Origin of the sequence: Empedobacter sp. R132-2, assembly GCF_030324375.1 — a bacterium.
Classification (GTDB): domain Bacteria; phylum Bacteroidota; class Bacteroidia; order Flavobacteriales; family Weeksellaceae; genus Empedobacter; species Empedobacter falsenii_B.
Genome location: NZ_JACAGG010000001.1, coordinates 247296 through 341741, shown reverse-complemented (window position 1 = coordinate 341741; position 94446 = coordinate 247296). Strand labels below are relative to the sequence as shown.

Annotated in this window: 88 protein-coding genes and 5 tRNA genes (1 of these 93 cut by a window edge); 52 read left to right on the top strand and 41 right to left on the bottom strand. The window is 32.1% G+C overall.

Annotation, left to right across the window (positions count from 1 at the left end):
- Both HXZ69_RS01690 and HXZ69_RS01685 read left to right on the top strand, forming a co-directional pair.
- On the top strand, positions 1 to 744 hold a 744-nt coding region (locus tag HXZ69_RS01690; protein ID WP_502875732.1), incomplete at its 5' end, for an RNA polymerase sigma factor.
- 2 nt (positions 745 to 746) lie between these two features.
- Entirely contained in the window at positions 747 to 1844 is a 1098-nt protein-coding gene (locus HXZ69_RS01685; protein ID WP_115002130.1) for a hypothetical protein, read from the top strand.
- A gap of 934 nt (positions 1845 to 2778) precedes the next feature.
- Here HXZ69_RS01685 and HXZ69_RS01680 read toward each other — a convergent pair.
- A complete protein-coding gene (locus HXZ69_RS01680) occupies positions 2779 to 3105 on the bottom strand; it encodes a Spy/CpxP family protein refolding chaperone (RefSeq protein ID WP_038332782.1) in 327 nt (108 codons plus the stop codon).
- A 236-nt stretch (positions 3106 to 3341) separates the two neighbouring features.
- Here HXZ69_RS01680 and HXZ69_RS01675 point away from each other — a divergent pair, with 236 nt between their 5' ends.
- The gene (locus HXZ69_RS01675; RefSeq protein WP_286494799.1) at positions 3342 to 5870 is read left to right on the top strand and encodes a TonB-dependent receptor; all 2529 of its coding nucleotides are present in this window, start codon (positions 3342 to 3344) and stop codon (positions 5868 to 5870) included.
- 74 nt (positions 5871 to 5944) lie between these two features.
- On the opposite strand, the gene mscL is transcribed toward HXZ69_RS01675, so the two are convergent.
- The 5 genes from mscL to HXZ69_RS01650 form a co-directional block, all read right to left on the bottom strand.
- Positions 5945 to 6328, bottom strand: coding sequence for a large conductance mechanosensitive channel protein MscL (gene mscL / locus HXZ69_RS01670; protein WP_125349655.1), 384 nt, complete (start codon positions 6326 to 6328; stop codon positions 5945 to 5947).
- 34 nt (positions 6329 to 6362) lie between these two features.
- Positions 6363 to 7256 carry a prolipoprotein diacylglyceryl transferase gene (lgt, locus tag HXZ69_RS01665; protein ID WP_219034371.1) on the bottom strand — a complete coding sequence of 298 codons (894 nt, stop codon included), beginning with the start codon at positions 7254 to 7256 and terminating at the stop codon, positions 6363 to 6365.
- Positions 7256 to 7489, bottom strand: a complete 234-nt coding sequence (gene yidD, locus HXZ69_RS01660; protein ID WP_125349653.1) for a membrane protein insertion efficiency factor YidD — start codon at positions 7487 to 7489, stop codon at positions 7256 to 7258. Before yidD ends, lgt begins: the two co-directional genes overlap by 1 nt.
- Before the next feature lie 98 nt (positions 7490 to 7587).
- Positions 7588 to 8079: a thioredoxin family protein gene (locus HXZ69_RS01655; protein ID WP_260391981.1), complete on the bottom strand. Its 492-nt coding sequence runs from the start codon at positions 8077 to 8079 to the stop codon at positions 7588 to 7590.
- Positions 8080 to 8152: 73 nt separating this feature from the next.
- The gene (locus HXZ69_RS01650) at positions 8153 to 8557 is read right to left on the bottom strand and encodes a hypothetical protein (protein ID WP_115001760.1); all 405 of its coding nucleotides are present in this window, start codon (positions 8555 to 8557) and stop codon (positions 8153 to 8155) included.
- A gap of 113 nt (positions 8558 to 8670) precedes the next feature.
- On the opposite strand from HXZ69_RS01650, the gene HXZ69_RS01645 reads away from it, so the two are divergent.
- The 3 genes from HXZ69_RS01645 (at position 8671) to HXZ69_RS01635 (ending at position 10951) form a co-directional block, all read left to right on the top strand.
- Positions 8671 to 9951: a replication-associated recombination protein A gene (locus tag HXZ69_RS01645; RefSeq protein ID WP_286494802.1), complete on the top strand. Its 1281-nt coding sequence runs from the start codon at positions 8671 to 8673 to the stop codon at positions 9949 to 9951.
- 213 nt (positions 9952 to 10164) lie between these two features.
- Complete coding sequence (locus HXZ69_RS01640) at positions 10165 to 10587, top strand: type II 3-dehydroquinate dehydratase (protein ID WP_125349650.1); 423 nt, start codon at positions 10165 to 10167, stop codon at positions 10585 to 10587.
- A 40-nt stretch (positions 10588 to 10627) separates the two neighbouring features.
- Positions 10628 to 10951, top strand: coding sequence for a hypothetical protein (locus tag HXZ69_RS01635; protein ID WP_286494797.1), 324 nt, complete (start codon positions 10628 to 10630; stop codon positions 10949 to 10951).
- Between the two features lie 34 nt (positions 10952 to 10985).
- Here the strand turns inward: HXZ69_RS01635 and yihA are convergent, their stop codons facing one another.
- Together yihA and HXZ69_RS01625 are read right to left on the bottom strand one after the other, a co-directional pair.
- A complete protein-coding gene (yihA, locus tag HXZ69_RS01630; protein WP_286494795.1) occupies positions 10986 to 11618 on the bottom strand; it encodes a ribosome biogenesis GTP-binding protein YihA/YsxC in 633 nt (210 codons plus the stop codon).
- A 2-nt stretch (positions 11619 to 11620) separates the two neighbouring features.
- On the bottom strand, positions 11621 to 12403 hold the full coding sequence (locus HXZ69_RS01625) for an alpha/beta fold hydrolase (RefSeq protein WP_038332809.1): 783 nt from the start codon (positions 12401 to 12403) through the stop codon (positions 11621 to 11623).
- 262 nt (positions 12404 to 12665) lie between these two features.
- Between HXZ69_RS01625 and mraZ the strand changes: the two genes are divergently transcribed.
- The 15 genes from mraZ to HXZ69_RS01550 all read left to right on the top strand — a co-directional run bounded on the left by mraZ (position 12666) and on the right by HXZ69_RS01550 (position 29509).
- Positions 12666 to 13127, top strand: a complete 462-nt coding sequence (gene mraZ / locus HXZ69_RS01620; protein WP_038332815.1) for a division/cell wall cluster transcriptional repressor MraZ — start codon at positions 12666 to 12668, stop codon at positions 13125 to 13127.
- Positions 13120 to 14025 carry a 16S rRNA (cytosine(1402)-N(4))-methyltransferase RsmH gene (gene rsmH / locus HXZ69_RS01615; protein WP_125349647.1) on the top strand — a complete coding sequence of 302 codons (906 nt, stop codon included), beginning with the start codon at positions 13120 to 13122 and terminating at the stop codon, positions 14023 to 14025. Before mraZ ends, rsmH begins: the two co-directional genes overlap by 8 nt.
- A gap of 9 nt (positions 14026 to 14034) precedes the next feature.
- A complete protein-coding gene (locus HXZ69_RS01610; protein ID WP_052217625.1) occupies positions 14035 to 14394 on the top strand; it encodes an FtsL-like putative cell division protein in 360 nt (119 codons plus the stop codon).
- Complete coding sequence (locus HXZ69_RS01605; protein ID WP_221855357.1) at positions 14372 to 16354, top strand: PASTA domain-containing penicillin-binding protein; 1983 nt, start codon at positions 14372 to 14374, stop codon at positions 16352 to 16354. Before HXZ69_RS01610 ends, HXZ69_RS01605 begins: the two co-directional genes overlap by 23 nt.
- A complete protein-coding gene (locus tag HXZ69_RS01600; RefSeq protein ID WP_286494794.1) occupies positions 16351 to 17814 on the top strand; it encodes a UDP-N-acetylmuramoyl-L-alanyl-D-glutamate--2,6-diaminopimelate ligase in 1464 nt (487 codons plus the stop codon). Before HXZ69_RS01605 ends, HXZ69_RS01600 begins: the two co-directional genes overlap by 4 nt.
- 3 nt (positions 17815 to 17817) lie before the next feature.
- A complete protein-coding gene (gene mraY, locus HXZ69_RS01595) occupies positions 17818 to 19059 on the top strand; it encodes a phospho-N-acetylmuramoyl-pentapeptide-transferase (RefSeq protein WP_286494793.1) in 1242 nt (413 codons plus the stop codon).
- 3 nt (positions 19060 to 19062) lie between these two features.
- A complete protein-coding gene (gene murD / locus HXZ69_RS01590) occupies positions 19063 to 20397 on the top strand; it encodes a UDP-N-acetylmuramoyl-L-alanine--D-glutamate ligase (RefSeq protein WP_286494791.1) in 1335 nt (444 codons plus the stop codon).
- Positions 20398 to 20412: 15 nt separating this feature from the next.
- Positions 20413 to 21612, top strand: coding sequence for an FtsW/RodA/SpoVE family cell cycle protein (locus HXZ69_RS01585; RefSeq protein ID WP_180905153.1), 1200 nt, complete (start codon positions 20413 to 20415; stop codon positions 21610 to 21612).
- Positions 21584 to 22690 carry an undecaprenyldiphospho-muramoylpentapeptide beta-N-acetylglucosaminyltransferase gene (gene murG / locus HXZ69_RS01580; RefSeq protein ID WP_286494790.1) on the top strand — a complete coding sequence of 369 codons (1107 nt, stop codon included), beginning with the start codon at positions 21584 to 21586 and terminating at the stop codon, positions 22688 to 22690. Before HXZ69_RS01585 ends, murG begins: the two co-directional genes overlap by 29 nt.
- Positions 22690 to 24030, top strand: coding sequence for a UDP-N-acetylmuramate--L-alanine ligase (gene murC / locus HXZ69_RS01575; protein ID WP_221855345.1), 1341 nt, complete (start codon positions 22690 to 22692; stop codon positions 24028 to 24030). The genes murG and murC overlap by 1 nt, the downstream gene beginning before the upstream one ends.
- A gap of 1 nt (position 24031) precedes the next feature.
- Positions 24032 to 24763, top strand: coding sequence for a cell division protein FtsQ/DivIB (locus HXZ69_RS01570; RefSeq protein ID WP_236688178.1), 732 nt, complete (start codon positions 24032 to 24034; stop codon positions 24761 to 24763).
- Positions 24750 to 26201 carry a cell division protein FtsA gene (gene ftsA / locus HXZ69_RS01565; protein WP_286494788.1) on the top strand — a complete coding sequence of 484 codons (1452 nt, stop codon included), beginning with the start codon at positions 24750 to 24752 and terminating at the stop codon, positions 26199 to 26201. Before HXZ69_RS01570 ends, ftsA begins: the two co-directional genes overlap by 14 nt.
- A gap of 55 nt (positions 26202 to 26256) precedes the next feature.
- Complete coding sequence (gene ftsZ / locus HXZ69_RS01560; RefSeq protein WP_286494801.1) at positions 26257 to 28101, top strand: cell division protein FtsZ; 1845 nt, start codon at positions 26257 to 26259, stop codon at positions 28099 to 28101.
- A gap of 101 nt (positions 28102 to 28202) precedes the next feature.
- Positions 28203 to 28655: a GatB/YqeY domain-containing protein gene (locus tag HXZ69_RS01555; RefSeq protein ID WP_125349638.1), complete on the top strand. Its 453-nt coding sequence runs from the start codon at positions 28203 to 28205 to the stop codon at positions 28653 to 28655.
- 323 nt (positions 28656 to 28978) lie between these two features.
- Positions 28979 to 29509, top strand: coding sequence for a septal ring lytic transglycosylase RlpA family protein (locus tag HXZ69_RS01550; protein ID WP_125349637.1), 531 nt, complete (start codon positions 28979 to 28981; stop codon positions 29507 to 29509).
- 128 nt (positions 29510 to 29637) lie between these two features.
- Here HXZ69_RS01550 and mqo read toward each other — a convergent pair whose 3' ends face one another.
- From mqo to HXZ69_RS01535, 3 genes are all read right to left on the bottom strand, one after another.
- On the bottom strand, positions 29638 to 31113 hold the full coding sequence (gene mqo / locus HXZ69_RS01545; RefSeq protein ID WP_125349636.1) for a malate dehydrogenase (quinone): 1476 nt from the start codon (positions 31111 to 31113) through the stop codon (positions 29638 to 29640).
- Positions 31114 to 31248: 135 nt separating this feature from the next.
- Positions 31249 to 31749 (bottom strand): RDD family protein, encoded by a 501-nt coding sequence (locus tag HXZ69_RS01540; RefSeq protein WP_038332867.1) that lies wholly within the window; start codon positions 31747 to 31749, stop codon positions 31249 to 31251.
- A 79-nt stretch (positions 31750 to 31828) separates the two neighbouring features.
- Positions 31829 to 33310: a hypothetical protein gene (locus tag HXZ69_RS01535; RefSeq protein ID WP_286494787.1), complete on the bottom strand. Its 1482-nt coding sequence runs from the start codon at positions 33308 to 33310 to the stop codon at positions 31829 to 31831.
- Positions 33311 to 33458: 148 nt separating this feature from the next.
- Here HXZ69_RS01535 and HXZ69_RS01530 point away from each other — a divergent pair, with 148 nt between their 5' ends.
- The 4 genes from HXZ69_RS01530 to leuB are packed head-to-tail and all read left to right on the top strand — an operon-like array spanning position 33459 to position 37742.
- The gene (locus HXZ69_RS01530) at positions 33459 to 34634 is read left to right on the top strand and encodes a 2-isopropylmalate synthase (protein WP_221855341.1); all 1176 of its coding nucleotides are present in this window, start codon (positions 33459 to 33461) and stop codon (positions 34632 to 34634) included.
- Positions 34631 to 36016 (top strand): 3-isopropylmalate dehydratase large subunit, encoded by a 1386-nt coding sequence (gene leuC / locus HXZ69_RS01525; protein ID WP_221855339.1) that lies wholly within the window; start codon positions 34631 to 34633, stop codon positions 36014 to 36016. The genes HXZ69_RS01530 and leuC overlap by 4 nt, the downstream gene beginning before the upstream one ends.
- Positions 36017 to 36028: 12 nt before the next feature.
- A complete protein-coding gene (gene leuD, locus HXZ69_RS01520) occupies positions 36029 to 36631 on the top strand; it encodes a 3-isopropylmalate dehydratase small subunit (RefSeq protein WP_219034380.1) in 603 nt (200 codons plus the stop codon).
- Entirely contained in the window at positions 36618 to 37742 is a 1125-nt protein-coding gene (gene leuB, locus HXZ69_RS01515; protein ID WP_286494786.1) for a 3-isopropylmalate dehydrogenase, read from the top strand. Before leuD ends, leuB begins: the two co-directional genes overlap by 14 nt.
- 82 nt (positions 37743 to 37824) lie before the next feature.
- Here the strand turns inward: leuB and groL are convergent, their stop codons facing one another.
- The 9 genes from groL to miaB form a co-directional block, all read right to left on the bottom strand.
- Entirely contained in the window at positions 37825 to 39450 is a 1626-nt protein-coding gene (gene groL, locus HXZ69_RS01510) for a chaperonin GroEL (protein WP_125349630.1), read from the bottom strand.
- A gap of 103 nt (positions 39451 to 39553) precedes the next feature.
- Positions 39554 to 39832: a co-chaperone GroES gene (locus tag HXZ69_RS01505; protein WP_125349629.1), complete on the bottom strand. Its 279-nt coding sequence runs from the start codon at positions 39830 to 39832 to the stop codon at positions 39554 to 39556.
- Positions 39833 to 39987: 155 nt separating this feature from the next.
- Positions 39988 to 42309: a zinc-dependent metalloprotease gene (locus tag HXZ69_RS01500; protein WP_286494784.1), complete on the bottom strand. Its 2322-nt coding sequence runs from the start codon at positions 42307 to 42309 to the stop codon at positions 39988 to 39990.
- Between the two features lie 2 nt (positions 42310 to 42311).
- Positions 42312 to 42737 (bottom strand): hypothetical protein, encoded by a 426-nt coding sequence (locus HXZ69_RS01495; RefSeq protein WP_286494783.1) that lies wholly within the window; start codon positions 42735 to 42737, stop codon positions 42312 to 42314.
- 91 nt (positions 42738 to 42828) lie between these two features.
- The gene (gene secG, locus HXZ69_RS01490; protein WP_038332909.1) at positions 42829 to 43179 is read right to left on the bottom strand and encodes a preprotein translocase subunit SecG; all 351 of its coding nucleotides are present in this window, start codon (positions 43177 to 43179) and stop codon (positions 42829 to 42831) included.
- Positions 43180 to 43183: 4 nt separating this feature from the next.
- Entirely contained in the window at positions 43184 to 44386 is a 1203-nt protein-coding gene (locus HXZ69_RS01485) for a tetratricopeptide repeat protein (protein WP_286494782.1), read from the bottom strand.
- Positions 44387 to 44409: 23 nt separating this feature from the next.
- Positions 44410 to 44919, bottom strand: a complete 510-nt coding sequence (locus tag HXZ69_RS01480) for an LptE family protein (RefSeq protein ID WP_125349625.1) — start codon at positions 44917 to 44919, stop codon at positions 44410 to 44412.
- A 1-nt stretch (position 44920) separates the two neighbouring features.
- Positions 44921 to 46192, bottom strand: a complete 1272-nt coding sequence (locus HXZ69_RS01475; RefSeq protein ID WP_125349624.1) for a sigma-54 interaction domain-containing protein — start codon at positions 46190 to 46192, stop codon at positions 44921 to 44923.
- A gap of 219 nt (positions 46193 to 46411) precedes the next feature.
- On the bottom strand, positions 46412 to 47857 hold the full coding sequence (gene miaB, locus HXZ69_RS01470) for a tRNA (N6-isopentenyl adenosine(37)-C2)-methylthiotransferase MiaB (RefSeq protein ID WP_125349623.1): 1446 nt from the start codon (positions 47855 to 47857) through the stop codon (positions 46412 to 46414).
- Positions 47858 to 47979: 122 nt separating this feature from the next.
- On the opposite strand from miaB, the gene HXZ69_RS01465 reads away from it, so the two are divergent.
- The 8 genes from HXZ69_RS01465 (at position 47980) to HXZ69_RS01430 (ending at position 57810) form a co-directional block, all read left to right on the top strand.
- Positions 47980 to 48774 carry a DUF2189 domain-containing protein gene (locus tag HXZ69_RS01465; RefSeq protein WP_125349622.1) on the top strand — a complete coding sequence of 265 codons (795 nt, stop codon included), beginning with the start codon at positions 47980 to 47982 and terminating at the stop codon, positions 48772 to 48774.
- 85 nt (positions 48775 to 48859) lie between these two features.
- On the top strand, positions 48860 to 51394 hold the full coding sequence (gene topA / locus HXZ69_RS01460) for a type I DNA topoisomerase (protein ID WP_286494781.1): 2535 nt from the start codon (positions 48860 to 48862) through the stop codon (positions 51392 to 51394).
- A gap of 2 nt (positions 51395 to 51396) precedes the next feature.
- Positions 51397 to 52548, top strand: coding sequence for an arginase family protein (locus tag HXZ69_RS01455; protein WP_286494780.1), 1152 nt, complete (start codon positions 51397 to 51399; stop codon positions 52546 to 52548).
- Positions 52549 to 52656: 108 nt separating this feature from the next.
- Complete coding sequence (gene porK / locus HXZ69_RS01450) at positions 52657 to 54096, top strand: T9SS ring complex lipoprotein PorK/GldK (RefSeq protein ID WP_185144160.1); 1440 nt, start codon at positions 52657 to 52659, stop codon at positions 54094 to 54096.
- Between the two features lie 36 nt (positions 54097 to 54132).
- Positions 54133 to 54804, top strand: coding sequence for a type IX secretion system motor protein PorL/GldL (gene porL, locus HXZ69_RS01445; RefSeq protein WP_286494779.1), 672 nt, complete (start codon positions 54133 to 54135; stop codon positions 54802 to 54804).
- 51 nt (positions 54805 to 54855) lie between these two features.
- Positions 54856 to 56424: a type IX secretion system motor protein PorM/GldM gene (porM, locus tag HXZ69_RS01440; protein WP_286494778.1), complete on the top strand. Its 1569-nt coding sequence runs from the start codon at positions 54856 to 54858 to the stop codon at positions 56422 to 56424.
- Positions 56425 to 56447: 23 nt separating this feature from the next.
- Entirely contained in the window at positions 56448 to 57350 is a 903-nt protein-coding gene (porN, locus tag HXZ69_RS01435) for a type IX secretion system ring subunit PorN/GldN (RefSeq protein ID WP_286494777.1), read from the top strand.
- Between the two features lie 76 nt (positions 57351 to 57426).
- Positions 57427 to 57810, top strand: coding sequence for a hypothetical protein (locus HXZ69_RS01430; protein WP_286494776.1), 384 nt, complete (start codon positions 57427 to 57429; stop codon positions 57808 to 57810).
- Positions 57811 to 57903: 93 nt separating this feature from the next.
- Here HXZ69_RS01430 and HXZ69_RS01425 read toward each other — a convergent pair whose 3' ends face one another.
- The gene (locus tag HXZ69_RS01425) at positions 57904 to 58956 is read right to left on the bottom strand and encodes an endonuclease/exonuclease/phosphatase family protein (RefSeq protein WP_286494775.1); all 1053 of its coding nucleotides are present in this window, start codon (positions 58954 to 58956) and stop codon (positions 57904 to 57906) included.
- Positions 58957 to 59029: 73 nt separating this feature from the next.
- On the opposite strand from HXZ69_RS01425, the gene HXZ69_RS01420 reads away from it, so the two are divergent.
- A complete protein-coding gene (locus HXZ69_RS01420) occupies positions 59030 to 60088 on the top strand; it encodes an NAD(P)/FAD-dependent oxidoreductase (protein WP_286494774.1) in 1059 nt (352 codons plus the stop codon).
- A gap of 11 nt (positions 60089 to 60099) precedes the next feature.
- A complete protein-coding gene (locus HXZ69_RS01415) occupies positions 60100 to 60561 on the top strand; it encodes a hypothetical protein (protein WP_125349616.1) in 462 nt (153 codons plus the stop codon).
- A 6-nt stretch (positions 60562 to 60567) separates the two neighbouring features.
- Here HXZ69_RS01415 and HXZ69_RS01410 read toward each other — a convergent pair whose 3' ends face one another.
- Both HXZ69_RS01410 and HXZ69_RS01405 read right to left on the bottom strand, forming a co-directional pair.
- On the bottom strand, positions 60568 to 60789 hold the full coding sequence (locus tag HXZ69_RS01410) for a hypothetical protein (RefSeq protein WP_115001689.1): 222 nt from the start codon (positions 60787 to 60789) through the stop codon (positions 60568 to 60570).
- 18 nt (positions 60790 to 60807) lie between these two features.
- Positions 60808 to 61128, bottom strand: a complete 321-nt coding sequence (locus HXZ69_RS01405) for a hypothetical protein (RefSeq protein ID WP_115002126.1) — start codon at positions 61126 to 61128, stop codon at positions 60808 to 60810.
- Between the two features lie 107 nt (positions 61129 to 61235).
- Between HXZ69_RS01405 and HXZ69_RS01400 the strand changes: the two genes are divergently transcribed.
- The 5 genes from HXZ69_RS01400 (at position 61236) to HXZ69_RS01380 (ending at position 65260) form a co-directional block, all read left to right on the top strand.
- Positions 61236 to 63152 (top strand): ABC-F family ATP-binding cassette domain-containing protein, encoded by a 1917-nt coding sequence (locus HXZ69_RS01400; RefSeq protein ID WP_280049312.1) that lies wholly within the window; start codon positions 61236 to 61238, stop codon positions 63150 to 63152.
- Positions 63153 to 63226: 74 nt separating this feature from the next.
- Positions 63227 to 63706, top strand: a complete 480-nt coding sequence (locus HXZ69_RS01395; RefSeq protein ID WP_286494773.1) for a DNA-deoxyinosine glycosylase — start codon at positions 63227 to 63229, stop codon at positions 63704 to 63706.
- 169 nt (positions 63707 to 63875) lie between these two features.
- Positions 63876 to 63948, top strand: a tRNA-Gly gene (locus HXZ69_RS01390).
- Between the two features lie 24 nt (positions 63949 to 63972).
- A tRNA-Leu gene (locus tag HXZ69_RS01385) sits at positions 63973 to 64056 on the top strand.
- A 79-nt stretch (positions 64057 to 64135) separates the two neighbouring features.
- Positions 64136 to 65260, top strand: coding sequence for a hypothetical protein (locus tag HXZ69_RS01380; RefSeq protein ID WP_286494772.1), 1125 nt, complete (start codon positions 64136 to 64138; stop codon positions 65258 to 65260).
- Positions 65261 to 65313: 53 nt separating this feature from the next.
- On the opposite strand, the gene rho is transcribed toward HXZ69_RS01380, so the two are convergent.
- Positions 65314 to 66951: a transcription termination factor Rho gene (rho, locus tag HXZ69_RS01375; protein WP_115001683.1), complete on the bottom strand. Its 1638-nt coding sequence runs from the start codon at positions 66949 to 66951 to the stop codon at positions 65314 to 65316.
- Between the two features lie 175 nt (positions 66952 to 67126).
- Here rho and HXZ69_RS01370 point away from each other — a divergent pair, with 175 nt between their 5' ends.
- From HXZ69_RS01370 to HXZ69_RS01355, 4 genes are all read left to right on the top strand, one after another.
- Positions 67127 to 67540, top strand: coding sequence for a DUF4293 domain-containing protein (locus HXZ69_RS01370; protein WP_038332961.1), 414 nt, complete (start codon positions 67127 to 67129; stop codon positions 67538 to 67540).
- Between the two features lie 262 nt (positions 67541 to 67802).
- Complete coding sequence (locus tag HXZ69_RS01365; protein WP_286494771.1) at positions 67803 to 69989, top strand: glutamine synthetase III family protein; 2187 nt, start codon at positions 67803 to 67805, stop codon at positions 69987 to 69989.
- Positions 69990 to 70095: 106 nt separating this feature from the next.
- On the top strand, positions 70096 to 71187 hold the full coding sequence (gene prfA / locus HXZ69_RS01360; protein WP_038332970.1) for a peptide chain release factor 1: 1092 nt from the start codon (positions 70096 to 70098) through the stop codon (positions 71185 to 71187).
- 273 nt (positions 71188 to 71460) lie between these two features.
- Positions 71461 to 72111, top strand: coding sequence for a phosphoribosylanthranilate isomerase (locus tag HXZ69_RS01355; protein WP_286494770.1), 651 nt, complete (start codon positions 71461 to 71463; stop codon positions 72109 to 72111).
- A gap of 49 nt (positions 72112 to 72160) precedes the next feature.
- Here HXZ69_RS01355 and HXZ69_RS01350 read toward each other — a convergent pair whose 3' ends face one another.
- Together HXZ69_RS01350 and HXZ69_RS01345 are read right to left on the bottom strand one after the other, a co-directional pair.
- On the bottom strand, positions 72161 to 72571 hold the full coding sequence (locus HXZ69_RS01350) for a hypothetical protein (RefSeq protein ID WP_286494769.1): 411 nt from the start codon (positions 72569 to 72571) through the stop codon (positions 72161 to 72163).
- 29 nt (positions 72572 to 72600) lie between these two features.
- The gene (locus tag HXZ69_RS01345; protein ID WP_286494768.1) at positions 72601 to 73080 is read right to left on the bottom strand and encodes a WapI family immunity protein; all 480 of its coding nucleotides are present in this window, start codon (positions 73078 to 73080) and stop codon (positions 72601 to 72603) included.
- A 352-nt stretch (positions 73081 to 73432) separates the two neighbouring features.
- Between HXZ69_RS01345 and HXZ69_RS01340 the strand changes: the two genes are divergently transcribed.
- Positions 73433 to 74116, top strand: coding sequence for a DUF6261 family protein (locus HXZ69_RS01340; RefSeq protein WP_286494767.1), 684 nt, complete (start codon positions 73433 to 73435; stop codon positions 74114 to 74116).
- Between the two features lie 149 nt (positions 74117 to 74265).
- Positions 74266 to 75372, top strand: coding sequence for a TlpA disulfide reductase family protein (locus tag HXZ69_RS01335; RefSeq protein WP_180905119.1), 1107 nt, complete (start codon positions 74266 to 74268; stop codon positions 75370 to 75372).
- Between the two features lie 74 nt (positions 75373 to 75446).
- On the opposite strand, the gene HXZ69_RS01330 is transcribed toward HXZ69_RS01335, so the two are convergent.
- The 4 genes from HXZ69_RS01330 to HXZ69_RS01315 are packed head-to-tail and all read right to left on the bottom strand — an operon-like array spanning position 75447 to position 80159.
- On the bottom strand, positions 75447 to 77018 hold the full coding sequence (locus HXZ69_RS01330; RefSeq protein WP_219033731.1) for a DHA2 family efflux MFS transporter permease subunit: 1572 nt from the start codon (positions 77016 to 77018) through the stop codon (positions 75447 to 75449).
- 21 nt (positions 77019 to 77039) lie between these two features.
- Positions 77040 to 78233 carry an HlyD family secretion protein gene (locus HXZ69_RS01325; protein ID WP_038332984.1) on the bottom strand — a complete coding sequence of 398 codons (1194 nt, stop codon included), beginning with the start codon at positions 78231 to 78233 and terminating at the stop codon, positions 77040 to 77042.
- An 11-nt stretch (positions 78234 to 78244) separates the two neighbouring features.
- Positions 78245 to 79540, bottom strand: coding sequence for a TolC family protein (locus HXZ69_RS01320; protein ID WP_286494765.1), 1296 nt, complete (start codon positions 79538 to 79540; stop codon positions 78245 to 78247).
- Complete coding sequence (locus HXZ69_RS01315; RefSeq protein WP_280062831.1) at positions 79530 to 80159, bottom strand: TetR/AcrR family transcriptional regulator; 630 nt, start codon at positions 80157 to 80159, stop codon at positions 79530 to 79532. The genes HXZ69_RS01320 and HXZ69_RS01315 overlap by 11 nt, the downstream gene beginning before the upstream one ends.
- Before the next feature lie 105 nt (positions 80160 to 80264).
- Between HXZ69_RS01315 and HXZ69_RS01310 the strand changes: the two genes are divergently transcribed.
- From HXZ69_RS01310 to HXZ69_RS01300, 3 genes are all read left to right on the top strand, one after another.
- Positions 80265 to 81536: a DUF2851 family protein gene (locus HXZ69_RS01310; protein WP_125349609.1), complete on the top strand. Its 1272-nt coding sequence runs from the start codon at positions 80265 to 80267 to the stop codon at positions 81534 to 81536.
- Positions 81537 to 81758, top strand: a complete 222-nt coding sequence (locus tag HXZ69_RS01305) for a PspC family transcriptional regulator (RefSeq protein ID WP_125349608.1) — start codon at positions 81537 to 81539, stop codon at positions 81756 to 81758. It abuts the gene before it with no gap.
- 133 nt (positions 81759 to 81891) lie between these two features.
- A complete protein-coding gene (locus tag HXZ69_RS01300; protein ID WP_286494764.1) occupies positions 81892 to 83091 on the top strand; it encodes a ComEA family DNA-binding protein in 1200 nt (399 codons plus the stop codon).
- Between the two features lie 85 nt (positions 83092 to 83176).
- Here the strand turns inward: HXZ69_RS01300 and HXZ69_RS01295 are convergent, their stop codons facing one another.
- The 6 genes from HXZ69_RS01295 to HXZ69_RS01270 form a co-directional block, all read right to left on the bottom strand.
- A complete protein-coding gene (locus HXZ69_RS01295) occupies positions 83177 to 86089 on the bottom strand; it encodes a M16 family metallopeptidase (protein ID WP_286494763.1) in 2913 nt (970 codons plus the stop codon).
- 71 nt (positions 86090 to 86160) lie between these two features.
- A complete protein-coding gene (gene crcB, locus HXZ69_RS01290) occupies positions 86161 to 86538 on the bottom strand; it encodes a fluoride efflux transporter CrcB (RefSeq protein WP_125349605.1) in 378 nt (125 codons plus the stop codon).
- Positions 86538 to 86744 carry a hypothetical protein gene (locus HXZ69_RS01285; protein WP_125349604.1) on the bottom strand — a complete coding sequence of 69 codons (207 nt, stop codon included), beginning with the start codon at positions 86742 to 86744 and terminating at the stop codon, positions 86538 to 86540. Before HXZ69_RS01285 ends, crcB begins: the two co-directional genes overlap by 1 nt.
- Positions 86745 to 86814: 70 nt before the next feature.
- Positions 86815 to 88383: an NAD(P)/FAD-dependent oxidoreductase gene (locus HXZ69_RS01280; RefSeq protein WP_219033725.1), complete on the bottom strand. Its 1569-nt coding sequence runs from the start codon at positions 88381 to 88383 to the stop codon at positions 86815 to 86817.
- 113 nt (positions 88384 to 88496) lie between these two features.
- Positions 88497 to 89690: a C1 family peptidase gene (locus HXZ69_RS01275; protein ID WP_221854144.1), complete on the bottom strand. Its 1194-nt coding sequence runs from the start codon at positions 89688 to 89690 to the stop codon at positions 88497 to 88499.
- A gap of 234 nt (positions 89691 to 89924) precedes the next feature.
- Complete coding sequence (locus tag HXZ69_RS01270) at positions 89925 to 91523, bottom strand: BamA/TamA family outer membrane protein (RefSeq protein ID WP_286494760.1); 1599 nt, start codon at positions 91521 to 91523, stop codon at positions 89925 to 89927.
- A 138-nt stretch (positions 91524 to 91661) separates the two neighbouring features.
- Here HXZ69_RS01270 and HXZ69_RS01265 point away from each other — a divergent pair, with 138 nt between their 5' ends.
- Complete coding sequence (locus HXZ69_RS01265) at positions 91662 to 91973, top strand: DUF3817 domain-containing protein (protein ID WP_219033722.1); 312 nt, start codon at positions 91662 to 91664, stop codon at positions 91971 to 91973.
- Between the two features lie 118 nt (positions 91974 to 92091).
- Here the strand turns inward: HXZ69_RS01265 and HXZ69_RS01260 are convergent.
- The 3 genes from HXZ69_RS01260 to HXZ69_RS01250 form a co-directional block, all read right to left on the bottom strand.
- Positions 92092 to 92164 (bottom strand) — tRNA-Gly (locus tag HXZ69_RS01260).
- A 26-nt stretch (positions 92165 to 92190) separates the two neighbouring features.
- A tRNA-Leu gene (locus HXZ69_RS01255) sits at positions 92191 to 92274 on the bottom strand.
- A 32-nt stretch (positions 92275 to 92306) separates the two neighbouring features.
- A tRNA-Gly gene (locus tag HXZ69_RS01250) sits at positions 92307 to 92379 on the bottom strand.
- Positions 92380 to 92521: 142 nt separating this feature from the next.
- On the opposite strand from HXZ69_RS01250, the gene HXZ69_RS01245 reads away from it, so the two are divergent.
- Together HXZ69_RS01245 and HXZ69_RS01240 are read left to right on the top strand one after the other, a co-directional pair.
- A complete protein-coding gene (locus tag HXZ69_RS01245) occupies positions 92522 to 92896 on the top strand; it encodes a hypothetical protein (protein WP_125350484.1) in 375 nt (124 codons plus the stop codon).
- Positions 92897 to 92899: 3 nt separating this feature from the next.
- Entirely contained in the window at positions 92900 to 93616 is a 717-nt protein-coding gene (locus tag HXZ69_RS01240; protein ID WP_280036699.1) for a DUF2071 domain-containing protein, read from the top strand.
- 1 nt (position 93617) lies between these two features.
- Here the strand turns inward: HXZ69_RS01240 and cobC are convergent, their stop codons facing one another.
- Together cobC and HXZ69_RS01230 are read right to left on the bottom strand one after the other, a co-directional pair.
- Complete coding sequence (cobC, locus tag HXZ69_RS01235) at positions 93618 to 94178, bottom strand: alpha-ribazole phosphatase (RefSeq protein ID WP_286494758.1); 561 nt, start codon at positions 94176 to 94178, stop codon at positions 93618 to 93620.
- Positions 94163 to 94446: the 3' portion of an adenosylcobinamide-GDP ribazoletransferase gene (locus HXZ69_RS01230; protein ID WP_286494757.1), read on the bottom strand. 493 nt of this gene lie beyond the right edge of the window; the window shows 284 of its 777 coding nt (coding positions 494–777); its start codon lies off the right edge, out of view — the gene reads right to left on this strand; the stop codon is at positions 94163 to 94165. Before HXZ69_RS01230 ends, cobC begins: the two co-directional genes overlap by 16 nt.

Genomic DNA, 94446 nt, shown 5'->3' with positions numbered 1-94446 from the left:
TCTGCTGCCTTCGAACGTATTTATGTCAGGTACAATAAACGAATCTTTTGGTTTGGTAAACAAATAATTGAGGATGAGTTTGTAGTAGAATGTTTGGTACAAGATGCTTTTCTGAAATTATGGGAATATCGTGAGAAGATTGAGTCCCTTGATCATATCTTTTTCTTTTTGAGGCTTGTAATGAAGTACAGTTGCTATTTACATTATCGTAAACCGAAGAATAAGTTTTTTGCAACAGTAAACTCGCTAGAGAGTTATGAGAATTATCAAAGTTATTTGGCTGGATATGATCCCGCTGATGTAATAGAAAACCTGAATGAACAAGAAACACAACAGCACTATTTTGATGAAATTATAAAAGTATTACCTCTATTAAGTACTGAAAGAAAACATTTGATAGAACTTTGTTTAAAACATGGATTTAAATATAAAGCGATTGCTAAAGCAATGGGAAGAGGAATAACAGAAACCAGTAACGAAATTAAACATGCTATAGCGGATCTTAAGAAGATTTTAAGTCATCATGATAAGTTAATTATTAAAACCAAAACAGTCTCTACTGAAGAGAAACAAGATAAAATATCCGAAACACAATCGTTGATATTAAAACTTCGATGTAAGCATAAACAATCTTTTGCCAATATCGCTGAAGAATTAGAACTGTCTCAAAAAGAAGTACACAACGAATTTATAGTCGCCTATAAATTCACTCAACAAAACAAAGTTCAATCACTAAACTATTGATGATGGAAAAATCTACTTTAATACTCACTCGAAAAATACAATTAATTATCGATTTACCAACTCAAGAAGAACGTAAAGAAGTTTTGGATACGCTTTATAAATGGCAAAATAGATGTTTTAAAGCCGCTAATTTGATTGTTTCTCATTTGTATGTACAAGAAATGATGAAAGATTTTTTTTACCTCTCTGAAGGAGTTAAATATAAATTAATGGACGAGAAGAAAGATGCAGAGGGTATACTAGAGTGCTCTAGAATGAATACCATTTATCGTGTACTTTCAAATCGTTTTAAAGGAGAAGTTCCAATGAATATTTTATCTTGTTTGAATAATATGTTGTATCAATCTTTTAAAAAAGATTGTGTCAAATATTGGAAAGGTGAAATCTCATTAAAAAATTTTAAACGAGCTATGGCATTTCCTTTTAATAGCAGTAAAATAACTAAATTATGTTATAATGAAGAGAAGAAAAATTTTTGTTTTATCTTATTTAAAATACCATTCAAAACTTATTTAGGAAAAGATTTTACAGGTAATAAAAAACTACTGGAACAAGTGATAAGTGGAGAAATAAAACTTTGCACTTCACAAATAAAGTTAGAAAAAAGTAAAATATTTTGGTTAGTAGCCGTTGAAGTTGAAAAAGAAAACCATCAATTACAATCCGAAATTATTGCAGAAGCTTCCTTGTCGTTGGAATATCCATTGGTTGTAAAAGTAGGTAAATCTCGGCTTACTATTGGTACTAAAGAAGAGTTTCTTTACCGAAGGTTAGCGATACAAGCATCCCGTCAACGAACGCAAGCAGGAGTAGCCTATGCGAAATCGGGAAAAGGAAGAACGAGAAAACTAAAAGCCCTAGATAAAATGAGTCAAGTAGAAAAAAATTATGTGCATCATAGACTACATGTCTATAGTAAAATGTTAATTGATTTTTGTATCAAATATAAAGCAGGAACACTTATTTTATTGGATCAAGAAGAAAAAATCGAGCTAGCTAAAGAAGAAGAATTTGTACTGAGGAATTGGAGTTATTATGAACTGATGACTAAAATAAAATACAAAGCAGAGAAAGCAGGAATTGAGCTTATTATAGCATAAATTATAATTTTTGAGGGTGATTGTACACCCATAAGGTGAGGTTGATTACGAACACTCACTAAATGTAAACAACATATACTAAGAGTGTTTGAGTGTATACTTGAATAGATAAAGGCAACATAGTGGCAGTAGAATGTATATAAAAGATTTTTGTAGTTCAGGTGTTGTGATGCTAGTTTAGTTGTTTTTTATACAAAAAGTCATGGTTAAAATATTTTATACAAATGTTTTGATTTTTACTACAACAAATGATTAAACGGTGATGGTTTGCTGATTTAAGCAAAGCAACAGCGGATACTTTGTGGTTAAGGACTCGCGAAAATTACCGCGAAGCGGGAATCATTAATTAAAAAAACATTATAACTTATTATAGCATACATTAAAAACAAGAAACATTGATTTGATTTTTGTAGATTTGAGAAGCAAGCATCTCCTCTACTTCATTTATCAACCAAATAAATAGTACATACCATAAATATTCTGTAAAAGACTTAGCTGAGTTAGGAGGCTTTTCCTCTGTACGTCACTTTTCTGATGTTTTTTTTTCAAGTGACTTCGTTACGTCCTTATGAATATATAAAACAATTGAAATTCAATTTGAACAAAGACGATTAAAAAGAAAAGATGGAAAAATTATAATAGAAGTTTTAATAATCAAAACTCCCTTGTATAGTAAATTTAGGATTAAGATCAATTGGTGTATAACTATAACAGGATTTATTTAAAAACATGTATAGTTATTTTAGGACGGGTCATTAGGACGGGACAGTAGCAGGATACTCCCAACATCAAGGCAAGATGAAGGCAACATAGTGGCAGTAGAATGTATGTAAAAGGTTTTTGTAACTCAGGTGTTGTGACGATTGCCTAGTTGCTTTGTAAAAAAGATAAACGTATTAAGTTGTAATAATTGTATTAAATAAAAAAGGAGCTATTAATTAGCTCCTTTTTTATTTTGATGTTTTTTGGCGTGCAATTCCTTCAATGTTGCTTTTTGTTCTGGCGTAAAAACAGCATTGATTTCATTAAACTCCTTTTGACGAACTTCTTTCATTTTCTTTTTCAATTCAATTTTTTCGTCTTTGTAGCTGTCCTCAATTTGTTTGATTTTGATGACTTGCGCATCTGTCAAGTTCAAATCTTTTTTTAATTGTTGTAATTTCTGCTCTCTCGATCCTTCATTTCTGTCTTGCGCTGAAGCAGTTGTTAAAGTGAAAGCAATTAATCCTAATCCTACATATTTATAAAATGCTGTTCTCATAATTATCAACTTTTTTTGTTTTATTTATTCTTAAGACTTCAAAAAATTAAAAAGGTTTAAAACGATAAATGTTAAAATTTTTCGGTTATGATGAAATCTTTTAAAAGATGTAACATTTGTGATGAATAATCGACCAATATTTTTTAAATTATTTTTGAAATCGATTAAACCTTTTCCAAAAAGGATTGTCAAACAAGTTGTAAAATTATAAAACTACAAAACGAAAAATTAAACAAATGAGGTTAAGAAGTTTATTTGCTTTGATTTTTATTTGTGTTTGTGCAGGATTGAATGCGCAAGAGCTTTTAAAAATTAAAGGGAAAGTCTTATCAAGTGAAAACAAACCTGTAGAATACACTACAATATCGCTTGAAAGCTCGGAAGATGGAGTTGTGGCAGAAGCGGCAACGGATGCAAAAGGAGAATTTACAGTAGAAGCAAAGGCTGGGCAATATGTTCTTGTGATTGAGCCATTGGGATACGATGTAATAGAAAAACAGATTAATTTAGAATCTGCATTAGATCTAGGTACTTTTACTGTAAAAACGACGCAAACAGTTTCGTTAGGAGCAGCAGTTGTAACAGCGGAAAAGCCAATTTATAAAGTAGAATTGGACAAAAAAGTGTATGATATGGCGAATGATCCAATGTCGCAAGGTCAAACATTGTCTGATGCTTTAGCAAATGTACCATCGGTTTCTGTTGATGCAGAAGGAAATGTTTCGTTGAGAGGAAATGATAATGTAAAATTCTTGATTGATGGAAAACCTTCGGGAATGTTGGGTGTTTCTGATGTAGCGGAAGCTTTAAAAAATATTCCAGCCGAAAATGTAGAACGTATTGAATTGGTAACAAACCCTTCTGCTCGTTACGAAGCTTCAGGTTCTGCGGGGATCATCAATATTGTATTGAAAAAAGGTTCTAATACAGGTTTTAATGGTTCTGTAACCTTGAATGGAGGAATTCCTAAAATGGTTGGAGGAAATGTAAACTTGAATTATAAAACAAAAAAATATAACATTTTTACAACTTTAGGTTCTCGTTATATGGATAGAGAAGGTGAAGGTTCTGCTTTTATGACAAGTTATAATGAAGGAACAGATGTTGTAAAACAATATAGATCTACAAACCGAGATAATAATAGAATTCGTAGAAATTACAACATTCGTTTGGGTGGAGAATATTATTTAGATGATAAAAATACAATAGGTTTATCTGCAGGTTATCGTTACAATAATGGAAATAACAATGCTTTAGTTGATTATAATTACTTTGATAATGCAATGACTTTCTTGAAGAATGAATATAATCTTCAGAATGAGAAAGAAATTGAAAATAACTTTGATTTAGATTTTAATTATAAACACGAGTTTGATAAAAAAGGTCATGAATTTGCATTCACAGGACGTTTTTCGTCTCAAAAAGAAGACGAAGATGGTTTTGTTAATGGTTTAACAAAAGTATTAGACAAAACTACAGGTAACTATGTAGATGAAATTACAAATCGTATTACTGATAATTTAGAAGATCAGAAAAATGTAGTTTTAACAGCAGATTATGTTCGTCCAATTGGAGAAAAAGGAAAATTTGAATTAGGTGCTCGTGCAGATTTTAGTGATACGAAAACTAATAACAGAACATTCTTTTTAACTGACGCTGGAGATTATGAAGAAGATAGTAGATTCTTTGCAAATGTAGATAATCAACAAAATGTATTTGCAGCTTATACACAATATGGAAACGCAATTGGAGAAAAATTTCAATACTTCGCAGGTTTACGTTTAGAGAGTTCTGATATGAAAATCAAAAACTACACAAGCGGAGAAAATATTTCAAAAAAATATACAGATTTATTCCCAACATTAACGTTGAATTATAAGTTTACTGAGAAAAACGAATTACAATTAAGTTATTCTCGTCGTGTTCGTCGTCCAATGGGATTCATGTTAATGCCTTTCTTTTCTGCAACAGATGATAGAAATGTAAGAAATGGTAATCCAGATCTTAATCCTACTTATACAAATTCATACGAGTTAGCTTATATCACAACTGTAGGAAAGTTGATGGTAACGCCAAGTTTATTTTACCAAAGAACAACTGATATGATTAATCAGTTTCAACGTAAAAATTATAACGATAACGGAGATGAAGTATTTATTACAAAACCAATCAACATTGGTGATGAAGATCGTTATGGTTTAGATTTAACAGCGACTTACAAACCAGCTAAATGGTGGAGTTTGATGTTCAATGTAAATTTATTTGGATACAATAGAACAGGTTTCTACGAAGAAACAAACGTTGTAAAAGATCCTGTAACAGGAGTAGAAAGTACAAAAGTAGATACGCAAGATTTCTCTGGAGACGGATTTAGTTCTCGTGGACGTTTGTCTTCTAACTTTATATTACCTGCAGATTTCAAAATTCAGGTTGCTGGAAATTACATGGGAAGCATGAAAACGGCTCAACAAAAAATTGAAGATAATTTGTCAATGGATTTTTCTTTATCAAAAGATTTATTCAACAAACAAGCTACATTATCTTTAAATATTCGTGACGTGTTCAACTCAAGAAAAAGAGAATCTACTACTTATGGAGCAGATTACACTAATTACGAAAGTATGCGTTGGATGAAACGTTCAATTAACTTATCGTTTACATATCGTTTTAAGAAAACAAACGAAAGAGAAAAGAATAAACAACAACGCCCAGATGGAGAAGAAATGGGAGGTGGAGAAGAAATGCAAATGCAAGCAGCTTCTTAAGAGTTTGAAAATAATCGATAAAAAAATGGATCGCAATTGCGATCCATTTTTTTATCATTTTGAATGAAAACGAATTATTTGTTTTTTAACAAATCACGAATTTCAGCCAATAATTCTTCTTGTGTTGGTCCTGCAGGAGCTGGTTCTTCAGCAGGGGCTTCTTTTTTCAATTTGTTAATTCCTTTAATCATTACGAATAAAGCAAATGCAACAACTATAAAAGAAATAGCAGCAGCTAAAAAGCTACCATATTTAATTGCAGTCCCTGGTATTACTAATGCAGCTAAATTTTCAGCGTCAATAGCTTTCAAGGCTGGATTTAAAATGGCTGGCGTAATGATATCTTCAACTAAAGAAGTAACAATTTTACCAAAGGCACCACCGATAACTACACCGACAGCTAAATCTACTACGTTACCTTTTACTGCAAACTCTTTAAATTCTTTAAAAAATCCCATAAGTCTATAATTTATTTCTAAGTTTATAATAATTCTAAGGTTGATTGATATCTAATCTATTTTTAGAAGAGATAAATAAGTATAAACCGATTAACATAAAAGGAATACTTAAGATTTGACCATTGTTTAATCCTATATTCAACATTTGAGCAACTGCTTCTTCTCCTTGATTTTCTTTATAGAACTCAACAACAAATCGTATTAAAAATAATAAAAATAAGAATATGCCTAACAAAGCTCCCAAATATTTTGTCTTATCTGTTTTGTTGTACATATAAAGCATAATAATTCCTAAGATAACATATCCAATCGCTTCATAAATTTGAGCTGGATGACGAGGAATTACTTCTCCATATCCCAAACTTTGTTGATGAAATTTTACTGCCCAAGGTAATTCTGATGCTTTTCCTACAATTTCTGAGTTGTAAAAATTTCCAATTCGAACCGCAGCTCCACCAAAAGGAACAACAACAGCAATACGGTCTAACAACCACAATACATTACGATGCAAATATTTTCTACTAAATAAATAGGAAGTTAAAATTACACCTAATGCAGCTCCGTGACTTGCAAGTCCACTAAATCCTACAAATTCGTAATCTTGTAATAATCCAAAGAAAGCACTTTGTCCTGGTGAGTGTTGTACAGGTAAGAAAACTTCGATTGGTCGTTCAATAAACGCAGCAGGATCATAAAAAATATATTCTCCGAGTCTTGCACCTACAATTGCTCCAATAAATGTGTAAAGGAATAAAGGGTCAAGTAATTCTTTTTTCTGATTTTCTTTCTTGAAAATATTTGACATCAAATACCAGCCTACTACAAAGGCAACTATCCAACATAAACTGTAAATATGTACTTTGAATCCTGCTATTTCAAATAAATAAGGTTTTGGATTCCAATCGATAAACGAAATTAAGTTAATCATTAATTTTTCTTTTTAGGTACAGGGTCGTATCCATGTCCTCCCCAAGGATGACAGCGACCAATTCTTTTTGTTCCGAGCCACAAACCTTTTAGCAAACCATGTTCTTTTAGCGCCTCTATCATATAAGAAGAGCAAGTTGGTTGATATCTACAATTGCTTCCCATCCAAGGAGAAATCGCTAATTGATAAAATCTTACCAACAGAATAAATGGTGTAACCAAAATTTTGTTCATCTCACAAAGTTAATCAATAACCGAAATAAAAAAGAATCAATCTAAAAAGTTTATGCTTTTGCTGATTGATTCTCTATACGATACGTGCTTAACGCATATTATTTTTTAGTATAACTCGCTGGATCTAATGCTTTGTAAGACCAGTTTTGTAAAAACTCTAACACAACTTTCGGATCATGTCCTTTCACTTCTTTGCTTTCAAGATAAGCTGAGTTTTGTGTGTGAATTAAATTTCCTTTCTCATCTAAAATTACAAAAACAGGAAATCCAAAACGCTCTGGGTGTTTCAATGCAGCTAACGTTTCTTCGTTTTTATTTTTTGGAGAATAATTTACATGAACCACTTCATAATTATTCGCAATATAATCTTTTACTTCTTGATTTTCTTTTGTCAATTTATCAAACATCACACACCAAGCACACCAATTACCTCCAATTTGCAATAAAACGTGTTTCTTTTCAGCAGAAGCTTTTTGCACCGCATTCGCGATATCTACTTTCGGATTTGCTTCTTCACTATAAATTTTTGGTTTTTCAGTTTGTTGACCAAATGCAAAACTTAACGATAAAATCATTAAGCTAAAAAACATAGTTAATTTTTTCATTTCAAATTCTAAATATTAAGTCGAATTTACAATAAAAAATTATGCCGAAAACGTTTTTCTACGAATTAATAATCGTGTAATATAAATTTAGTTTTTCTTGAACCGAATTTATTTCATTATTTTTTTCGTTTTGATTAAATTGATTAATCATATTGATTGAGAATTTTGATTCAAATTCTAAACGGTCCAATTCTATTTCATAAAAATTAATTTGATGATGAATTTGTGTGAAATAATAATTCACCAATTCAACATACATCAATCTAAGTTCTTGATTTACTCTGATAAATTCTACAAATTCTTGCAATTCGACCAAAAACTCAATCATTTGTTTATTGATTTCTGATTGTTTATCTTTTAGTTCAATCTTTTTCAAATAATCAGTTGATAAAGCAATTTTATCACCCAAAAGTTGGTGCTTTCTTGTTAAAATTAAAGCACATTCTAACGCTTTCTTCATCATTTTAATTTTTATTCTAACACAAAGAAAATAAATCTAAATGCCAAAATATGTCGCCCAAAAAATCATTCATTTTGACAAAACATTCCCTAACTTTGAAATCTAAACAAGATTTTATGAATGCGCCTTTAGCTGAAAGAATGCGTCCAAAAACGCTTGAAGAATACATTAATCAAAAGCATTTGGTGGGCGAAAACGGACCAATAAAAATGATGTTGCAACATGATATGATTGCTTCGATGATTTTTTGGGGACCGCCAGGGACAGGAAAAACGACACTAGCTCAATTGATTTCCGAATTAACTGATCGACCATTTTATACGTTGAGCGCCATAAATTCTGGTGTGAAAGAAGTGCGTGAAGTAATTGAAAAAGCAAAGAATCAAAATTTGTTTTCGGGAACGAAAAATCCGATTTTATTTATAGATGAAATTCATCGTTTCAATAAATCACAGCAAGACAGTTTGTTGGGAGCGGTAGAAACTGGTTTGGTGACTTTGATTGGAGCGACAACCGAAAATCCAAGTTTCGAAGTTGTGCCAGCTTTGCTTTCACGTGCGCAAGTTTATGTGTTGAAACATCTCGAAAAAGAAGATTTAGTTGATTTAATCGAACGAGCTATAAAAAAAGATACAGTTTTATCTAAATTAAATATTGAATTAGTTGAAACAAATGCATTATTAAGATATTCGGGAGGTGATGCAAGAAAATTGTTGAATGGTTTGGAGTTGGTGATTAATAGTTTTTCTCCAACAGATAAAATCATCATCAACGATGAAATTGTGCATGAACGTATTCAGCAAAATTTAGCACGTTACGATAAAACGGGTGAACAACATTACGATATTATTTCGGCTTTTATCAAATCGATTCGTGGTTCAGATCCAAATGGAGCGGTTTATTGGTTGGCTCGAATGATTGAAGGTGGTGAAGATTTGAAATTTATAGCACGACGAATGTTGATTTTAGCTTCCGAAGATGTGGGAAATGCAAATCCAACTGCAATGATTTTGGCGAATAATACGTTTCAGGCTGTTTCGGTGATTGGTTATCCAGAATCTCGCATTTTATTGAGTCAATGTGCGGTTTATTTGGCGAATTCTCCAAAAAGTAATGCAACCTATTTAGCGATTGGTAAAGCGCAACAAATTGTGAAACAAACCGGCGATTTACCCGTTCCGTTGCATTTACGAAATGCACCAACTAAGTTGATGAAAGATTTGGATTATGGAAAGGAATATAAATATTCGCACGATTTTCCAGGAAATTTTGCTGAGCAAGAATTTTTACCAAATGAAATTTCGGGGACGACTTTTTATGAGCCAGGAAATAATAAACGAGAGCAAGTGGATAAACAATCGCTCAATCAAAAGTGGAAGGGAAAGTATGGGTACTAAAATTAAAAATCCCAGTTAATCATTTGTTAACTGAGATTTTAAGGTTTGGTTGATTTTTTTGGTTTAGATTGGTTTATATGATAATAGGTTGGTAATTGTATATATACAAGGTTTGTGCCAAAACTTAATAAAAAGTAAAAAATTGATTAAAAAAAAGAAAAAATTAAACTTTTTCGATCAAAAAAAGGAATTTTAATTTATAAAATAAAGAAAATGAAACAAATACAAATTATAAACGGACCTAATTTAAATTTACTTGGCGTTCGCGAACCAGAGATTTATGGAACACAAACTTTCGAAGATTTTTTTGAACATGAATTGAGAAAGCAATTTCCAGAAGTTTCGTTGCATTATTTTCAATCAAATCACGAAGGAGATATTATTGATAAATTACATGAAATTGGTTTTAAATATGACGGAATTATCTTGAATGCTGGTGCGTATACGCATTATTCGTATGCGATTGCAGATGCGATAAAAGCGATTACGACTAAAGTGATAGAAGTTCATATTTCGGATATTTATGCGCGCGAAGATTTCAGAAAAAATAGTGTAACAGGTGAAAGTTGTCTAAAAATTATTTCAGGAAAAGGTTTACCAGGTTATGTTGAAGCTGTGAATGATTTTGTGAAATAATTAATAATCATTATCTTAACAAGATTAAAATCTATTACCTATGGATAAAATTATTTTAGGATTAATCTTTGGATTAACCATTATTAGCTGTAATTTGAAAGCTGATAAAAACAATACAGAGCAAAAAGCTCAGGCAATGACGGCTTGTGAACAAGCGGCAATAACACCAGGGATATCTGCGGCTAAAAAAGAGCTGATTACAAAATATTGTGACTGTTCGACAGATAAAATGATGGATGAATTTACATATACAGAAATGATGCAAATGAATAATCCAACACCTGAATTACAAGAACGATTAATGAAATTAATAGAACCTTGTATCAATGATTTGAAAACAAAATCTGCTGAATTAGGAGAGTAATAAACAAAAAAGTCGGAACTATGTTCCGACTTTTTTAATATTCTTTTTTGTATTGTTCTTTCTTAAACTCGTCTACAAGATGTTCGTTCAAACTATCAATGTAGCCTAAGATTTCTAATTTACCAATTTTACTCGAAGCCGAACTTGTAAATATTTTTGGTAATTCTTCCCAAGTTTTTAATAACTCGTTTTTGTAGTGATTCAAGTTTTTTTGCATTTGTGTACTCGTTAGTTTGTCTAATTTTGTAAACACAATCGCAAACGGAATTTGTTTGTTTCCTAACCATTCCATAAACTGTAAATCTATTTTTTGAGGCGTGTGTCGAGAATCAATCAATAAAAAAACATTGACCAAGTTTTTACGAAACTCAATGTAATCATAAATCATTTTATTGAAACCACCACGAACACCTTTTGGTGCTTTAGCAAAACCATAACCTGGTAAATCGGCTAAATACCAAGTATCGTCCATTTCGAATGTATTAATCAATTGAGTTTTACCTGGAGTTGCAGAAGTTTTAGCTAATGCTTTTTTATCTGCTAACATATTGATTAATGATGATTTTCCAACATTAGAACGCCCAATAAATGCGTATTCTGGTTTGAAAGGATCTGGACAATCTGTATATTTTTGCGAACTTTTTAAGAATTCAGCTTTTTTAATCATAATTATGCTTTAGTGGCTGGATCTAATTGTTTTTCGATTAGCCATTTGTATAAAATTTCGTTGAATAATTCAGGGTGTTCCATCATTGGAGCGTGCCCACATTTATCAATCCAAAATAAAGAAGCGTCTGGTAATTCTTCTTCAAATTCTATTGCAACTTCTGGTGGAGTTACATTATCTTGTTTTCCCCAAATCAAACAAACAGGCATTTTGATGTCTTTTAAATCATCTTTCATGTTAGATTTGATCGCGTCTCTTGCGATATATAAAGTTTTGATAGCTTTATTTCTGTCATTTACAGTGTCAAAAACATCATCTACAATTTCTTTTGTCGCGATAGCAGGATCGTAAAAAACTTCGCGCGTTTTACGTTCTACATATTCGTAATTACCACGTTTTGGATAAGTTTCTCCAAAAGATTTTTCGTACAAACCAGAACTTCCTGTTAAACAAAGTGCTTTTACATATTCTGGATGTCTGTGACAAACCATCAAACCAATATGTCCTCCTAAAGAATTTCCAACTAAAATAGCTGGTTCTTTAACGACTTCTTCAATAAAATTTGCAACATGTTTTGCAATATTTTTGATATTAGTATTGATGACAGATAAAGAATATAATGGCAATTCTGGTGCGAAAACCTTATATCCTCTTTGTGCATAATAATTTGTAAGTGAGCTGAAATTGCTAAGTTCACCCATTAATCCATGAAGCAAAACAATTGGTTGTCCTTCTCCTTCTTCTATGTAAGAGAACTTATCTTTTTTCTTTAAGCTAAAAAACATTTACTCGATATTAAGTCGACAAATTTAATTAATTATATTTTTTTTTTCGTGGTTTATATGAAAAACTTTAACAATCCATATTAATCACTTATCAAAACAAGGTCTATATAAACATTATTTCTCATTTTATACATGGGGTTAGCGTTAGAAAAAACATAACTATCTGATACTAAATTTTAAATTGTTGATAACTATTTCAATAAAAGTGGTAAAAAATGGTAATTTGTGGTAATATTTTATTTATTTTTGGAAAAATTCTATCATGAATTCATTAATTGGAACATATGAGTGTAAGGTAGATACAAAGGGTAGGCTCCCAATACCAGCGGGTTTGAAGAAACAACTTGCTGAATGTTTGGAAGATGGCTTTGTGTTGAAAAGATCTGTGTTTCAAAATTGTTTAGAACTGCACCCTATGAAAGAATGGGAAAAAGTGATGAATGATTTGAATAAATTGAATCGATTTGTGAAGAAAAACAATGATTTTATTAGAATTTTTACGGCTGGATTAAAAATTGTCGAAGTTGATGCGAATGGAAGGCTACAGATTTCAAAAGATTTAGTGAAATTTGCAGAAATTAATAAAGAAGTAGTTCTTAATTCTTCTGTAAACATGATCGAGATTTGGGATAAAGACAAATATGAAGAGTCGATTAATGTAGATGATTTAGATTTTGCTTCTTTGGCAGAAGATGTAATGGGAAATTTAGGAGAAGATGAGTGAATATCATAATCCAGTATTATTAAAAGATAGTGTTGATGCGTTAATTATTAACGAATCAGGTATATATGTAGATTGTACGTTCGGGGGTGGAGGTCACTCACGTGAAATATTAAGTCGTTTGGATCAAAATGGAAAATTATTTTCATTTGATCAAGATGTGGATGCGGTTCGCAATAAAATTGATGATAATCGATTTGAGTTAGTTGAGCAAAATTTTAGATTCTTGAAAAATAATTTAAGATTTCGTGGAATAAAACAAGTGGATGGTGTTTTGGGTGATTTGGGAGTTTCTTCTCATCAGTTTGATACGCCAGAACGTGGTTTTTCAACTCGCTTTGATGGAGAATTGGATATGCGAATGAATCAGAATGCAAAACTTTCTGCCAAAACAATTATTAATGAATACGAAGAAGAAGATCTTGCTCGTGTTTTTTATGATTTTGGAGAATTGCAAGGTTCGTATCGTTTGGCGAGAGAAGTTGTGAAAGCAAGAGCAGATAAACAAATTAATACAATTGATGAGTTGAAGCAAATTTTTTCATTCATTCCAAAAATGAAAGAAAATAAATTTTTCGCTCAAATGTTTCAGGCATTACGAATCGAAGCAAATGATGAAATGGCTGCATTGAAAGAGATGTTAACGCAATGTGGAGAAGTGATAAAACCAGGTGGTCGTTTGGTGATTATTTCGTATCATTCGTTAGAAGATCGTTTAACAAAACGCTACATGAAAAACGGAATGTTTGAAGGTGAACCTGAACGTGATGTTTTTGGAAATTGGTCGGCACCTTTCAAACCTTTACAATCAAAGGTGATTGTGCCAACGCAAGAAGAAATTAATGAAAATCCAAGAGCGCGTAGTGCGAAAATGCGTATTGCGGTTCGTAATGAGGATTAAGAAATAGGAATGGCAAAAAAGAAAAAAATATTACCAGAGAAAAAAACTTTTACAGGTTTGTTGAGAGGTGAGTTTTTAATCAAAACTGGCTCAGAACAAAACTGGAAGTTCATGTTGTATCTGGTAGGTTTGGCTTTTTTGAGTATTTCGAGTTCGCATTTAGTTGATCGTAAAGTGGTTCGAATCGCTGAATTACAAGATAAAGTAGAAGATTTAAAATCTCAATATACAGATAAGCATCGCGATTTGATGCGTATGCAATTAGAAACGGAAATTTTGGAGCGTACAGCAGTGTATGGTTTGAAAATTCCAGATAAACAACCTTATTATATAGTAGACAAAGTTTATGACGAAGTCAGCGAAAAATAAAAACAATATTGTCATCAAAGGATGGGTATTTGCCGGCGCGCTAGCGATTTGGGCCATCTTTATTATTGTTTTTATGTTTCGAATTAATATTGTAGAAGGGGTTGAATTAGAGCGTTTTGCTGAAAAGAATAATTTTAGATTAGATACCGTTACGGCGGAGCGTGGTAATTTATATGCTTCTAATGGCGCATTAATGGCTACAACTGTTACAAAACACAATGTTTATGTGGATTTGACGGTGATCAAAGATGAATTATTTAAAACAGAAATGCACAATCTTGCCGATTCTTTAGGTAAGATGTTTACAAAATCACCTTCTTATTTTTACGACAAATTTTCGACAGAACGTAAAAAGAAGAATCGCTACATGATGTTAGTAAAAGATTTGGATTATGAGCAATATCAACGCATCAAAAAATTTCCAATCTTCAACAAAGGTCAAAACAAAGGTGGATTTATTCATGAAACTGAGTCAAAACGAGAATTAATTGTTCAAGACATTGGTGTTCGTACAATTGGTTACGATGATCAACGCGGAAAAGTTGGGTTAGAAGGAGCTTATTCTGACTTATTAAGCGGTATTGAAGGTCGTCGTTGGGAGCAATTTATGGGACGTGGAAAATGGAAACCAATGAAAAGTTGGGAGCAAGAGCCCCAAGCGGGTTCATCAGTTTACACAACAATAGATGCCGATTTACAAATGGTTGCTTACGATGCTTTGTACAAACAACTTTCTGAATTTGAGGCGCAACACGGAAGTGTAGTCGTGATGGAAGTTCAGACAGGGAAAGTTCGTGCAATTGTGAATTTATCTCGTAAAAAAGATGGAACATATATAGACGATTATAATTATGCGGTTGGTGAAGCTGCAGAACCAGGATCTACTTTCAAAACAGTTTCGTTGCTTGCAGCAATGGATGATGGTTTTATTAATAAAAACTCGACAGTAGAAACGGGAGGTGGAAGTTATAAATTCTATGGTCGTACGATTACAGATACACACGGATACGGAACATTGACTGTAGATGGCGTGATGAAAAAATCGTCTAACATTGGTACAGCTAAAATTATAAATAAATATTACGGAGAAAATCCAAAAGCTTTCTTCAAAAAAATGGATAAATGGCATATGACTTCGCCTCTTGGAGTTGATATTCTTGGAGAAGGAAGTCCAATTATGCACCGTCCAGATAGTAAATCTTGGAGTAATATTACGTTACCTGTAATGGGTTATGGATATGGTTTACAGTTAACTCCAATTCAAATTGTGACTTTCTACAACGCAGTGGCAAATAATGGTAAAATGTTGAAACCATTATTTATGGATAAAATCACACGTAAAGGTGAACCTGATAAAATTTTCGAACCAGTTGTTTTGGTTGATCAATTAACTTCTTTGGAAAATGTAAAACAAATGCAAGAAATGCTTCGAGGAGCAGTAGAACAAGGAACGGGACGTATTATTAGTAATAGTAATTACGATATTGCTGGTAAAACAGGTACTGCTCGTGTTGATTATTGGAAGCGAGACGGTAAAGGAATGCAATATCGTGCATCATTCGCAGGATATTTTCCAGCAGAAAAACCAAAGTATTCTTGTATTGTTGTTGTGCACAAGCCAAATACAGCCAAAGGGTTTTATGGAGGTAGTGTAACTGCTCCGGTTTTTAAGAAAATTGCCGATTGGGTATATTCAAAAACTCCCATACCTTTGCCACGCGATTTAGTAAAAAAGAACGCGGTGAAAGAGTTTAAAAAAGGAGATGATATTAATGTTAGTAATTCTAAAAATATAGTGCCAAATGTGACTGGTCATACAGGATCTAAAGCAATTCCGGTATTAGAAAATTTAGGGTTAGATGTACAATATTCAGGGTTTGGAAAAGTAACAAATCAATCCATTCCTGCGGGAACAAGATTTAAGAAGGGTGAGACAATTTATTTAATGTTGGAAGGATGAGAAATTTAGTTGATGTATTATATAAAGTTTCCATCTCAGAAACGATTGGTTCAACAAAAGTTGAAGTCAATAATATTCAATTTGATTCAAGAAAAGTATCAAACGATGATGTTTTTGTTGCTGTAAATGGAGTTACAGTTGACGGTCATCAGTATATAGAAAAAGCGATTGGTTTAGGTGCTAAAGCAATTGTTTGCGAAGTTTTGCCAGAAAATTTAGTTGATGGAATAACGTATGTGAAAGTTGAAAATTCAACGATTGCATTAGGAATTTTAGCTTCTAACTTTTATGGAAATCCAACAAAAGATTTAAAACTTGTTGGAGTTACAGGTACGAATGGAAAAACAACAACGACAACTTTGTTGTACGAATTGTTTACAAAATTAGGTTATGCTTGTGCATTAATTTCGACGATTAAAATTGTGATTGATGGTGAAGTGATTCCGTCTACCCATACAACGCCAGATATTTTGACATTGAACAAAATGTTTCGCGAAGCGGTAGATAGAGGATGCGAATTTGCTTTTATGGAAGTTTCTTCGCACGGAATTCATCAAAATAGAATTGCTGGTTTGCATTTTGAAGTGGCTGGATTTACGAATATCACACACGATCATTTAGATTATCACAAAACGTTTGCAAATTATCTTGCAGCAAAAAAGAAATTCTTCGACGATTTGCCAAAAACGTCTACGGCAATTTCGAATGCAGATGATAAAAACGGAAAAGTAATGCTTCAGAATACAGTTGCTACGAAAAAATTGTATGCGCTAAAAACTGATGCAGATTTTAAAGGAAAAATTATTGAACACCAATTTGATGGAATGCAATTAGAATTCAATGGAAAAGAATTCTGGACATCATTAATTGGTCAATTCAATGCATATAATTTATTATTAGTTTTTGGTGTAGCGTCAATTTTAGGACAAGATGAATTAGAAGTTCTAAAAGCGTTGAGCACACTTGGAAATGTTGATGGTCGTTTTCAAACATTCAAAACAGAATCAGGAATTATCGTAATCGTAGATTATGCACATACGCCTGATGCGTTAGAAAATGTATTGGATACAATAGAAGGAATTCGTACCAAAAATGAAAAATTAATAACAGTTGTAGGTTGCGGTGGAGATCGTGATAAAACAAAACGTCCTGAAATGGCGGATATCGCGAGCGAAAAATCTAATCTTGCCATTTTTACATCAGATAATCCAAGAACAGAAGATCCAGAAGAAATTCTTCGTGAGATGGAAGTTGGTGTAAAAGCACAATTTTATAATCGCACCTTGAAGATTACAGATCGAAAAGAAGCTATAAAAACAGCACTTAAAATGGCCGAACCAAAAGATATTATTTTAATAGCGGGAAAAGGTCACGAGACGTATCAAGAAATTAACGGAGTAAGAACACATTTTTCTGATGTAGAAGTTGCATCAGAATTGAGTAAAATATTGAACAAATAAAGAATGTTATACTATTTATTTGATTATTTAGAAGGTATCCATTTTCCAGGAGCGCGTATGTTTCAATACACGTCTTTCCGCGCGGGAATGGCAATTTTATTGGCAATGTTCATCAGTTTGTTTTACGGAAAACGAATCATCAGTTATTTACGTAAAGAACAAATGGGCGAAATTGTTCGTGATTTAGGTTTAAAAGGACAAATCGAAAAAGCAGGAACGCCAACAATGGGTGGTTTAATCATCATTTTGGCGACATTAATTCCGACTTTACTTTTTGCGAGATTAGATAATATTTACATTATTATTTTGTTGGTTTCAACAATTTGGTTAGGTGTGATTGGTTTTTTAGACGATTACATCAAAGTTTTTAGAAAAAACAAAGAAGGTTTACAAGGTAAATTTAAAATTTTAGGACAAGTTGGTCTTGGAGTTGTAGTTGGATTAATGCTTTATTTCAGTCCAACAGTTACTGTAAAACATCAAGAAAATAGAGTAAAAACGCCTGTAGGAACAGAACAAACAGAATACAGCCGACAAATAAAATTTGGTTCAGAAGAAAAAACGTTAGAAACAACAATGCCTTTCGTGAAAGGAAATGAATTTAACTATTCTGATATTTTATTTTGGATGGATGCGCAAGATCGACCAACATGGGCGGTTGCAGCGATTTTTATTTTTGCAGTAATTTTTATCATTACAGCAGTTTCGAATGGAGCAAATTTAACAGATGGAATCGACGGTTTAGCAGCAGGTAGTTCGGCTGTGATTATGGCGGCAATCTCGATGTTTGTTTTCGTTTCCGGAAATTTAATATTCGCCGATTATTTGAACATTATGTTTATTCCGCGTTCAGAAGAAGTCTTGATTTTCTGTGGAGCTTTCCTTGGAGGTTTGATAGGATTTATTTGGTATAATACCTATCCAGCTCAAGTGTTCATGGGAGATACAGGAAGTTTAACAATCGGAGGAATTATTGCTGTTTTAGCAATTATCGTTCGTAAAGAATTATTATTACCAATTTTGTGTGGAATATTTTTCGCAGAAAGTTTATCAGTAATGTTACAGGTGTCTTATTTCAAGTACACGAAAAAGAAATTTGGTGAAGGTCGTAGAATCTTTTTGATGTCTCCTCTACATCACCATTTTCAGAAGTTAGGTTATCACGAAAGTAAAATCGTGGTGCGTGCAATTATCATCGGAATCATTTTAGCGGTAATTAGTATTATTACCTTAAAGATTAGATAAAAAATGAAAAGATTTGTCGTTTTAGGAGGAGGAGAAAGTGGCGTAGGAACAGCTATTCTAGCGAAGAAAGAAAACTTTGATGTTTTTCTTTCGGACATGGGACAAATAAAAGACAAGTATAAACAACTTTTGGAGGAGCACGGAATTGCTTATGAAGAAGGTCAGCACACAGAAGAATTAATTCTGAATGCCGATGAAGTAATGAAAAGTCCAGGTATTCCAAAAAAATCAGCGCTAATTCAGAAATTAGAAGCGAAAGGAATTTCAATTATTTCTGAAATTGAATTTGCGTCTCGTTATACAGATGCAAAAATTATTGCGATTACAGGATCTAATGGAAAAACAACAACAACAAGTTTGATGTTCCATATCCTAAAGCAAGCTGGATTAAATGTAGGATTAGGTGGCAACATCGGAAAAAGTTTTGCAAAATCTGTAGCTGAAGATAACTTCGATTATTATGTACTAGAAGTAAGTAGTTTTCAGTTAGATGATATCAAAATAGATTTCAAACCGTATGTTGCAATTTTACTGAACATTACACCAGATCATTTAGACCAATACAATTATCAGTTTGATTTGTATGCAAAGGCTAAATTCAGAATTACTGAAAACCAAGATGAAAACGATTATTTTATCTACAATTTGGATGATCCAAAAACAATGGAGATGATTGATAAGATTGATATTCGAGCTCATCGCAAACCGTTCACAATGATGGATGCAACAAATGAAGCATACGCAAACAATGAATTGTTCCGTGTGAACGATTCGAATGGTGATTTTACAATGTTAGTGAATGATTTAGGATTAATTGGTAAACACAATGTTTCTAATTCATTGGCTGCGGCTGTAGCTGCAAAAATTATTGATATCAATAATGAGGAACTAAAAAAGAGTTTGTCTGATTTTAAATCGGTTGAACATCGTTTAGAGCCTGTTTTGACAATTGGAGGAATAGATTTTATCAACGATTCTAAAGCAACAAATGTGAATGCAACATATTTTGCTTTGGAAAGTATGACGAAACCAGTTGTTTGGATTGTTGGAGGAACTGATAAAGGAAACGATTACAACGAAGTTTTACCTTTCGTGAAAAAGAAAGTGAAAGCAATTGTTTGTTTAGGTGTTGATAACGCAAAAATTGTTGATTTTTTCAGTCCATATATCGATACAATTGTTGAAACAAATACAATGAAAGATTGTGTAGAACAATCATATAAATTAGCAACAAAAGGAGAAACGGTTCTTCTGTCACCAGCTTGTGCAAGTTTCGATTTGTTCAAAGGTTACGAAGATCGTGGAGATCAATTTAAAGAAAACGTACGCAAATTATAATAACATAACCAACCAATGTCTAACATCGTACAAAAATATTTTAAAGGCGATAAACCGCTTTGGGCTTTCATTTTATTGTTAGCACTATTTTCGTTCTTACCTGTTTATTCTGCAAGTTCTAACTTGGTGTATACGGTAGGATCGGGAACTATTTTTGGGCATTTAGGTAAGCACGCTGTGATTTTATTAATTGGTTTATTTATCATTTATGGATTACAACGTATTGATTATCGTTGGTTTGGTTTGTTTGCTTTAACAGCGGTTGTTATACTTTCTGGAGTTTTGGCAATAACACTCGTACAAGGACAAACCATTGGAGGTGCAAATGCTGCGCGTTGGTTAACTATTCCAGGGACTGGAATTGGTATTCAGCCTTCGATGATTGCTTCGCAAGCGTTGTTGATTTATATAGCTCGTTATTTAACAAAAAATAGAGACAAAGAATATACATGGAAAAATACAGCAGTTCCATTATTCTTACCAATTATTGTAATTGTAGGATTAATCTTTCCTTCTAATGGTTCAACAGCGTTGATGTTAGCTGGAATGTGCGGAATATTGTTGATTATTGGTGGATTTCCATTCAAATATTTATTTACAATTGCCGGAGTAGGTTTAATACTCGGTGGCGGATTCGTGTGGATGGCTTTATCTCGACCAGATTTAGTAACAAATTCTCGTGTGCACACATGGATGTCACGTATCGAGAAATTTAATGACGATTCTGGATTAGAAAGTTATCAAGTTTTACACGCAAAAGCTGCAATTGCGAGAGGATTGAATGAAATGGCTGGACCAGGAAAAAGTGTTTTCAAACAAACTTTACCGCAGTCATCATCCGATTTTATCTTCGCGATTATTGTTGAAGAATATGGTGCAATTGGTGCAATTCTATTAATCGGAATTTTCCTTCTGATTTTAATACGGATTTGTATCATCGCATCTAAAATTCATACCGTTTTTGGTACGCTACTTGTATTTGCAGTGGGCTTACCAATTATTATACAAGCGATGGTAAACATGGCGGTAGCGGTTAATTTAATTCCTGTAACAGGGCAACCATTGCCAATGATTAGTTACGGAGGAACATCCATTTGGATGACATGTATTTCGTTCGGAATAATTTTGAGTGTAAGTACTCAGATTAAATCGCAAGAAGAATTAGAACAAGATAGAAAAGTATTAAGTGAAGAATACATCGAAGACATCGCCTAAAGTTTTAATAAGCGGCGGAGGAACAGGTGGACATATTTATCCAGCCATTGCAATTGCAGACGAAATAAAACGTCGTTTGCCAGATGCACAAATTTTGTTCGTTGGAGCAGAAGGAAGAATGGAAATGGAAAAAGTGCCAAAAGTTGGGTATGACATAAAAGGTTTACCAATTTCTGGATTTGATAGAAGTAACATGAAAGCGAATTTAAAGTTCCCTTTCAAATTGATAAAAAGTTTAAATCTTGCAAAGAAAATCTACAAAGATTTTCAGCCAGATTTAGCTGTTGGTACAGGAGGTTATGCAAGTGGACCAATGTTGTGGGTAGCGGGAAGTAAAAATGTTCCGATTTTATTACAAGAACAGAATTCGTTTCCAGGAGTTACCAACAAAATTTTGAAAAATAAAGCTAGTGCTATTTGTACAGCTTACGAAGGAATTTCTCAGTTTCCGCAAGAAAAAGTGCATTACACAGGAAATCCTATTCGTGCCGAAATTTTTCAAAATTTACCTTCAAAAGCAGAAGCAATTTCAGCTTTTGGATTAGATCCAGAAAAACCAACTATTTTATCAGTTGGTGGTTCACAAGGATCAAGAGCAATGAACAATGCTTGGTTAGAAAACCTTGACGAATTTGTTGCAAGTGGCGTTCAATTGATTTGGCAAACAGGAAAGTTAGATTATCAAAAAATCAAAAATTTGGTTGGCGATAAATATCCAACGATTCATGTAACCGAATTTATTTTCAACATGAAAGATGCTTATGCAGCTTCGGATATGATTGTTTCTCGTGCAGGAGCAATGGCGATTTCGGAATTGTGTATTGTAGGAAAAGCAACTATTTTGCTTCCATTGCCAACAGCGGCAGAAGATCATCAAACCAAAAATGCACAAGCATTGGTTGAAAAGGATGCAGCGATCATGGTGAAAGATGCAGATGCAAAACAAATTTTAGTCAAAGAAGTAATTGCTTTGGCGAATAATGAAGAATTAAAAAATAAATTATCTCAAAACATTAAGCAATTAGGGAAACCGTACGCAACAAAAAAGATTGTAGATATATTATTGAATTTATTATAATGAATATTTTAGATAAAACATATTATTATTTCATCGGTGCAGGAGGAATCGGAATGAGTGCTTTGGAACGTTTCTTCAAGTCAATCGGAAAAGAAGTTGTAGGTTATGACAAAACACAAACCGAGTTAACAACTGAATTGATTGCTGAAGGAATTGATATTCATTTTGAAGATAACATCGAGTTAATTCCAGCAGGAATTAATCCAAAAAATACGTTGGTAATTTATACGCCAGCAGTACCAAAAGATCATTCAGAACTAAATTATTTTTTAGTGAATGATTTTAAAGTCATGAAACGTTCAGAAGTGTTAGGTGAAATTACCAAACATACATACAATATTGGTGTTGCGGGAACACATGGAAAAACAACGACTTCATCTATTTTAGGACATATCCTAAAAGTTGCGAATGTAGAATGTACAGCTTTTTTAGGTGGTATTGCAGAAAATTACGATTCGAATATCATCTTAAATGGATCTAAATATACAGTTGCAGAAGCCGATGAGTTTGACCGTTCTTTCTTACGTCTTTCTCCAAAATTAGCGATTATCACAAGTGATGATGCAGATCATTTGGATATTTATGGTGAGCGTGATGAAGTGAAAAAATCGTTTCAAGAATTTGCGGCAATTGTGGAAGAAAAATTATTTGTTCACAAAGGTTTGCCTTTCGAAGGAGCTTTTACGTATGGAGTAGATTTGGACGCAGATTATGATGGACACAATGTAAGAATTATTGATGGACATTATGTGTTTGATGTAAAAACGCCAAACGGTTCATTGACAGACGTTGGAATTTTATTACCAGGCCATCACAATATGGAAAATGCGGTTGCGGCTTTGGCTGTTGCAGATTATATGGGTGTTCCTCATGATAAAATTAAAGAAGCTTTATCAACTTTTGTTGGAGTTAAAAGACGTTTTAATCGTTTCGAAGCAAATGGAAAAATTTACATCGACGATTATGCACATCATCCAACAGAATTGAATGCAGCAATTCGTTCAGTTCGTGAACTTTATCCGGGTAAAAAAGTGTTGGGAGTATTTCAGCCTCACTTATTTACACGTACAAGAGATTTCGCAGAAGAGTTTGGACAAAGTTTATCGCAGTTAGATAGTTTGATTTTATTAGACATTTATCCTGCCAGAGAGTTACCAATCGAAGGAATTACTTCAAATTGGTTGCTAGAAAAGGTGAATTTAAATGAAAAAATAGTATCTTCATTAGAAGATAGTTTAGCAAACATCAAAAAACAAGATTTTGATGTATTATTGACTGTTGGAGCAGGAAATATTGATACAATTGTTAAACCAATAAAAGAGTGGTTAAGTGAAGCGTAAATTGAAAATCATAAAAGTGATTTTTGGAGTTGCCTTGCTAATCGGTTTGATTAGTTTTACGGTAATTAAGAATGCTTCGCGTACTGTGAAAAAAATTGACGTGGCGTTTGTTCAGCCAGTTGATAATTATTTTATTAATGATGAATCGATAAGAGAAATTATCAACAAAGATGGAAAAGACATTCTGAAACAATCTCTACGAGAGGTGAATGTAAAAGAAATCGAACAAAAAGTAAGTGAGAGTCCTTTTGTGGATTCTGTACAAGTCAGTAAAGATATCAACGGACATTTACGACTTGACATAAAAGCAAACTCAGCAGTAGCAAGAATAAAGACGCTGAAAAATGAATTTTATTTGACAACAAAAGGCGGAAAAATGCCTTTATCTAAATTAAATTCAGCGGATGTAATTTTAGTTTCTGGTGATGTAAAACCGAATGAATATGAAGATTTGAGTAAATTTGTTCAAGCTTTGAAAGCTGACGATTTATTAAAAAATCACATCATAGCCATTCAAAAAGTGGGACAACGTTCTTTTAATTTAATTGTAAACACAGGAAACTATTATATAGAATTAGGAACTTTAAACAACTTTGAACAGAAGTTACATAATCTAAAATTATTCTATAATCAATACATTGATTTTATAGGAACTGAAGATTATGAAAAATTGAGCTTGAAATTTGTAAACCAAGTTGTAGCAACCAAACGAATAAAAAATGGAGAACAATAGTAAGATTGCAGTTGGCTTAGACATAGGGACTACAAAGATTGTAGCGCTTGTCGGACGAAAAAATGAGAACGGAAAAATCGAAATTCTTGGACACGGACAAGCAAAAAGCTTAGGTGTACACAGAGGTGTTGTAAATAATATTACACAAACCATTAACTCGATAAAAGAGGCAATTGATAAGGCTGAAAGATCATCTGGTGTCAAAATTACTGATGTTACTGTTGGTATTGCCGGACAACATATTCGTAGTTTACAACATAGCGATTACATTACTCGTACCAATTCAGAAGACGTGATTGATGATAATGATTTAAAGTTATTAACAAATCAAGTTTACAAATTGGTCATGTTACCTGGAGAAGAAATTATCCATGTTCTTCCTCAAGAATTTAAGGTTGATAACGAAGGTGAAATCCGCGAACCAATCGGTATGTACGGAAGCCGTTTAGAGGCTAATTTCCATGTGGTTGTAGGACAAGTTTCATCCATCCGAAATATTGCACGTTGTGTAAAAGCTGCTGGTTTACGTTTGGCAAGTATTACTTTAGAACCAATTGCATCATCTAGTGCTGCGCTTAGCGAAGAAGAGAAAGAAGCTGGTGTTGCATTGATTGATATAGGTGGTGGAACAACGGATATTGCAATTTTTAAGGATAATATTATTCGTCACACATCTGTTATTCCGTTTGGAGGAAATGTGATTACAGAAGACATTAAAGTTGGATGTTCTATTATTGGAAAGCAAGCCGAAGCTTTAAAAGAAAAATTTGGTTCTGCTTGGCCAGGAGAAAATAAAGAAACTGAAATTGTATCGATTCCTGGTTTAAAAGGACGCGAAGCAAAAGAAATATCATTAAAAAGATTGTCACAAATTATTCATGCACGTGTGCAGGAAATTTTGGAACAAGTATATTTGGAATTGAAAAACTACGGTTGCGAAGATCAAAACAAAAAATTGATTGCAGGAATCGTTTTAACAGGTGGTGGATCTAAATTGAAACACATTCGTCAACTTACAGAATATGTAACAGGAATGGATGTAAGAATTGGATACTCTAACGAACATATTGTTGGTGCAAAAGCTGAGGAAATTAGCGGACCAGAATATGCAACATCTGTTGGATTATTAATGAAAGGTTTAGAAGAAATAGCGGCGAATTATCAGCACGAAATTTATGAAAAACCAGTTATTAATAATTTAAATAACCAAGAAGAATTAGAAATTGGAATTCAACCAACACAACAAACTAAGACTGTGAAAGCTGAAATTGTTGTTGAGGAAGAAATTATCCAAAAACCAAAAAGAGAAGAAGTAGTAGACGAATTCTTGGATCAAGAAATTGGTGAAAAGAAAGAAGCTAAATCTAAACCAGAAAAGAAAAATTTCTTTTCGAAATGGACGGATAAATTTATCCAAATGATCAACGAAACTGAATAATAAGAATAAACTAGAATAAATTACGAATCAATTTAATAAGAAGAATATGAGTGATATGTTAACAGGAGATATTGTGTTCAACTTACCAAAGAGCCGATCTCAAGCTATCAAAGTAATCGGAGTAGGTGGTGGAGGTAGTAATGCCGTAAACTACATGTTTGAACAAGGAATTGCAGGTGTAGAATTTGTAATTTGTAATACGGACTCTCAAGCATTAGCAAATAGTCCAGTACCAACAAGAATTCAATTAGGACAAGCAATAACAGAAGGTTTAGGAGCTGGAGCAAATCCTGAGGTAGGAGAGCAATCTGCTATCGAAAGTATGGATGATGTAAAAGCTGTTTTAGACGAGGGTACTAAAATGGTATTTATTACTGCCGGAATGGGTGGTGGTACAGGAACCGGAGCAGCACCAGTAATTGCTGGTATTGCAAAAGAAATGGATATCTTAACAGTTGGGATTGTTACAGCGCCATTCTTTTTCGAAGGAAGAATGAGGTTGGAACAAGCCGAAAAAGGTATCGAAAAATTAAGACAAAATGTCGATTCATTAATTGTTATCAACAATGATAAATTACGTGAATTATACGGAAACTTAGGTTTCAAAAATGGTTTCTCGAAAGCTGATGAGGTTTTAACAACAGCAGCTAAAGGAATTGCAGAAGTTATTACTCAACACTATGCAATGAACATCGATTTACGTGATGCGCGTACAGTACTTAAAAATTCTGGTACAGCAATCATGGGATCTGCGCAAGGTTCTGGTGAAAACAAAGCGAAAGACGCAATTTCTTCTGCTTTAGATTCTCCATTGTTAAACAACAACAAAATTACGGGTGCACGTAACGTATTGTTATTGATTTTGTCTGGTAATAACGAAATTACAATGGATGAAATCGGTATCATCAATGATTACATTCAACAAGAAGCTGGTAATAGTGCAAATATTATCATGGGTATTGGTGAAGACTTAGATTTAGGAGATTCTATCTCTGTAACTGTTGTAGCAACTGGTTTTCCTACAGAAGATCAGGCGTATACAGGAAAAGAGGAACAAAAAATTGTACATACATTAGAGGAAGAACAACCAATTAATAAAACGTTATCAGTTGAGCAACCTTTTGTGAATCGTGTAAAACCAATGACGTTAGATTTTGGTCGTTCTAATGCTTCTCAGCAAGCACCACAAACGCCTCAACAAAATCAAACGCCAGAGGCTCCTCAAAATAATTATCGTCAAGCAGATATTAACCAAAGTTTTCAACAACAAACTTATCACAATACGCCAGAAGAATCTTTCGAAGAAAATAATTCTCCAAAGCGTTATGTTTTAGATGATATTGATGATGAGCCAGTGCAAGAGAGACGTTCTTATGATGATTTCGAACCACGTTTGAAATCAGATTTTAATCGTCCGCAAGAACCAACGAATAATGTAAATAATAATCAAACATATAATTCATATTCTAATCCTGTAGCTTCAGAACAGTCAAATTATCCTCAAAATAATTATGCTGGATATCAAGCTCCAAAGAACGAAGGATATGGAAATGTAGAGCCAGTTCAATCTAATGTAGCTCATTCTGTTGCTCCACAAGCTGAAGAAGTACAAGTTGCTATAGATCCATTTAGTCAACCAATTGAGCAATCAAATGATCCTGAATTGAATAGTATGATTGAAGAAAGAAGAAATCGTTTGAAACAATTTAATTTTAAATTCAACAACACGATGACAAATTCTCAAGTAGACGAATACGAAGCAATTCCTGCTTATAAACGTCAAGGATTGAATTTATCTGATCGTAATGATAATCAATCTTCTGATTTTTCTGTAGGAACTAATCGTAACAACGAAACGCAAATTCGTCCAAACAATTTTCTACATGATAACGTAGATTAATAAACGATCACTCGTAAAAAATATTCTTATTATAGAAAAGGTTCATTGCTTTTGCGATGAGCCTTTTTTTGTCTTAAATTTGTAGTCTAAAAGCAAAACAAATGAATTTAGAAACTCAAATAATGGCACAGTTAAAAGAAGCGATGAAAGCTAAAAATACTGTTGCTTTAGAAGCTTTAAGAGCTGTAAAATCTGAATTATTATTAGCAAAAACATCAGGTGCTAACGGAGAATTATCAGAAGATCAAGAAATTGCTTTATTACAAAAATTAGTAAAACAACGTAAAGAAGCTGCTGAACAATTCGAAGCAAATGGACGTGCTGAATTAGCTGAAAAAGAATTGGCACAAGCAGAAGTTATTCAACAATTTTTACCTGCTCAATTATCAGACGAAGAATTAACAGCTGCAATTACAGAAATTGTTGCAGAGGTTGGCGCTACTTCTCCAAAAGATATGGGAAAAGTAATGGGAGCTGCTTCATCTAAATTAGCTGGTAAAGCGGAAGGAAAATTAATTTCAGCTAAAGTAAAAGATATTTTAGCTAGTTTATAATTGATTTTTAAATCTTTAAAAATTAAGAAAAGGTAAAGTTTATAACACTTTACCTTTTTTATTTCTTTATTAGATAAATTTCTTCAAATTATATAAAATTATTATTTATTGATAATCAATAGTATATCCGATTTAAATAAATAATTCCCAAAAAAATTAGGATTATAGTTTTATTTTAACATTAAATTAACAAATCGCTGTAAGCATCTAAATTCGCAAAGCACAAGAGATTTTAGAATTAAAAATCAATTGATTAGAATAATTCTAAATAAGAAGCTGTTTATACCCTTAAATTTGCAAAGTAAATCAGAAAAATCTAAAGGATGACGAAAAGCATTACAGCGTTTATAGCAATGTTAATGATTTTTCCAATAGCAAATGCTGATGGTAAAATTTTTAAGGATTCTGGTAATAATGACACAATTATTATGCCAGCTTCTGAGAAAAGATTTAGTAACGATATTGATAATGATACCATCAAAAAAGATACATTATCAGTTGAAGATGAAAAGTTGGTTGGAGAACTTATCGAGAATAGTGCTCGAAAAATCTCGACAGGAGTTGTTTCTTGGTATGGAGACAAATTCCACGGACGCAAGACAGCTAGTGGTGAAACGTATGACAAACACGAACTAACAGCTGCCCATAAGTCTTTACCATTTGGTACGAAAGTAAAAGTTACGAATATCAGAAATGGTAAATCTGTAGTTGTAGAAATCAACGACAGAGGTCCATACGCTAAATCTAGAGTTTTAGACTTAAGTCAAGCTGCATTCAGCGAAATTGGTCACACCAATACAGGAGTGATGCAAGTTGAATACGAAATTATCAAAAGCGAAGACAAGAAAGACTAAGATGTTCAGAAAAAATTAAAAGGTTTGAGAATTTATTCTCAAACCTTTTTTTATGCTCTTAAGTTTCGTGCAAAAAAAATCCTGACAAATGAATATCAGGATTTATAATTATATGATGTAAGAAAATCTTAATCTAAAATTTTAAGCACTTTAGTTGTACGGGCTCTTGATGCTTCAACTAATTCAGCTTGTGCTAAATCTTCACCGTAAGAAGGGATCATTTCTTTGATTGCTTCGTTCCAGTTGTTTTTCATCAAGTCTGGGAAACATTGTTTCATTAAGTTCAACATTGCACTAACAGATGTAGATGCTCCTGGAGAAGCTCCTAATAAGGCAGACATTGTTCCATCTTGAGATGTTACGATTTCTGTACCAAATTTTAAAACTCCTTTTCCATCTTGTTTTTCGATTACTTGAACACGTTGTCCTGCAGTTTGTTCGAACCAATCTTCTAGTTTAGCTTCAGGAAAATATTCTTGTAATTCTTCTACTTTTTTCGCTTTAGATAACATCACTTGTTCTACCAGGTATTTTGTTAAATCGATATTGTTTAATCCACAATTCATCAAAAATCCTACGTTTCCTAAGTTTACAGATTTGAATAAATCGCAATTAGATCCGTATTTTAAGAATTTTGTTGAGAATGTTGCAAATGGACCAAATAATAGAGATTGTTTTCCATCAATAACACGTGTATCTAAGTGAGGAACAGACATTGGTGGTGCACCAATTTTTGCTTTTCCATATACTTTTGCATGATGTTTTTTGATTACTTCTTCGTTTTGACAAATTAACCATTGTCCACCAACTGGGAAGCCACCAAATTTTTTCGATTCTGGAATTCCAGATTTTTGTAACAATAAAATTGCTCCTCCACCTGCACCAATAAATACGAAATCAGCATTAAGTGCTTTGTTATTTCCAGATTTTAAATCTTTTACTTTAACTGCCCATTTTCCGTTGCTAAGACGAGTTAAGTCTTTTACTTCGTGTTCAGTTTCTAACGTGATTTCTTTTTTGTCTTGTAAACCTTTGAAAATTTGACGCGTTAATTCACCAAAATTCACATCAGTTCCCAAGTTCATATGCGTTGCCGCAACTTTTTCATTACCTTTTCTACCGTCAACAATTAATGGAGCCCATTCTCTGATTTTAGAAACATCATCCGAATATTCCATATCCTTAAATAAAGGATGCTGAGATAATTTTTCGTAACGTTTTTTCAAGAAATTTACATCGTCATCGCCCCAAACAAAAGACATATGTGGAGTAGGACGTAAGAATTTTTCTGGAGAAGAAACGTAATTATTTTCGACTAAGTAAGACCAAAACTCTTTCGAAGTTTCAAATTGTTTTGCAATATTAATTGCTTTATCAATATTAACCACTCCATTTTTGTCCATTGGTGTATAATTCAATTCACAAAAAGCAGAGTGACCAGTACCTGCATTATTGAAAGCATCAGAGCTTTCAAATCCAATCTTATCTAATTTTTCGAAAACAGAAATCTTAATAGCCGGATTTATTTTTTTAAGAAGTATGCTTAAAGTAGCACTCATGATACCAGCACCAACTAACACTACCTCTTGAGGTTGTTTTTCCATTTCTCAAAAATATATTTACGTTGCAAAGGTATTAATAAATAGCCTTTTTTGCGAAATAATACGCAGAAAAAACAATGATTTTTTACATAAATTATTGTTTTGAGATAATTTGAATAGATTTTATTTTATAGAAAATTATTCAAACTCAGTTTTTCCAATACTTTCGATGTTGTCTGCTTGTGATAAATCTGCTTCAAAAGCTTTTTTGTTCACAATTGTAGTTTTTGAAATTTTATCGTGCCAACCATTTTCTCCTAAAAAAGTAAGAACATCAAATGGAATTATTCTACAAATACTTCTTGTAAAATAATCTTTCGTTGTAGGTGTAGAACCGTCAATCATCACAACTTTTGTTCCTGTAATAAATTTACCTAATGAACGTCCTTTGGTTAAAAACTCTGATAAAAAAATTAGTAAAACATAAAAAAAGGCTGTGATAACTCTATCAATCAAAGGATTTATATTTTCTAATTGATAAATAATGTCGCTTTCTGGATTAATGATCACAATAACAATTGCTATAAAACCGAAAAATAGCATCGTCAATAAAATGATTGATACATAATCTATAATAAAATTTAAAAAGCGCAATCCTTTGTTCGCTTTATGTTCGCCAACTTTGTAATCTTGGTACATAGTGTTTATGTGTTAATTTAGATGTAAATATATGATAAACACTAAATTTTTAAAATTATTTTATGCAGATAATTTAAGTCTAAATTTTATCCTCCATCCAACGTCTAAGATTAATGTAATTGGTATTTCTTCGCAACAAATTTTGATTGTCCGAATCTTTCAAAAAATCATCTAATTCTCTGAAAGCTTTTACTTTTTCATGTGGGTACAAATCATTCAATTCAATAAAAAATAAACTAATTTTTCGTGTAATAATATTACTATTTTTCATCTTTTTGCAGAATTGATGCGTTTTGTACGAATATGTATCCAATTCTTGATCATTCCCAGAATCATACAAATTCATCATAATCAAAACCAAGGTGTAAAAATGTAAATCTTCTTGAATTGACGCTTCACTATTGATTATTTTTTGACAATACTCGAACGAATTATCCCAATCTTTGTTTAAGAAATAATAGGCAGCAATTTTTAGATAAAGCACCAAAATATGATGATTATCGATTTTATGATGATGCGATTTAATTTCGCGTAAAATATCTTTAATCAAAAATGGACTAATATTTTCTTTCGGATTAATGAAAAAATAATTCAGTTTGCTATTAAATTTATTGATAAACCAAAGCGCTTCCACATTATCATTTTGAGGCAAAATCTCGTAAACAGATTCTAATTTATCAAACCAAAATTTAAATTCTTCAGAATTTTTTTTCAGGTATAAGATCTTTAATAAATAGCTATTTCCTTTAATAAACCAAACTGGATGACTAAGAATTCGTTCTTTTTTCTCGTAAAATAATTCAACCCATTTTTTCGAAAATTCATAGGCAGAGTGTAGGTTTTGCGTTAACATCGACAACCAAACATTTGCTTTGTAAAACCACAGTTTCTCTTTGAATTTTAATTTCTTAAAATCGATATTTTTTGTTTCCGAATCAAAGAAATTCTGAATTTTTTGAATTTCATCATCATCTTTTGCGTATCCATTCTCGAGCAAAATACTATACAATTTTAGCGATAAATTAGACAATTTACTTGCTTGTAAATTCTGTAAACTCAATTCCTCCGATTGTTCAATCAACTGATCTGCACGACCAGAAATACTTCGTGTAATGAATTGTGATTCGATAATTTTTTCGAGTTCTAAAATATCATAAGCAATGGCTTTTTCGTCAAAATCTAAGGCTTGAGTTTTGGCTTTGTCCAACATTTTTAGACTTTGTTTGTGTAAGCCTTTTTGATACAAAATCGTAGCAAAATCAAACTGTTCACGTATTTGCATACGCGAATTTTGTTGCGAAGGATTCATTCTCAAGCTAAACAAAATTTGTTTGTACAAATGCGCTTTTAGATTAGATAATTGTTGTTTCGTGGTAATTTTTTTCTTCAAAATAGCCGTTTCATCATATTCTTCCAACTTATCCAATGCTTCAAATAATAACAAAAATTTTGCATCTGCATTATTTTGCAGACGATTTACATAAAGTTTGAATTGACGTTTTTCGGAACGATTAAGTGACTTTATTAAACTAAATAGTGCGTCTTTGTTATGATTTGACATTGTAATTAAATTATATATAATGTATTGAAAATAAAATGATTATGATAAATATTTTAGCTTTAAGAATTGTAAAACACTTTTCAATTTGAAAATTTAAAGTTAGTACAATTTTAATTTTACATCACAATAACAAACAAAACTAATTGCAATGAGTGCTGAGAAGATTCAAATTTTTGATACGACACTGAGAGATGGAGAGCAAGTGCCGGGGTGTAAGTTAAACAAAAAACAGAAGTTAGAAATTGCGGCTCGATTGGACGAATTAGGCGTTGATATTATCGAGGCTGGTTTTCCAATTTCAAGTCCTGGAGATTTCGAAGCCGTAAATGCAATTTCAAAATTAGTGAAAAATGCCACAGTTTGTGGTTTAACTCGTGCAAACAAAAAAGATATAGAATCTGCAGCTAAAGCTTTACAATATGCCGTAAAACCAAGAATTCATACCGGAATTGGAACTTCGGATTCTCATATTATTCACAAATTTAATTCGAATCGTGAAGCGATTATCGAACGTGCAGTTGAAGCGGTTGCATATGCAAAAACATTTGTAGATGATGTTGAGTTTTATGCTGAAGATGCAGGAAGAACGGATAATGCTTTTCTTGCTCAAGTTTGTGAAGAAGTGATAAAAGCTGGTGCGACGGTTCTTAATATTCCAGACACAACGGGTTATTGTTTGCCTTTTGAGTATGGAAATAAAATTAAATATTTAAAAGATCATGTTCAAGGAATTGATAATGTGATTATTTCTTGCCACAATCATAACGATTTAGGTTTAGCGACAGCGAATGCAGTTGCAGGAGCTATAAATGGAGCACGCCAAATAGAATGTACAATTAATGGAATTGGTGAGCGTGCTGGTAATACGGCCTTGGAAGAAATCGTGATGATTTTTAGACAACACAAAGAATTGAATTTTTATACAGATATCAATGCTCAAATGTTAACAGAATTAAGTCAATTAACTTCTGAAACAATGGGAATGATGGTTCAACCAAACAAAGCAATTGTAGGATCGAATGCTTTTGCGCACAGTTCTGGAATTCATCAAGATGGTGTGATTAAAAACCGTGAAACATACGAAATTATCAATCCAGCAGATGTTGGAGTTAATGAATCCTCTATTATTTTGACAGCTCGTAGCGGGCGTTCGGCGTTAGCTTATCGTCTAAAAGATATCGGTTTCGATACATCTAAAAATGAATTAGATATTTTATATGAACAATTTTTAGAAATTGCAGATTTGAAGAAAGAAGTTGTTCGTGAAGATTTACTTGGATTAATGCATCAGTTTAATCAAACATCACAGAGAAAATTCGCATGAGAACATTATTCGATAAAGTGTGGGATGCCCATGTTGTCAGCCAAGTAGAAAATGGACCACAAGTGATTTATATTGATAAACATTTAATTCACGAAGTAACAAGTCCACAAGCTTTTGCAGAATTAGAAGCGAGAAATATTCCAATTTTTCGACCAAATCAAATTGTTGCAACTGCGGATCACAATGTACCAACGATTAATCAAGATAAGCCAGTTCGAGATCCATTATCAAAACAACAATTAGAGCAATTAGCGATTAATTGCGAAAAAAATAATATTACTTTTTATGGTTTAGGTCATCCGTATCAAGGAATTGTTCACATTATTGCGCCAGAATTGGGTGTTACGCAACCAGGAATGAGCATGGTTTGTGGCGATAGTCACACATCTACGCATGGAGCTTTTGGAGCAATTGCTTTCGGAATTGGAACAAGTCAAGTTGCACAGGTTTTTGCTAGTCAATGTTTGTTGATGAATAAACCAAAATCGATGCGAATTACAGTTAATGGAAAACTGAATCCAAATGTTCAACCAAAAGATGTGATTTTGTATATCATTTCTAAAGTTGGAACAAATGCAGGAACAGGTTTTTTCTGTGAATATGCAGGAGATGTTTTCGAGAATATGTCGATGGAAGGTCGAATGACAGTTTGTAATATGTCGATAGAAATGGGCGCTCGTGGCGGAATGATTGCACCAGATGAAACAACTTTTGCTTATTTAAAAGATAAACCATTTGCACCGAAAGGAGAAGATTGGGAGCAAAAAGTAGCATATTGGAAAACTTTACCAAGTGATGCTGATGCAATTTTTGATGAAGAAATAGAATTTGACGCTGCGGATATTTATCCAATGATTACGTTTGGTACGAATCCAGGAATGGGAATTTCGGTGAAAGACAGTATTCCTTCTAAAGATTCGTTAAGCGATAATGAAAAAGAATCGTTTGAAAAAGCGTTGAAATATATGGGATTCCAAGATAATCAATCAATCATCAATCATCCAATTGATTATGTGTTTATCGGAAGTTGTACAAATGCAAGAATCGAGGATTTGCGTGAAGTAGCAAATTATGTGAAAGGAAAACAGCGCAATGAAAATGTAACTGCGTGGATTGTTCCGGGATCGAAACAAGTAGAAAAGCAAGCGATAGAAGAAGGTTTGGACAAAATTTTTGAAGCCTCTGGATTCAGATTGCGCGAACCAGGTTGTTCGGCTTGTTTGGCGATGAACGACGATAAAGTTCCAGAAGGAAAATATTGTGTTTCGACTTCGAATAGAAATTTTGAAGGACGTCAAGGTCCAAATTCTCGTACATTATTAGCAAGTCCTTTGATTGCTGCTGCTGCTGCAATTCACGGAAAAATTGTTGATATCAATTAAAATTTACTCAAAATGGATTCAATCAATCAATTAAAATCATCGGCTGTTCCGATTAAAATAGAAAATATAGATACCGATCAAATTATTCCAGCTCGTTTTTTGAAAGCGATTAGTAGAGAAGGTTTTGGAGATAATTTATTCAGAGATTGGCGATTTAATCAAGATAATCAATCAATTGATAATTTCCCGCTGAATGATTCAAAATATGCTGGAAAAATATTAGTTGCAGGTAAAAATTTTGGTTGTGGAAGTAGCCGAGAACACGCTGCTTGGGCAATCAAAGATTACGGATTTGATGTGGTAATTAGTAGTTATTTTGCAGATATTTTCAAAGGAAATGCATTGAATAACGGAATTTTACCAATCGTTGTTTCAGATGAAATTTTAAATCAAATCTTTGAGATCATCGATCAAAATCCTTCAACAGAATTTGAAGTTAATTTAGAAAATCAAACCTTAAAAATTCAAGATCAAACCATCAACTTTGATGTTGATTCTTATAAAAAAATCTGTTTATTAAATGGATATGATGACATTGATTTTTTAATCAGTCAAAAAGATAAAATAGAAACTTACGAACAAAACCATAAATCTTTACAACATGAAAACGCATAAAATTGCAGTACTTTCTGGCGATGGAATAGGACCAGAAGTCGTTTCGGAAACAATAAAAGTTCTGAAAGTCGTTGAACAAATTTTTAAATATAATTTCGAATTTGAGGAAGCTTTGATTGGTGCAATTGCGATTGACGAAACGGGAAATCCTTTGCCTGATGCGACATTGCAATTATGTAAAGATGCAGATGCGGTTTTGTTTGGTTCTATTGGTGATCCAAAATATGACAATAATCCGAACGCTAAAGTTCGTCCCGAACAAGGTTTGTTAAAGCTAAGAAAGGAACTTGGTTTATTTGCAAATATCCGTCCAATCAAGGCTTACGAATCTTTGTTGGGGAAAAGTCCATTGAAACGTTCGCACATCGAAGGAACAGATATGGTTATTTTTCGTGAATTGATTAATGGAATTTATTTCGGAGAAAAATTTACAGCACAAGATGGTTCTCATGCGTATGATACGTGTTCGTACAACAGAAAAGACATTGAGCAAATTACACATTTAGCTTTTCAGGAAGCAATGAAGCGTCGCAAAAAAGTAACGTTGGTAGACAAGGCAAATGTGTTGGATACCTCTCGTTTATGGCGAAAAGTTGCGATGGATATTAGCCAAAAATATCCTGAAGTTGAATTAGATTTCTTGTTTGTTGATAACGCAGCGATGCAATTAATTATCAATCCAAAACAATTTGATGTGATTTTGACAGAGAATATGTTTGGTGATATTATTTCGGACGAAGGAAGTGTAATTGGAGGAAGTATAGGTTTGTTGCCTTCGGCTTCTATTGGTACAGAAAATGCATTGTTCGAGCCTATTCATGGTTCGTATCCACAAGCAAAAGGAAAAGGAATTGCAAATCCGATGGCTTCTATTTTGAGTGCCGCAATGATGTTGCGTTATTTGGGATTGGAAGAAGGAGCAAAAGCAATAGAAAATGCGGTGGGAAATGCGATTAATAATTTGATTGTAACTTCAGATTTAGATGAAACGAGCGATTATTCGACGTCTGTTGTAGCAAATTATATTGCGAAGATATTATTGAGCGATCATGATCATCATTCATATTTTAATTTTGAAAATGTATTGATGGGGAAATCGACGATTATATAGTTTTTATTATTTATGACTTAATGAAAAAGCCATTCAGAGTTCTGAATGGCTTTTTCTATTGTATATTTTTATGAGTTGATGATTACATCATTCCTGGCATTCCACCTCCCATTGGTGGCATAGCTGGCTCATCTTTTTTAATTTCTGTAACAACCGCCTCAGTAGTAATTAACATACCTGCAACAGAAGCAGCGTTTTCTAATGCAACACGAGCGACTTTAGTTGGATCAATAACTCCAGCCTCGATCATGTTTACATATTCGTCAGTTTTTGCATTGTATCCGAAATCTCCATTTCCTTCTTTTACTTTTGCAACAACTACAGAACCTTCACCACCAGCGTTGTGAACGATTTGGCGTAATGGTTCTTCAACTGCACGCGTTACTATTTTAACACCTGTAGCTTCGTCAGCATTTGTAGTATCGATTGTTAAGTTAGATAAAGCTCTAACAAAAGCAACACCACCACCAGCAACGATACCTTCTTCTACAGCAGCACGAGTTGCGTGTAAAGCATCATCAACACGGTCTTTAATTTCTTTCATTTCAACCTCTGAAGCAGCACCAACGTATAATACAGCAACACCTCCAGCTAATTTAGCTAAACGCTCTTGTAATTTTTCGCGGTCATAGTCAGAAGTAGTTGTTTCTACTTGTGCTTTAATTTGGTTAACACGAGATTTGATTTGCTCTGCATCACCAGCACCATTAACAATAGTTGTATTGTCTTTGTCGATAACTACTCTTTCAGCAGTACCTAACATTTCTAAAGTAGCAGTTTCTAACGTAATTCCTTGCTCTTCAGAAATAACTGTACCTCCTGTTAAGATTGCTATATCTTGTAACATCGCTTTTCTACGATCTCCAAATCCTGGTGCTTTAACAGCAGCAATTTTTAAAGAACCTCTTAAACGGTTCACTACTAAAGTAGCTAAAGCTTGACCTTCAACTTCTTCAGAAATAATTAAGAATGGACGTCCTGATTGAGCAACTGGTTCTAATAAAGGTAAGATTTCTTGTAAGTTAGAGATTTTTTTCTCACATAATAAGATGTAAGGATTCTCTAATTCAGCAATCATTTTATCTGCGTTTGTAACGAAGTAAGGAGATTGATATCCACGATCGAATTGCATTCCCTCTACAACGTCAACGTAAGTTTCTGTTCCTTTTGCTTCTTCAACAGTAATTACTCCTTCTTTTCCAACTTTAGAAAAAGCTTCTGCGATTAATGATCCAATAGTATCATCGTTATTTGCAGAGATAGAAGCAACTTGTTTAATTTTTTCTGATGAATCACCAACTTCTTGAGATTGCTCTCTTAAGTTAGCAACGATTCCAGAAACAGCTTTATCAATACCACGTTTTAAGTCCATTGGGTTCGCACCTGCAGCAACGTTTTTCAAACCTTCGCGAACGATAGCTTGAGCTAAAACTGTAGCAGTTGTAGTACCATCACCTGCAACGTCGTTTGTTTTAGAAGCAACTTCTTTTACCATTTGAGCACCTAAGTTTTCGATTGGATCTTCCAATTCGATTTCTTTTGCTACAGAAACTCCGTCTTTTGTTACATGTGGAGCACCGAAAGATTTTTCTAAAACTACGTTACGACCTTTTGGTCCTAATGTTACTTTAACTGCATTTGCTAATGCATCAACACCTCTTTTTAAAGCGTCTCTTGATTCAATGTCGAATTTAATATCTTTTGCCATTTTTTTTATAAGTTTTGTTGTCTTAAGTCTTAAGTCGAATATAATTAAAAATAAAAAAATAAGTTACTTTGTACTTAATACATTTTACTAATTACAACTAAATTTAGATGATTGCCAAAATATCAGCTTCACGCATGATTAAATAGTCCTTTCCTTCTAATTTTAATTCAGTTCCTGAATATTTTCCGTAAAGAACTTTGTCTCCAATTGCAACAGTTATTGGTTCATCTTTTTTACCATTACCAACTGCTACAACGATTCCTTCTTGAGGTTTCTCTTTTGCTGAATCTGGGATAATAATTCCTGATGCTGTTTTAGTTTCTGCAGGAGCAGGCTCAATAACCACTCGATCTGCTAATGGTTTAATGTTTAATTGTGACATATTTGTATTTTTATTTTAATAATTGATGGTTTTAAATAAACGAAAAACGTGCCAACACACAATTTCTGCCATTATGGATAAGTTAATTTCACTCCTTAAAACAAAAATGCCAAGTTGTATGACAACTTGGCATTTAAAGTGATTTTTATGAATAATTATTTTTTGATAATCACTTTTTTCGTGAATTGTTCGTTACCTGCTTCAACCGAAACAATGTAAACACCATTTGATAAACTAGATAAATTAACTTGTTGAGATTTCGAAGAATTCAATTTGTTTGAGTAAACTGTTCTTCCTGCTAAATCTGTCACCGTAATTTTACCTGTTGTAAATGAGTTTGTAAAATCTAAATTGATTATTCCATTTGAAGGATTTGGAGAAATCGTACCTAAATCTTTTCCTTTTATATCATTTGTAGTTAAAGAACTTTCTATAGAAAAATCAGTAGAGTTAACAGCTAAGAAAACGTTATCAATAGCTTTAATCATAATTCTCGCTTTATTAGTAATTCCTAATCCTGCAGGAACTGTGAATGTATAAGAACCGTTGTTCGGAACTGATTCAGCTAAAACATAATCAAATGTTTTTCCTCCATCAACCGATAATAAAATTTTTACATTTTGTGTGTCAATACCGTTTGCATTAGTTCCTGCAACATTCCAAGTAATTGTAGCAGTGTTATCTTGTTTCCAATTTTCTGCAATTGATTGCGAAGTCACTTTGAATGGACCAAAATTTAGAAAGTTTAACTGAACATTTTGTCGAGCGGTTAATCCAACTTCAGAATTATTGTCACGAACTGTTACAGAGAAATTCATTGTACGAGGAACTGAAGGAATGACTTCCCAATTGTTTTTATCGTAATTTGAAACGTTTGACAGATATAGATTTGTTTGAAATACTAATTCATTTGAAATAATTTTTTCTAAACGAGGAAAATAGCGAATTCCAACTTTTTGTGGAGAGAATGATCTGAAATTTGGGCCTTGAGAATTAGAGGAAATAGGAGGAAGTGATTTAATAGAAGTTTCAGAAACTTCAGGATTCATCTGCTCCCAAGAATATGTTAATTGATCATTATTTGAGTCAGTGGCTAATGTTTCTAAAGCAAATGCAGTTGAAATTGGAATGTTATATTTTGTTTTCAAGTTAGAAGCTATAATAGGTGCAGCATTAGTTGTTGTAACGAATTGTCCACAATTCACATAATTTAGCACTTTTGCCATTTCTTCTAAACTTTTTGTATGGAAATATGCATCACTTTGATTTTGTACGTTTGGTGAACAGATACCAGTGTAAGCCATAATTGTAGAACCACTTCCAGGTTCAACAGAACTGTTAAGTGTACGATTACAATTGTTGTTTTGTGTATGGTAGGCACCTAATTGATGACCAATTTCGTGGGCAGTATAATCAATATCAAAAGCATCCCCAATAGGAACTATTGTACCAGTCACTCCTCCTGCTTTTGCTCTATCATTACAAACTGCTGGCGTATTGGCTAATCCATTTGAATTATTATCATCATTCACTTGAAAAAATAAATGACCAATATCGTAGTTAGCAACTCCAATAACATTATTTGTAACAGTAATATTTTCCTCAAGATTGTAATTTGCTGCAGAATTAGAATTAATATTAGGGTCTTGGAAAGAATCAGAATCAATAAAAAATAATTGATCAGTATTTGGAATTAATTCTAAAAAAACACCAACATCATTTTTTAAAACGCCATTAATTCGTGTGAGTGATAAATTGACTGCAGCTAATATTGACGCTTTCTTTTGAGCTTCTGTACCAGATGATAAATTAGCTTGTTTGATTACAAAATCTGAATACTCAGTCGTTGTTGTAATGGCTAATCTAAATTTTCTTAAACTTCCATTTTGAGTTGCTGTTCGAGAAGATTGTTTAATAGTTTCAAAATTCAAATTATCTATCCCAAGAGCACTTTCAGAAGGTTCTGTAGCACATTTGAAAGAATTTGTATTAACTAAATCTTTTTTATCATACACAATATATGACGCTTTATTTTTGGTGTAAGCGTCTATTAACACTGTTTTATTGCCGTTTGAAACTAAACCATACAAACCAAATTGAGGAGATAAACTAAAATTGATTTTCTCTGTCAAATCATTTGTATTGTATCCAGAAAAAGATTTTATATCTGGGTATTTAGTTTGTAATTCAGGAGATAAATTTGAGGTTTCTACAATACGATATGTATTAAACTTTCCGTTTTCAGTTGGAAATTTTAATAAAAAATTTTGTTGATTCGTATTGTTTAAATAGTTGACCAAATTATCATAAGCTAAGTCTAATTTAACTGATTTAGTTGGTATATGCGCTCTTGTATTTAATTGCTCTTTAGAAATAGTTCCTTTCGCATTGGTAGTTTTCCAAAAGTTTTGTTGAGCAAATAAGTTTGTGCTAAATGCAAGACAAAAAAGTAAATATTTAGATATAGATTTTTCCATTTTTATTTAGTTTTTACTAAAATTTTCTTCACTGATTTAGGTACAATCATCATCAATAAATTTGAAGAGTCTTGTATTTGATTAATTCCTTTTATAGGTGTTAAATGTAAATTATAAATCTTTTCATTACCAGTAATAGATTCAATATTATATGAATTAATATGTTTGTGAGGAATCAAAATTATTTGATTTTGTTCATAATCGATAACGAAACGAGGTAATGATTTCTTGTAATCTTTTGGTAACGTAGCATACATGTTATTTAATTCAGTTTCATTTTTGAAGAAATGTGTTCCTGATAATTCATATTGCGCAGAAAAAGTTGTGAGCAATTGATAATTTTCTTTTGGAATTTTCTGATACACTTTTTGACCAACACAGCTTATAAAAGTAAGTAGGATGATTATAAATGAAACGAATGTTTTCATAATTTAGGTTTTGATAAATTTAAAGATTATATTAATCAATGAACAAAAAAAGCCTCACAATTTGTGAGGCTTGTATATTTTCTTATCAAAATTACTTCGCTGGTTGAGCTGGTAATTGATTTTGACTTGCTCCGTTTGCAGCAGGTTGCGTTGGTAAATTATTAGCCGGTGCCGTAACATTTGGCTTAATTGGTTTTATCGCATTTGGATTTTCATGCGAAGCACTTGCTCCAATAATCAATACGATTACAGCGATAAATAATCCCCAAGTTGTGTTGTCTAAGAATTTATTCGTTCTTTGAACTCCAAACATTTGGCTTCCTCCGCCACCTCCAAAAGTAGAAGATAATCCTCCTCCTTTAGGGTTTTGAGATAATACGATTAGTACTAATAATACACATAAAATCATGATAATAATCATGAAAAACTGAAATAGTCCCATTTTATTATTTAGAGTTTTTTAAATTTTCAATTTCTTTAATTCGATTTGCAAATAAACTATTTTTTTCTGGATATTTCAAAATTAATATCTTATAAGCTTTAATTGCCTTATCATATTTTTTTTGCTCAGTATAAATCTGAGCCAAAGTTTCGGTCATCAAATCCGAATATTCTTCCGTATTCTGAACGAAATTTGAAGGTGTGCTGACTGGTGTAATATCCGTTTTTTTCATCGGAACGATTTTCGGATTTTTTTCCAAAAAGTCATCAATCAACTTATATTTTATTTCTCTTTCTGCAGTTTCTTGCTCTTCCTCAATCTCTTGTTGAGTTTTTGATTGAGAAGGAACTTTCTTCAACCAATCCGAAAAAGAGAACGTCGAATCATCCGAATTATTTTCAATGATCTCTACTTTTTCTTCAACCATTTCAGGTTCAGATTCTTCAATTACTTCAGCATTTTCAGACAATCCTTCTACAATTTCTTTTTCCTGATTATCTTCAATTATTTCAATTACCTGCTGAGGTTCAGATTCAATAATTTCAATTCCAGAAGTTTGTTGAACAGCATTTTCGATATCATTCTCAGAAGTTAAATTTTCTTCTTTCGAATTATTTTCTACCACAACTTTATTCGTGATTTCAGCAACTTCGTTCAATTCTTCATCCGAAATAATATCAACAACATGATCCGTTCTCAATTCAGATTCTTCTGTATCATTTTCGATCATTCCGTCTACAATATCTTCATTGATTTCTTCTGAATTAGTTTCAGAAATAACTTCAATTTCTTTGTTTAATTCTTCTTCTATTATCTCATCAATAACTTCAATTGTTTCGTTATTGTTTTCGATGATTTCTGAAGTAGAATTTTCTAAAATAGGTTCAGAAATAAATTTGTTTTCAGCTAATTCTTCCATTATTTCTTCTTCCATTTCAGGAGAAATAGTTTCAGTTTTTGTTTGAATTTCTTTTTGAATTGGTTCTGAATTGATGTAATGATACAAATCGACACGATTGCTACTGTGAATTGAAGTTTTGTTCAAATAATCCTCAAAAGAAGGATGATTTTCCTTTTTTAAACCATAAAGTAATAAAGCGCGCAATGTGTAGAAATACGGATATTTTTCTACCTCTTTTTTAAGAAGTGGAATGTCCGATTTCTCAACTTCGTACGGATGTGCTACTAAATATTCAATTCTGGTCATTGCTCAAATATAAGGTTATTTTTTTACCAATCCATCGCAATAGACGCAAAAACTTGGTCGCGAATATCATCAATAATTAAAGGAACAATTGACGATTCTACAGCGCTTAACATTGCATTTCCGTCATATAATTGGAAAGCAGAAAATGTTCTGTCATAACTTTTTGATTCGTCTTTATTGTTGATGTATCGAACTTTTACATAAATCGTCAAACGGTTTTTTGCCGCAATATCATTTGATTGAATTGCTTCTGGAACAACATCGTATCCCGTAATTTCACCTTCGATAATTAAGTCAGAATTTTCATTCGAATTTAACTTTAACTTCGTTCTACTTCTAAAAATATCTTGAATCGCAATCGTTAAATCTTGACTCAAAGTAGGATTTTGTTGAGGTGCGTAATTCGGAAAAGTTGCCACATAAATTGTGTTCCAATCTGGTTGAATTGCTGCTCCCGAAAGTGAATATTTTATACATCCTGTTAAACTAAAAATAGCAAAAATACTAAGGACGAATAGTTTTATTTTGTTCATATTACAAATGATATTGTTTGATTTTTCGGTACAATGTTCGCTCAGAAATTCCCAATTCGTCAGCCGCCATTTTACGTTTTCCTTTGTGTTTTTCCAACGCCAATTTTATCATTTCCTTTTCATTATCTTGCAACGAAAGAGATTCTGGTTCTTCGATTGGACTTACATCATATACATCGTTCGAATAATCGTATTGCGATTGTTGATAATTTGGTGTAATTGGAGCAGATTTCGTTGGAACCAAATTATATTGACTTGGCACAAAATCTTCTTCTGGTTCGTTTTGATCTTGATAAACGCGCTGAATCAATTCTTGTGTATTGCCATTAAAATCTTCAACATCTTTGTGTTTGATTAAATCTAATGTTAAAGCACGTAAATCGTTCAAATCTTTTTTCATGTCCAATAAAACTTTGAACAATAATTCACGTTCCATAAAATCAGAAGAACTTCCATCTTTCGATTTATTTGTTACCGTCAACATTGTTGAATTATTGGGTAATAATTCCATGATTTTTTCTAACGAAATCACACGGTCTTTTTCCACAACAGAAACTTGTTCAGCAAAATTTCTTAATTGACGCACATTTCCCGGCCAAGGATAATTCGCAATATAATTTTGGGCTTCTGGAGAAAGCTCAATATGCGGCATTCTGTATTTATTTGCAAAATCTGAAGCAAATTTTCGGAACAATAAATTAATATCTTCCTTACGCTCGCGCAAAGCAGGAATATCAATTTGAACTGTATTTAATCGATAATATAAATCTTCACGAAATTTACCTTTTTCAACAGCTTCTTTCAATTTTACATTCGTTGCAGCAACAACACGAACATTTGTTTTTTGAAGTTCCGAAGAACCAACTTTCATAAATTCACCCGACTCTAAAATACGCAATAAACGCACTTGTGTAGCTAAAGGCAATTCACCAACTTCATCTAAGAAAATAGTTCCACCATCTGCTACTTCAAAATAACCTTTACGTGTTTGTGTAGCGCCTGTAAAAGCACCTTTTTCGTGTCCAAATAATTCAGAATCGATTGTTCCTTCTGGAATCGCACCACAGTTCACTGCAATATAATTGTTGTGTTTGCGTGCAGATTGATTGTGAATAATTTTCGGAATAAATTCTTTACCTACACCACTTTCTCCGATAACAAGAACAGAAATGTCTGTAGGTGCAACCTGAATCGCCTTTTCTAAAGCACGATTCAAGGCTATATTATTTCCAATGATTCCAAAACGTTGTTTGATAGTTTGTAAAGAATCCATTTTTTTATTTTTTAGGTTTTTGAAAAATGATCTATCAAATTTCAATTATTGTCTTATTAAAACCGTCATTTCGAGTAAAATTCTTTAGAATTTTGTATCGAGAAAAAGGTTTTAAACTATTAAAATTCTATTCTCGATACAATTTTTAATCATTTCATTTATAAAAATCACTCGAATTGACGAATTTTATTTTTAGTATACAATTGACGGATTGATTGTTTATCCTTCTATCATTTCACCAATCAAAGTAGCCGTTGTACAGCTATTTGCTTTTACGTTTACAAAATCTCCTATTTTAGTTCCTTCTACTTTAGGGAAAACTAAAACCGCGTTTTGTGTATTACGTCCGTACCAGAAATTTTCGTCACGTTTAGAGTTTCCTTCAATCAAAACTTCATGAGTTTTTCCAACATAACTATTCATACGCTCTGCAGAGTGTTTTTGTTGCATTTCGATGATTTCTTGTAAACGACGTTTTTTATCTTCTGGTAAAACATCATCAGGCATTTTTTTGTGCGCTGGCGTTCCTGGACGCTCAGAATAAGCGAACATATAACCGAAATCATATTTCACATATTCCATTAACGATAATGTATCTTGATGTTCTTCTTCTGTTTCGCCACAGAAACCTGCAATCATATCGTGAGATAAAGCACAATCTGGAACGATACGTCGAATTTTATCAATCAATTCGAAATATTCTTCACGAGTATGTTGACGATTCATACGTGCTAAGACAGTAGTAGAACCCGATTGAACAGGTAAGTGAATGTATTTACAAATATTTTTGTGTTTCGCCATCATTTGCAATACGCCTTCTTCCATATCTTGTGGATTAGAAGTTGAAAAACGTAAACGAATGTTAGGAAACTGCGTAGCAACCATGTCTAATAATTGAGCAAAATCTACAGCAGTCGCTTTCTGAATATCAGTTGCATTTTTGAAATCTTTTTTTGGTCCTCCACCATACCATAAATATGAATCGACATTTTGACCTAAAAGTGTAATTTCTTTGTAACCAGATTCTGCTAATTCTTTACATTCATTCAAGATTGAGTGAGGATCACGAGAACGCTCACGACCACGCGTAAAAGGAACAACACAGAATGTACACATGTTATCACAGCCACGAGTAATCGTAACAAAGGCTGTAACGCCATTTCCACCTAAACGAACAGGAGAAATTTCGGCATATGTTTCTTCTTTTGATAATTGTACGTTTACCGCATCACGACCATCTTCTACATCGTTGATTAAGTTTGGTAAATCGCGGTAAGCATCTGGTCCTACAACGATATCTACTAAATGTTCTTCTTCTAAGAATTTATGTTTCAAACGTTCCGCCATACAACCTAAAACTCCAATTTTAAGACTTGGATTTTGTTTTTTGATTGCGTTTAAAGTTCCTAAACGTTTACGAACTGTTTGTTCCGCTTTTTCACGAATAGAACAAGTGTTTAAAAGAATTAAATCTGCTTCGTCAACTTTTTGAGTGGTTTGATAACCTTCGTTATTTAGAATAGATGCAACAATTTCACTATCCGAGAAATTCATTTGACATCCGTAACTTTCTAAGAATAATTTCTTTGTTGCATTACGAGTAGGAGCAGTCATCAAAGCCTCTCCTTGTCTTGCTTCATCTATATGTTTTTCTTCTGTATGCATTCTAAAATGGATATTTTATCGTGCAAAAATAATAAATCTATGTGACATATTGGCAGTAAAATTTTCTTTTGCATTTTATTAACATTTTGTAGATTTGAGGAAATCTAAAAAAATATAAAACTATGGATGATAGAATTAGACAAAGAATAGAAGAAATTAAACAACGAGGAGTAAATATAAACGTTGGCGATATTTTTTCAAAATCATGGGAAATTTTTTCAGGAATCGCTTTATATGCAATTCTTGCAATTGTAATAACATTCGCAATTAGTTTCATGATTAATTTCTTCTTAGGATTAATCATTTCAGCACCAACTATGGTTATTAATGATCCATCTGATTTAAATGAAGTGTTTGCAGAAGCATCATCTCCTTTAGCGTGGGTGAGTAATATTGTTAGTATTGTAGTTGCAGCAGCTTTAGCACCGATTACAGTAAGTATTTTGACAATGGCTAAAAAATTTAATAAACATCAAAATCCTGATTTTTCAGATTTGTTTGTTCATTATAAAGATGGAAAATTTGGTGTGATTTTTACAACATATTTAGCTGTTCAATTTTTAGGATTCATAGGTATTTTATTATGTATTGTACCTGGATTTATTTTCTATGTTACATCAATACTAGCAATTCCTTTTGTATTGTTTACAAGTTTTACTACAACGGAAGCTATAAAATCAAGTGTAAGTATTTTATTTAAAAACTTCGGATCAGCATTTGTTTTTTGTTTGGCTTGTTTTGGAGTTGCAATTTTAGGCGTACTTGCTTGTGGAGTTGGATTATTAGTAGCAATGCCTCTAATTTATATTGCTACATATGTTTTATATGAAACAGTTATAGGAACAGAAGACAATGAACAATCAGAAATAGACCAAATAGGAACAGATATTTACAAGGATAATCCTTACATGAAATAGACAAAATTATGAAGCAGTTGAAAATCATTTTTGGCTGCTTCATTTTTTTGTTATTAATTTTGCAGAAATTTTTTAAGAAAACAATATGTCTAAAAATCTCGTTATTGTTGAGTCCCCAGCAAAAGCTAAAACCATTCAAGGTTTTTTAGGTGATGATTTTATCGTGGAATCAAGTTTTGGTCACGTGGTCGATTTACCAAAGAAAGGAATGGGAATCGAAATCGAGAATCATTATAAGCCAATATACGAAGTAACACCTGATAAAAAGGAGGTTGTAAGTAAACTGAAAAAATTGTCTTCGAAAGCCCAAACAATTTGGTTAGCATCCGATGAGGACCGCGAAGGAGAAGCAATTTCTTGGCATTTGTATCACGTTCTTGGATTAGAAAAGAAAGATACAAAACGTATTGTTTTTAATGAAATTACAAAAAAAGCGATTCAACGTGCGGTAGAAAATCCACGTCAAATTGATGAGAATTTGGTTGATGCACAACAAGCTCGTCGTGTTTTGGACAGATTAGTTGGTTTCGAAATGTCGCCAATTTTATGGAAAAAAATCAAACCAGGCTTATCTGCAGGTCGTGTTCAATCAGTTTCTGTTCGATTAATTGTTGAACGTGAAAAAGAAATTCAAAATTTTGTTCCAGTTTCGTCATATAAATTCATTGCAATTTTCGAAACAAATGAGGGAAGAACATTAAAAGCAGTTTTAACAAAAGAATTTTCTACGTTAAAAGAAGCCGAAGATTTCTTAGAAACATGTGTTGGAGCAGATTTTAAAGTAAATGATTTACAAAAGAAACCAGCAAAGCGTACACCTTCAGCACCATTTACAACATCAACTTTGCAACAAGAAGCATCTCGTAAATTAGGTTTTTCAGTTTCAAGAACGATGCGTGTCGCACAACAATTATACGAATCTGGACATATCACATATATGAGAACAGATAGTGTGAATTTGTCTGATGATGCATTAACAGCAGTAAAAGCTGAGATAGAATCTGCTTACGGAAACAAATATGTTGAGATAAGAAAATATAAAAACAAAAATTCATCTGCACAAGAAGCGCACGAAGCGATTCGTCCAACGCATTTCGAAAATCATTCAATAAATGCAGACGATTCTATGCGAAAATTGTACGAATTAATTTGGAAACGTACAGTTGCTTCTCAAATGGCAAATGCAGAATTGGAACGAACTATTATTGATATTGATAACAACAAAAACAACTTTATTTTCCAAGCGAAAGGAGAAGTAATTGTGTTTGATGGTTTCTTAAAAGTATATCAAGAATCGTTTGACGACGAAGATGCTGATGATGATAAAGTATTATTACCAAGTGTAAAAGTAATTGAGCAATTGAAAGCAGATGAAATAAACGGTACTGAACGTTTTTCTCGTCCTTCGGCTCGTTATACAGAAGCATCTTTGGTAAAAAAATTAGAAGAATTAGGAATTGGTCGTCCATCAACTTATGCGCCAACGATTTCTACAATCCAGAATAGAGGCTATGTGGAAGTTGGGGAATTGGATGGTCAAGAACGAAAATATAATACCTTAACGCTAATCGATAATCAAATCAAAAAAGTTCAACAAAAAGAAATTTTTGGAGCTGATCGTCGCAAATTAATGCCAACTGATATCGGAATTGTGGTAAATGATTTCTTGGTTGATTATTTTACGAATGTGATGGATTACGATTTTACAGCGCGTGTCGAAAATAGTTTTGATGATATTGCGGAAGGTAAATTGAATTGGACAAAAATGATTGATGAATTTTATACGAAATTTCATCATGTTGTAGAAGATGTTCAAGAAAATGCTGATCGTGCAACTGGAGAACGCGAATTAGGAATTGATCCTGTATCGGGTAAAAAAGTGCATGCACGTATTGGACGTTTTGGGCCAATGATTCAGATTGGTGAAGCAGAAGATGAAGAAAAACCTCGCTTTGCAAGTCTTCAAAAACATCAATCTATTCATAATATTACCTTAGAAGAGGCAATGAAATTGTTCGAATTACCAAAAACTTTAGGTGAGTATAAAGCGCACGAAGTAGAAGTGAATATTGGACGTTTTGGACCTTATGTGAAATTTGATGATAAATATATTTCGATTCCGAAAGAGGAAGATCCAATGGATTTATCATTTGATCGTGCAGTAGAATTAATCGAAGAAAAATTAAAAGCTGATGCACCGATTGCACAATACGAAGGGTATGATGTAACAAAAGGAAAAGGACGTTTTGGACCATTTATCAAATGGAATGAATGGTTTATTAATGTTCCGAAAAAATACGATTTCGATCATTTATCTCAAGCTGATATTATCGAATTGATTGAAGATAAAAAACGTAAAGAATCTGAACGTGTTGTTCGCGAATGGTCAGAACAGGAAATTCGATTAGAGAAAGCGCGTTGGGGACGTTATAATTTGATTCAAGGAAAAATAAAAGTTGAGTTATCGAAAGAGACGAATCCAGAAGCGTTGACTTTGGCTGAGGTTGAAAAATTAATAGAAGCTGCGAAACCTAAAAAGAAAGCAGTGACTAAAAAAGCGCCTGCAAAAAAGACAACTGCGAAGAAAACGACAACTAAAAAAACAACGACTAAAAAGTAATAATGTACAACGACTTTTTAAAACCCGTTTCTGAAGAATTACAAGATTTTGCTAAATCTTGTAATTCTTTTGCGTTAGGACAAGCTATAAAATTTCGCGAAGATGTTATCGAAAGCGATGAAAAATCGAACGATAAAATTGCGATTATTGGTGTGACAGAATCTCGTTCGAAACAAAAAGATTTGATCGAAGATGTAGATTTTAGCCTTGTTCGTACACAATTGTACGAATTGCAAATGGGAAATTGGTCGATAGATTTGTACGATTTTGGCGATGTTGTTTATTATGATGATAAAGCCGAAACCGAAAAAGTTTTTAGAGAAGTTACCAACGGATTAATTCGTGATGGATATGTTGTTGTTATTTTGGGTGGAAACCCAAGTTTAGGTTATCAACAATATCGTGCTTATGACGAAATTGTTGATAAAGTTTATTACTTAACAATCGATCATAAATTACGATTAGGAAAAGATGAAGCACAAACAACAGAAAATAATTATTTAACAAAAATTATTTCGAATGAGCCTTTCAATTTATTGGATTATACGAATATCGGTTTTCAAACGTATTTTGTTGCTCAAGAAAAATTAGATTTGTTAGATCAGTTAAATTTTGATGCTGTTCGTTTGGGTGTGATTTCTGAAAATGTAAAAGAAATAGAACCTTATTCGAGAGATGCAAATGCGGCTTTGCTTAATTTATCGAGTTTACAAGGTTCGGATTTCTCTTCTTCAAAAAATATGACGCCAAATGGATTTACTTCACGAGAAATTTGTGCGTTAACAAGATATTTAGGTTTCAGCAATAAATTGACTTCACTTTACGTTTGTGATTATATCGAGAATTATAAAAAATTAGATCATCTATTAATTTCGCAGATGATTTGGTATTTTATTGATGGAAAAAATCACCGTCCAGAGATAAAAAGTTTTGACGATACACAATATTTTGAAATAATTTTTGTTCCTACAGAAGGATACAATTATATTTTTTACCGAAATGTATTAACCAATCAATTGTGGATAGAAGTTGATAACACTGTTGATGGAGAGCGAAAATTTGAAATTATTCCGTGTTCAGAAAAAGATTATGAGCAAGCCTTGAATGGAGAAATACCGAATAGGTGGTGGAAATATTTCAAAAAATTTTATTAAAAAATAAAGAACAATTTTAAAAATCAATTAATAAATTGCCTTAATTTGTAGCCTTATTAATTGAGAACTAAAAGTATAAAACCTGTATAAAAATAAATCTATAACAGAATGAATAGAATTTTGGTAAGTGCATTGTTGCTATCTCTTTCTTTATCATCATGTAAAATGTTGAAGAACAGAGGGAGTAGTGATAGAAATGATGGACAAATAGTTTCGAAAACATCTTCGGCTTGGACGCCAGTTCGTCCAAAAGGAATGGTTCCGATTCCGAGTGGATCGTTTGTTTTAGGACAAACCGATTACGATTTTACAAAAACAAATGATGCTCCAGTAAAAACGGTTACTGTTACAGGTTTCTTTATGGATGATACAGAGATTACAAACTCTGAGTATCAGTATTTTGTAAATTATGTAAAAGATTCTATCGCTCGTACTGCTTTGGCAAACAAGGCAGAAACTTTAGGTTTTGACCCTATGAATCCAAATAATGGAGCAGGAGGTATTGGTGATTATGCATATATTTCTGGTTCACAAGATGGACAAGGGACGCCATATGATGAATATATTAAAAACAGTAATACAGGTCGTGATGGTCAATCTTTAGATGGTAAGAAATTAAATTGGAAACAGCGTTTGGAGTGGGATAAATACAAATATCCAGATGTAGATTATGCTGAGGTTATGGAAGGATTATATTATCCTCCAGAAGAGCGTATGAATGGAGAAAGACGTATTGATACGCGTAAATTAAACTATTCTTATGTGACAGTTGATCAAACTGCTGCAGCAAAAAAACGTGGTACTTTCCGTGTAGATTTTCGTAAAGAATTTAGTTTAAACATTTATCCTGATACAACAGTTTGGGTAAGAGATTTCAACTATTCGTACAATGATCCAATGCACCAAGACTATTTTTGGCATAAAGCTTATGCAAATTATCCTGTTGTAGGTGTTAACTGGAATCAAGCAACAGCTTTTTGTGATTTCCGCACAAGATATCATAACACAGCATTGAATAATAAAAAGAAAAGAGGAAGTCAAGTAAAAGTTATTAGTTACCGTTTACCAACAGAAATTGAGTGGGAATACGCAGCGAAAGGTGGTTTAGAAAATGCACCTTATCCTTGGGGAGGTCCTTATTTAACAGATGATAGAGGTTGTTATCTAGCGAACTTCAAACCAAAACGTGGAGATTATTTAGAAATCAACGATGGCAAGAAAACTGGTTACATGTATACGGCTCCTATAAAAACATTCCGTGCGAATGGATATGGTCTTTATGACATGGCTGGTAACGTAGCTGAATGGACAAGTTCTCCGTATAACAGATCATCTTATACAATGTCTTCATCACTTAATCCGTCAATTACAATGTCTGGAGAAGTAAATAGAAGTGTAAGAGGAGGATCTTGGAAAGATGTTGGATATTTATTAATGACTTCAGCAAGAGATTGGGAACACAAAGATTCTGCAAGAAGTTTCATCGGATTCCGTACAGTTCAATCTTTCCCAGAAGGATCAAAAGTAAATTTTAGAAAAACCAAATAACCTAATTAATAAAACAATTTAATAAAAAGCACTCTTATGGCAGTACAAGCTTCAAAACAAGAACGTCTTACAAATTTTTTGTATAATTTCTTTGCCGCAGTAGTAATTATCGGGGCATTATGTAAAATTACGCACACGAATTTAGGACCAATATCAGCCAATTTAATCTTAACAGTAGGTTTAGTAGCTGAAGCATTCGTCTTCTTTTATTCAGCATTTTTCGATAAACCTCAAGGAAGCTATGAATGGGAAAAAGCTTATCCAGAATTATTAAATGGAGAACCAGTACAAAGAAAAACTGCTGCTGTTGCAACTGCAGGAAATAATTTAACTGCTGAGTTAGACAAAGTATTAGCAGATGCAAAATTAGATAAAGAAGTTTTCGAAAGATTACGTGGTTCTTTAGATAAATTTGGTTCAGCTGTTAACGAATTAAACACAACAACATCAGCTGTCGCTTCAACAGAACAATATAGCAACGAAATTGCAAAAGCATCAACTAACATCAGCCAATTAAATGCTGTATATGCTGAGCAAATTGTAAATAGCCAAAAACAAGTAGAATTAAATAAACAATTTATCGAAGAAATGCAAAAATCTTCAGGTAGTTCAGAGCAATTCTTGAAAGAAATGCAAGAGCTTTCTGCTAACATTAATGCATTAAACAAAGTATACGGAGGTATGCTTTCTGCAATGAAAAACAACTAATACATTGCTCCGATAAATTAAACTAATTATTCATTAATTCTATAAATTATTATGGCAGGAGGTGGTAGACTAACCGGACGTCAGAAGATGATTAACCTGATGTATCTCGTGTTCATTGCAATGATGGCTTTGAACGTGGATCGTGAGGTGTTGAGATCTTTCGAAACGATAAATACTTCTTTAGAGTCAACAACGACTTTAACGAAAACAAATAACGATACCTTCTATGGTCAAATTGATCTAAAAGCGAAGGATGATCCAACTTATGCAAAAACTCAAGCTGAGGCTGCAGAAGTTAAAAAGCAAACAAATGATTTTGTTGCTTATATCGATGGATTGAAAAAAGAATTAGCTGGTGCTGATTTTGTTTCAGGATCAGAAGATACAGATTACAATGCATTGTCTAATACAGAGCCTGTAGTTTCTTTATTCTTTAAAGGAAAAGGAGGAGACAAAGGAAATGAGAAAGCACAAGAGTTTACAAATAAAATTGATGGGTTCAGAAATTTCTTAATGACTTTTGCTAAACAAAGTCCAGATGCTAAAAATGCTGAAGCGCGTATCAATGAATTTTTTGGAACAACTCCAAAAACGAAAAATCAAAGCTGGATGCAAGAGAAATTCTATGACCAACCAATGGTTGCGTCATTAACGAATTTATCTAAAATGCAAATGGATGCACGTACAGAAGAAGGTAACTTAGTAAGAGCATTATTATCTGGTAAATTAGAAGAAAAAATTGAGTTGGATGCATTCCAAGGTTTATTCTTATCGCCAGGTGTTGTGAAAGTCGGAGATGAAGCTGTTCTTAATGTAGTTTTAGGAGCTTACGATAATTCAATCAAAGGTTCTGTTTCTACAAGTGTTGGTTCTGCTACTGTTGTTGATGGTAAAGCATCTATTAAGTTGAATACATCTGCAGTTGGTATGCATCAATTAACAGGTAACATTACATACGTATCGAATGGAAAAACGAAAACGGTAGCCATAGCACCTTCAACTTATCAAGTTGTAGCCCAAACATCAGATGTTAAATTTAAAGAGGTTATTCAAAAAGACCCAACAGGAGGGTCTATTGTTGCAGATAATTTACGTGTAGTTTATCGTGGAGTATCTAATCCAATTTCAGCAACAATTAACGGTGCAAACGGACCTGTTAGTTTAAGTGCTTCTTCTGGAAGTCCTTCTGGAGCGGGAGCTAACAAATGGAATTATACGCCTGGAGGAGGAAACGAAGTGGTGTTTACGGCATCTGCAAGAGCAAGTTCTGGTAAAACATTATCGGTTCGCGAAACATTCCGTATCAAACCAGTTCCACCGGCACGTGGTGTTATTTTAGGAAATACAAGTCCAGCTATTCCAGATAATGGAATCGCAGCACAAACAATTCGTGTAGATTGGCCAGATTTCTTATTCCCAATTTCGGGTGAAGTAACATCTTTCAATGTAAGAGTACCAGGTCAAGCAACAGTACGTGTTTCTGGAAATAAAATGTCAGGAGCAGCTGGAGCAATTTCTAAAGCGAAAAAAGGTGATGTAATTGGTGTTTTCGATATTAAATATCGTACAAATTCAGGAGCAACTGGAGAAGCATCATCTATCGCAATTCAAGTACAATAATTTAAAAAGTAAAAATTTAAAATATGAAGTATCTTTTGTTTGGTTTAATGAGTTTTTTCTCAACTCTTACAATGGCGCAAAATGTTCTTAACGCTGTTTCGCCAGAACAGTTAAGAAAAGACCGCGAAAATAAAACAAGAGTTGATGAAGCTGGAGATACAGTAAGTACGGCTCAAGATCCTTTGAAATATGGCTTTATCGAAGATAAAGATGTTTTATGGTCGAAAGTTGTATGGGAAGTAATTGATTTGAATGAGCGTCTAAATCAACCTTATTATAGATCTGGTGATGAGTTAGTGCAAAATTCAAAATCATTATATGATGTATTGGTTGACGGAGTTCGTAGCAAAAAGATTAGAGAAGTTTACGACGATGAGTACTTTCAAACTAAAATGAGTTATGAGCAAATTATGGCTCGTAATGAGAAGAAAGATACACAACAGTATTACTACGATATGAAAGCTGCTGGAGAAACTCCTGACGAAGCTGCTATTTTTAATTATAAAATTAAATCTGACGATATCAAAATGGTAAAAACGAAAGGTCTATGGTACATCGACCGTCGTTTAGGAGAATTAAAATATCGTTTGTTAGGTTTAGCAATTATGGGACCTGATGCGCAATCGTTAGGAACTGAGTTTGCTGACGGAGCTTTCGTAGATTTATTCTGGATTTGGTATCCAGATGCTCGTAATGTTTTGGTGAATGCAACGGTATTCAATCCAAGTAATTCAAATTCGGCAATTACATATGATGAGATGTTAAATGCACGTAGATTTAGTTCTATTATTTACAAAGCTCAAACAATGTATGGAACGAAAATGATTGATGATTACATTCCAAATGATGCGAAAGGTCAATTAGAAGAACATCACAAAATTAGAAATTCTATCATTCAGTCAGAAGCTGATATGTGGAATTACTAATCAGAATACAAAACAAAAAATCCAGTCATTTGACTAGATTTTTTGTTATAACTTTAGTTCAAATTAAATAAAAGCCATGAAAAATATTTTATTATTATCATTACTAATAATATCAATTAATAGTTTTGGACAACAAGAAGTTTTAACGAACTCTATTAAAAAAACAACAACAAAATTAGACAAAAGCTCAGATAGAAAAACTTTAAAAGAGTTTGTAGAGAGTATTTACATTAATTCATTAAATACTTTTGAAGGAGAGAAACTATTGATAAACACTGATGAGCTTAGTGTACAAGTAAAAAGAAACTCAGGTAAATTTGAATCGATGAAATTGAAAGATTTGAATGATATTTCTGTAGGTCAATTAAAATCTTTTGAGTATAAAAAAGATAAAACAATCGAAGCTCTTTACGGAAGAAGAGGCGAATTATTTGGAATGGTTATGATAGAATTAAAATAGAAAAAATCCAGTCATCGACTGGATTTTATTGTTTATGTATTTATAAGAATTTAACTTTCTAAAATCTAAAATCTAAAATCTAAAATCTAAAATCTAATTCGCATCTCCTTTTTCAATTCCTTCCTCTATTTTTTCTTCAACTTCTGCCTTTTCTTCATGGTCCAATTTCATTTCTCCCGAATCATCATCACTACGTAAAACAACTTGAATACTGATAGGAAAATGATCTGAGCCAATATTTGGTTCTCGTATCATATCAATTAATCGAAATTGAGAACTCAAAAAATAATGATCCAAAGGCCAACGTAAGAACCAATGATGCGCATGAAAAGTATTGAACATTCCACGACCACGACGAGGATCTAAAAGTTGCGAAGTTTTCAAAAATAAACGTGTTGTTCTGCTCCACGCAACATCATTCAAATCTCCAAAAACAATGCACGCTTTTCTATATTCTTTCGCTTGTTTTCCTATAATCAAAATCTCAGCATCGCGTTCAGCACTTTCTTCATTTTCTTGCGGAACTGGCGGAGTTGGATGTAAACCATACAAACGCACAATTTGATTATTATATTCGATATCAGCAATAATTGAAGGGATTTCTGTGCTGATTAAATAATTAATTTTTTGGTATTTTATAGGTAATTTAGAGTAAAACAATAATCCATAAGTATTTTCTAACGGAACTTCTATTTTGTACTCAAAATCGTTTGTAGCTTCTTTTATTTGTTCCATCCATTCGTTGTTCGTTTCTAATAAAAAAACGATATCAGGATTTCTTTTCTTAATTAATTCAACCAAATTTTGATATTTCGTATTGTCTTGCAAAACATTATAAACAAGTAAATCAAGCGGTTTTTCATTTGGTTTTAAGGATACTTGTTCAATCATTTTTTTACCAAATGGAGAATAAGGAATAATGACCCAAAGCAAATAAATCGCAGTAAAAATTAAACAAATAAATAAACTTATTGTAATTGAAGTTTTAGGCACAACAATGAATAAAATACAAGTAGCAATTACCAAAACAAATTTCTGAAATCGTGGATAATCAAAAACTCTAACCGTCCAATGTGTATGTTTGATGAAAGGAATAATGACTGAAAGGATAATGAGGCAAGAAATTATGGTATAGAATATTTGCATAAAATGGTTGATTTTAAGAATAAAGATAAGTAAAACCGAAACATTATTTACCTTTGTAATCAAATTTTAGAAATTGAAAAAAGTAGAATATATCATCGTTGGTCAAGGTGTTGCAGGGAGTTGTATGGCGATGAAATTGTTGAAAGAAAAAAAATCTTTTGTGATAATTGATAATCATTTTCATAAAGCATCGGCGATTGCAGCTGGGATTTTTAATTCTGTAGTGCTAAAACGATTTTCAATTGTTTGGAATGCAACAAAACAAATCGAAAGATTACGAGAGGTTTTTGGTTATTTTGAACAATTGTTAAACAAAAAATATATCTACAATTTTCCAGTTTATAGAATTTTTAATGACGAACAAGAGAAAAAAACGTGGTTGAAAAAAGCGACAACTCATCCAGATTTGATTGATTATTTAGCAACAGATACAGAACAACTGAATGATTTTTCCTCAATCAATTCTCCGATTGGTTCTGGTGAAGTTTTGCACACAGGTCGTGTTGATTTGACAAATCTTCTAGCTGATTTTAAAGATTATTTAGTCGAAAATGATGCTTTTTTAGATGAAACTTTTGATTTTAATGAATTAAAATTAGAGGATAATCAAACGAGCTATAAAAAAATCGAAGCAACTAAAATAATTTTTGCCGAAGGTTATAATATTTTGAACAATCCTTATTTCAAAAATTTACCTATAATTGGTGTAAAAGGTGAAGTGTTGAGAATTAAAACAGAAGCTAATTTACCTGAAGCAGTTGTGAAAGGAAAAGAATTTTTGATGCCTTTAGAAAATAATCAATATTTTGTAGGCGCAACTTACGATCGCGATTATGTGAATTATAAAAATACTGAGGATGCAAAACAATATTTGGTTGAAGGTGTTCAGAATTTTTTTAAAGATGATTTTGAAGTTGTGGAACAACATGCGTCAATTCGTCCAACGGTTGTCGATCGTCGTCCGATTATTGGAGTGCATCCTACGCATCAACAATTGATTTGTTTGAATGGAATGGGAACGCGCGGAACAATGTTGGCCCCTGTGATGGTGGATGATTTGTACGATTTTTTAGAAAATAATCAACCTATTGATAAAGAAGCGAATATTGCACGTTTCTATGATCGATTTTAAACCTATTTTGAATGAAAAATTTTGACATAAAAATATTTGCAATTCAACTTGTAGCAAGCGTTTTGTTATTTTTAGGAATTCAACAATTTTACGTTTTGGTTGAATTAGATTTGATTGAATTAATTCATTCAATGGGAAAAGATAATTTTGCCTTTTTGGTTAGAAAAAGTGACGAATTCGGAATCAGCGAAAAACTGAAACATTTAGCTACAATGAAAACAATTTTGAGTTTTGTAGGTATTGTTTTGGCATATATTTTATGTTCAGTTATCAACCATAAACGCAATTACGATTGGAAAATGTCTGTAATTATAGTAGTGTTGTGTTTTTTAGTTTTTCAATTCAGATTAATCAATCTTCCAATTAATTTTATTGCAACCAAAAATCTCGCATTGGCTTATTTTGTGCCAGCAACTTTTTCGATTTTAATCAGTTTTGTATTGTATTTTTTGAGTTATCGTTTAAAACCTTAAAAAAAATCAATGCAAAATTCTACAATTAGCATTAATATTTTTAGCTTCTTTTATAAAAGTTAAAGCTAATTGTTCATCGTTAACATCAATTGTTATTGAATGTCCATCTAATAATTTGTCAACATTACTTTTAGCAACTTTTAATGATATTTTTAGTAAGTCAATTTGTAGATGTGTTAAAGTGACTTTTTGAAATCCTTCATTCCAGCCATCAAATATTATCTTCATAAGTGATTTTAAATATTGTTAAAAATAGAAATGAATACTTGTTTTAAGTTCTAATGCTTTATGAAATATATTAATAATATTTTCACATTCAGGATATGTTTTCTTCAATTGATTATAAGTGTTTTCAATTAAAACTAAATTATTAATTTTTTCGTCTTCATAATCGTCAATTATTGAATTACAAGTTTGATTAATTAAATCAAAAACACCTTTCTTCCATAAAATATTAAATTCTGATTCATTTAACCTAATTTCGATTAATTCGTTTGGAGAAGCTGTATCATAATCTAATTTTAATTCAGCTTCTTTATTAATAGGAACAATAATAATTTTACTCATAATCATTAATTGAAAGGTGATTGTTATTTTTAAAACACTTTCACAATATACTACTTATAGTTTTGAGATAAGTTTTCATCTAACAAAAAACATTGTATTTTTGCAAAATGTTATTAGTACAAAATTTAGGAGTTTATTTTGCGGGTAGATATTTATTCGAAAACGTTTCGTTCCGCATCAACAAAGGAAACCGTGTTGGTTTGGTAGGGAAAAATGGAGCAGGAAAATCTACTTTGCTTAAAATTTTAGCCAAAAGTCAGCAATCTTCAGAAGGTGAAGTTGTTTACGAAGGCGACGTTACAATCGGATATTTATCGCAAGATATTGATTTTGTACAAGGAAGAACGGTTTGGCAAGAAGCGGATTCTGCTTTTGAGCAATTGGTTGAAATTCAAGAACGTATTGATTTTGTAAACAAAGAATTAGCTGAAAGAACAGATTACGAATCGGACGAATATGGAAAATTAATTGAAGATATTTCTCATTTAACAGAACGTTTCGGACTTTTAGGTGGTTACACAAAAGATGCTGAAATCGAACAAATTTTAATTGGTTTAGGATTCAAAAATTCAGATTTTCATCGCCCAACAGAAGAATTTTCTGGAGGTTGGAGAATGCGAATTGAATTGGCAAAACTATTGTTGCAAAAACATGATGTAATGCTTTTAGATGAGCCTACCAACCATTTGGATATCGATTCGATTGTTTGGTTAGAAGATTTCTTGAAAGATTATCCTGGAGCTGTTGTGTTGGTTTCGCACGACCGTCAATTTTTGGATAACGTAACTAATCGTACAATCGAAATTGCAAATCGCCACATTTCTGATTTTAAAGCGAATTATACGCGTTATTTAGAATTGCGTGAAGATCGTCGCGAGAAATTAGAGCAAGCGCAGAAAAATCAAGAGCAAATGATTAAGCACACTGAAGATTTGATTTCTAAATTCCGTGCAAAAGCTAATAAAGCTTCGATGGCGCAATCATTAATCAAAAAATTAGATAAAATAGAACGCATCGAAATTGAAAATGATGATGTAACGAAGATGAATATCCGTTTTGTGGACGCTGTTCAGCCAGGTAAAATAATTTTCGAGTTAGATGATGTTGGAGTTGCTTTTGGTGATCATCAAGTTTTTGATCATGTTTCTTTTTATGTTAATCGAGGAGAAAAAGTAGCCTTTGTTGGTCAAAATGGTCAAGGAAAAACGACTTTATCGCGTGCGATTATCAATGAACAAGAGCATTCAGGTAAAATAAAGCATGGACATAATGTAGAAATCGGATATTTTGCCCAAAATCAAGCACATGTTTTGAATGATAAATTAACAGTTTTAGAAGAAGCGGAAAATTCTGCAACAGAAGAAACACGTAAACATGTTCGAGATTATTTAGGAGCATTTATGTTTGGTGGCGATGCGGTAGAGAAAAAAGTTTCGGTTCTTTCGGGAGGTGAGCGAAATCGTTTGGCGTTGTGTAAATTGTTGTTGCGTCCATTCAACGTATTAATCATGGATGAGCCGACCAATCACTTGGATATTGTATCAAAAGAATTATTGAAAAAAGCTTTACAAAAGTATTCTGGAACTTTGATTTTAGTATCTCACGACCGTGAATTTTTAGAAGGTTTAGTAGATAAAGTGTTCGATTTCCGTAATGGTCAAGTGAAAGAATATCTTTCTGGAATTGATGATTATTTGGCGCAAATAAAAGCGGGAAGTTTCCGTGAAGTGGAGAAAGGAAATAGTTTGGCTGCACCAAAAGAAGAGAAGTCGATTGAAGTTAAAATAGAACAAGCGAAAAGAGTTTTATCTTTTGAGGAAGAAAAAGAGCAAAAACGTCTTAAAAATAGATTATCAAGAATCGAAACAGAGATTTCTGATTTAGAAACGAAGATTGCAGATTTAGAAAATAAATTGCATGCAGGTTCGCAAACGCAACAAGAATTGGACAAATACTCGAATCTGAAAAATGATTTAGATAAAAAAATGTTAGAGTGGGAGGAAGTTTCTGAACAAATTATCTAACGAAAGAAATAGAATAAAAAGTGCTACAAATTGTAGCACTTTTTTTGTACATTATATTTTTAGAATAAGACAAAATGCATAAACAATCTTTTGCTGCAATTATATCAGAACAACCAAAAACATTAATTCTTGGCTCTTTACCTGGTGATTTATCGTTAGAAGTTAATCAATATTATGGGCATCCACGTAATCGATTTTGGAAAATGATATTTGAGATTTTTGAGACAGAATTTTCAAAAGATTATGAAATAAGAAAACAACTTATTTTACAAAATAAGTTAGCGCTTTGGGATGTTGTACATTCTGCAGAACGTAAAGGAAGTATGGATGTAGATATGAAAAATGTTTCGCCAAATCAGATTGATGAATTGTTGAATGAACATCCTACAATCGAGAAAATAATTTTCAATGGAAAGAAAGCGGAACAATTATTTTGGAAATATTTTGATGAAAAAACATCCATAGAGTATATTTCTTTGCCAAGTACAAGTCCAGCTAATGCTCAATTTTCTTACGAACGATTGCTTAAAATCTGGAAAAATGCAATTATTTAAGATGATTTTTTAATGTTCAAAATAATTTAATCAAAAAAAAGTAAAATTATTTTAGTACTTAAAAATATTATGATGAGAAACTTAGCTTTTAATATAAAATAATTATGAAAAAAATGTTTCCTAAAAGTTTTGTAATTAAAAAAGCTGTTCTATATTTGCACTCACAATCGCGGGAATAGCTCAATTGGTAGAGCGTCAGCCTTCCAAGCTGAATGTTGCGGGTTCGAGTCCCGTTTCCCGCTCTAACTTCTTTCTTAGAAGTGGATGCCTTGGTGGTGGAATTGGTAGACACGCAGGACTTAAAATCCTGTGTCCATTAGGACGTGCGGGTTCAAGTCCCGCCTGAGGTACAGTAAAGTTCAAGAATTTATTTTCTTGGGCTTTTTTTGTTTTTAATTTAGATTGATTATTTTAGAATAAAAATCCAAAATGAAGTTTTTTAAAATTCTATTTTTATTCACTACTTTATGTAAATCACAAACTACAAACATAAATTATACTTATGATTTTTTAGATAAAGAAACTACTCCTGTTTATGAATTTTGGAAAGAATACGTCTCGTTAAGAGCTGAGAATAATATTTTATATAAAAATATGTGGGATAAAGAAGATAATGATCTTGTTATTTCAGCTTCTGGATTTTCTCCTAATTTTTTTGAAATGTATACATATAATAAATTATTATACATTAAGTCTTTACCCGATAATAAATTCGAATTGTCATCAATGTTTTATTGGATACAAGATGAAAATAATGTTAATCTAATTTCAATCGTAAATTATATAATCAAAAAGAATGATGATAAATATATTTTTGAAAATTTTCTAACTCACTCAACAAAAAATTGGAAAAAGAAAAATGTAGGATTAATAGACTATTATTATCCTATAAATTATAAATTCAATAAAAATAACGCTAAAGAAGCGAATAAAACCATTCAAAATCTAAATAAGATATTTGATTTAAATGAAAATAAAATCAAATATTATATCGCAGAAAATTGTGATAAACAATTAGAATCTTTAGGTGTTAATTATATTGCTACTACAGGATTAATGGATCAATGTGGTTATTTCGATAAAGAAAATAATATCCTTTTATCTACTTTCTATGCAGGTGAAAATTATCAACACGAAATTATACATTTAATTAATAAAAAATTCCCAAACGCTCATTATTTATTATTAACAGGTCTAAGTATTTATCATAAATCTAAGAATGCTAATATTGGAAGAAGTCTTGATGAAGTTTTTAAAGATTTTGATAGATTTATTATTGATAATTCAAACTATAATCTCTCATTCATGGGTAAATTTCCTAAAATAAATAATCGTACATCTTCAGAATATATTATTTCAGCTATTTTAATAGATTTAATTTTAGAAAAAGGAGGAGTTGATTTATTAAAAAAAGCATTAATAACAATAAAAACTGATGAAGAATTAAATAATTTTTTGATAAACGAATTAAATATTACTGATCAAAATAATACGATACGAAAAGTAAGTAATAGAATGAAAGATGTGAACTATAAATTAAAAATAGATTTATAAAAAAACCACCTAAATAACTTTAGATGGTTTTTAAAATTATAAGTTGTAATAAATTACTTATTCATAGAGATTAAAAACTCTTCGTTAGAGCGTGTATGTTTGATACGGTCGTGTAAGAATTCCATCGCTTCTACAGGATTCATATCCGATAAATGGTTGCGAAGAACCCACATTAATTGTTGTGTTTTGTCGTCTAATAACAAATCGTCTTTACGCGTAGAAGAACTTACTAAGTCAATTGCAGGGAAAATACGTTTGTTCGAAATCTTACGATCCAATTGTAACTCCATATTACCTGTTCCTTTAAATTCTTCGAAAATAACTTCATCCATTTTAGAACCTGTATCAATCAATGCAGTTGCAATAATTGTTAAAGAACCTCCATTTTCGATGTTACGAGCAGCTCCAAAGAAACGTTTTGGTTTGTGTAATGCATTTGCATCAACACCACCCGATAACACTTTACCAGAAGCTGGCGAAACTGTATTGTAAGCACGAGCCAAACGCGTAATAGAATCTAAAAGAATCACAACATCGTGTCCACATTCTACCATACGTTTTGCCTTCTCTAAAACGATATTTGCAACTTTTACATGGCGATTTGCTTCCTCATCAAACGTAGATGCAATAACCTCTCCGTTTACCGAACGTTTCATATCTGTTACCTCTTCCGGACGCTCATCGATTAATAAAACAATCAAATAAACTTCTGGATGATTTTGCGCAATTCCATTCGCAATATCTTTCAATAACGTTGTTTTACCCGTTTTTGGTGGCGCCACAATCATCCCACGTTGACCTTTACCTATTGGTGTAAATAAGTCAATTACGCGATTTGATAAAGATTTAGAATTACTTAAATTGAATTTCTCGTTAGGGAAAAGTGGAGTTAAATGCTCAAAAGCGATACGATCACGTACATAATCTGGCGTACGACCGTTGATTTCTTTAATTTTGATTAAAGGAAAATATTTTTCACCTTCTTTTGGAGGACGAACCTCTCCTGTAATTGTATCTCCCGTTTTTAATCCAAATAATCTAATTTGAGATTGAGAAACATACACATCATCAGGCGAAGACAAATAATTAAAATCAGAAGAACGTAAAAAACCATAATTATTATCTGGTAAAATCTCTAAAACACCTTCAGTTTCAATAATTCCGTCAAATTCATAATTCGCAGCGCGATATTTATTTTTTTGATTTTGATTATTGTGGTGATTATTTTGTTGAGATTGATCGTTTTGATTACGATTATCAGATTGATTATTTTTCTTCTGATTATTTTGATTATTCTTTTTCAGATCTTGGCTTTTGTTCGCTCGTTCCTGAAATTTATTAACGCGAGGATTATTTTCTTCCTTTTTTTCTGTTTCGGTAGAAGTATTTTCAACTTTTTCAGTTTTTACTTCTTCTGCAACAGCCTCTTTTTGTTGAACTTCTCCTTCCGAATTTTGAACTCGTTTGCGTTTCGGTTTCTTATCTTCTGTAGGTAGATTTTCAGCTTTATCTTTTTTAGCAGGTTTTGTTTCAGCTTTTTCTTCAACCTTTGGTTGGCTGTTGATAAAACCTAAAACTGCGTCTAACAATTCGCCTTTTTTTAATTTCTTATACCCATCGATTTTCAGTTGCTCTGCAACTTGTTGTAAATCTGGTAATTTGAATGATTTTAATTCTTCGATATCAAACATAATCCTATAATGAAGGTATTAATGTGTTTATATTTTTTTTATTCAATAAAGTAATTGGGAATCATAACAATAGAATTGTTATAAAGCGTATAAATTTGAGATTTATTAATGCAATAGTACGAATAATTATAAAAACTCAAAAAGTTTTTTTACATTTGTATTCGAAATTTAAGAAATGATTCAAAGAAAGCAAAGTATATATTTATTCTTAAGTGGAATAATTTCGAGTATATTCGCCATGAATTTTGATAAGCTGTTTGATATTCCATTAAATTGGTTACAAAATCCGGAGAAAGGAGATTACATTTTTTCGTTAGCCTTTTTCTCATCAGCTTTAATTTCATTTTTAACCATTATGTTTTTCAAAAAACGTAAGTTACAGATTAGCTTAGGATGGTTAAACATTATTTTGAATGTTTTATTAATTGGTTCTTTTGTATATTGTCTATTAACATTACCTGGAGAAGGAAATTCTGAGAAAGGTATTTGGGCATTAGTTCCTTTAGCTTCGATTGTGCTTCTGTCAATTGCCAATCGTTTGATTAAGAAGGATGATGATCTTGTAAAATCAGTAGACCGTTTCAGATAGACCAAAAACTTTTTATATTATGAGTGTCTAAAAGCAGTTTCAAGCAATTGAAACTGCTTTTTTCGTTTAAATAAGTTTATTCGAATGTTAAATAAAAATTAATTTTACACTGATGTTTTGAAAATCTAAACTAAAATAAAGGGGTATTGAATTTATTTGTAATGAAATTATAATTTAACCCCTAAAAAAATAGGGGTGTTTTTATTTTATGTTTAATTTTTATTTATTTTTGCATCATAAAACAACACAAAGTAATTTTCTTATGACATCATTTCGTTTTGAAGCACTAAAAGCCGCAAGCAATCGCAAACCGGTAGCTGTTCCTGAATTAGGGAAAAAATCAGAAATTTTTGGAAGCAATGTTTTCAATGACAAAGCAATGCGTCAACATTTAACTTCAGAAGCTTATAAAGCCGTTCGTTCTGCAATGGATTATGGTACTAAAATCGACCGTAAAATGGCAGATTTTGTTGCTTTAGGAATGAAAGAATGGGCGATGAGCAAAGGTGTAACACATTATACACACTGGTTTCAGCCATTAACAGGAACAACAGCAGAAAAACATGATGCTTTTTTCGAAACTTCATTTGATGGAGCAGATCCTGTAGAAAAATTTAGTGGATCATTATTAGTTCAACAAGAGCCAGATGCATCTTCTTTTCCAAATGGAGGAATTCGTAATACATTCGAAGCACGTGGATATACAGCTTGGGATCCAACCTCACCAGCATTTATTTTTGGAACAACTTTATGCATTCCGACAGTATTTGTTTCGTACACAGGAGAAGCTCTAGATAATAAAACACCTTTGTTAAGAGCGCTTTTATCAATTGATGAAGCAGCTACAGAAGTAGCGAAGTTCTTCGATAAAAATGTGAAGAAAGTAACTCCGACTTTAGGTTGGGAACAAGAATATTTTTTAATTGATGATGCTTTAGCGGCTTCTCGTCCAGATATTTTACAAACTGGTAGAACGTTGTTAGGACATGTTTCTGCAAAAGGTCAACAATTAGAAGATCATTATTTTGGTTCGATTCCTACGCGTGTTTTAAATTATATGCGCGATTTAGAAAACGAATGTATGTTGTTGGGAATTCCTGTAAAAACTCGTCACAACGAAGTAGCACCTAATCAATTTGAGTTAGCGCCAATTTTCGAGGAAACGAATTTAGCAGTTGACCACAACTCATTGTTAATGGATGTGATGCAAAAAGTTGGTGAGCGTCATCATTTTAAAGTATTATTCCACGAAAAACCATTCAAAGGAGTTAACGGATCTGGAAAACACAATAACTGGTCGTTAGCAACAGATACTGGAGTTAATTTATTAGCGCCAGGAAAAACACCAAACAGCAATTTACAGTTTTTAACGTTCTTTATTAATACCATCAAAGCAGTTTCAATTTATGAGGAATTGTTACGTGCTTCTATCGCTTCTGCTTCTAATGACCACCGTTTAGGAGCGAATGAAGCGCCACCAGCAATTATTTCGATCTTTATTGGTCAACAATTGACAAAAGTATTGGAAGAATTAGAAGGTGTTTCGACAGGGAAATTATCTCCTGAAGAAAAAACTGATTTAAAATTAAACGTTGTTGGAAAAATTCCAGATGTTTTATTAGACAATACAGATAGAAACAGAACTTCTCCATTTGCTTTTACAGGAAATAAATTCGAGTTCCGTGCTGTTGGATCGACTGCAAACTGTGCAAATGCAATGACAACGTTGAATGCAATTGTTGCAAAACAATTGATCGATTTCAAAAAAGAAGTTGATGCGTTGATTGAAACAGGTTTGAAAAAAGACGAAGCAATTTTCAATGTATTACGTGAATATATCAAAGAAACAAAGAATATATTATTCGAAGGGGACGGATACAGCAAAGAATGGGAAGAAGAAGCGGCTCGTAGAGGATTGTCAAATCACAAGACAACTCCATCTGCTTTAAAAGCAAAAGTTTCTCAAAAATCATTGGATTTATTCTCGGAACTTAATGTAATGAACAACACAGAAGTTGAAGCGCGTTACGAAATCGAATTAGAAGATTACATCAAGAAAATTCAGATTGAAGGTCGTGTTTTAGGTGATATTGTGAGAAATCATATTATTCCGACAGCTTTCAAATATCAAAACATATTGATCAAAAACATTAAAGGATTCAAAGATATTTTTGGAGATGATTATGAAGAATATGCAGGCGAGCAATTAATTATTTTGAAGAAAATTTCGATGCATGTAAACGAATTAAACGCAAAATTGCACTTAATGATGGATGCACGTAAAGAAGCAAATCTGGTTGAATCTTTAGAAGAAAGAGCACATGCTTATTGTGACAAAGTAAAACCATATTATGACGAAATTCGTTACCACGCTGATAAGTTAGAATTAATGGTTGATAATGAATTCTGGGTTTTAACAAAATACAGAGAATTATTATTTACGAGATAATATTTTTAACAATAAATCACAAAACCGATGAGAAATCATCGGTTTTTTTTATTCAAATTTTCTGAATCCCTTGAGTTATTGTATCTTTGCAATCCAATAAAAGTATATGGCAGATTTAGGTCTATTAGATAAATTAAGAGCAATCAAACAACGTTTCGATGAGGTGGCAGATTTAATCATCCAACCAGATATCGTAACAGATCAAGCTCGTTATGCGAAATTAAACAAAGAATATTCTGATTTGAAAGACTTTGTTGAAATGCAAAAACAATACGAAAACTTAATCAATGTAATTGAGGAAGCAGACGAAATTATTCAAGATGGTTCTGATGCTGAAATGGTTGAGTTAGCTAAAATAGAAAAAGACGAAGCAATCAATGCGATTCCACCTTTAGAGGAAGAAATCAAAATGATGTTGATTCCAAAAGATCCAGAAGATGAGAAAAACATCATTGTCGAGTTACGTTCTGGTACAGGAGGAGATGAGGCAGCGATTTTCGTAGAAGATATTTACCGTATGTATTCGATGTATTTCAAAGAAAAAGGATGGAAACACGAAGTATTAAATACTTCTGAAGCATCTGGAAAAGGATACAAAGAGTTGGTAATGCAAGTAGAAGGAAATGCAGTGTATGGAACGATGAAATACGAATCAGGTGTTCACCGTGTACAACGTGTTCCTGAAACAGAATCGCAAGGACGTGTGCATACATCGGCGATTACGGTTGCGGTTTTACCAGAAGCAGAGGAGGTTGATGTAGTGATTAATCCAGCAGATTTGGAGTATCAAACAGCTCGTTCATCTGGTGCGGGAGGACAAAATGTAAATAAAGTTGAAACGAAAGTTCAATTAACGCACAAACCTTCTGGAATTGTAATTGTTTGTCAAGAAGCGCGTTCTCAACATAAGAACCGTGAAAAAGCCTTACAATTATTACGTACAAAATTGTATGAAATCGAGTTCGAGAAAAAACATTCAGAACGTTCTGCTCAACGTAAATCATTAGTTTCGACTGGTGACCGTTCTGCTAAAATTCGTACATACAACTATCCGCAAGGACGTGTAACAGATCACCGTATCAACAAATCAATTTATAATTTGGATAACTTTATGAATGGAGATATTCAAGAAATGATTGATGCATTGAAAATGGCAGAAAATGCAGAAAAATTAAAAGGTTCGGAAGAAGATTTCTAAAATCAATTCTAAATCTTAGATCATACAAAACACTTCAAGAAATTGAGGTGTTTTTTTATATTTAATTCGTTGTTCATTTTGATAATTTTATCAAAAAAAAACGTCTGTTCGAGTGGAATTCTGTAAGAATTTTGTATCGAGAATAGTTTTTTAATGATAAAATTCTATTCTCGATACAATTTTTATTCACTCTGTTTCTAAAAATCACTCGAATTGACGAATTTTTAATTAAAATGAATAATAGGTATATTTAAAAGTAAAATCAATAATATGATGAAAACAAGAGTTAAGATTTGTTGTATTAGTAGCAAAGAAGAAGCACAACAAGCAATAAAATATGGAGCAAATGGATTGGGTTTGGTGGGTAATATGCCAAGCGGACCTGGAGTAATTGGTGATGATTTAATCAAAGATATTACTAAAATTATTCCACCAACATTAGCTTCGTTTTTATTAACAAGTGAAACAACAGCAGAAACAATTATTCACCATTATAAAAAAGTTTATACAAATACAATTCAGTTAGTAGATGAGCTGAAAAACGAAGAATATCAAATTTTGAGAAACGAATTACCTTGGGTAAAGTTGGTACAAGTGATTCATGTGATTGATGAAAATTCGGTAACGGAAGCGGTAGAGAAATCTCAGTTTGTAGACGCTATTTTGTTGGATAGCGGAAATCCTAACTTACAAGTAAAAGAACTGGGAGGGACAGGGCGCACGCACAATTGGGCGATTAGCAAAAAAATTAGAGAAGAAATTAACATTCCTCTATTTTTGGCTGGCGGTCTTCATCCTGATAATATTCGTGAAGCGATTGATGTTGTTCAGCCTTTTGGCGTAGATATTTGTAGCGGTGTAAGAACTGATGGAAAATTAGACGAAAAGAAATTAGACGCTTTTTTTAGAGCGGTTAATGGTTAGAAAAATAAAATCCTTGTCAAAGTTTTGAATCTTGACAAGGATTTTTTTTCTAATTTTCTTTGTCGCTTGAGTCTAAAAGGAATTTGTAAACCGTTTTATCTCCATTACTAGTTATTCTTATAATATTGATAGTATCTTTTCTTTTTTTACTATGGAATTTAATATCTCCAATTCTCAAATTGTAAAATCTCATTGAATCGGATAAATCATTATGATTTAATAATTTTCTTTCATTTAATTTTTTTAAGCTCGATGATTGAATATAAATTGAATCATTTGGATTTACATTTCCTATTTTAATCTGTTTGATTAAGTACGTACAAAATACATTTAATTTTAAATCATTTTTGTCAGAAATTTCTTTATATGAGTGAGAATGTGGAGCTCCTGTAATTGCTAAAAAGCAAGAGTTTAAAGTTAAAATAATTAAAATAAAGAAAAGAAAATTGAATATTTTCATATTAGAATACTGTTTAGTCTTATTTTTTATTATAATACATCGTATTTATTAGATATATTAAAATCACCAATTATTGGAAATGCTTTGGTAATTTGATTGAGTTGGTTAATTATATCTTTAAGAAAAGTTTGGTCAAAATCAATATCAAAAGTTAGATTCGCAGAATATATACCCGATTTATCATTACACTCAATACTTGCTCTTAATTTACCAGAACCATCTCCTGAAATATCAATTTTACAATATTTTTCTAAATCAGAAAATATTACTTTTCCATCTAATTTATTATATAAAATTGCGAGCTTTTGTTTAAAATCTTCAAAAGTTATTGTTAGAATTTCAGCTGAATATTTACCTTGAAATGCTCCTCCTTTAACCTCAATATAACAATTAATCCAATTATTATCATAATCAATTTCTGAGTTATAGTTTATTAGATTTTTTGTCGAAATTCTTATAAAATTTCCTTGACTTTTTATTTCAAAAAATAGATTTTCTGTTGAGTTCATTCAGTGTAATGTTTGGAAAGCTTGTATATAACTAATTTCTTGTAAATATAATTGTTTCTAAAATTACATTCGTCTAAAACAAGTCTGTTTGTAATAAACGTAAGATTACATTCATCTAAAACAAGTCTGTTTATAATAAATGTAAGGTTACATTCATCTAAAACAAGTCTGTTTGTAATAAATGTAAGGTTACATTCATCTAAAACAAGTCTGTTTGTAATAAATGTAAGATTACATTCATCTAAAACAAGTTTGTTTGTAATATCTGTAAGGTTATATTGATTAATAATATATTGACTATATTTATAAAACATTAAAAATAAATGAATTATAAACACTTAATTAACCTGTTATGAAAATTAATTTACAAAAATTATCGACAAAAAATCTGGCGACATTAGCGCAGCGAACTATCAACTCTTCTCAAGCCGGAAATTACACCATTGTAGAGAACCACCCTTTGTTGCTGTCGCTTATTGCGAGTTATCAAAACTACGACACGGTATACACAAAGTTGACCTATAGCGGAAAAGGAAAAGAGGTGGCGACAGCGGATAAAGAGAGAGATGTTGCATTTAGTAACATGAAGGCTTTCTTGAATGGTTATCGTAAATTGACTTCTGTCGCGAACTATCAAGATGCGGAAGCTTTGTACAAAGTTTTCCAAATGTTTGGACTGGATTTAGACAGATTGAGTTATTCTGCCGAAACAGCTCAATTGAAGAAGCTTATCGAAGAATTAGAAAAGCCAGATAATACATTGCGTATTATTAACTTATCGCTTGTATCAGCTTTTGATGATTTGAAAACAAAACATACCGATTTTGAGATATTATTTGCGCAACAAGCAGAGGCTAATGCAGATCTTCGTCAAATATCGAGTGCGTCATCTTCTCGAAAAGAATTGGAACAAGTACTGCGATCTTACCTCAATCTAATTACAGCAATGAAAGATGTACCGGATTGGTCTAATTTGTACCACGATTTGAATGAGATTGTGAAAGCAGCAAGAAATAGTGTGTTGCCTGCAAGTTGAACAAGTAAACAAACGAGCCGAAATTGTAAAAATACTAAACGTTAATTATTGAATAATAAAACCTCCACCCAAATTGCTTGGGTGGAGGTTTTTTTGAGATGATTTTTCGAAATATTTAATTAGATTTATAAATAATTAACTACATAATAATGACTAAACTATTAACACTAATTATCTTATTTGTTTTTACAAACTTATTTGCTCAAAAACAATTTACTATTTCTGGAAAACTTGATGGATTTGATGAAAATGCATTGGTCAAAATAAGTATTAATAATGCTCCTATTGATAGTGTCGTATTAGTTAAAGGGGGTTATAAATTAGAAGGAAAATTAAAAGAGGTTCCATCTTCGGTTTATATTACAGTCAAAAATGGAAAAGATTATCATTCTGCACTTCTTTTTATTGGTAATGAAAAAATTACACTAAATGCCACAAAAAAAGATTTTCCTTATGATGTAAAAACTTCTGGATCTGAGTATGACGAGATGAGGTATAAATATGCTCAGTTTGATAAAGATTATACGATAAAACGACGAGAATTTTTAACTGATATGATGTCGCTTCGTGAACAAAATAAATGGAATGATAGTTTACAAAAAGCATACTGGGGTAAAGTAGAACCTTATGGTAAAATAACTGCATTAGATAATGAATTTGCAAAGAATAGTCTTCAATTTTATCAAGATAATATAAATTCATACTATACACTTTCATTAGTTAATTCATACAAGACAGAATTGTCAAAAGAAGTTTTAATTGATTTGATGAATAAGTTAGAATCTAAATATAAAAAATCAGCCTATTACAAATCTATCATGACAGATATTAATACAGAAAAGTTAAATATTGGCGACAGTTATATAGATTTTATGGCGTATAATCAATCAAATAAAAAAGTTAATTTTTCAGATTATTTCAAAGGAAAATATGTGTTATTAGATTTTACAACTTTTTATTGTGGATTCTCTTTAGAATCTATTCCTGTTTTAGATCAAATAAAGACTAATAATCTTGATAAGTTAGAAATTGTAAGTTTCTATGTAGATAAAGAAGAAATTGGTTATAAAAACTTTCTTTTAAAACATGCAGAAGATTGGATTTCGCTTTGGGATAAAGAAGGTAGAACAGGAGGTACTTATACAAAATACAAGATTATCGGTACACCAACTTTTTATCTTTTTAATCCAGAAGGAAAACTTATTCTAGCAGATTTTGGATTAGATGAAAAGAAAATTACAGAATCAATCAAATAAAAAAAATCCATCCCAATAAATTGAGATAGATTTTACATTTATAAAAAACTGAAAATTAAAATAATTATTCTTTTTTAATGTCCTGCACTGATTACTTTACCTGCTCCTTTTTTGATAAAGAACAGAATAAATGGAATACAGATTAGGAAAACTACACCCAAATACAAGAAAACATCCATATAAGTTAACACAGTTGCTTGTTTGGTAACTTGTAAATCGAGTAGGTTATAGGCTTTATTTAATGCTTCATTTGGGGCAAAACCTTTACTAATGAAGCTCATTTGTAAATTCTGAATATGTTTTTGTACATCAAAATCGGATGTATCAAGATGCGAAACTAAATTTGTTCGGTGTCCAACTGTCCAACGAGAAATAAATGTTGTAATAATCGCGATACCAAAAGATCCTCCTAACTGACGCATCATTCCTGTAAAGGCAGCTCCTTCACCAATTTGTTGCCCTCTCAAGCTCGAAAGTGAAAGTGTGGTAACAGGTACAAATAATAATCCCAATCCAACTCCACGAACAATTAATGGCCAAAAGAAATGCTCGGAACCTGTGTCTGGTGTTAAGATTTTGTATGACCAAAAACTGTAACAGAAAAAGATAAAGAATCCTCCTGCAACCATGTATTTTGGTGGTACACCTTTTTGTAACATTGTTGCGATGATTGGCATCATGAATGCAGTCATCAACGACGAAGGAATTAATAATAAACCTGCATCAGTTGCAGTCCATCCTAAGATTGATTGTGTATAAATTGGAATAATGAATGTCGATCCATATAATCCAAATCCTAAGATGAAGGATAAAATAGTACCAACTGCTAAGTTGCTATCTTTCAGTACACGTAAATTTACAATTGGATGTTTGAAAACTAATTCTCGCCAAACAAATAAAATGAATCCGAAGAAACTTGCGATACTCAAGGTTACAATTGTCGAATCTGAGAACCAGTCGTCTTGTTGTCCGTGTTCTAATACATATTGTAACGATCCAACTGCAATGGCTAACAAAATAATTCCCAAGAAATCGACTTGGCTTAGTTTTGATTTCTCTGCATATTTTGGGCTACGAACAAATGATATCGTTAACAATACGGCAATAATCCCGATCGGAATATTGATGTAAAATATATATGGCCAAGACCAATTATCAATAATATAACCTCCTAAAGGCGGACCAAGCGTAGGACCAACAATAACTCCCATTCCATAAATTGCCTGCGCTAAACCACGCTTTTCGGGTGGATAACTTTCGGTAATGATGGTTTGCGAAGTTACCAACAGTGCTCCACCACCAAGTCCTTGAATAAATCGGAACAAGATAATTTCCCACAACGTTGTTGCATTTCCACAAAGAAATGAGGCAACTGTAAAAATGATAATCGAAGCCGCAAAATAATTGCGTCGTCCAAATTGTTGCGACAACCAGCTGGTCATCGGTACTACAATTACATTGGCAATTGCGTAAGCGGTAACCACCCACGCAATATCAGTTAAAGAGACACCCAAACTACCTTTCATGTCATTCATCGCAACGTTAACAATTGTTGTGTCAACAATCTCTAACAATGCACACATGATGGCGGTAATGGTGATGATTACACGTCTTGCACCATATTCAACTAAATTATTTTCTTCCATAATTTTTCTGAATAGGTGTTATTACTTTGCAGAAGTATTCGATTTTAAAAGAATATCAGCTTCCACGTTCATACCTGGACGAATCATTTTCAACATTTCGTCTTTTTGATCGATAAATTCGATTTTAATAGGAAGACGTTGAACTGTTTTTACGAAGTTACCAGACGCATTATCTGGAGGTAATAACGCAAATTTAGCACCAGTTGCAGGAGATAAAGACGTTACTTTCGCTTTGAATTCGTGGTTTGGATATGCATCTACTTTGATGATGGCTTCTTGTCCAACTCTAATTTTTTCTAATTGAGTTTCTTTGTAATTTGCCACAACCCAAATATTATTTGTAGTCACAATATTAAACAAAGATTGACCAGCTTGAACCAATTGTCCTGGTTGTAAATTAATTTTAGAAACTTGTCCATCTTCAGCTGCAATTACATACGTATAAGACAAATATAATTTTGCATTATCGATGTTTGTTTTGCTTTGACCTATTGCTGCTTCCGCTACTTTTATTTGTGCTTTTGAAGCATCAGCTTGCGCTTTCGAAGTGTTCACTTGTTTTGCTGTAGCTTGCGCTTGTTTTGCTGTAGAAGCTAATTGAGCACGAGAAACACCTAATTGTTCTTGTACAATTCGCAATTGCTTTTCAGCTGTTTCTTTTGCTGCTAAAGCTTGCTCGTATTGTTGTTTTGTGATCGATTGATTTTGGTATAATTTATTGTAACGATCAAAATCATTTTTCGTTCTCCAAACTTGTACTTTTGCTGCTTCTACATTTGCTTGAGCTGTATTAACACTTGCTTGAGCTGTTTCGATTGTTGTATTTGCTGCAACAGCACCAGCTTCTGTCACTCCAATTGCTGCACCAGCTTGAGAAACACCTGCGTGAGCAACTCCTAATTGACCTTCTGCTTGTAATAGAGCATCTTGCGATTGTTGCAATTTCAAGGCAAATTCAGATCCGTCCAAAACAACTAATGTATCACCTTTGTGAACCATTTGGTTATCTTCTACTAAAATCTTCTGAATGTATCCTGAAACTTTAGGTATAACAGGTGTTATTTTTGATTCAATTTGTGCATCATCAGTAATTTCGTGCGCTTGTCCGTGTAAATATTTATAAACTCCATATCCACCTCCAAGGATGATTAATGCTCCTAAAACGATGATAAATTTTGAATTTATTTTTTTCTTTTCTTGATTATTTTCTTCCATATCGAGAGGTGTTATTGTACGTTTTCTAATAAAATTCCTGTAGTATAGTAATATTCGTAGATCGCTAATTGTTCGTCAGCATCTCCGACAACTTGATTGATTTTTGCTTGCAATTGTTGTACATCTGCTTCTAATAAATCGTCTGTATCAGCCAATCCGTTGTCATTTTTATCTTTTACAATTCTGTAGTTTTCGTTCGCTTGTTCTACAGCTTCTTTGTAAACATTATTTTTCTTTTTTGCTAAATCATACTTTTGAAAAGCTTCGTTCATTTCAACTTTAGCTTTATCAATTGTCGTTTCTTTTTGCATCTCATTTTCTAATTTCTGAGCTTTTGCAATTTCAACTTCTGCTTTATTTTTATACAAAGAAGATAAATCATATTTCAATCCAACACCAACATTTGTTGCATTTGTAACCGAAGCAACTTTATCAATATCCATCGCAATATATCCAGCTGAAACCGCTAATTGAGGGTAATAAGCTGCTTTCGCAATTTTGATTTGACTATCAGCAATCTGATTTTTTACATCATATGATTTAACATCTGTACGATTGACGTAATCTTGAGAATTTTGATTGATGGTTTTCAAGGTTTCTACATTATCAACATGAACGATTTTACTTTCGTCTTGTCCAGTCAATAAATTCAATCGGTAATTAATGTTTTTGTATTGCGTTTCGGCTTCATCAATTGCAACTTGCACATTCGATGCTTGTAATTTTGCTCTCAACAAATCATTTCTCGCGATGATTCCGTTATCCAAAAAGTTTTGAAAATCTTTCACACGTTGATTTGCTCTCACTAAGTTTTCATTCAAAACATCGATAGAACGTTGCGTTTTGTACAATCCAAAATATAAATTAATAGCTTGCCAAACCACATTTTCTTTTGTTGCTTCGATTTGTAAGTTTGATAAATCAACCATCAATTCACTGCTTTTGATTGCATTTTTAATTTTAAATCCAGCAAAAACAGGGACAGAAGCACTTGCTTGTCCTAATAATAATTGGCTCGGTTCAACTCCCATTCCTCCACCAGAAGATTGCATCGGAAGTTTGATGTCTACATTTGTTGTCGTAAACAAATGCATGTATTGTCCACTCAACGAAATGTCTGGTAAACGATTGTTTTTCGCGCTTTGTACTTTATACTCACTTGTATTTTTAGCAGCTTCGGCAACTTTCACAGATTTGTTGTTCTGCAAACTTTGTTGAATAACTTCCTGCAAAGAAACGTTGGTTTCCTGCGCATGAGCGAAAGTAGCAACAACTAAACAAATCGGTAAGAAAATTTTATTTTTCATCGTATAGTAAAATTGCTTTTAAAGAATCTATTAAATAAGGGTAATATTCTTCGTGAATATGTTCTGTAAACTCTTCATGAGAAGATAATCCCCATTGTTTCATATATGTTTTTTCGTTCAAAATCAAATAAGATGTTCCACCAATAACTACCATTACAACAGCTTCGGCAGGAGCTTTTCTTTTAAAAACGCCTTCAGAATATCCTTCACTAATAATATTTGTGATATATTCTAAATTTTTTGTTTTTAAGTCATTGACTTTACAATCAATTTCTAAAATTGAATCTCTTTTCGAATATTCTCTTGCCATAATTCGATGAAATTCAGGTTTATCCAAAATTCTATTCAAATAAGCTTTTAGGATTGACTGTAACTTTTCAAATGGAGAAAGTGTAGAATTTTGTGAAATTGAGGCCAATGATTCATTGAAAGTTGTGATACGCCAACTAAATAAATTCTCGACCAATTTATCTTTTGATCCAAAATAATAGCTAATCATCGCAATATTAATGTTTGCTTCTTTTGCAATTTCTCGAACACTTGCAGCATCAATTCCTCGTCTTCCAAAAACTCGTTCAGCCGCGCCCAAAATTTCTATTTGCTTCTCACTTAATTTCATCTTATAAAAATTGAACGCGCAAAGTTAAACAAACGTTTAATTAATTTAAAAAAAATAAGTATTTATTTTAATGATTTTTTATAATTCATTGATTAACTTTTGTCTATGAAAGAAATTTTTCTACATCATATTTGGAAATTGAATCAATTTTCACATCAAAGCTTACAAACTTTTCATGGAGATTTCATTGAAATTGTGAAAGTTGGAAAGTTAAACCATCATGCTGGGCCAGATTTTTTGGAAGCAGAAATCATCATTGGCGATAAATTGTGGATTGGAAGTGTCGAAATGCATGTCAATTCTTCGGATTGGAATTTTCATCAACATTCGAATGATTTATCGTATCAAAATGTGATTTTGCATGTTGTATGGAATCACGATTGTGAAGTTGATATTTTGCGTCAACGTAATGTACAAACTTTGATTTTACAAGATTTTGTAAAACCGGAAATTGTTTTTAATTATCAAAATATTATTAATTCTAAGTTGGATAAAATTTATTGTGAAGAATTTTTAGATTCAATTGATTTGAAGCAATTTTCTTTTTGGTTTGAACGAATTTTAATCGAACGTTTCGAAGAAAAAACAAACGATATTGTACAAATTTTAGAACACAATAATTCCAATTGGGAAGAAACATTGTTCAAAAGTTTGGCAAAGAATTTTGGATTAAAAGTTAATGTAGAAACTTTTGAGATTTGGGCAAATTCTTTTCCGTTCAAAGTTTTGCAAAAAATACAATTTAATGCCCAAAAAGTTGAAGCCTTGTTTTTTGGACAAGCCAGTTTTTTAGAAGAAAACTATGAGAATGATTATTCTAAGCAATTAAAAAACGAATATCAATTCCTGAAAAATAAATATCAATTAGAATCAATTGAAAATAGTTTGTTCCGATTTTCGAAAATGCGACCAATTGGTTTTCCGACGATTCGTTTGGCGCAATTAGCATCGATTTATGTGAATTATCAAAGTTTGTTTTCTGAAATTATTCAGCCAAAAAATTTGAAAGAATTTTATAAAATCTTCGAAAATTTGGAATTAAATTCTTTTTGGGAAACGCATTATACATTTAAGAACGAATCAAAATTTCAACTCAAAAATCTTTCAAAAGATAAAATAAATAATTTGCTCATCAATTCTATTATTCCGATTCGTTATGCTTTTGAGCGACAAAAAGATGAGGTAGAAATTGATTTTTATTTGGATTTATTAAATGAAATGGAAGCGGAAAATAACTCGATTTTAGATGAATTTGAACGAATTGGTTTTGAAAATAAAACCGCAAAAGATTCTCAACAATTAATTCAACTTAAAAAAAGATATTGCTCCGAAAAAAAATGTTTAAATTGCGCTATCGGACAACAAATTTTACGTTAAATGAAAGATCAAATTAGGAATTTTACTGAAACAGAATGGTTTAATGTGATTTCGCGATTTGCAGACAAATTGGGAATTCGCGTTGCAAAATTACGTTTGATTTTCATTTATTTAACCTTTGCAACTTTCGGTTTAACCTTTATTGGTTATTTTATTATGTTATTCTTTTTTTGGGTAAAAGATTGTTTTGTTATCAAACGAAAATCGGTTTTTGATTTGTAAAAAATATTTACAAATACTTAAAACCTTTTATTAATTTTAGATTTCTTAATTTGTTAAATATTTGATGGTTATGTCGTTTTCGATATCGTGAGTGTTTGATAAGGATATTATTTTCACTTCTTTTCCAACCAAGATGAAATATTTAAAAAAATCTACTTTTTACCTGAATAAATCGCAAAGATTTGGCTTGTATTTATTATTTGTTTTGATTTTGTTATTTGAGATTTTTCAACATATTTCAGTTGAAAAAGAAACATATCAATTATCAGAAGCAGATAAAGCTTTGCTAGCAAATTATCAAAAAACTCCGAAAAATTATACATTTAATTCTACTTCAAATAAACAAGTAAAAGATTCAATCAAACCCTTTAACCCAAACGAATTATCTTTAGAAGATTGGATGAATTTAGGGTTTTCGGAACGTCAAGCCGAAGTCATTTTGAAATATAAAGGAATTGTTGGCGGAGAATTTACATCGAAAGAACAGCTTAAGAAATGTTATGTTATCGATGAAGGAAAGTATAATGAATTAGCTCCTTTTGTTCTTTTACCAGAACAATCTAAATCGAGTTTTATAGATTATTCATCACCAAAAACTAAAATAGTTTACAAAAATTTCAATCCAAATGATTTGCCACAACAAGGCTGGGAAAAACTTGGTTTTTCGCCAAAACAGGCAGAAATAATCATGAAATATAAACAGATTGTTGGAGGAAAGTTTACCTCGAAAGAGCAATTGAGGAAATGTTTTGTGATTGATGATGCGAAATATGCAGAGATGAAAACGTATATTTTGTTACCAGAAAAATCAAAGGAAGATGAAAAAAATGAGAAAAAACAAAGTGGCAAAAAGATTCAATATGTAAAATTTAATCCAAATAGTTATTCTGAAAATGATTGGCAAAAAATAGGTTTTTCGTCTAAACAAGCTGCTTCAATTATGAAATATAAAAATATTTTGGGAGGTCAGTTTAAATCGAAAGAACAATTGAAAAAATGTTATATGATTTCGGATGAAAAATATGCAGAAATGGAATCTTATATTGATTTACCTGAAAATGTAATTTATAAAGCTGAGCAGCCAAAAGTTGAACAGTCAAAAAGTGAAGATAAAGTAGCAGAAAAAATAGAAATAAAAGGTAAGTTTAATCCAAATAATTTGAGTCATGAGGATTGGATAAAACTCGGTTTCACAGAGAAACAAGTAAATACGATTCTTAATTTTAAACGTTCGTTAGGTGGGAGTTTTAAAGATGCAAAAACATTGAAAAGATGTTATGCGATAAGTGAAGAAAAGTTTAGGGAAATTGAGCCTTATTTGGTTTTTGAGTGATTATTCATTCATAGGTTAGTTTTAAAAAATAAACGCGTTATAGGATTTCCTAAACGCGTTTATTGGTTTTTATAATTTCTGATTATTAGTAGTTAAACAGCTCTTCTAACGTTAATTCTTTTACTTGTCCAAGTTTTTCAACAGATGGCCAATCTAAGTTTTCTTTCTTACCAATTAAACCAACATTGAAGTTTTGACCTTTGATATGTTTTTGGAAAAATTGATCCAATTGTTCTAATGTTAATTTAGATGTTTGATAGTAAATATCTTTATTGATATCATAATTTAGACCTTTATCTTGTAATGATAACCAATAAAAGAACACATTTGCTTTTGTATAACGACTTGTAGCGATTTGCTTAAGTGCTGCTTGTTTAGAATTATTGAATTGATTTTCTGCTTTTGGCATATTATTCATTAATTCTTTCATTGCGTCAACAGCTTGTGGCAATTTGTTTGCTTGTGTTCCAATTACAGCTCTTACATAATTGTAATTATCTTTTTTATTTGCATTAATGTAATAAGAACCAGCAGAATAAGCCAATGATTTAGACTCGCGAATTTCTTGGAAAACGATAGATGACAAACCTCCACCAAAATACTCATTGAAAATTCCTGTAGATGTCAACAAAGTTGGATCATATTTAGTATCACGAGCAAAGAAATTAATTTCCGCTTGTACCATATCGTAAGGAGCAAAATATACTTTGCCATCTGTAGCTGGTTGTGGATATTCTTTTTTCTTAGGATAATCTAAATTTTTCCCGAAATTATGATTTTGTTCAATTGCTTTTTTCGTTTCCGCTTCATTATTTCCGTAATAGAAAATTTGGTGCTTGTAATTAAAGAAATCTTTGATGATTTGCGTTAATTCTTTTGGATCAATAGCTTTCAAATCAGCTTCAGAAATAATATCTCTCGAGCGATTATTTGGTCCATATTGCGCATAAGTGTTCAACAAAGAAGAAATCACGTTTTTGTTCTTTTTTGAATTTTCTCTTGATTTCAAGATTGTTTTCACATATTCTTGGTAAGATTCATTATTTGCAACGGCATCACTTAAAAGATGTTCAAATAATTTGATTCCGCTTGTTAAGTTCTTTTGTAAACCTGTGATATAAACAGAAGTTCTTTCTGTACCAGGATTAACTCCATAATCAACACCAATTTTATAAAACTCTTTTTTCAAGTTTTCTGGCGAATATTTGGACGTTCCTAAATAATTTAAGTAATTAATCGCTAAACCAAGCTTTTTGTTATTGTCTGATCCCATATCCGCGATATAGTAAACAGAGCTAATATCGTTTGTCTTGTTCTGAATCGAAGTGAATTTTGCATTCTTGATTTTACTTTCGTTCAATTCTTTTTTGAAGTCAACAAAAACTGGTTTAATCTCACTTGATTTAATCTTCATGAAATCTTTGTACCAAGTAGATTCAGCATCACGATTCAATTGAATTGGCGTAATTCCAGGATTCGAAACACGTACCAAATCCTTGTTTTCACCTTGACGTTTGTAAACAATTACATAATTATTCGTATAATTATTCTTTGCAAAGTCCATTAGTTCTTGCTTTGTTACACGACCCATATCATCGTATTGATCGACAACTTCTGCCCAAGGAACATCATTGATATATGATTTGTACAAACTTGCTGCTAAAGAACGAGTATTTTCCCAGCTTTTCATACGAGATTTTCTTAAATCATTTACAACTGCTTCTATCATCCAATCATCAAATTCCCCTTTTTTGATTTTTTCAATCTGAGCAATTAATAAATCACGTACTTCTTCTAAACTTTGTCCCTGTTTTGGAGATCCAGAAAAAGAATGCATACCATAATCTCTAAAGAAAGAAGAAGAGCTTCCTGCTCCTAATGTTTTTTGCTGTTGATTGATATTTAAGTCGATTAATCCAGCTGTAGAATTACTTAAAATATAATCAATTAATGTTACATATTTTGCATCAGAACTTTTTGCTCCGTTAAAACGGTAAGCAAACTGAACACGTTCCGAAGATGGACTAAAAACTTCGCTTGTTACAATTGTTTTAATCGGCTCTTCTTTTGCAACATATTGTGCAGGTGCTGCTTTTGTAGCATAATTTCCAAAATATTTGTCAATCATTGGAACAGCCGTATCAAAATCGAAATCACCAATCAACATCACAGCCATATTGCTCGCTACATAATATTTATCGAAATAATTATGAATTGCAACCATTGATGGATTTTTTAAATGTTCTGAAGTTCCAATAGTTGTTTGTGTTCCGTAATGCGATTTTGGAAACAATGTTTCCATCATTTTATAAAAAACTAAACGTCCATCATTGTCTTGTGAACGATTAAATTCTTCGTAAACGGCTTCTAATTCAGTATGAAAAAGACGTAAAGTTAATTCACTAAAGCGCTCAGATTCTACTGTTAACCATTTCTCTAATTCATTATTCGGAATATTATTATGATAAATTGTTTCTTCTAAAGATGTATGTGCATTAGTTCCTGATGCTCCCAAAGATGAAATTAATTTATCGTATTCGTTTGCCACAGCATATTTGGATGCTTCTTGCGAAACTTGATCAATTTTTTTATAGATTTCTACTTTTTTTGCAGGATCTTTTTCTGCTTTGTGCTGTTCGTATAAATCTGAAATTTGTTGGATCAAAGGTTTTTCAACAGCCCAATTTTGTGTTCCAATTTTAGAAGTTCCTTTAAAAACCATATGCTCTAAGTAGTGAGCCAAACCAGTATTGTCTTCTGGATCGTTGTTAGAACCTGTTTTTACAGCTATATGAGTTTGGATTCTTGGTTCGTCTTTTATTTGAGCCAAATAGATTTTCAAACCATTTTTTAGCGTATAAATTCTTGTATTCGAAGGATCATTTTCTACCATTTCGTAGGTATATCCTTTATTGTCAGTTTTTTTCACTGTTTTTAATTGTGCGTGAGTAAATACAGAACCAAAAATGATTCCGCAGATCAAAATAGATTTCCTCATGTATTAATTTTTTAAGTTGCTTAAAAGTAATACATTAAAACGAATAAGAGAAAACTATTTTCGATATAGAGTTATTTTGTTAATCTAAAACCAATCATTGTAAAGAGTAAACCAATGAGTACACTCAAAAAAATATAAATAATTGGTGTGATGTAATTTTGTTGTTGAATTAAGTTGAAATTTTCATACGAAAAACTTGAAAATGTCGTGAAACCTCCACAAAATCCAGTTATCAGTAAAAAATTGAAATAGGTATTTCCTAAACCATTTTTGATTGAATATCCATATAAAGTGCCAATCAAAAAACAACCGATAATATTTGTCAAAAACGTAGCAAATGGAAAAGGTTGTGAATAATATTTTCCGATTCCGTACGAAATTAAAAATCTTGCAACACTACCAAAAGCGCCACCTAAACCGACAAATAGTATAGATTTTAAGAGATTCATTAAATTCTATTAACAATTTTAATTAAAGCTAAAAATAGTAAAATGATGAATGAAATAATTCCTAAAAAGAATAAACCTAATCCAAAATAAGCAATTGTAATTGTTCCAATATTCCAACCGATTAAGTTGATTGAATAACCTATCAAAATCAGTACTACTGAAATCAATAAAAATTTGAAATTATTTACTTTTTCTAAATTCATCATTCCTAAAGATGTGAAGCTAAAACAAGTTCAGCTTGACATCTGTATTTTATTTTGAGTATTAAATATAAAACTATTTTCCGATAAAATTCTTCACAGCAATTGCAACTTTTGCTCCGTCCATTGCGGCAGAAATAATTCCACCAGCGTAACCAGCTCCTTCAGCGCAAGGAAATAAACCAGCAACTTGCGTATGTTCTAAGGTTTCTTCATTTCTCGGAATACGAACAGGCGAAGAAGTTCTTGATTCTGTTGCCACAATATTTGCATTTTCGGTATAGTAACCATTCATTTTTTTACCAAATGTTTGGAAACCTAATTTCAAAGATTGATGAACTTCTTTTGGTAAAACTTCGCTCAATAAACCTGATGTTAAACCTGGTAAATACGAGCAATCATTTAATGAATTGGATAATTTCCCTGAAACAAAATCAGTCATTCGTTGTGCGGGAGCTTTTAATTTACCTTCACCAACTTGCCACGCTTTTTGCTCGACCATTTGTTGAAACTTCATTCCACCCAAAGGTCCAGTAAAACCATATTTAGCAAAATCTTTTTCATCAACTGTTACAACCATTCCCGAGTTTGCAAAGAATCCGTCACGTTTAGAAGGTGACCAACCATTTACTACCAATTCTCCTTCGTCTGTAGATGCGGGCGCGATAATTCCACCGGGACACATACAAAAAGAGAAAACGCCGCGACCTGCTTCTTGAGAAACTAATGAATACGAGGCTGGCGGAAGAAATTCGTTGCGTTCTGTTCCGATTGGACAATGATATTGAGCAGAATCAATCAAACTTTGGTGATGTTCTACACGAACGCCTAATGCAAAAGGTTTTGCTTCGATTAAAACTTTCTTTTCATCTAACATTCTGAAAATATCACGAGCCGAATGTCCCGTTGCTAAGATCAAAGAAGAAGTTTTAATTTTTTTATCATGATTAATTTCAATTCCTTTGATTTGATTATTCTCGATGATAATATCCGTTAGTTTTGTATCAAACCAAACTTCACCACCACATTCGATAATTGCTTCGCGCATGTTGGCGATAATCCCAGGTAACTTATTTGTTCCGATATGTGGATGCGCTTCTTGTAAAATACGCTCTGTTGCACCGAAATGGACAAACCATTGCAATGATTTCAGAATGTTTCCACGTTTTGTAGAACGCGTATATAATTTTCCGTCCGAATAAGTTCCAGCGCCACCTTCGCCATAACAATAGTTTGATTCAGGATTTACTTTTCCTTCTTTATTCATTGCTGCTAAATCACGACGACGATCACGAACATTTTTACCACGCTCGATGATAATTGGTTTTAGACCTTGTTCTATTAATTCTAACGCAGCAAATAATCCAGCAGGACCAGCACCAGCAATATAAACTTCGTGTTTGTTTTCTACATTTTGAAGATTTGGATGAAACTCGAAAGCATCAGAGAATTCTTCATTTACAAAAACATTGACTTGTAATTGGGAAATAATATTTCGGCTTCGTGCATCTAAAGAGCGACGAATAATTTGGTAAGCATTGATATTCTCTGGTTTTGTTTTAACAGCAGATGCTAAACGTTGTTTCAGAAGTTTCTCGTTTGCAGCTTCTGTAGGAGATATGCGTATTGTTACATTTTGAGGCATATTTATTGACTAAAAATTAGACTGCAAAAGTACATCAAACCATTTGAAATATTCGTTTTTAAACAAAAAAAGCTGTCTCATAAGACAGCTTTTCATTATTATATAAATTAAGATTATAATCCTAATTTTTTCAACGTTTGTTTTTGAACACCGTTTTTATGAACTAAAATATTTGTTGTTTTGTACTGAACAAAAGCTTTTGTTACATAAAGATATCCTTCGTAATCGTTAGTTAAACCCCAAGAGTTTTTCACGATGTAGTAATCTTTTCCGTTTTGATCTTTTGCAATACCAACAATGTGCATTCCGTGGTCATCAGTCGTTTGGTAATCATCAAAAGCAGCCTGACGCATATCTTCTGTAATTACTTTTTCTGGTTTTGGACCTTTGAACATATCTGCTTTTTGTTGCGCATTCATATCTGCAAAATCAACTTCTGGTACATACGCTACACCATTTTTCCAGCTAAATCCTTTTTCAGAAACGTCTGTTGCCCAAGCAACTGTAAATCCGTTTTTCAAAGCATAATCAATGTTATCAGTCATCTCTGTCATCGGAACATTGTAGAAAGATTCGTACGCCCAGTTATCAGGAATCGCTAATACAAACGGTTTGTAATAGTCGTGATCTTTAAAAGATGTAATCGCAACATAATCGTTTGGATTAATTCCTACCACTTGATCAGCAAATGTACGTGGTGTGTATTTTTTTCCGTTGTATGTGAATTCTTTTGGATATTCTCCTAAATAGCTATCCAAAACAGCTGTATAGGCTTTCTCCCAGTTTGGAGTTAATTTACCATTTGGATTTGCAACAACCGCTTTCAAAACTCCTTCTTGAATTGCAGCCATTTCACCAAATTGATTTGTTTTTGTTCCGTAATTCAAACCTGTGTAAGTTTCAGTTGGAACAGCTCCGTATTTTTTGATTGTATTCAAAACATCATAGAAAGAACCTCCGTCACCTAAAGTTGTTGCACCGTGCATGCGAACATATTGTTTTCCTTTCTCAACATATGTATTTCTCGCATTGAAAATTGGAGACAATTGAATAGGTTGTTTTCCCATTCTTAACATTTCTGATTCGAAGAAAGAATTTCCTGAATATGACCAACAAGTTCCTGATGAACCTTGGTTTTCTACTGGAGTTTTAGCTAAATTGATAACGTCAGTAAATTTGAAAGCTTCTTTACTATTTTCACTAACATTTTTGTTCAAAGAATTAACTAAATTGTCTTGTGCAGACACCAATTGAGCTGAAGCTAAAAATAAAGCTGAAGCTAAAACTGGATAAAAAATTTTACGCATTTTTAAATTTATTTTGTGTGAGTATTTTATAAGTAGCTAATTTCACGAAAATGTTAACAATAAACCTATAAAAATTTAAAGTTTTTTTAATAAAAATTCTTAGTATTCATTCACACAGTACGTTTGGTAAATTAAAACAGACTTGTTTGTGATAAAAGTTTCTTTACGGACATTACAAACAGATATGATTTAAATAAATGTAGGTTACAGATAAATAAACTTTGTAATGTTTTTTTAAAACTGGCTTAATATCCCAAAGTGGATTTTAGATTCTTTAAAATCGAATGAAGTTTCGTCTGTTTTACCAACTGCATAACTCAAATTGAAAATTCCCATTTTAGTTAAAAAAGAAATTCCAGTTCCTAAACTTAACAAAGACGTATTCAGATTTGCGCGTTTGTTATCTATAAAACCATAATCGGCGAAAAGTCCAATATAGAATGCTTCGCTTGGAACAAAACGATAATCTGCACTCAAAAATCCGTACATATTTGTTGTAATACTTTCTTCGTTAAAACCTCTAAAACTTCCGAAACCACCAATTCTGTACAATTCGTTTTCGGAGAAATCATCGTCTTTCGTGAGCAAACCTCTAAATTCTGCACCAGCTTTTAAGAAATGTTTTTTGGACAATTCGAATAAACGAAATGTTTTTAGACCAACTTCAATTTGATTGACGGTTTTATTTTCCAAATCATCTGTCCACGAAAAATTCTTTTCCTTTTTACGAATCGAATTTACCACAACATTCAACATAGATTTTCCTTCCATCAAACGAAAAGGATGTTTCAGGAAATAGTGATAACTCAAACCAAAACCAATTTTCGAATAATCGTCGTAGCTCGATTTTAGATAGGAATCATCTTCCAACAAAAAGTTAGACGATTGTATAATTCCGCTTACACCAATATTCGAGTTGAGGTTGAGTTGATAAAATAATCGCTCCGAAAAATCTAAATTCACAAAAACAGAATCTTGTTTGAAAAGCTTGAAATTCGTTTCCGAACCAATCGCAGATTTGAACAAATAAGGTACTTTAACACCAATATTCAACGACGTATTTTTATTTGCTGTTCCAATCCAATTTAACCTGATTTCTTCCAAACTATTGAACACGTTGTTCAACGAAAGTTGTACATTTCCGTTCAATCTAAAATCGCCGTTATCATCTGTTCCAAAACCTAAAACACCATCAAAATAATTTGAATTTACTTTGCGAGGATACAAATATAAAATCGTAGAATCAGGCTTAAATAAAGTTTGTGGTAATTGCGCTTCTGCAATATAATTGGTTTGTTGCATTAATGTCGAAATTGTTGCCAACTTCTGTTCATTGTATACTTCGCCAGTTTTTATATTGAGTCCATGACGCAAATAACCTTTGGATAATTTTTCGTAACCAACCAATTTTACACCATCTATTGTTCGCAGATTTCCTTTGTCTAAAACCAATTCAATTTTCTGTTCATTTTGTTCAAAACCATTTGGAACAAGTTTTATTTGCGCAAACGGATAACCTTGATTAGTGTTGGTTGTTGCTATTTTATTTAGAATAGAATCTAAATTATTTGTTGGGAAATAATTATTTTTATTTTCGAACAATTCATTGTTTTTCACCCAAATTGTTTGGTACAATTTTCCTTTATTTAGATAAACTTTTTCATTTTTTATCGAATCAATCGTCAAAGTATAATAACCTGTTTTTTGAAGCGAATCTAAAGATGAATCAAGATTTTTGCTTTCGAAATCTTTTGTATACGATTTTGTATCATCATTATATCGTAAAAAATGATATGTTTTTTCTTGTCCAAAAAGTAAAATAGTTTGGATCAAAAAGAAGAATATGTAGCCTAAAAATCGCATTGTTGCTTATAATAACGTATAAAATAGATGTTAAGTATTTGTTTTACTGATATCTATTAGTGTTCATGTGGAAATTAAAAATTATTTTTGACTTCAAATTTAAGATGAATGTTGAAATTATTTAAAATTACTGGATATTTAGAAGCTATTTCTGCGATAGTTTTGTTTTTTATCGCAATGCCAATGAAATATATTTGGGAAGATCCGACATGGGTAACATACGCAGGACGCGTACACGGAGGATTGTTTATAGCTTATATTATATTGGTTTATTTATTGAAAGAAAAATACAATTGGTCTTGGAAAATTTTTATGATCTTTTTTATCGCAGCAGTTATTCCTGGAGGAACAATTTGGGCAGAAAAAAGATTAATCGAAGGCAAAAAATATAAACAAATGTTGGCTGAAGAAGCGAAATAAGACAACGATTAGATAAAAAAGTAAAACCTTAAACGTGATTGTTTGAGGTTTTTTTATGTTTTAGGAATCAAATTTTTCTAAATAAAAAAAGCCGAAGATTAATCTTCGGCTTTTACAGAGCGGGAAACGAGACTCGAACTCGCAACATTCAGCTTGGAAGGCTGACGCTCTACCAATTGAGCTATTCCCGCGTAAATTTTCAAATCAAATTAAAAAGTACCTCAGGCGGGACTTGAACCCGCACGTCCTAATGGACACAGGATTTTAAGTCCTGCGTGTCTACCAATTCCACCACCAAGGCAAAATTTGATTTTTGAATTTAATATTTCAAAGAGCGGGAAACGAGACTCGAACTCGCAACATTCAGCTTGGAAGGCTGACGCTCTACCAATTGAGCTATTCCCGCGTTGTGAGTGCAAATATAAGGTCATTAATATTACTTTTGCAAGTGTTTTTCGAATAAATTTTACAACTTTTTTCTAATAAATTAATTTTGAAATATTTGACTTGTTGATTTTTTTTGAGAAATTAGGGAATTGAATTATTTTATGGAGAAATTATTTATTTTTTGTGGTGTTTTTCTTCTTGTGATGAGTTGTAATTCTAAGAAAAAGTTTGAATCAGATAAATGGATTCCTTTTGAGGAAGGAGTTTACGGACAAAATTATCGTTATAAGATGTTGGATGATTTGGTTAATAATGTTTTAAAATTTGATTCATATAATTCAAATGGAACTTCAAAAAATGAGGTTTATAAATTGATTGGTAAGCCTGATGAAATTTTAGATAAAATGGAGGTTTATTTAATTCAAGAAAAAATTGGTAAAATTGATCAAAATGGAGAAATTAAACTTTATTTAAAATATAGTGATAATTTGACGTTGAATTATTGGAAAATACAAGAAACAACTTACAAAGAATAAATTATGAAAATCCCTACAATTTATGGTATTATAGAACGTAGAATGTTAATCAATTTTTGTGTAGAATCACACTATATTGAGACGATTTTACCTCAACCTTTTCGTCCAAAATTGTACAAAGGAAAAGCAATTGCTGGAATCTGTTTGATTCGATTAAAAGATATAAAACCAAAAGGTTTACCTGATTTTGTAGGAGTGAATTCTGAAAATGCAGCGCATCGAATCGCGGTTGAATGGGAAGAAAATGGTGTGACAAAAGAAGGTGTATATATCCCGATGAGAGATACTTCTCTAAAATTGAATACGCTTGTTGGTGGTCGAGTTTTTCCTGGGAAACATTATTTTGCGAAGTTTAATGTTATAGAAGAAAACGATAATTATCATTTAGATTTCACGAGTTCTGACGATACACGAATTGAAATTGATGCAAAAAAATCTGTTGAATTTAATTCGAATTCGATTTTCGAAACGTTGAATGAAGTTTCAAAATTCTTCGAGAATGGTTCTGTCGGTTATTCTCCAAATGGAAATAATTTTGAAGGTCTAAAACTCGAAACCTATAATTGGGGAGTAGAACCTTTGGAAGTTTTACATGTGAAATCAAGTTTTTTTGAAAATGAAACAATCTTTCTAAAAGGTTCTGTTCAGTTTGATAACGCAATTCTGATGACCAATATCGAACATGAATGGAAGTCGTTAGAAAAGATAAAATGTTTGTAGTTTATTCTTTCCTTAAAATAAAATCTTCCTCATTTGTTTTTCCTAAATTAAACTGAAACATTTCACCATAATTTATAGGTATTTTGAATGCATTTTTGATTGGGATTTGTAGTACATAACACCACATTAAACGAATGATTCCTCCATGCGCAACAATTAATACTTTTTCGTATTGAGTATTTCTTAATTCGTTCATAAAATCAAAAAGACGGGCAGACATTTCTTGCATCGATTCGCCATTTGGCGTTTTAATTTCGACAAAATCGACGTACCAAGGTTCTATTTCTTCCGAAGGAATTTCGTTCCACGATTTCATTTCCCAATCTCCAAAATTGAATTCTTTTAATCGATCATCAAAAATAATTTCATTCGAGAAAGTTTCTGCCAAGCGTTGACAACGACTTAACGGACTTGAAAAAATTATATCAAAATTGCTTTCAATTTTAGTATGAATTTGTACCACTTCTTGATGAAAAGTGTCAGCTAGTTCCACATCAGTTTGTCCGTAACAAACGGATGAAGGAACATTAACTTTTGTATGTCGAATTACAGAAACTTGCATATAATTAAAACGCCAAGGTAAAACAAAACTTCGGTAACTTGTTGCACAGTTCCCAAGCAATCGCCCGTATATCCGCCAATATATTTCTTGAAATACCAGCCCAAATAAACTTTTCCTAGGTAACAAAGTGGTAAAATCAACAAGAATTTCCATTCGCCAAAAACAATAAAAGGCACAAGACAGAAAAGAAAACTAATGACAAGATTTTTTATCGGAAGAGCTTTATTTGCCATCGGTTTCGATTTACTTGTGTCGATGTCTGTTACAT

Excerpts from the sequence above, each read along its gene's own strand:
- HXZ69_RS01625 (WP_038332809.1), bottom strand. The coding sequence starts at position 12,403 with ATGTTTTTTAGCTTAAAGAAAAAAGATAAGTTCTCTTACATAGAAGAA.
- HXZ69_RS01480 (WP_125349625.1), bottom strand. The coding sequence starts at position 44,919 with ATGAACAAAATAAAACTATTCGTCCTTAGTATTTTTGCTATTTTTAGT.
- mqo (WP_125349636.1), bottom strand. The coding sequence starts at position 31,113 with ATGGAAAAACAACCTCAAGAGGTAGTGTTAGTTGGTGCTGGTATCATG.
- HXZ69_RS01500 (WP_286494784.1), bottom strand. The coding sequence starts at position 42,309 with ATGGAAAAATCTATATCTAAATATTTACTTTTTTGTCTTGCATTTAGC.
- leuC (WP_221855339.1), top strand. The coding sequence starts at position 34,631 with ATGAGAACATTATTCGATAAAGTGTGGGATGCCCATGTTGTCAGCCAA.
- lgt (WP_219034371.1), bottom strand. The coding sequence starts at position 7,256 with ATGATTAACTTAATTTCGTTTATCGATTGGAATCCAAAACCTTATTTA.
- rho (WP_115001683.1), bottom strand. The coding sequence starts at position 66,951 with ATGTTTGATATCGAAGAATTAAAATCATTCAAATTACCAGATTTACAA.
- HXZ69_RS01240 (WP_280036699.1), top strand. The coding sequence starts at position 92,900 with ATGAAAATCCCTACAATTTATGGTATTATAGAACGTAGAATGTTAATC.
- HXZ69_RS01370 (WP_038332961.1), top strand. The coding sequence starts at position 67,127 with ATGATTCAAAGAAAGCAAAGTATATATTTATTCTTAAGTGGAATAATT.
- HXZ69_RS01280 (WP_219033725.1), bottom strand. The coding sequence starts at position 88,383 with ATGCCTCAAAATGTAACAATACGCATATCTCCTACAGAAGCTGCAAAC.
- HXZ69_RS01405 (WP_115002126.1), bottom strand. The coding sequence starts at position 61,128 with ATGAGTAAAATTATTATTGTTCCTATTAATAAAGAAGCTGAATTAAAA.
- HXZ69_RS01425 (WP_286494775.1), bottom strand. The coding sequence starts at position 58,956 with ATGCAAATATTCTATACCATAATTTCTTGCCTCATTATCCTTTCAGTC.
- topA (WP_286494781.1), top strand. The coding sequence starts at position 48,860 with ATGTCTAAAAATCTCGTTATTGTTGAGTCCCCAGCAAAAGCTAAAACC.
- murD (WP_286494791.1), top strand. The coding sequence starts at position 19,063 with ATGAAAAGATTTGTCGTTTTAGGAGGAGGAGAAAGTGGCGTAGGAACA.
- HXZ69_RS01475 (WP_125349624.1), bottom strand. The coding sequence starts at position 46,192 with ATGGATTCTTTACAAACTATCAAACAACGTTTTGGAATCATTGGAAAT.
- HXZ69_RS01540 (WP_038332867.1), bottom strand. The coding sequence starts at position 31,749 with ATGTACCAAGATTACAAAGTTGGCGAACATAAAGCGAACAAAGGATTG.
- secG (WP_038332909.1), bottom strand. The coding sequence starts at position 43,179 with ATGGGACTATTTCAGTTTTTCATGATTATTATCATGATTTTATGTGTA.
- HXZ69_RS01555 (WP_125349638.1), top strand. The coding sequence starts at position 28,203 with ATGAATTTAGAAACTCAAATAATGGCACAGTTAAAAGAAGCGATGAAA.
- mraY (WP_286494793.1), top strand. The coding sequence starts at position 17,818 with ATGTTATACTATTTATTTGATTATTTAGAAGGTATCCATTTTCCAGGA.
- crcB (WP_125349605.1), bottom strand. The coding sequence starts at position 86,538 with ATGAATCTCTTAAAATCTATACTATTTGTCGGTTTAGGTGGCGCTTTT.
- HXZ69_RS01655 (WP_260391981.1), bottom strand. The coding sequence starts at position 8,079 with ATGTTTTTTAGCTTAATGATTTTATCGTTAAGTTTTGCATTTGGTCAA.
- mraZ (WP_038332815.1), top strand. The coding sequence starts at position 12,666 with ATGAATTCATTAATTGGAACATATGAGTGTAAGGTAGATACAAAGGGT.
- HXZ69_RS01400 (WP_280049312.1), top strand. The coding sequence starts at position 61,236 with ATGTTATTAGTACAAAATTTAGGAGTTTATTTTGCGGGTAGATATTTA.
- HXZ69_RS01430 (WP_286494776.1), top strand. The coding sequence starts at position 57,427 with ATGAAAAATATTTTATTATTATCATTACTAATAATATCAATTAATAGT.
- HXZ69_RS01305 (WP_125349608.1), top strand. The coding sequence starts at position 81,537 with ATGAAAGATCAAATTAGGAATTTTACTGAAACAGAATGGTTTAATGTG.
- prfA (WP_038332970.1), top strand. The coding sequence starts at position 70,096 with ATGGCAGATTTAGGTCTATTAGATAAATTAAGAGCAATCAAACAACGT.
- HXZ69_RS01635 (WP_286494797.1), top strand. The coding sequence starts at position 10,628 with ATGGATAAAATTATTTTAGGATTAATCTTTGGATTAACCATTATTAGC.
- HXZ69_RS01465 (WP_125349622.1), top strand. The coding sequence starts at position 47,980 with ATGGATGATAGAATTAGACAAAGAATAGAAGAAATTAAACAACGAGGA.
- HXZ69_RS01345 (WP_286494768.1), bottom strand. The coding sequence starts at position 73,080 with ATGAACTCAACAGAAAATCTATTTTTTGAAATAAAAAGTCAAGGAAAT.
- HXZ69_RS01350 (WP_286494769.1), bottom strand. The coding sequence starts at position 72,571 with ATGAAAATATTCAATTTTCTTTTCTTTATTTTAATTATTTTAACTTTA.
- leuB (WP_286494786.1), top strand. The coding sequence starts at position 36,618 with ATGAAAACGCATAAAATTGCAGTACTTTCTGGCGATGGAATAGGACCA.
- HXZ69_RS01380 (WP_286494772.1), top strand. The coding sequence starts at position 64,136 with ATGAAGTTTTTTAAAATTCTATTTTTATTCACTACTTTATGTAAATCA.
- HXZ69_RS01530 (WP_221855341.1), top strand. The coding sequence starts at position 33,459 with ATGAGTGCTGAGAAGATTCAAATTTTTGATACGACACTGAGAGATGGA.
- HXZ69_RS01455 (WP_286494780.1), top strand. The coding sequence starts at position 51,397 with ATGTACAACGACTTTTTAAAACCCGTTTCTGAAGAATTACAAGATTTT.
- murC (WP_221855345.1), top strand. The coding sequence starts at position 22,690 with ATGAATATTTTAGATAAAACATATTATTATTTCATCGGTGCAGGAGGA.
- HXZ69_RS01645 (WP_286494802.1), top strand. The coding sequence starts at position 8,671 with ATGAATGCGCCTTTAGCTGAAAGAATGCGTCCAAAAACGCTTGAAGAA.
- ftsZ (WP_286494801.1), top strand. The coding sequence starts at position 26,257 with ATGTTAACAGGAGATATTGTGTTCAACTTACCAAAGAGCCGATCTCAA.
- HXZ69_RS01650 (WP_115001760.1), bottom strand. The coding sequence starts at position 8,557 with ATGATGAAGAAAGCGTTAGAATGTGCTTTAATTTTAACAAGAAAGCAC.
- HXZ69_RS01680 (WP_038332782.1), bottom strand. The coding sequence starts at position 3,105 with ATGAGAACAGCATTTTATAAATATGTAGGATTAGGATTAATTGCTTTC.
- HXZ69_RS01340 (WP_286494767.1), top strand. The coding sequence starts at position 73,433 with ATGAAAATTAATTTACAAAAATTATCGACAAAAAATCTGGCGACATTA.
- HXZ69_RS01605 (WP_221855357.1), top strand. The coding sequence starts at position 14,372 with ATGACGAAGTCAGCGAAAAATAAAAACAATATTGTCATCAAAGGATGG.
- ftsA (WP_286494788.1), top strand. The coding sequence starts at position 24,750 with ATGGAGAACAATAGTAAGATTGCAGTTGGCTTAGACATAGGGACTACA.
- porN (WP_286494777.1), top strand. The coding sequence starts at position 56,448 with ATGAAGTATCTTTTGTTTGGTTTAATGAGTTTTTTCTCAACTCTTACA.
- porM (WP_286494778.1), top strand. The coding sequence starts at position 54,856 with ATGGCAGGAGGTGGTAGACTAACCGGACGTCAGAAGATGATTAACCTG.
- HXZ69_RS01355 (WP_286494770.1), top strand. The coding sequence starts at position 71,461 with ATGAAAACAAGAGTTAAGATTTGTTGTATTAGTAGCAAAGAAGAAGCA.
- HXZ69_RS01320 (WP_286494765.1), bottom strand. The coding sequence starts at position 79,540 with ATGAAAAATAAAATTTTCTTACCGATTTGTTTAGTTGTTGCTACTTTC.
- HXZ69_RS01550 (WP_125349637.1), top strand. The coding sequence starts at position 28,979 with ATGACGAAAAGCATTACAGCGTTTATAGCAATGTTAATGATTTTTCCA.
- HXZ69_RS01330 (WP_219033731.1), bottom strand. The coding sequence starts at position 77,018 with ATGGAAGAAAATAATTTAGTTGAATATGGTGCAAGACGTGTAATCATC.
- miaB (WP_125349623.1), bottom strand. The coding sequence starts at position 47,857 with ATGCATACAGAAGAAAAACATATAGATGAAGCAAGACAAGGAGAGGCT.
- HXZ69_RS01275 (WP_221854144.1), bottom strand. The coding sequence starts at position 89,690 with ATGCGTAAAATTTTTTATCCAGTTTTAGCTTCAGCTTTATTTTTAGCT.
- HXZ69_RS01410 (WP_115001689.1), bottom strand. The coding sequence starts at position 60,789 with ATGAAGATAATATTTGATGGCTGGAATGAAGGATTTCAAAAAGTCACT.
- HXZ69_RS01415 (WP_125349616.1), top strand. The coding sequence starts at position 60,100 with ATGAAAAATTTTGACATAAAAATATTTGCAATTCAACTTGTAGCAAGC.
- groL (WP_125349630.1), bottom strand. The coding sequence starts at position 39,450 with ATGGCAAAAGATATTAAATTCGACATTGAATCAAGAGACGCTTTAAAA.
- HXZ69_RS01395 (WP_286494773.1), top strand. The coding sequence starts at position 63,227 with ATGCATAAACAATCTTTTGCTGCAATTATATCAGAACAACCAAAAACA.
- HXZ69_RS01265 (WP_219033722.1), top strand. The coding sequence starts at position 91,662 with ATGTTGAAATTATTTAAAATTACTGGATATTTAGAAGCTATTTCTGCG.
- HXZ69_RS01285 (WP_125349604.1), bottom strand. The coding sequence starts at position 86,744 with ATGATGAATTTAGAAAAAGTAAATAATTTCAAATTTTTATTGATTTCA.
- HXZ69_RS01325 (WP_038332984.1), bottom strand. The coding sequence starts at position 78,233 with ATGGAAGAAAATAATCAAGAAAAGAAAAAAATAAATTCAAAATTTATC.
- HXZ69_RS01485 (WP_286494782.1), bottom strand. The coding sequence starts at position 44,386 with ATGACCAGAATTGAATATTTAGTAGCACATCCGTACGAAGTTGAGAAA.
- porK (WP_185144160.1), top strand. The coding sequence starts at position 52,657 with ATGAATAGAATTTTGGTAAGTGCATTGTTGCTATCTCTTTCTTTATCA.
- cobC (WP_286494758.1), bottom strand. The coding sequence starts at position 94,178 with ATGCAAGTTTCTGTAATTCGACATACAAAAGTTAATGTTCCTTCATCC.
- yihA (WP_286494795.1), bottom strand. The coding sequence starts at position 11,618 with ATGATTAAAAAAGCTGAATTCTTAAAAAGTTCGCAAAAATATACAGAT.
- HXZ69_RS01295 (WP_286494763.1), bottom strand. The coding sequence starts at position 86,089 with ATGAGGAAATCTATTTTGATCTGCGGAATCATTTTTGGTTCTGTATTT.
- HXZ69_RS01585 (WP_180905153.1), top strand. The coding sequence starts at position 20,413 with ATGTCTAACATCGTACAAAAATATTTTAAAGGCGATAAACCGCTTTGG.
- HXZ69_RS01675 (WP_286494799.1), top strand. The coding sequence starts at position 3,342 with ATGAGGTTAAGAAGTTTATTTGCTTTGATTTTTATTTGTGTTTGTGCA.
- HXZ69_RS01315 (WP_280062831.1), bottom strand. The coding sequence starts at position 80,159 with ATGAAATTAAGTGAGAAGCAAATAGAAATTTTGGGCGCGGCTGAACGA.
- HXZ69_RS01640 (WP_125349650.1), top strand. The coding sequence starts at position 10,165 with ATGAAACAAATACAAATTATAAACGGACCTAATTTAAATTTACTTGGC.
- HXZ69_RS01310 (WP_125349609.1), top strand. The coding sequence starts at position 80,265 with ATGAAAGAAATTTTTCTACATCATATTTGGAAATTGAATCAATTTTCA.
- yidD (WP_125349653.1), bottom strand. The coding sequence starts at position 7,489 with ATGAACAAAATTTTGGTTACACCATTTATTCTGTTGGTAAGATTTTAT.
- HXZ69_RS01535 (WP_286494787.1), bottom strand. The coding sequence starts at position 33,310 with ATGTCAAATCATAACAAAGACGCACTATTTAGTTTAATAAAGTCACTT.
- porL (WP_286494779.1), top strand. The coding sequence starts at position 54,133 with ATGGCAGTACAAGCTTCAAAACAAGAACGTCTTACAAATTTTTTGTAT.
- HXZ69_RS01600 (WP_286494794.1), top strand. The coding sequence starts at position 16,351 with ATGAGAAATTTAGTTGATGTATTATATAAAGTTTCCATCTCAGAAACG.
- HXZ69_RS01300 (WP_286494764.1), top strand. The coding sequence starts at position 81,892 with ATGAAATATTTAAAAAAATCTACTTTTTACCTGAATAAATCGCAAAGA.
- HXZ69_RS01495 (WP_286494783.1), bottom strand. The coding sequence starts at position 42,737 with ATGAAAACATTCGTTTCATTTATAATCATCCTACTTACTTTTATAAGC.
- HXZ69_RS01505 (WP_125349629.1), bottom strand. The coding sequence starts at position 39,832 with ATGTCACAATTAAACATTAAACCATTAGCAGATCGAGTGGTTATTGAG.
- HXZ69_RS01365 (WP_286494771.1), top strand. The coding sequence starts at position 67,803 with ATGACATCATTTCGTTTTGAAGCACTAAAAGCCGCAAGCAATCGCAAA.
- HXZ69_RS01610 (WP_052217625.1), top strand. The coding sequence starts at position 14,035 with ATGGCAAAAAAGAAAAAAATATTACCAGAGAAAAAAACTTTTACAGGT.
- leuD (WP_219034380.1), top strand. The coding sequence starts at position 36,029 with ATGGATTCAATCAATCAATTAAAATCATCGGCTGTTCCGATTAAAATA.
- rsmH (WP_125349647.1), top strand. The coding sequence starts at position 13,120 with ATGAGTGAATATCATAATCCAGTATTATTAAAAGATAGTGTTGATGCG.
- HXZ69_RS01685 (WP_115002130.1), top strand. The coding sequence starts at position 747 with ATGGAAAAATCTACTTTAATACTCACTCGAAAAATACAATTAATTATC.
- HXZ69_RS01245 (WP_125350484.1), top strand. The coding sequence starts at position 92,522 with ATGGAGAAATTATTTATTTTTTGTGGTGTTTTTCTTCTTGTGATGAGT.
- mscL (WP_125349655.1), bottom strand. The coding sequence starts at position 6,328 with ATGGGATTTTTTAAAGAATTTAAAGAGTTTGCAGTAAAAGGTAACGTA.
- HXZ69_RS01335 (WP_180905119.1), top strand. The coding sequence starts at position 74,266 with ATGACTAAACTATTAACACTAATTATCTTATTTGTTTTTACAAACTTA.